Origin of the sequence: Caenimonas aquaedulcis (assembly GCF_015831345.1) — a bacterium.
In the GTDB taxonomy this organism is placed as follows: domain Bacteria; phylum Pseudomonadota; class Gammaproteobacteria; order Burkholderiales; family Burkholderiaceae_C; genus Ramlibacter; species Ramlibacter aquaedulcis.
The window spans coordinates 3,823,555-3,935,599 of the sequence record NZ_JADWYS010000001.1 but is presented as its reverse complement, the minus strand read 5'-3'; the positions used below and the strand labels follow the sequence as shown (position 1 = coordinate 3,935,599).

Annotated in this window: 107 protein-coding genes and 3 tRNA genes (2 of these 110 running past the window's edge); 29 read left to right on the top strand and 81 right to left on the bottom strand. The window is 67.3% G+C overall.

Going from position 1 to position 112,045, the window contains the following annotated elements:
• Both I5803_RS22460 and I5803_RS18915 read left to right on the top strand, forming a co-directional pair.
• A protein-coding gene (locus tag I5803_RS22460) for an FAD-dependent oxidoreductase (RefSeq protein WP_196987865.1) crosses the window boundary here: on the top strand, window positions 1–1,316 show its 3' portion. It extends 373 nt beyond the left edge of the window; 1,316 of the gene's 1,689 nt are visible here — the last part of the coding sequence; its start codon lies off the left edge, out of view; its stop codon occupies window positions 1,314–1,316.
• Complete coding sequence (locus tag I5803_RS18915) at window positions 1,313–2,350, top strand: NAD-dependent epimerase/dehydratase family protein (protein WP_196987864.1); 1,038 nt, start codon at window positions 1,313–1,315, stop codon at window positions 2,348–2,350. Before I5803_RS22460 ends, I5803_RS18915 begins: the two co-directional genes overlap by 4 nt.
• Window positions 2,351–2,372: 22 nt before the next feature.
• Here the strand turns inward: I5803_RS18915 and I5803_RS18910 are convergent, their stop codons facing one another.
• From I5803_RS18910 to epsA, 34 genes are all read right to left on the bottom strand, one after another.
• A complete protein-coding gene (locus I5803_RS18910; protein WP_196987863.1) occupies window positions 2,373–2,822 on the bottom strand; it encodes a CopD family protein in 450 nt (149 codons plus the stop codon).
• A gap of 27 nt (window positions 2,823–2,849) precedes the next feature.
• The gene (locus I5803_RS18905) at window positions 2,850–3,407 is read right to left on the bottom strand and encodes a GNAT family N-acetyltransferase (RefSeq protein ID WP_196987862.1); all 558 of its coding nucleotides are present in this window, start codon (window positions 3,405–3,407) and stop codon (window positions 2,850–2,852) included.
• Entirely contained in the window at window positions 3,374–3,715 is a 342-nt protein-coding gene (locus I5803_RS18900; RefSeq protein ID WP_196987861.1) for a hypothetical protein, read from the bottom strand. The genes I5803_RS18905 and I5803_RS18900 overlap by 34 nt, the downstream gene beginning before the upstream one ends.
• Before the next feature lie 16 nt (window positions 3,716–3,731).
• Window positions 3,732–4,256 carry a superoxide dismutase family protein gene (sodC, locus tag I5803_RS18895; RefSeq protein WP_196987860.1) on the bottom strand — a complete coding sequence of 175 codons (525 nt, stop codon included), beginning with the start codon at window positions 4,254–4,256 and terminating at the stop codon, window positions 3,732–3,734.
• 117 nt (window positions 4,257–4,373) lie between these two features.
• The gene (locus I5803_RS18890; RefSeq protein ID WP_196987859.1) at window positions 4,374–4,862 is read right to left on the bottom strand and encodes a GFA family protein; all 489 of its coding nucleotides are present in this window, start codon (window positions 4,860–4,862) and stop codon (window positions 4,374–4,376) included.
• Window positions 4,859–5,431 carry a GNAT family N-acetyltransferase gene (locus tag I5803_RS18885; RefSeq protein WP_196987858.1) on the bottom strand — a complete coding sequence of 191 codons (573 nt, stop codon included), beginning with the start codon at window positions 5,429–5,431 and terminating at the stop codon, window positions 4,859–4,861. The genes I5803_RS18890 and I5803_RS18885 overlap by 4 nt, the downstream gene beginning before the upstream one ends.
• A 50-nt stretch (window positions 5,432–5,481) precedes the next feature.
• On the bottom strand, window positions 5,482–5,925 hold the full coding sequence (locus tag I5803_RS18880) for a VOC family protein (RefSeq protein WP_196987857.1): 444 nt from the start codon (window positions 5,923–5,925) through the stop codon (window positions 5,482–5,484).
• Window positions 5,926–5,971: 46 nt separating this feature from the next.
• On the bottom strand, window positions 5,972–6,373 hold the full coding sequence (locus tag I5803_RS18875; RefSeq protein WP_196987856.1) for a hypothetical protein: 402 nt from the start codon (window positions 6,371–6,373) through the stop codon (window positions 5,972–5,974).
• Complete coding sequence (locus tag I5803_RS18870) at window positions 6,370–6,900, bottom strand: GNAT family N-acetyltransferase (RefSeq protein ID WP_196987855.1); 531 nt, start codon at window positions 6,898–6,900, stop codon at window positions 6,370–6,372. Before I5803_RS18870 ends, I5803_RS18875 begins: the two co-directional genes overlap by 4 nt.
• Before the next feature lie 3 nt (window positions 6,901–6,903).
• Entirely contained in the window at window positions 6,904–7,338 is a 435-nt protein-coding gene (locus I5803_RS18865) for a hypothetical protein (protein ID WP_231402459.1), read from the bottom strand.
• Between the two features lie 81 nt (window positions 7,339–7,419).
• Window positions 7,420–8,250 carry a hypothetical protein gene (locus I5803_RS18860; RefSeq protein ID WP_196987853.1) on the bottom strand — a complete coding sequence of 277 codons (831 nt, stop codon included), beginning with the start codon at window positions 8,248–8,250 and terminating at the stop codon, window positions 7,420–7,422.
• Window positions 8,247–8,642 (bottom strand): GFA family protein, encoded by a 396-nt coding sequence (locus I5803_RS18855; protein ID WP_196987852.1) that lies wholly within the window; start codon window positions 8,640–8,642, stop codon window positions 8,247–8,249. Before I5803_RS18855 ends, I5803_RS18860 begins: the two co-directional genes overlap by 4 nt.
• A 30-nt stretch (window positions 8,643–8,672) precedes the next feature.
• Window positions 8,673–9,065, bottom strand: a complete 393-nt coding sequence (locus I5803_RS18850) for a VOC family protein (protein ID WP_196988620.1) — start codon at window positions 9,063–9,065, stop codon at window positions 8,673–8,675.
• Between the two features lie 55 nt (window positions 9,066–9,120).
• On the bottom strand, window positions 9,121–9,630 hold the full coding sequence (locus I5803_RS18845; RefSeq protein WP_196987851.1) for a P-loop nucleotide/nucleoside kinase family protein: 510 nt from the start codon (window positions 9,628–9,630) through the stop codon (window positions 9,121–9,123).
• A gap of 651 nt (window positions 9,631–10,281) precedes the next feature.
• Window positions 10,282–10,770: a lysozyme inhibitor LprI family protein gene (locus tag I5803_RS18840; protein WP_196987850.1), complete on the bottom strand. Its 489-nt coding sequence runs from the start codon at window positions 10,768–10,770 to the stop codon at window positions 10,282–10,284.
• Window positions 10,771–10,893: 123 nt separating this feature from the next.
• Window positions 10,894–12,123, bottom strand: a complete 1,230-nt coding sequence (locus tag I5803_RS18835) for a hypothetical protein (protein ID WP_196987849.1) — start codon at window positions 12,121–12,123, stop codon at window positions 10,894–10,896.
• 513 nt (window positions 12,124–12,636) lie between these two features.
• The gene (locus I5803_RS22495) at window positions 12,637–13,053 is read right to left on the bottom strand and encodes a DUF7684 family protein (protein WP_435520862.1); all 417 of its coding nucleotides are present in this window, start codon (window positions 13,051–13,053) and stop codon (window positions 12,637–12,639) included.
• A 97-nt stretch (window positions 13,054–13,150) separates the two neighbouring features.
• A complete protein-coding gene (locus tag I5803_RS18830) occupies window positions 13,151–13,915 on the bottom strand; it encodes a hypothetical protein (protein ID WP_196987848.1) in 765 nt (254 codons plus the stop codon).
• Window positions 13,916–14,026: 111 nt separating this feature from the next.
• Complete coding sequence (locus I5803_RS22455) at window positions 14,027–14,371, bottom strand: DUF4288 domain-containing protein (protein WP_196987847.1); 345 nt, start codon at window positions 14,369–14,371, stop codon at window positions 14,027–14,029.
• A 774-nt stretch (window positions 14,372–15,145) separates the two neighbouring features.
• On the bottom strand, window positions 15,146–15,499 hold the full coding sequence (locus I5803_RS18820; protein WP_196987846.1) for a hypothetical protein: 354 nt from the start codon (window positions 15,497–15,499) through the stop codon (window positions 15,146–15,148).
• Window positions 15,500–15,629: 130 nt separating this feature from the next.
• Window positions 15,630–15,965: a hypothetical protein gene (locus I5803_RS18815; protein ID WP_196987845.1), complete on the bottom strand. Its 336-nt coding sequence runs from the start codon at window positions 15,963–15,965 to the stop codon at window positions 15,630–15,632.
• Between the two features lie 1,015 nt (window positions 15,966–16,980).
• Window positions 16,981–17,421, bottom strand: coding sequence for a hypothetical protein (locus tag I5803_RS18810; RefSeq protein ID WP_196987844.1), 441 nt, complete (start codon window positions 17,419–17,421; stop codon window positions 16,981–16,983).
• Between the two features lie 93 nt (window positions 17,422–17,514).
• Window positions 17,515–17,955: a DMP19 family protein gene (locus I5803_RS18805; protein ID WP_196987843.1), complete on the bottom strand. Its 441-nt coding sequence runs from the start codon at window positions 17,953–17,955 to the stop codon at window positions 17,515–17,517.
• Window positions 17,956–18,097: 142 nt separating this feature from the next.
• The gene (locus I5803_RS18800) at window positions 18,098–18,592 is read right to left on the bottom strand and encodes a YcxB family protein (protein ID WP_231402458.1); all 495 of its coding nucleotides are present in this window, start codon (window positions 18,590–18,592) and stop codon (window positions 18,098–18,100) included.
• Window positions 18,593–18,689: 97 nt separating this feature from the next.
• Window positions 18,690–19,133, bottom strand: a complete 444-nt coding sequence (locus I5803_RS22270) for a lysozyme inhibitor LprI family protein (protein ID WP_196987841.1) — start codon at window positions 19,131–19,133, stop codon at window positions 18,690–18,692.
• A 118-nt stretch (window positions 19,134–19,251) separates the two neighbouring features.
• Window positions 19,252–19,617, bottom strand: coding sequence for a DUF4844 domain-containing protein (locus tag I5803_RS18790; RefSeq protein WP_196987840.1), 366 nt, complete (start codon window positions 19,615–19,617; stop codon window positions 19,252–19,254).
• A gap of 336 nt (window positions 19,618–19,953) precedes the next feature.
• Window positions 19,954–20,964, bottom strand: a complete 1,011-nt coding sequence (gene galE / locus I5803_RS18785; protein ID WP_196987839.1) for a UDP-glucose 4-epimerase GalE — start codon at window positions 20,962–20,964, stop codon at window positions 19,954–19,956.
• A gap of 26 nt (window positions 20,965–20,990) precedes the next feature.
• Window positions 20,991–21,773 (bottom strand): WecB/TagA/CpsF family glycosyltransferase, encoded by a 783-nt coding sequence (locus I5803_RS18780; RefSeq protein WP_231402456.1) that lies wholly within the window; start codon window positions 21,771–21,773, stop codon window positions 20,991–20,993.
• Window positions 21,770–22,681: a chain length determinant protein tyrosine kinase EpsG gene (epsG, locus tag I5803_RS18775; protein WP_196987838.1), complete on the bottom strand. Its 912-nt coding sequence runs from the start codon at window positions 22,679–22,681 to the stop codon at window positions 21,770–21,772. Before epsG ends, I5803_RS18780 begins: the two co-directional genes overlap by 4 nt.
• Window positions 22,678–24,045 carry a Wzz/FepE/Etk N-terminal domain-containing protein gene (locus tag I5803_RS18770; RefSeq protein ID WP_196987837.1) on the bottom strand — a complete coding sequence of 456 codons (1,368 nt, stop codon included), beginning with the start codon at window positions 24,043–24,045 and terminating at the stop codon, window positions 22,678–22,680. The genes epsG and I5803_RS18770 overlap by 4 nt, the downstream gene beginning before the upstream one ends.
• Before the next feature lie 12 nt (window positions 24,046–24,057).
• The gene (epsE, locus tag I5803_RS18765) at window positions 24,058–24,873 is read right to left on the bottom strand and encodes a polysaccharide export protein EpsE (protein WP_196987836.1); all 816 of its coding nucleotides are present in this window, start codon (window positions 24,871–24,873) and stop codon (window positions 24,058–24,060) included.
• 35 nt (window positions 24,874–24,908) lie between these two features.
• A complete protein-coding gene (gene epsL / locus I5803_RS18760) occupies window positions 24,909–26,078 on the bottom strand; it encodes an XrtB/PEP-CTERM-associated polysaccharide biosynthesis outer membrane protein EpsL (protein WP_196987835.1) in 1,170 nt (389 codons plus the stop codon).
• Between the two features lie 136 nt (window positions 26,079–26,214).
• Window positions 26,215–27,636 carry an undecaprenyl-phosphate glucose phosphotransferase gene (locus I5803_RS18755; RefSeq protein ID WP_196987834.1) on the bottom strand — a complete coding sequence of 474 codons (1,422 nt, stop codon included), beginning with the start codon at window positions 27,634–27,636 and terminating at the stop codon, window positions 26,215–26,217.
• Window positions 27,629–28,402 carry an XrtB/PEP-CTERM-associated transcriptional regulator EpsA gene (epsA, locus tag I5803_RS18750; protein ID WP_196987833.1) on the bottom strand — a complete coding sequence of 258 codons (774 nt, stop codon included), beginning with the start codon at window positions 28,400–28,402 and terminating at the stop codon, window positions 27,629–27,631. The genes I5803_RS18755 and epsA overlap by 8 nt, the downstream gene beginning before the upstream one ends.
• Before the next feature lie 242 nt (window positions 28,403–28,644).
• On the opposite strand from epsA, the gene I5803_RS18745 reads away from it, so the two are divergent.
• Window positions 28,645–29,703 (top strand): glycoside hydrolase family 5 protein, encoded by a 1,059-nt coding sequence (locus I5803_RS18745; RefSeq protein ID WP_196987832.1) that lies wholly within the window; start codon window positions 28,645–28,647, stop codon window positions 29,701–29,703.
• 189 nt (window positions 29,704–29,892) lie between these two features.
• Here I5803_RS18745 and I5803_RS18740 read toward each other — a convergent pair whose 3' ends face one another.
• Genes I5803_RS18740 through I5803_RS18730 form a run of 3 tightly spaced genes read right to left on the bottom strand, consistent with a single transcriptional unit; the run spans window position 29,893 to window position 32,473 of the window.
• Complete coding sequence (locus I5803_RS18740; RefSeq protein ID WP_196987831.1) at window positions 29,893–31,743, bottom strand: alpha/beta hydrolase; 1,851 nt, start codon at window positions 31,741–31,743, stop codon at window positions 29,893–29,895.
• 11 nt (window positions 31,744–31,754) lie between these two features.
• Window positions 31,755–32,030 carry an acyl carrier protein gene (locus tag I5803_RS18735; RefSeq protein WP_196987830.1) on the bottom strand — a complete coding sequence of 92 codons (276 nt, stop codon included), beginning with the start codon at window positions 32,028–32,030 and terminating at the stop codon, window positions 31,755–31,757.
• Window positions 32,027–32,473 carry a holo-ACP synthase gene (locus I5803_RS18730; RefSeq protein ID WP_196987829.1) on the bottom strand — a complete coding sequence of 149 codons (447 nt, stop codon included), beginning with the start codon at window positions 32,471–32,473 and terminating at the stop codon, window positions 32,027–32,029. The genes I5803_RS18735 and I5803_RS18730 overlap by 4 nt, the downstream gene beginning before the upstream one ends.
• A 178-nt stretch (window positions 32,474–32,651) precedes the next feature.
• Here I5803_RS18730 and I5803_RS18725 point away from each other — a divergent pair, with 178 nt between their 5' ends.
• From I5803_RS18725 to I5803_RS18710, 4 genes are all read left to right on the top strand, one after another.
• The gene (locus I5803_RS18725; RefSeq protein WP_196987828.1) at window positions 32,652–33,842 is read left to right on the top strand and encodes an acyl-CoA dehydrogenase family protein; all 1,191 of its coding nucleotides are present in this window, start codon (window positions 32,652–32,654) and stop codon (window positions 33,840–33,842) included.
• A complete protein-coding gene (locus I5803_RS18720; RefSeq protein WP_196987827.1) occupies window positions 33,839–34,756 on the top strand; it encodes an amino acid--[acyl-carrier-protein] ligase in 918 nt (305 codons plus the stop codon). Before I5803_RS18725 ends, I5803_RS18720 begins: the two co-directional genes overlap by 4 nt.
• 149 nt (window positions 34,757–34,905) lie before the next feature.
• Window positions 34,906–39,477: a MupA/Atu3671 family FMN-dependent luciferase-like monooxygenase gene (locus I5803_RS18715; RefSeq protein WP_196987826.1), complete on the top strand. Its 4,572-nt coding sequence runs from the start codon at window positions 34,906–34,908 to the stop codon at window positions 39,475–39,477.
• Window positions 39,478–39,488: 11 nt separating this feature from the next.
• Window positions 39,489–45,761 carry a type I polyketide synthase gene (locus I5803_RS18710; protein ID WP_196987825.1) on the top strand — a complete coding sequence of 2,091 codons (6,273 nt, stop codon included), beginning with the start codon at window positions 39,489–39,491 and terminating at the stop codon, window positions 45,759–45,761.
• A gap of 142 nt (window positions 45,762–45,903) precedes the next feature.
• Here I5803_RS18710 and I5803_RS18705 read toward each other — a convergent pair whose 3' ends face one another.
• The 3 genes from I5803_RS18705 to I5803_RS18695 form a co-directional block, all read right to left on the bottom strand.
• Window positions 45,904–47,661 (bottom strand): glycosyl hydrolase family 8, encoded by a 1,758-nt coding sequence (locus I5803_RS18705; protein ID WP_196987824.1) that lies wholly within the window; start codon window positions 47,659–47,661, stop codon window positions 45,904–45,906.
• A 533-nt stretch (window positions 47,662–48,194) separates the two neighbouring features.
• On the bottom strand, window positions 48,195–49,319 hold the full coding sequence (locus I5803_RS18700; protein ID WP_196987823.1) for an ABC transporter substrate-binding protein: 1,125 nt from the start codon (window positions 49,317–49,319) through the stop codon (window positions 48,195–48,197).
• Between the two features lie 82 nt (window positions 49,320–49,401).
• Window positions 49,402–50,217: a ChbG/HpnK family deacetylase gene (locus tag I5803_RS18695; protein ID WP_196987822.1), complete on the bottom strand. Its 816-nt coding sequence runs from the start codon at window positions 50,215–50,217 to the stop codon at window positions 49,402–49,404.
• A 26-nt stretch (window positions 50,218–50,243) separates the two neighbouring features.
• On the opposite strand from I5803_RS18695, the gene I5803_RS18690 reads away from it, so the two are divergent.
• Window positions 50,244–50,636, top strand: coding sequence for a GtrA family protein (locus I5803_RS18690; protein ID WP_196987821.1), 393 nt, complete (start codon window positions 50,244–50,246; stop codon window positions 50,634–50,636).
• On the opposite strand, the gene I5803_RS18685 is transcribed toward I5803_RS18690, so the two are convergent.
• The 3 genes from I5803_RS18685 to groL form a co-directional block, all read right to left on the bottom strand.
• A complete protein-coding gene (locus I5803_RS18685; protein WP_196987820.1) occupies window positions 50,581–52,131 on the bottom strand; it encodes an ArnT family glycosyltransferase in 1,551 nt (516 codons plus the stop codon). The two genes, I5803_RS18690 and I5803_RS18685, sit on opposite strands and share 56 nt — an antisense overlap.
• Window positions 52,128–53,126, bottom strand: a complete 999-nt coding sequence (locus I5803_RS18680; protein ID WP_196987819.1) for a glycosyltransferase family 2 protein — start codon at window positions 53,124–53,126, stop codon at window positions 52,128–52,130. The genes I5803_RS18685 and I5803_RS18680 overlap by 4 nt, the downstream gene beginning before the upstream one ends.
• A gap of 140 nt (window positions 53,127–53,266) precedes the next feature.
• Entirely contained in the window at window positions 53,267–54,892 is a 1,626-nt protein-coding gene (gene groL, locus I5803_RS18675) for a chaperonin GroEL (RefSeq protein ID WP_196987818.1), read from the bottom strand.
• 107 nt (window positions 54,893–54,999) lie between these two features.
• On the opposite strand from groL, the gene I5803_RS18670 reads away from it, so the two are divergent.
• Window positions 55,000–55,938, top strand: coding sequence for an outer envelope protein (locus I5803_RS18670; RefSeq protein WP_231402455.1), 939 nt, complete (start codon window positions 55,000–55,002; stop codon window positions 55,936–55,938).
• A 12-nt stretch (window positions 55,939–55,950) separates the two neighbouring features.
• Here I5803_RS18670 and I5803_RS18665 read toward each other — a convergent pair whose 3' ends face one another.
• Genes I5803_RS18665 through I5803_RS18620 form a run of 10 tightly spaced genes read right to left on the bottom strand, consistent with a single transcriptional unit; the run spans window position 55,951 to window position 65,837 of the window.
• The gene (locus I5803_RS18665; RefSeq protein ID WP_196987817.1) at window positions 55,951–56,130 is read right to left on the bottom strand and encodes a hypothetical protein; all 180 of its coding nucleotides are present in this window, start codon (window positions 56,128–56,130) and stop codon (window positions 55,951–55,953) included.
• On the bottom strand, window positions 56,127–57,683 hold the full coding sequence (locus I5803_RS18660; protein WP_196987816.1) for an AllF/FdrA family protein: 1,557 nt from the start codon (window positions 57,681–57,683) through the stop codon (window positions 56,127–56,129). The genes I5803_RS18665 and I5803_RS18660 overlap by 4 nt, the downstream gene beginning before the upstream one ends.
• Window positions 57,680–58,936: a YlbE family protein gene (locus tag I5803_RS18655; protein WP_196987815.1), complete on the bottom strand. Its 1,257-nt coding sequence runs from the start codon at window positions 58,934–58,936 to the stop codon at window positions 57,680–57,682. Before I5803_RS18655 ends, I5803_RS18660 begins: the two co-directional genes overlap by 4 nt.
• A 2-nt stretch (window positions 58,937–58,938) precedes the next feature.
• Complete coding sequence (locus I5803_RS18650; protein WP_196987814.1) at window positions 58,939–60,012, bottom strand: BMP family ABC transporter substrate-binding protein; 1,074 nt, start codon at window positions 60,010–60,012, stop codon at window positions 58,939–58,941.
• A 13-nt stretch (window positions 60,013–60,025) separates the two neighbouring features.
• On the bottom strand, window positions 60,026–60,946 hold the full coding sequence (locus I5803_RS18645; protein WP_196987813.1) for an ABC transporter permease: 921 nt from the start codon (window positions 60,944–60,946) through the stop codon (window positions 60,026–60,028).
• Window positions 60,943–61,989 carry an ABC transporter permease gene (locus I5803_RS18640; RefSeq protein ID WP_196987812.1) on the bottom strand — a complete coding sequence of 349 codons (1,047 nt, stop codon included), beginning with the start codon at window positions 61,987–61,989 and terminating at the stop codon, window positions 60,943–60,945. The genes I5803_RS18645 and I5803_RS18640 overlap by 4 nt, the downstream gene beginning before the upstream one ends.
• Complete coding sequence (locus I5803_RS18635; protein ID WP_196987811.1) at window positions 61,982–63,508, bottom strand: ABC transporter ATP-binding protein; 1,527 nt, start codon at window positions 63,506–63,508, stop codon at window positions 61,982–61,984. The genes I5803_RS18640 and I5803_RS18635 overlap by 8 nt, the downstream gene beginning before the upstream one ends.
• 10 nt (window positions 63,509–63,518) lie before the next feature.
• Entirely contained in the window at window positions 63,519–64,475 is a 957-nt protein-coding gene (locus I5803_RS18630) for a carbamate kinase (RefSeq protein WP_196987810.1), read from the bottom strand.
• On the bottom strand, window positions 64,472–65,299 hold the full coding sequence (locus I5803_RS18625) for an oxamate carbamoyltransferase subunit AllH family protein (RefSeq protein ID WP_196987809.1): 828 nt from the start codon (window positions 65,297–65,299) through the stop codon (window positions 64,472–64,474). The genes I5803_RS18630 and I5803_RS18625 overlap by 4 nt, the downstream gene beginning before the upstream one ends.
• Window positions 65,300–65,312: 13 nt before the next feature.
• A complete protein-coding gene (locus I5803_RS18620) occupies window positions 65,313–65,837 on the bottom strand; it encodes a flavodoxin family protein (protein WP_196987808.1) in 525 nt (174 codons plus the stop codon).
• 180 nt (window positions 65,838–66,017) lie between these two features.
• Here I5803_RS18620 and I5803_RS18615 point away from each other — a divergent pair, with 180 nt between their 5' ends.
• Window positions 66,018–67,274, top strand: a complete 1,257-nt coding sequence (locus I5803_RS18615) for a D-amino acid dehydrogenase (RefSeq protein WP_196987807.1) — start codon at window positions 66,018–66,020, stop codon at window positions 67,272–67,274.
• Between the two features lie 30 nt (window positions 67,275–67,304).
• Window positions 67,305–68,309 (top strand): alpha/beta hydrolase, encoded by a 1,005-nt coding sequence (locus tag I5803_RS18610; RefSeq protein ID WP_196987806.1) that lies wholly within the window; start codon window positions 67,305–67,307, stop codon window positions 68,307–68,309.
• A gap of 3 nt (window positions 68,310–68,312) precedes the next feature.
• On the opposite strand, the gene I5803_RS18605 is transcribed toward I5803_RS18610, so the two are convergent.
• The gene (locus I5803_RS18605; protein ID WP_196987805.1) at window positions 68,313–68,750 is read right to left on the bottom strand and encodes a hemerythrin domain-containing protein; all 438 of its coding nucleotides are present in this window, start codon (window positions 68,748–68,750) and stop codon (window positions 68,313–68,315) included.
• Window positions 68,751–69,161: 411 nt separating this feature from the next.
• On the opposite strand from I5803_RS18605, the gene I5803_RS22450 reads away from it, so the two are divergent.
• Window positions 69,162–70,112, top strand: coding sequence for an AfsR/SARP family transcriptional regulator (locus I5803_RS22450; RefSeq protein ID WP_196987804.1), 951 nt, complete (start codon window positions 69,162–69,164; stop codon window positions 70,110–70,112).
• Between the two features lie 6 nt (window positions 70,113–70,118).
• On the opposite strand, the gene I5803_RS18595 is transcribed toward I5803_RS22450, so the two are convergent.
• From I5803_RS18595 to folC, 11 genes are all read right to left on the bottom strand, one after another.
• Window positions 70,119–71,411 (bottom strand): TolC family protein, encoded by a 1,293-nt coding sequence (locus I5803_RS18595; protein WP_196987803.1) that lies wholly within the window; start codon window positions 71,409–71,411, stop codon window positions 70,119–70,121.
• Window positions 71,412–71,436: 25 nt separating this feature from the next.
• A complete protein-coding gene (locus I5803_RS18590) occupies window positions 71,437–72,762 on the bottom strand; it encodes an HlyD family type I secretion periplasmic adaptor subunit (protein ID WP_196987802.1) in 1,326 nt (441 codons plus the stop codon).
• On the bottom strand, window positions 72,759–75,857 hold the full coding sequence (locus I5803_RS18585) for a VCBS domain-containing protein (protein WP_196987801.1): 3,099 nt from the start codon (window positions 75,855–75,857) through the stop codon (window positions 72,759–72,761). The genes I5803_RS18590 and I5803_RS18585 overlap by 4 nt, the downstream gene beginning before the upstream one ends.
• Before the next feature lie 233 nt (window positions 75,858–76,090).
• A tRNA-Asp gene (locus I5803_RS18580) sits at window positions 76,091–76,167 on the bottom strand.
• 91 nt (window positions 76,168–76,258) lie between these two features.
• Window positions 76,259–76,334, bottom strand: a tRNA-Glu gene (locus tag I5803_RS18575).
• Between the two features lie 22 nt (window positions 76,335–76,356).
• Window positions 76,357–76,432, bottom strand: a tRNA-Ala gene (locus I5803_RS18570).
• 70 nt (window positions 76,433–76,502) lie between these two features.
• Window positions 76,503–77,909, bottom strand: coding sequence for a glutamate--tRNA ligase (gene gltX / locus I5803_RS18565; RefSeq protein WP_196987800.1), 1,407 nt, complete (start codon window positions 77,907–77,909; stop codon window positions 76,503–76,505).
• A 4-nt stretch (window positions 77,910–77,913) separates the two neighbouring features.
• Window positions 77,914–79,422, bottom strand: a complete 1,509-nt coding sequence (gene purF / locus I5803_RS18560; protein ID WP_196987799.1) for an amidophosphoribosyltransferase — start codon at window positions 79,420–79,422, stop codon at window positions 77,914–77,916.
• 18 nt (window positions 79,423–79,440) lie between these two features.
• Window positions 79,441–79,935: a CvpA family protein gene (locus I5803_RS18555; RefSeq protein ID WP_196987798.1), complete on the bottom strand. Its 495-nt coding sequence runs from the start codon at window positions 79,933–79,935 to the stop codon at window positions 79,441–79,443.
• 6 nt (window positions 79,936–79,941) lie between these two features.
• The gene (locus I5803_RS18550) at window positions 79,942–80,685 is read right to left on the bottom strand and encodes an SPOR domain-containing protein (protein ID WP_196987797.1); all 744 of its coding nucleotides are present in this window, start codon (window positions 80,683–80,685) and stop codon (window positions 79,942–79,944) included.
• 38 nt (window positions 80,686–80,723) lie between these two features.
• Window positions 80,724–82,007 carry a bifunctional tetrahydrofolate synthase/dihydrofolate synthase gene (folC, locus tag I5803_RS18545; protein ID WP_231402454.1) on the bottom strand — a complete coding sequence of 428 codons (1,284 nt, stop codon included), beginning with the start codon at window positions 82,005–82,007 and terminating at the stop codon, window positions 80,724–80,726.
• Between the two features lie 33 nt (window positions 82,008–82,040).
• On the opposite strand from folC, the gene I5803_RS18540 reads away from it, so the two are divergent.
• The 7 genes from I5803_RS18540 (at window position 82,041) to I5803_RS18510 (ending at window position 88,074) form a co-directional block, all read left to right on the top strand.
• Window positions 82,041–82,394 (top strand): ArsC family reductase, encoded by a 354-nt coding sequence (locus tag I5803_RS18540; protein ID WP_196987795.1) that lies wholly within the window; start codon window positions 82,041–82,043, stop codon window positions 82,392–82,394.
• Between the two features lie 94 nt (window positions 82,395–82,488).
• Window positions 82,489–83,220 carry a glycine zipper 2TM domain-containing protein gene (locus tag I5803_RS18535; RefSeq protein ID WP_196987794.1) on the top strand — a complete coding sequence of 244 codons (732 nt, stop codon included), beginning with the start codon at window positions 82,489–82,491 and terminating at the stop codon, window positions 83,218–83,220.
• A 72-nt stretch (window positions 83,221–83,292) separates the two neighbouring features.
• Window positions 83,293–83,610 carry a pyrimidine/purine nucleoside phosphorylase gene (gene ppnP / locus I5803_RS18530; RefSeq protein ID WP_196987793.1) on the top strand — a complete coding sequence of 106 codons (318 nt, stop codon included), beginning with the start codon at window positions 83,293–83,295 and terminating at the stop codon, window positions 83,608–83,610.
• A gap of 10 nt (window positions 83,611–83,620) precedes the next feature.
• Window positions 83,621–84,955 carry an argininosuccinate synthase gene (gene argG / locus I5803_RS18525; RefSeq protein ID WP_196987792.1) on the top strand — a complete coding sequence of 445 codons (1,335 nt, stop codon included), beginning with the start codon at window positions 83,621–83,623 and terminating at the stop codon, window positions 84,953–84,955.
• 38 nt (window positions 84,956–84,993) lie between these two features.
• Entirely contained in the window at window positions 84,994–85,344 is a 351-nt protein-coding gene (locus tag I5803_RS18520; protein ID WP_196987791.1) for a DUF1304 domain-containing protein, read from the top strand.
• Between the two features lie 44 nt (window positions 85,345–85,388).
• A complete protein-coding gene (locus I5803_RS18515) occupies window positions 85,389–85,856 on the top strand; it encodes a (2Fe-2S)-binding protein (RefSeq protein ID WP_196987790.1) in 468 nt (155 codons plus the stop codon).
• A gap of 1 nt (window position 85,857) precedes the next feature.
• A complete protein-coding gene (locus tag I5803_RS18510; protein WP_196987789.1) occupies window positions 85,858–88,074 on the top strand; it encodes a xanthine dehydrogenase family protein molybdopterin-binding subunit in 2,217 nt (738 codons plus the stop codon).
• 36 nt (window positions 88,075–88,110) lie between these two features.
• Here I5803_RS18510 and lpdA read toward each other — a convergent pair whose 3' ends face one another.
• The 5 genes from lpdA to murB form a co-directional block, all read right to left on the bottom strand.
• Window positions 88,111–89,502 (bottom strand): dihydrolipoyl dehydrogenase, encoded by a 1,392-nt coding sequence (lpdA, locus tag I5803_RS18505; RefSeq protein WP_196987788.1) that lies wholly within the window; start codon window positions 89,500–89,502, stop codon window positions 88,111–88,113.
• A gap of 4 nt (window positions 89,503–89,506) precedes the next feature.
• The gene (locus I5803_RS18500) at window positions 89,507–90,832 is read right to left on the bottom strand and encodes a dihydrolipoamide acetyltransferase family protein (RefSeq protein WP_196987787.1); all 1,326 of its coding nucleotides are present in this window, start codon (window positions 90,830–90,832) and stop codon (window positions 89,507–89,509) included.
• Between the two features lie 2 nt (window positions 90,833–90,834).
• Entirely contained in the window at window positions 90,835–91,875 is a 1,041-nt protein-coding gene (locus tag I5803_RS18495) for an alpha-ketoacid dehydrogenase subunit beta (RefSeq protein ID WP_196988617.1), read from the bottom strand.
• A gap of 29 nt (window positions 91,876–91,904) precedes the next feature.
• Complete coding sequence (locus I5803_RS18490; protein ID WP_196987786.1) at window positions 91,905–93,140, bottom strand: 3-methyl-2-oxobutanoate dehydrogenase (2-methylpropanoyl-transferring) subunit alpha; 1,236 nt, start codon at window positions 93,138–93,140, stop codon at window positions 91,905–91,907.
• A gap of 140 nt (window positions 93,141–93,280) precedes the next feature.
• Window positions 93,281–94,321 (bottom strand): UDP-N-acetylmuramate dehydrogenase, encoded by a 1,041-nt coding sequence (murB, locus tag I5803_RS18485; protein ID WP_196987785.1) that lies wholly within the window; start codon window positions 94,319–94,321, stop codon window positions 93,281–93,283.
• A 43-nt stretch (window positions 94,322–94,364) separates the two neighbouring features.
• Between murB and I5803_RS18480 the strand changes: the two genes are divergently transcribed.
• The 4 genes from I5803_RS18480 to I5803_RS18465 all read left to right on the top strand — a co-directional run bounded on the left by I5803_RS18480 (window position 94,365) and on the right by I5803_RS18465 (window position 97,558).
• The gene (locus tag I5803_RS18480) at window positions 94,365–94,850 is read left to right on the top strand and encodes a YajQ family cyclic di-GMP-binding protein (protein WP_196987784.1); all 486 of its coding nucleotides are present in this window, start codon (window positions 94,365–94,367) and stop codon (window positions 94,848–94,850) included.
• Entirely contained in the window at window positions 94,850–95,491 is a 642-nt protein-coding gene (locus tag I5803_RS18475; protein ID WP_196987783.1) for a retropepsin-like aspartic protease family protein, read from the top strand. The genes I5803_RS18480 and I5803_RS18475 overlap by 1 nt, the downstream gene beginning before the upstream one ends.
• On the top strand, window positions 95,491–97,101 hold the full coding sequence (locus I5803_RS18470) for an MFS transporter (RefSeq protein WP_196987782.1): 1,611 nt from the start codon (window positions 95,491–95,493) through the stop codon (window positions 97,099–97,101). The genes I5803_RS18475 and I5803_RS18470 overlap by 1 nt, the downstream gene beginning before the upstream one ends.
• A 154-nt stretch (window positions 97,102–97,255) precedes the next feature.
• A complete protein-coding gene (locus I5803_RS18465; RefSeq protein WP_196987781.1) occupies window positions 97,256–97,558 on the top strand; it encodes a hypothetical protein in 303 nt (100 codons plus the stop codon).
• Window positions 97,559–97,575: 17 nt separating this feature from the next.
• On the opposite strand, the gene plsY is transcribed toward I5803_RS18465, so the two are convergent.
• From plsY to I5803_RS18450, 3 genes are read right to left on the bottom strand one after another with little or no spacing between them, the layout of a single operon-like run.
• Window positions 97,576–98,205 (bottom strand): glycerol-3-phosphate 1-O-acyltransferase PlsY, encoded by a 630-nt coding sequence (gene plsY, locus I5803_RS18460; protein WP_196987780.1) that lies wholly within the window; start codon window positions 98,203–98,205, stop codon window positions 97,576–97,578.
• A gap of 5 nt (window positions 98,206–98,210) precedes the next feature.
• Window positions 98,211–98,702, bottom strand: a complete 492-nt coding sequence (locus tag I5803_RS18455; RefSeq protein ID WP_196987779.1) for an aminoacyl-tRNA deacylase — start codon at window positions 98,700–98,702, stop codon at window positions 98,211–98,213.
• Window positions 98,703–98,709: 7 nt separating this feature from the next.
• Window positions 98,710–99,771: an aldo/keto reductase gene (locus I5803_RS18450; protein WP_196987778.1), complete on the bottom strand. Its 1,062-nt coding sequence runs from the start codon at window positions 99,769–99,771 to the stop codon at window positions 98,710–98,712.
• Window positions 99,772–99,879: 108 nt separating this feature from the next.
• Between I5803_RS18450 and I5803_RS18445 the strand changes: the two genes are divergently transcribed.
• On the top strand, window positions 99,880–100,611 hold the full coding sequence (locus tag I5803_RS18445; protein ID WP_196987777.1) for a DNA-formamidopyrimidine glycosylase family protein: 732 nt from the start codon (window positions 99,880–99,882) through the stop codon (window positions 100,609–100,611).
• A gap of 7 nt (window positions 100,612–100,618) precedes the next feature.
• Here I5803_RS18445 and I5803_RS18440 read toward each other — a convergent pair whose 3' ends face one another.
• From I5803_RS18440 to I5803_RS18430, 3 genes are all read right to left on the bottom strand, one after another.
• Window positions 100,619–101,719 (bottom strand): AI-2E family transporter, encoded by a 1,101-nt coding sequence (locus I5803_RS18440; protein ID WP_354001688.1) that lies wholly within the window; start codon window positions 101,717–101,719, stop codon window positions 100,619–100,621.
• 75 nt (window positions 101,720–101,794) lie between these two features.
• Window positions 101,795–102,529 carry a LytR/AlgR family response regulator transcription factor gene (locus I5803_RS18435; protein WP_196988615.1) on the bottom strand — a complete coding sequence of 245 codons (735 nt, stop codon included), beginning with the start codon at window positions 102,527–102,529 and terminating at the stop codon, window positions 101,795–101,797.
• A gap of 2 nt (window positions 102,530–102,531) precedes the next feature.
• Window positions 102,532–103,572 (bottom strand): sensor histidine kinase, encoded by a 1,041-nt coding sequence (locus tag I5803_RS18430; protein ID WP_196987776.1) that lies wholly within the window; start codon window positions 103,570–103,572, stop codon window positions 102,532–102,534.
• A gap of 61 nt (window positions 103,573–103,633) precedes the next feature.
• Between I5803_RS18430 and argH the strand changes: the two genes are divergently transcribed.
• Together argH and I5803_RS18420 are read left to right on the top strand one after the other, a co-directional pair.
• Window positions 103,634–105,025: an argininosuccinate lyase gene (gene argH / locus I5803_RS18425; RefSeq protein ID WP_196987775.1), complete on the top strand. Its 1,392-nt coding sequence runs from the start codon at window positions 103,634–103,636 to the stop codon at window positions 105,023–105,025.
• Between the two features lie 93 nt (window positions 105,026–105,118).
• Window positions 105,119–106,273: an alpha-hydroxy acid oxidase gene (locus I5803_RS18420; protein WP_196987774.1), complete on the top strand. Its 1,155-nt coding sequence runs from the start codon at window positions 105,119–105,121 to the stop codon at window positions 106,271–106,273.
• A 3-nt stretch (window positions 106,274–106,276) separates the two neighbouring features.
• Here the strand turns inward: I5803_RS18420 and I5803_RS18415 are convergent, their stop codons facing one another.
• Both I5803_RS18415 and I5803_RS18410 read right to left on the bottom strand, forming a co-directional pair.
• The gene (locus tag I5803_RS18415; RefSeq protein ID WP_196987773.1) at window positions 106,277–106,729 is read right to left on the bottom strand and encodes a YybH family protein; all 453 of its coding nucleotides are present in this window, start codon (window positions 106,727–106,729) and stop codon (window positions 106,277–106,279) included.
• Between the two features lie 4 nt (window positions 106,730–106,733).
• Window positions 106,734–107,627, bottom strand: a complete 894-nt coding sequence (locus tag I5803_RS18410; RefSeq protein WP_196987772.1) for a c-type cytochrome — start codon at window positions 107,625–107,627, stop codon at window positions 106,734–106,736.
• Window positions 107,628–107,735: 108 nt separating this feature from the next.
• On the opposite strand from I5803_RS18410, the gene I5803_RS18405 reads away from it, so the two are divergent.
• Window positions 107,736–108,959, top strand: coding sequence for a Y-family DNA polymerase (locus I5803_RS18405; protein WP_231402453.1), 1,224 nt, complete (start codon window positions 107,736–107,738; stop codon window positions 108,957–108,959).
• On the opposite strand, the gene I5803_RS18400 is transcribed toward I5803_RS18405, so the two are convergent.
• A complete protein-coding gene (locus tag I5803_RS18400) occupies window positions 108,956–109,423 on the bottom strand; it encodes a DUF1569 domain-containing protein (protein WP_196987771.1) in 468 nt (155 codons plus the stop codon). The two genes, I5803_RS18405 and I5803_RS18400, sit on opposite strands and share 4 nt — an antisense overlap.
• Window positions 109,424–109,575: 152 nt before the next feature.
• Between I5803_RS18400 and I5803_RS18395 the strand changes: the two genes are divergently transcribed.
• Entirely contained in the window at window positions 109,576–109,836 is a 261-nt protein-coding gene (locus I5803_RS18395; RefSeq protein ID WP_196987770.1) for a hypothetical protein, read from the top strand.
• 47 nt (window positions 109,837–109,883) lie between these two features.
• Entirely contained in the window at window positions 109,884–110,714 is an 831-nt protein-coding gene (locus I5803_RS18390) for an enoyl-CoA hydratase-related protein (protein WP_196987769.1), read from the top strand.
• 48 nt (window positions 110,715–110,762) lie between these two features.
• Here the strand turns inward: I5803_RS18390 and queF are convergent, their stop codons facing one another.
• Together queF and I5803_RS18380 are read right to left on the bottom strand one after the other, a co-directional pair.
• Window positions 110,763–111,608 (bottom strand): NADPH-dependent 7-cyano-7-deazaguanine reductase QueF, encoded by an 846-nt coding sequence (gene queF / locus I5803_RS18385; RefSeq protein WP_196987768.1) that lies wholly within the window; start codon window positions 111,606–111,608, stop codon window positions 110,763–110,765.
• Window positions 111,605–112,045 carry the 3' end of an alpha/beta fold hydrolase gene (locus tag I5803_RS18380; RefSeq protein WP_196987767.1) on the bottom strand. 459 nt of this gene lie beyond the right edge of the window, so the window shows 441 of its 900 coding nt (coding positions 460–900); its start codon lies off the right edge, out of view; the stop codon is at window positions 111,605–111,607. The genes queF and I5803_RS18380 overlap by 4 nt, the downstream gene beginning before the upstream one ends.

Below are 112,045 nucleotides of genomic sequence, written 5' to 3'. Positions count from 1 at the left end.
ACCAGCTCGCCGAGGCGGGCCGCTTCCTCTACGACGCGGAAGATGCGCTCGGCCCGGGGGCGCCGCCGCTCTTCAAGAACTTCGACAGCGGCATGGTACGCACGAATTCGCTGGAGCGCTTCTCCTGCCCCACGGACTTCGGCACCCGCTACGCGAAGCGCCTGGAACTTGCGCCGGACATCAAGGTGCTGCTCGGCGCGAACTGCACCGCGATCCGTCTCGAAGCCGGCGGCCGCTCGGTCGACGAGCTGGAAGTGACGACGCTCGCGGGCCAGCGCTTCCGCATCGCCGCGCGCGCCGCGGTGCTCGCCACGGGCGGGCTGGAAACCGCGCGGTTGCTGCTCGCGTCCCGCGACGTCGCCCGCGCCGGCATCGGCAACGAGCACGACGTGGTCGGCCGCTACTACCAGTGCCACATCGCGGGCAACGTCGGCACGCTCACCGTGAACGGCGACCCCAAGGACGTGCGACACGGCTACGAAGTCTCGCCCGAGGGCATCTACTGCCGCCGGCGCCTCTCGATCGCGCCGGAACAGCAGCGGCGCCTGGGCCTCGCCAACATCTGCGCGCGGCTGCACTTCCCGCGCATCACGGACCCGTCGCACCGCAACGGCGTGCTGTCGGGGCTCTTCATGGCGCGGCATTTGATCAGCTATGAATATGCGAAGCGCCTGAACGACGGCAACCCCACGGCCTCCACCTACGCCCGGCACGCGATGAACATCGTGTCCGACCCGCTCGACACCGCGGCCTTCCTCACGCACTGGCTCACGCACCGCACACTGGCCAAGCGCAAGTTCCCTTCGGTGATCCTGCGCAACCGCAGCAACCGCTTCAGCCTGGAGATGCACGGCGAGCAGGCGCCGCGCGCCGACAGCCGCGTCTCGCTCGTGCAGTCGGTCGATGCGCTCGGCATGCCGCAGCTGCGCGTGGACTGGCGCTACAGCCCGCAGGACATCGAGTCCATGCGCGGCACGCTGGACCTCATCGCACAGGAATTCGAGCGCACGGGCGCGGGCCGCCTCACCTACAACCGCGACACGCTGGAAGAAGACCTGATGCGGTTCGGCGCGTACGGCGGCCACCACATCGGCACGGCGCGCATGGGCAACGACGTGCGCACCAGCGTCGTCAACGCGGACTGCCAGGTGCATTCCGTGCGCAACCTCTTCGTCGCGGGCAGCGCCGTGTTCCCGACCTCCAGCCAGGCCAACCCGACGCTCACGCTCATCGCGCTGTCGCTGCGGCTGGGCAATCACCTCTCGCGCCGCCTCGCCCCGAAGGCGGCCATTCCCCTCGAAGCGGTGGCGGCATGAAAATCCTCGTCCTCGGCGGCTCCGGCTACATCGGCTCGCGCCTGTGCGCGATGCTGTCGTCCAGCGGCTGGGCTACCCCTATCAACGGCTCCGCGCGGCGCAACGTGCCCGGCATCGAGAACCGGCGCGTGGACACGCGCGACAAGGGCTCCATGTTCGAGGCCCTGCGCGGCGTCGATGCGGTGGTCAATTGCGTCGCCGGCAGCGCCGATGCGATCGCGAGCGGGGCCGCGGCGCTCACGCACGCGGCCATCGAAGCGGATTGCCAGCGCATCGTGCACCTGAGCAGCATGTCGGTGTATGGCTCGCAGCAGGGGGTGCTGAACGAAACCGCCGCGCTCGACCCGACGATGGGCTGGTACGCGAAAGCGAAGTGCGAATCGGAAGAACGCTTCAGGGCCTTCGCCTCGACGGGCGGCAGCGTCGTCACCTTCCGCCCCGGCTGCGTCTGGGGCCCGGGCAGCGAGCTGTGGGTGGGCCGCGTGAGCCGGTGGCTGCGCGCGCATCGCCTGGGCGACCTCGGCGAGGCCGGCGACGGCTGGTCCAACCTCGTGCACGTGGACGACGTGTGCGCGGCCATCGAAGCCGCGCTGCGCCTGCCGCAACCCGTGGGCCAGGTGCGCACGTACAACCTCGCGGCGCCGGACAGCCCGCGCTGGAACGAATACTTCACCGACCTTGCGCTCGCGACGGGCGCGACGCCCGTCAAGCGCATCCATCCGCGCCAGCTGAAGGTCGATGCCTTCGTGCTCGGCCCCATCCTCAAGGCGGCGGAAATCGGATTGTCGAAGCTCGGGCGCGACGTGGCGTTCCTGCCCGACCCGCTCTCGCCGGGACTCGTCGCGCTGTTCGACCGGCACCTGAAGCTCGACTCGCAGGCGGCGGAGCGGGACCTGGGACTCAAATGGACCGGCTACGACACCACGCTGCGGCAGGCGGCGCTGTGGTGCCTGCAGCGCGACGGCATCCCCTCGACGCCGCCCTCGCGCGCGCGGCCGGTCGCGCGGCGCGCGAGCGGAACACGGACGGTTTGAGTGCCGGCCGCCGTCGGCGGCCTCAGCGCGCCGAGAGCGCCGCGGCGATGGTGCACACCGACAGCACCAGGTTCACCGCCACGCCCTGCCGGATCCTGTTCAGCACTGCTGCGCCTTGCGGCCACTGCGCCGCCTCGACGTGGCTGCGCAGCTTCGGGTACAGCATCCGATCGATGTAGAGAAAGATCGCGGCCATCACGAGGCCGAGCAGCAGCATCACGTGCCACCCGATGGGCGCGTTCGCGAAGCCCCTGAGGTACATCATCGCGCCGCCGCTCAACAGGATCGCCGCGACGGCGACGCGCACGAGAAGGAAGAAGCGCCCGAACGCCGCGGACCACAGCGGCAACCGTTGCGGCGGCTCGAGCGTCGATGCCGCTGCGGGGCGCAGGCAGAAATAGGCGAAGACCATGCCGCCCACCCACACGATAACGCCGGTAACGTGGATGAAGAGGAGGAGTTGGTGGGGCATGCGCCGCAGTGTAGGCCGAATACCGCTTCAGGAAACGGAGTCCGCGGCGTCGACCGCAAGTTCGAACCGGTCGAACACCTGCGCTCCCAACATCTTCTGGCTGTGGTGCCTGAAGCCAAAACCCTCGTACACCGCCCGCAATTTCGGCCGGCCGCCCATGCAGTCCAGGCGAAGGAAGCGTAGTCCCCTCGTCCGCGCGATGCCGACCGCATGCCGTAAAAGCGCGTGCGCACGACCGCGGCCCTGCTGCGAGGGGAGAACCGCAAGCTTATGAAGATACGCGGACGAACCATCGGGCATTTCGGGCCAGAAGACGGGGTCTCGCAACTCCAGCCGGAACACACCAACAGCCTCGGCGCCTTCGAATCCAATGTAATACAGGCCGTCGCGAACGTGTGGTGCCACCGTGGTCTCGCTCACTTCCGGCTCGCTCCAGACCTCGTACCCCTTCCGGCGCAAGTGCGCGGAGGCGGCGGAGAGGATGTGCGACACGGTCGCTGCGTCATCGGGCATCGCAACGCGCACAGTCAGCCACGAGCGCCCAGCTTCAGTCATTCGGTTCGATGCGGTTTGATCGGCGCCCACGGTTGGTTGTTCACCGGCCTGGGTTTGGAGAAGCCGAGCTTCAGGAAGAAGAAGCCCACGGCCCCGCCGAGCATGACGGAGAGCGGCGCCCACACGATGAAGGACAGTCCCATTCCCCACCACACGGACTCCGCATGGCGCTTCGACACGAGCCACGCCAGAGACGCCGGCGCCTCATCCCGCATCACCATCCGCGCGGCCTCCCAGTAGACCCAGGGGAAACCGACGATGGCGGCGAACAAGACCACCGCCAAGCCCGTACAGACCGCCTTCTGCAGGAGGCTGGTCGACTGCTGAGCCTGGTTCAAGCGACGCGTTCCCGCTTCAACCGCCGATCACGCCGCACGCCACGCGGGCGCCGCCGCCCCCCAAGGGGGCCGGATGGTCCGCGTGATTGTCGCCACCGGCGTGCACCATCAGCGCCCTTTGCCAGACGTCCGCCAGCTTGAGCCGCGGCGCGAGGACGGGTTGCTTCGCGCTGCCGTCGGCGGCCACGTAGAGCGGCGGCAGGTCGCCCAGGTGGCCGTCGCCCCAGGGCTCGCCGTGGCGCTTCGTGCCCGCGGGGTCGAGGTGCCCGCCCGCGGCGCCTGCCGGCACGGCCGCCCCGGCCGACTCGGTGGGTGCGCACGAAGGGTTGTCGTGGACGTGGAAACCGTGCAGGCCGGGCGCCAAGCCCGTAAGCGTGGGATAGAAGGCCAGGCCGTATCCAGTCTCCACGATGCGGACCGTGCCTAGGGATGCGCCGGCGCCCTTCGCGTCGGCGACATTCAACGTGACGCTCGTCTCGGCCGCGTGTGCGCCGGCGGCGGCGGCGATGAGGCATGCGGCAATCACGGGAAGACGATTCATGGATGGCTCCTGGGAAAAGTTGGCCGCTATTGTCACTGCTGGGATCGATCTCGCCAAGTCAGTGCCTTCCTCCAGATCAACTGGACTTCCTGAAGCAACAGCGGGTACGCACCGGCGTCAGGAGGAGCCTTCGCCGCGTGCCATGACGGGCGCGGCATGCCGTGTCGGCTCCATCGCCCGCCCGTCCAGCGTGGCCCTGGCCGTGTCGAAGCAGTCGACCCCGTGCGGAAGCGCCACGCCGGTCTGCGCGGAACGGGTCCAGATGTGCGAGCCGATCTCGACGGCGTCCGGGTCGTCCAAGCAGCCGCGGGAGATCGCGCGGATGTCGGGCCATCGCTCGAAGGTCAGCCCGATCGTCGTCCCGCAATTCGGGCAGAAATGAACATGGACCTTCTTGCCGCTGACGTCCGACGTGTGATCGAACTGCTTCAGTTCGCCTTCGTTGAATTCGACCGCGCTGCGTTGATACAGCGACTCGGCATAGAAGGAAGTCCCGGTCACCTTCTGGCAGAAGGTGCAGTGGCAGGCGAGCGTGCGCATCGGCGGCCCGCTGGCTTTGAACCGCACCCTGCCGCACAGGCAACCGCCCTGGACAACCAGCGTCATGAACGTCTCCCCGGCGCAGCCTGGCCCGGCCAGTCGCGGCGCAGCAAACCATACATGGCTGCATCCGAGACTTCTCCCTCGACGACCCAGCGTTCCCGGAAATGGCCTTCCTTCACGAAATGCAGGCGTTCGAGCAGTTTCATGGAGCGCTCGTTCCGCGGATCCGTGTCGGCCTCGATGCGGTTGAGCCCGAGTTCCGTGAAGCCATGGTCGATGAAGGCCGTGAGCGCTTCCTGCATATAGCCTTGGCCCCAGGCGTGCGACGCCATCATGTAGCCCATCTCCGCGCGGCTGCATTGCGTGTTGATCTCGAAGAACGTGCAGGTTCCGAGAAGTTTCCCGGAGCTCGTGAGTTCGATGCCGAGCCGCAAGTGATTCGTCACGGCCGGGTCGAGATCGCGCGCCACCATGGCGCGGCCGCGCTCCGGGTCTTTCCAGAGGGGCGAGCTCCAATAGCGCATCGACGCGGGGTCGGAGTGGATGTCGAAGAGCGGTCCGATGTCCGCCTCGGTCAACGGACGGAGGCGGAGCCTCGCTGTCTGCAGAAATGGTCTGTCGAAGTCGTGCATTCCAGGTTCAATTCAGCGACACCGGGCGTGAGGATCGTGATGCAGGGGATTCATGACTTTCCGATCTCCTGCGCAAGCCCGATGAGGATACCTTCCGGACCGCGGATGTAGCAGAGCCGATAGACATTCTGGTACTCCACCACCTCGCCGACAACCCGGGCCCCGTGCTTGCCGAGCCGCGCGAGTGTGTCGTCGATGTCGTCCACCGTGAACATGACGCGCAGGTAGCCGAGGGCGTTCACGGGTGCGTCGCGGTGATCGGCGGCCACCGCCGGCGAGAGAAACCGGGAGATCTCGATGCGGCTGTGCCCGTCCGGCGTGCGCATCATGGCGATCTCGACCCGCATGCCCGGCAGCCCGGTGACGCCTTCAGCCCACTTCCCTTCGATCGGGGCGCGGCCTTCCAGCTCGAGGCCGAGCTCACTGAAGAAATCGATGGCGGCATCAACGTTTTCCACGACGATGCCCATGTTGTCCATACGCTTGACTGTCACGATGTGCTCCCGTGATGCATTTCTTCGATGCCGCCTCCGTGAGGCTTCAAATCTTCGGCTTCGGCCGGCACGCGAGCTCGATCTGCACATGATGCCGGTTCCGGATGTCGCTCTTCCATGCGGCGCCCCATTGACGAATCTCCAACTTTTTGCCGGAGAGAGTCGCCAGCGCCGCGGCGACATCGTAGGTTCGTGGCGTGCCGTCCCGCGAGCTTTCGGGGACTGCGTGGAGCCATTCCACCACGTCCACCACCGCGCTGGCGCCATCCCGCAAGCAAACAGTGCGGGCGCGGGCGAGAAGGTCCCGGACTTTTTGCCTGCCCTCGTGCCCCATCGAGGTGGATGCGCCTTCGTAGATGACGACCACGCGCTCCACGTGCATGCGCGACTCGGCGTCCGCCAGCAAGCTCGTCGACAACAGCGTGAGAACGATCCAGAGCCGCTTCATGGACGTACGAGTTTGCCGGCCGGCATGACGAGGGTGAGCTCGTCGATCTCTGCACCGTACTGCACCGCATCCCTTGCCGTACCCGGCTCGAACCCGAGTTTTCGAAGCAGGCCCAACGACCGGAAGTTGGCCGACTTCAAGACCGCGACGAAGGTGTGAACGCCGTAGGACGCCACCAGTTCGCCGAGCATGCACCGGATCGCGGCGCTGCCGATGCCCTGCCTCCAGAATCTGCTCGCGAACTCATAGCCGATATACGCCGCAAGACTTCGGTACACAGTCGCCTGCACATAGCCTGCCAGTTCGCCATTGGGAAGCCGGACGACCCAGTTCAGCCACTGCTCATTGCCGTCCGGGGACAGGCGCGATTCCTTGCGGCGGAAGCCGGCGGCCAACTTCTCCATGGATGGCGGCGGCACGCCTTCGTACTCGTAAATGGCCGGATCGGACAGGACCGTGAACATCTCCGCCGCGTGCGCTTCCACTTGCGGCTCCAGCCTGCAACGCACACAGTCGAGCGTATTCACTCGCTACTCAAGAAACGCCGGACCCGCGTAGTGCGTCGCGACCACGTGGCGATCGGAATCGGACGCCGAGAAATAGATGTCGCCACCCAGGCGATAGGTGAATCCGCATTGCGTCATCTGCATGCGGAACGCAGGAAGCTCGACATTCGCGCAGCGCCTGCCGGCGGCATCCACCTGCCAAGTGCCGATCGCCTCGCTCGATCCATGGCCCTGCTTGTTGTGGACCACGCCCACGACGGTGCCGTCTGCCCGCATCGCCATGTAGGCATCCGCGTCGGCGGTCTTGCGTACGAACCTCACGTCGCCCAATGCGTGAACCTCCGCGGGAGACAGTTTCACCGCGCCGCCATCGAGCAGCTGGCCCAGGCTCGACTGAGCGTGCGCGACGCCGCCGCACAGGAGAACAACGATGGCGAGAGAGTTCATCGACTTGTTCATGCAATTCCCCAGGTGTTGGACATGGAACCCAAGGCGGTTATATCAGCCATCGGATGAGCCATCAAGCAAGGCCGAACCCGTTCAGTAAGGCGCCGCCAGCTTCGCGAACTTCATGGGCGTAAAGTCGTGCAGCATCTTCTCGCCGCCGAGACCTTTCGAATCGAATTGGCCTGCGTAGAGGCATCCGTTCTCCGCCCAGACCAGGCGGCCCCCATCGACTTCCGCCCATTCCCATTGATGCTTGGGGATCGTCTCACCCGTGCGTGTGTCGACGAGTTCATGCGCATCGAAGTAGACACCGCGTCCCACCGGCCGTTGCAGCGTCGCGTGTGCCAGCTTGCGAAGTGTCCAGTGCTCGCCGATCCGCTTTTCAAAAACGCTGGTCGTTCCGACCGTGCCCTGGGCAAGCGTGTGCCGCAACTTCCATCCGTCGCGCTGCAGGCGGATGTAGTAGACGCCGGGGCATTCGCCGCCGTAATGCTCATGCCATGGATACGCGGTGTCCCGTTCGAGGCGCCGATCGTCTTCGAGCACCTCATGACCATAGCCATCATTGAGCCAGTACTTCTTCGCGGATCTGAAGAGACCTCCGCCATGCCAGCAGTCTCCCTTGGCGAACAGGGATACGGCCTTGAGGTAAGGCGCACGCGAAATGGCAGACCACGCGCCCTTGGCGCTGGACTCCCAGCGTCCATTCATGGCGAAGTAGATCAGGTGCTTGCCGTCCGGCGACAGATCGCATCGCCGTTCGTAGATGCGACCGTAGAGCCACTGACCGAGCTCGAACTGGTCAGTCTGCCGGTCCCAGCCGATGACTGCCGTGTGCCGCGTCGGCCCGCGTCGGATGACGACGGCCGCCGTCGAATCGCGGGCGAGCAGGACATGGAGCCGCGCCGGGATGTCGCGTGTCATGCCGTGGATGGCGGTTCGCTGGACGAGGGCATCTCGTCGAAGAACTTCCAGGTATCCGCTCCGTCGAACTTGCGCACCCTGACGGACGCGATGAGCGCCGGGTCGAAGCATCCCAGATGGACGCCGTGCTTCGCGCCGGGCTGGGGATCGGTCGGCTCCCAGTGCGTGACACACCCGCAGGTGCGGCAGCGGATCGTGCGCAGTGTCCTGTCGCCCTGGATGTATTCGGTGGTGTGCTCGGGGTGCCCTTCGATCCGGACGGTGCCGTACTCGAAGTAGACCCAGGGCCCGCCGATGCGGCGGCACAGGGAACAATTGCAGGAAGTCGCCACGGCGGGCGTGGACGGCAGCGTGAGTTTGACGGCGCCGCAATGGCAGCTTCCTTGATGCATGGCAGTGTGCTTTCGTTGGTTCGGGTCGAATCACATCGGTGAATGGCAAGCCACACAGAGCTTGTTTCCCTCCGTGTCGCGAAAGTAGGCGCCATAGTAATTGGCGTGATACTCCGGCCTCAACCCCGGCGCGCCTTCCGAAGTGCCGCCGTGGGAAAGCGCGAGTTCGTAGACACGGTCGACCGTCGCGCGGTCAGGCGCGGCAAACGCAGCCATCTGGCCGTTTCCCGGCTGATGCGATTGCCCGTCGAACGGCTTGCCGATCAGGAACAGCGGCCTCACCGTCCCCGGCGTTTGCCATCCCGCCCAAGGACGGCTGCGGTCGCAAAAGCGCAGCTCGATCCCGAGGGCTGTCATGACGGCCTGGTAGAACGCCAGGGCGCGATCGAAATCATTCACGCCGACGAAGAGGTGGGAGAACATCATCACCACCTCTTCCTGATGTAAGCCAGGGAGCGCCCATCGGGCGTGTAGATCGTCATCCCGCCGCCTTTCCATGCACTTGAACCGCAAAGCCTTCTTCGGCCGTCGGCTCCTGGAAAAAGGAGGAGATGTGGAGGAAGTCCTGCTCGGACAGTGGATGGGCGCCCTCCGGCATCTCCTGATTCCTCTGCGCGATTTGCGTCAGGCAGGTGGTGTCCGGCGTATTCAGGTAGTGCAGGGTATGCGCGGCACCGGCGGACTCGTAGAGCGATCGGAACCAGGCTCGCGAGGCCCTCGTGTTGCCCGGAAAGTCCAGTACCACGTCCTGGCCAAGGCTCAGCAGCTCCGTGACCAACGGTCCAACGACCGACCTTGCGCGTTGAGAGCAGGCAATGTAGTCCTCGAACGTCTGCATCCGATCGCCGAAGAGTCGGGCAAGCCAGATATCTTCGCAGAGGAGGACGGCGCGGGCTTCGGAAGCGATCCTCCTGGCCACCGTGCTCTTGCCTGCGCCTGCCTTGCCGCAGAAGAAGTGGAGGTGCGCGGTTCTTTGAGGAGTGCTCATGGCAAATGTTCGAGAAGTCTAACGTCGAAGTTTCAGGACGGAACACGCTCCCAGCGATGCTCGGGCTGGGGCCGCCACTCGCATGTGGGACAGTGAAGGTAGCCAATGCGCAAGGCCAGGTTGGACCGCAAGGTGCGGACGTACTTGTGCGTCCATGTCGACTGACATGTTATCCATCACGCCTCCGCACTAAGACATGTGCGGATGCAGCCAAACAGAGCCTGACGCCAAGCGAAAAATAGAAAGCGCCCATCAGAGCCGAGAAGGCTCCGACGCCGTGACGCTGGAGTGCTGGCACGATCATGACCAGAGCATAAGTGCCGGCTGAAAACCAAAGCAGGATTGCGCCACTTAGCCGCCCGAAGCTCACCAACGCCGCGCCTGCAACAAGCGACAGACCCACGACCAAGCTCGCGACCCGGAACAACACAGTCATATCATCGACGAAAAAGCCGCCAACCACCGAGGCAAGCCCGTAGCCGGCAGCGATGACTGCGACTCCAACGAGCGAGACTCGCGACTTCGTCATAGATAACGGTGGAGGAGACCGGCACGGACCGGCAGCGCGCCGCGAGGCGGAAGATATATTCGAGAGCTTCGTGGCGCCATTCGGGTGGAAGTCCGCTCGAGCGAAGGGTTAGCCGTCATTGCTCAGCCCGCAAAGCCCTTGAGGTACTCGATTCTCTTGGTGGCTTCGACCTCGAGACAAGTTGCAAGGCGGTGCGGTGACCTGTAGTTGCCCATAACACGCTCGACTTCGAGAGTGCAGTGAGCGTCTCGGAACTTCGCCCAGTTGCGCTGACTTAACAGAAGCGACCGAGGTCGAATGCGTCCTTGGGCTTTGAGTGCCGTGGACAGTTGGGCGTACTCTGTCGCTAGCTGCTTCTCGGCCTCACCGAGCAACCGACGTTGCTCAACAATTTTCGGAGCCAAAGAGTCACGGCACTGGCGCTCGAACTGCGTTCTGTCGGTTGGTTTGGGCTCCGCGTGTTCGGCCAACCACCAGCACTCGCCGAACGCGACCGACTCGACTGACTCCATGGTCGCTTCTGTTAGAGCGTATTGCGCACCGGCAAGTGGCGGCGTAAGCGCCAGCGTCACGAACAGAGTGAGACCAACGGGGATGCGTGCTATGTTCATGTGACGCCTAACGTCGGAGTTGACCGGCACTCACCGGCACTCACCGGCAAGGCGCCGCAAGACGTATGCTCCCGCGCACGGCTTGCGGCGCCTTGCCGGTGCGTGTCCGCGTCGAACGACCTGTTAGGCATCATGCGGCGCGCCTGGCGTGGGCAAGGCATCGATAACAGCGATGGCTTCGGTGACCAACCGCTCTGCGTTTTCAAACTCGCCCACGAGGCGTTCCAGAGCTGCGACCTGTTTTCGTTTCGCGACGTTGAGTTCCTTGGTCATTCGCGGAAGTGCGGCTGTGGTGTCCCTGAACTCACCGATAGATCCGCGCGCTCCTGCCAGCGTCGCGAGCAAAGTCGATGCGGCCGCTTTGGTTTCCGCGACTTGGTCTGGGGCCAGTTCCGCCGCTAACGTCGCTACCTTCACAAGTGCTGACATGCTCCGGTCCGCAGCAGTACGAAACAGCGGAATCTCCGCCTCGACCCGTGTAGTGAAGCGAAGCATCTCATCGGCTATCCGACCGATGGATCGCCTCATCACGGCCGGCGGCACCTGCTTTCCAGCGATTCTCAGCTCGTCGAGTTCCTGGGTTCCTTTCGTGGTGTGCTCGGTAAGTTCCGCTTGCGCAGCCCCGAGTCGAAGGGCGATCTCTGCCATTTCCGCCGATCGCTCGGTGAAAACCTCAAGCAAGTCAATGTATCCGGCGTCTTCCTCGTCGTTCGCAACCTCTTCGACATGCTCGGATTCCGATTCGCGCGCTGGTGCATCGGGAATGACCGGGATTGATGTAGTCGTAGACGGTCCCAGCACGTCTGTTCCCTGGTCTCGCCGTTTACGCCAGGCTTGGACATGCCTCGTCAGGTGAAGCTCGACCAAGTTTTTGAACTGGTCCAAGTCCGAGAAGTCCCATGACAGTAGACCCGTATCCTGCAGAGAGGCCTTGAACTCCAACACCTTAGCGAGCTGGTGCGGATCGAGCTTGCTCGGAGAGATGGGCGCATCCTTGAAGTAAAAGAGAATGTCTAGTGAATCCGGCGCCTCACGGTAACGGGCCAGCGCGCGGTCAAACTCCTCCTTTGTGCCTGAGCCAGCCCGACCAGTGGGGGTGCCGAAACGGGACCACATGACTCCGACGAACAAGTCGTAATCGGCGGGAAGCTGGCGGTTGATCACGTCTTGTGCGTCAACTCCGATGCCGGGAAAGGCGTCATCTTCCCAGCGCACCAGCTCAAGGCGTAGGCCAAGCTCCCGGCTCCATGCTCTGTTCCAGTCAGCAATGACTTCGGCAAACCGCGAGCGCTCGTCCGACACGTCGGACGGGGATGCGAGGAAAATGGTGAGTACGTCTTCGGTTCTCGGCATAAGGGTTCATTCGTGACCGCAACATTCCAGCTGAATCGCAGCTCCATGAGAAGTGACGCCTAACGTAGACGTAACCGGCAGCCGCGGTAAGGTGCGACCGTAGGGGCTGACGCCGGCGGCGTCCGTGTTCACGGACCTGTGAGATGTCATGCGCCCTAAGGTGTCGTTGAACATGAGCTTTCACCATAAATTTGCAAAACCGGCTGCAGCGGCTAGCAACCCGACTCCCACTGCAATCACAACGCACCCCAAAGCGACTGCCTCAGTACCTTTCAGTCGAGTGATGGGCTTCGTGCCTCCTTCACTCACTACGGACACGCCGCGCGCGCGAATGAATTGAACTCCGACATAGAGGGCTATCAGCCCGCATAGTGCTTCGACAATGTGGCGGACTTCCATAACATCTAACGTCGGAAATGAGCGGCGGACAGTAGACCGGCGAAGCCGGCTGATGGGAAGTCCGTGTCGATTGACTTGTTAGACCTCACCGCACCTCCCGTGTCGATCGATTTGCTAGGCCTCAGCATATGCGTCCAACATTTCCTTCTGACGCCCGTCGTTTGATATGTGGAGCAGAACGGGTCGAACCAGTTCGACAGTTGGATGGTCTGCATTGTGCTTCGAGCACCAAAACACCTCGCTGAGGGATTCTCCGTCATGCCAAGTAGTCATCACAAATCGATCCTCAGGGATATCTCTGTACTCGAATTGCTCAAGATTCGCCTCGTCGACCGAGTCGTCCCAAGAACTGCAACCTTCTCCCCACGCCATCATGTAAAGACAGCCAATACCAAGAAGCCATGCGCTCACTTCGGCCTGCCAAAACGGAGAACAAGGTGCATCAGCGATCACGACTACCCGCGAGGGTACGTTGTCGAGCGATGACAACGCTCCCCCCGGCGGGACTTGTAGATACAGCGGCACTGACATGAGGTCTAACGTCGGAGTTGGCCGGCGACCGGCGGGTAGGGCCGCAGCGCAGCGAAGGCCCGCCGCTGGGCGGCCGCGTCGAACGACCAGTTAGCCATCACTTTTGCGCTCCATCGCCACCTTCGCCCTCCGTCTGCGGCGCCTCAACTAGCTTACCGATAGACTTAGCTTTTCCGAGTTGCGCCTTCAATGCTCGGACCGAATCCGCCCTGCTCCTCTTTTCGTCTGGCACTACATAAATCTCGTGCAGCACCGCCTTGAACGCACCCAAGAACAGTTGCAGGTGCTTGCTATCCCATGCCACCCAACTTTGCTCATGCACGTGGTCACTGGTCATGTCCTTGATATGTCCGAGGATCTCGAACAGCTCTAGATCCACCGAAGGCTGCTTGCCTGCTAGATCTTTGATCTTGTCGTCGTAGTTCGGACCTGTAGTCTCTTGCAGGGCGAGGAGCTCGTAAATTGCCTTCCGCGTGCACGCCGATGCGCCCGTTAGGTAGTTCATCTTGGCACATCCTTCTGCTTCGGTTATCAGCTCACGGATCGTGCGAGGAATACGGGCATCTACCACGAAGAAGGACGTAGGAACTGAGTAGAAAAATGCTTGATCGAGGTCGACGTTCTCTCGAAATCTCGGATTACTCCAGCCTTCCTGCTGGAGTGACTGAAAAGTGAGATGCATTGAAACCTTCTCACAGCTGTCGCACTTCACCCGCCAAATATCGCACCTCTTCTCGTTGGACCAGCTGAACGTGCTTCGACCGAGATTGGAGTAGGCGACGTGGCGGCGGTTGCAGAACGGACAGTTGTAGATACTCCGGTCGATGAAGTACTTCATGTCGAGGTGAGATTGATCGGCCATGGCGTTCCTGTGAAGGCTAACGTAGAAGTGAGCGGCGCCCAAGGCAAAGAGCGCGCGCAGCGTGCGGCACCACTTGGGTGTCCGTCTCGACTGCCTTGTTAGACCGCATTGTCACGAGTACGTGGGCTCCGAGGATCCGGGGTTGAAGCTGGACTCAAATGACAAAGGAGCGTCTGACTCCAGGACGTCCATCATAGAGCCAACCTCTTTCCCCTCAATCGGTTCTTCGAGCCTCCAAATGTGTTCGACTCGCACAAATGCCCACCGAACCCACTGACCTTTGTCATTCTGATAACGATGCTCCTGTGCCTGCCCGAGCTTCAACGCGCGCTTGAATGCACTCGAGTTGTCACGGGCCTTGACGATCACAAAGGGGTAGTCGCACGTGTTGCGCTTGCGTGGCTTGCGTCCCTCGACCAATACGACAACGAGTAAGCGTGCGCAAAAGAGAGGCATCGTGCGGTCTAACGTGAGCGTGACTGGCGCACACTAAGTGCGACCAGCGTGAGCAGACGCCGGTGGGCGTCCATGTCGACGGACAAGTTAGGCATCGGGCGTGCCTTTCCAATGCTGAAATCGTTGGGCAACAAATGCGCGAACTTGTACATGCGCGGCGTCGTTATCCGAGGGCTCCAAGCCTTCTGCGCGAATTACAGCCTCCGCAAATGTCCCAGCCTCCCCGACCGCAAGCGCTACGAACAGTGGCTCGTTTCGACTCGCGAGACAGAAGCCAAGTTGTTTGCAGAGATCCGTGAGCAGAAATCGGACTTCTTGGACCTTCGGAGACTTTGCCATCTGCTGCCTAACGCAAGACTGACAGACGCTGCGCAGAAGTTAGCGAAGCGTCCGAGTCGGGTGACAAGTTAGGCAGCGTCATTGACGTCATCTGTTTTTCCGAAGCCAAGCAGCTTTCCTACAAGCGCTATGACGAGTGCGGCTGGAACGCTCAGCACCACGCCCAGGACGAGTGAACTTAACCCGGCAAGGGCGGCGCCAATCGTGGTGCTCGCATGCGCACACACGACGGGGGCTGAGCCAAGCCCACCAGTGCACCCAAGCAAGGAACTGAGCCCTATGGCGGCCGAGCCCACAACCACAGGAAAAAGCGCGATTACGATGCAGAAGCGTCCCAATGTCATTTCCGCTGCCTAACGTCCGAATTGACCGGCGACGCGGAGGCGAGCACGCGCAGCGTGCGCAGCTGCCGTGGCGTCCGTGTCGAATGAGATGTTAGACAGCGCCGCCATGGAACATGCCTTCGGCGAAGAACCGCGTGATGATGGCCGCGAAGACCAGGCCAACGATGAACAAAACCCAGCGAACTCTGAGCCACGTACTACGCAGCGCGGAGAGCTGAGCGAACACGTCCACCGGGTAAGCCGCACAGTACGCCACGTTCGCCAGAACAGCGAGTAGGAAGAGGCCTTGCGCCAGACCGAAGGACAGGACCGACTTAGATGCGGGTAGACCGGCGATGAAGAAAGCACCGACGATGAGCGCGAGCACCAAGTTGTAGAGCACGCGCCGCGTCTCCCAATACCGGATCGAGTTTGCGAGAACGTCGCGGAAGGCAAAGTCGCTCATAGTGCTGTCTAACGTCGGAGTTGACCGGCACGCACCGGCAGTGCGCCGCACGGCGTAGGCTTGTCCACACACCTTGCGGCGCACTGCCGGTGCGTGTCTGTGTCGAACGACCTGTTATGCGGCGCCTGCCTCACTGCTCCAACTCCCTCTGCGCTTCCCTCCAGTACTTCGCTAGCTCTCGGCTCACCTTCATCTGACGGGTGTGCTCCAAGAAGCAAGTATCCACCGCGTTCTCAAGACTTCCCGGAACGACGGATGAGCGGGCGAGCAGGCGTGCAAAAGCTTTGAGCTGCTCCGGTGTGAACTTCTCAAAGTTCTCGCCGAAGAAAGGGTTGAAATGGAAGAGAAAGATAGCGTGATACGTGAGCTCGGCCTCCTCTTCGGGCTCCGTCTGCGGCGCGAACGCCGGAAAGATCGCGTTCAGCTCCGATAGAAACTCGCTAGGTGAAGAAGGTGCGGGCTTCATCGCGCGGTATAACGTTGGCAGTAACCGGCTCGCATGAAGCGCGGGCGCGAAGCGCACGGAAGCGCGTGCGTGTCCGCGTTGACTAACCTGTTATGCATCTCGCTCACTTGCTCTGTTCTCCCTCAGCTTTGGAACGCAATCCAAGGATCTCGAAAAATCCTCTCGTGGTCGTCTCGGAAGTCAAGGGCGGAGCTGGAGCGTAGGACTTCCAAATCTCCCGACCGTCAATCTCGATCGTGAGGCTGGAGCCCGGCCAAGCAAACACAGTCAGCGGCGTTCCGTTCTCCAGTTCAAGCCCGCCTTCGACCTCGCTTACAGCCCAAAACGTTGCCGACTTTCCCGGCGGGATATGTACTTCCTCCGCCCATGGCTCAAGCCACACCGTAAGCATTACAGCGGTGCCATTTGAGATGGTTCGGGAGTCAGACGCCATTCTGTGAGGCATAACGTAGACGTAACCGGCGACCGCAGCAAGGTGCGACCGAAGGGAGCGGACGATTGCGGACGTCCGCGTTGATGGGCATGTTAGAGCGGATCACGTAGCAGTCTCGTTAAATGGTTCGGCCGCGACCTGGAATTTATCCTCATACACAACGTACCCAGGCCGCGACGTGTGAAGCACTTCCACGGCAATGTCGTGTGCTTGAAGGATGCCAACAATCTCTCTCATTTTCGCAATGTGCTCTGTCGCGCTGTCTCGAAACCAGCTCAGCGCAACGTTCTTTGCATGCGGCTTAGAAGAGCGCGTGAAACTCCGCGGCTTCCGCAGGTGCTTTCGGAACCACTCGTAGATCTCTTCGTATCGGTCTTGCTCGTGGGGATCAAGGACACCTGCGTTTTCCAAAGCCGTCATCGCGTGGAAAAGACCTTGGCGCCTGCCGGAGTCCTCATCGTTCTTGTGAATGACGAACCGCACGAACACGCTGAGCTCTAACGTCGGAGTTGACCGGCGACGGGCAGAAAGGACGAGCGCGAAGCGAAGGCCCGCGGCCGGTCGTCCGTGTCGAACGACCTGTTAGGCAGCATGACGGCGGAGTAAACGTTGAAAACGTGCATCTTCCTTCGGCATGAAGTACGTCGCGTGTGGGAAGGCATGCCCCACGTGCTGCGTCGGAAAGTACACCCACCAATCCGAATCCCGCGCCACTAACTCATAAAGATGCATGCCCAGTACTTGGGAGGGCTTCGCGGCGGCAAAGGCCTCGTTGAACTGGCGGTGAAAGTTGTGCTGCGAGCCGAACCTCGTAAGGATCTCTGAAATGACCTGCTGTGAGTCGATGTACGGGCGCGGCTGGCCACGCGCGGCGTCGATGGCCCCTTGAAGGGCCGATTCCGCCAGGGCATGCAAGCTGCGGGCGTCCTGAACAAATGCAAAGTACTCCGCCCAGTACGGATTCAGCTTGGCGCGATCCAGCTCCGGACCTATTTCGGAGCGGCATTCAATATCTGTGATCATGGTTTTGCTGCCTAACGTGCGTGTGACCGGCGACTTGCGGGAGGAGCCGGCGCAGCCGGCGGACGCCGCAAGGCGTCCGTGTCGACTTGCTTGTTATGCGGCAAAGGCACTTCGGTTCCTCTCCACGTATTCCGCAAGCTTGATGAAGACCGATTCATCGCCACATAGCTTCCAACTCAGGACTACAAACTCGTGCGATCGGTCGCTCTTCACGCTCTCAATCCACGCTTGCCGCTTCGCCTCGTGCAATTGCGGCTCCTCGAACGGGAACATTCGTGCAGCAGCCTCTATGCCGGCGGCGGCAGCAACTGCTCCAACTCTCTCGAACGCCTCTGCGAATACCGAGTAGGGAGGGTTTCCCGGAAAGTCCGCCTCGAAGAAGTACTCGAGGCCTCCATTGTCGATGATGCCTTGCGCGGCTTCAACAATCAGCACAGTTTGAAGCGGCTGGGATAGTTTGGCCAGATCGCCACCAAACGCGTCTAGGCGGTCAACGGCAATTTGCCAGAACTCTTGGAGCTCCTCGAAACTCATGCTGCCGTATAACGTCGGAGTTGACCGGCGCGCACCGGCAGTGCGCCGCACGGCGTAGGCTCTTCCGCACGCCTTGCGGCGCACTGCCGGTGCGTGTCCGTTTCGAACGACATGTTAGGCCTCAGCGCACTGATGTAAACGTTCAAGTGCCGACCTTTCCGCCGTTGGCTGCAACTCGTGAAACGACGAAAGCCTGATCCTCCTGCGTCATCCGAGCCAGCGGTAATGTGATTTGGCTGGTCCGCGCCAAGACGATGATCCAGAAGTCCTGGTAGCGCCAAAGCTGCTGAACTGCGGTCCAAGGCAAGGTTGCGGAGCCAAGCTCCGACGCGATGCTGAAGCTGTCCGCGTCCGCACGAAAGCTCGCCTCAGGATTCCGCATTGCAGTCAGCTTGCGCAGGGAGCTACGCAATGAGAGGACGAAATGAACGGCAGGGAAAATTCCACCCAGAGCCACAGTAGCGGCCAACACACCCACAAACCAAGAGCGATCTCCACGTGCGACCAAGTAGCAGAGGGTGGCCGCCACGAAGCACAATGCAACAACGAATCGAAGTCCGAACGCACGTCTCCAACTCGCGATGGCCGCGGCTCGGACGATGCCTTCGGAGTACGGCAGTGAAACGGCTACTGACATGAGGCCTAACGTGAAGATGACCGGACCACCAACACGCGCGGCGGAGCCGCCTCCTGCTGTTGTGGGTCCGTGTCGATTGACATGTTAAGGCGCTCTTTCATTCCGTGAACGCCTTCAAGAACTTGATGCGCTCCTTCAGCTCGCGTTCATTACACATCGCCGCAAAATGAGTGACCCAGAGGTTGCTTCCGCCTTCTCGGCCGCCAACCAGCGCGCAGTTCTCCCGCTCGTAGACCAACCACGCACGTTGGGACTTTCTGAGTTGCTCTCGCTCCTTGCGCTTGTCCATTTGGTCCTGTTCGGGAAGGGCCTTCAGCGCGCGCAAGTAGGCGACATTCATCTGCGAATCCAGCCAGCCAAGGTATTGTGCGAGACAAGCTACGTCGGCTGCATTTCCTTCGCCGCCGCACCCGCTATCCTCCAGTGATTCAAACGGCGGCCTATCGGCTCGCCGCGCCGTTTTCGGATCCGCTACAGCCTCGGCGCCAAGCGTTCCGCTGCAAACAAGCGAAAGGGCGAGAGGTAATAGGCGAATACGCATGCGCTTTAACGTCGGAGTTGACCGGCACGCTGCGGCAAGGCGCCGCGAGACGTATGCTCGCCCACACGGCTTGCCGCGCCTTGCCGCAGCGTATCCGCGTCGAACGACTTGTTAGACCTCATAGGCCACCGAGATAGTATGCGAGCAGTCCGTCGGAGCTCTCGATGCCGAGTATGTCCATGATGTGCTCTAAGTCCATGCCGAAGTGCTCCCTTGCCTCGGTGTCCTCGTTCTGCAACTGAATAAGTGCAACCTGAAACTGCTTCAGCACCCAGAGCTTCGACGGATTCTGTGCGATTCCCGCCAACAAACGGTCAGCGAGCTGGTCGAGGAGCGGAACCAGACGCTTCTTCTCAGCTCGCGTGTCGACGCCCGGGAGCAACTCGAGCTTGGGTGATTCGCGGAAAGCGGCGAGCGCTTCCAAAACGTCCGACGACACCCGAAGGGGTTCATCGACGACCAGGGAAATCGGATCGTTCGACATGAGGTCTAACGTAATTTCTACCGCACACCAAAACCCGATATCCCGCAGCTGCGAGATAGCAGGTGGCGCGAATGCGCGGCAAGTACGCCCAAGGATTGAGAAAAGTCAGGCCGGTGCGGGATAACACCTCGCCAAATTCCTGACCTGTTCTGCCGCATAAGTGGCAATTCTGGCGCCGCGGGATAACACTGCGTGATAACACCGCTGATCGATGCCGGAACCTTCATGGACCTCCCCTTCGCAATCTGGCGTGCACCCGCCGCCAGGATCGCTCCGGGGCGGGTTCGCTACAAGACTATAGCCTCGCGCCCGCCACCCGTCGACAGCCTCAGCCCCTCACCGATACCCGTCCGGATTCCCGCTCTGCCACCGCCACGAATCCGCGCACATCTGCTCCAGCGTCCGGCTCGCACGCCATCCGAGCAGCGATTGCGCCAGCGCAGGGTCCGCATAGCACTGCGCCACATCCCCCGCGCGCCGCGGCGCAATCTGGTAGGGCACCGGCCGGCCGCTCGCAGCCTCGAACGCCCGCACCAGCTCCAGCACGCTGTGCCCGCGCCCCGTGCCGAGGTTCACCGCCAGGCTCTTGCCCGTCTCCATCAAGGCCTTGAGCGCCGCCACGTGCCCTTCGGCCAGGTCGATCACATGGATGTAGTCGCGCACGCCCGTGCCGTCGGGCGTCGGGTAGTCGTCGCCGAACACCTGCAGGTGGGCGCGCTTGCCCAGCGCCACTTGCGAGACGAAGGGCATGAGGTTGTTCGGCACGCCCGACGGGTCCTCGCCGATCAGCCCGCTCTCGTGCGCGCCCACCGGGTTGAAGTACCGCAGGATCGCCACGCGCCACGCCGGCTCGGCCGCCGCGATGGCGGTGAGCATGTCTTCGATCACGAGCTTGGTGTGGCCGTAGGGGTTGGTGTGCCCGCGCGGAAAATCCTCTCGGATCGGCACGCTGGCCGGATCGCCATAGACCGTCGCGCTGCTCGAGAAGACGAGGGTGTGGCAGCCCGTGGCCTGCATCGCCTCCACCAGGCTCATCGCGCCGCCGATGTTGTTGCGGAAGTACTTGAGCGGCTTGGCGACGCTCTCGCCCACGGCCTTGTCGCCGGCGAAGTGCACCACGCCCGCGATCTGGTGCTTGCGCATCACCGCTTCCACGAGCTTCGTGTCGAGCACGTCGCCCTCCTCGCACGCCACCGGCTTGCCGATGATCCTGTGCAGCCGCTCCAGCACGCCCGGGTGGCTGTTGGAGAAGTTGTCGAGGATGACGGGCGTGTACCCGGCGTGCGCCAGCGCCACGCAGGTGTGGCTGCCGATGTAGCCGGCGCCGCCCGTGAGGAGGATGTTCATGGACGGATTCTAGGTTCGTGGCTGTGTCAGGCCTTGGCGCTTTCGCCCGGCCGCGGCGTGCGCGTGGCCAGCCGCACGGCGCGCGAGAGGAACAGCGGGTTGCCCATCACATAGCGGCGGAACAACCGCTTGGGCTCCAGCGCGAGGCGATACGCCCACTCCATCCCCGTCTTGCGCATCCAGGCTGGCGCGCGCGTCGTCTTGTTGCCCAAAAAATCGAGGATGGCGCCGCCGCATACGATGACGCACGGGTACCCCAGCGCCGCGCGCAGCATCACCGCCACATCTTCCTGCTTGGGCATGCCCATGCCCAGCACGATCAGCGCGGGCTTGTGCTGCGCGGCCAGCTTCAAATACTCCGTCGGCTCCAGGAAGCCGTGCGCGGTCACGCAATGGCTCGCGGGGGCGATGCGCGTTTCGATCACTTCGCGCGCGGTGGAGAGGTACGGGTCCTGCGTGCCGAACAGGGCGATCTTTCGCCCCGGGTAGCGCGCGAGGATCTTCGGGATGAGGTCCGTGCCGTTCAGGTTCAGTCCCGGCGGCTGGTTCAAGAGGCGCAGGAGGATCTTCAGGCCGATGCCGTCGCGCAGCAGGATGTCGGCGGAGGACAGCGCGTTATAGAAGGTCTGCGACACCGCCGCGGAATTCATCGCGTGCGCATTGACGAAGCCCACCACCACCGGCTCCAGCGGATGCGCGAGCGAATCGAGCAGTTGCTTCTCGCCCCGCTCGGACTGCACCCGCGTCAGCGCCTTCACCAGGTGGTGCCAGCGCGTGCGCCACTCGGGAGACAGGGCCTCCCCCATCATCGCGCCGAGGCGCCGTTCAGCACCGCGCCCACCACCGTCACGCCGAACTGGCGCAATTCATCGGCGAGCGTCGCCACGCGTCCCATGGACGACGCATCCTGGCACGCGAGCACCAGCGCGGCGCCGGCCTTGGCAGCGATCGTGCTCGCGTCCGCCGAGGTTTCCGCGGGCGGCGTGTCGATCAGGATCACTTCATAGCTGGAGCGCATCGCGGCCAGCAGCTTGTTGAAGCCGGGGCGTGCCAGCAGTTCCTGCGGGTTGGGCGGCACCGCGCCCGCGGGCAGCACCCACAGGTCCGGCAAGGCCTTCACTTCGGCGACGGCTTCCCACCCGGCGCGGCCGGCGAGCACGGCCGACAGGCCGATGCGGCCAGGCAGGCCGAAAATCTGGTGCTGGCGCGGATGGCGCAGGTCCGCGTCGATCAGCAGCGTGCGCTTGCCGAGTTGCGAGAACAGCACGGCGAGATTCGCGATCATCCAGCTGCGGCCTTCGCCGGAGCCGGGGCTCACCACTGCAAGCGCGGCCTGGCGAGCATCGTTCTCGAACCAGCGCAGCATGAGCTGGCTACGCAGCGCGCGCAGGTTCTCCACGGCGGGGCTGTTGGGTTCGCGCGCCGCCACGAGTTCGGCGGACAGCGTCGAGTCGCCGCCGACGGCGGGCTGGCCGAACTGGATCGCGAGCACTTCGTTGACGTCGTCGCGGTCGAGCAGGCCCATCGCGATGCCGGCCTCGCCGAAAGGCAAGCCCGCCTTCACCTGGAAGTCGAGGATGCGCTGCACGTCCGCGGGCTCGAGCCGGCCGGAATCGACGAGCATTTCGCCGATGGGCTTGCGGCCATCGCCCGTGGGGCCGCTGATGTCCAGGTCGAGCCGGCTGGTGGTGGGCAGGGGAAAGACCTGACTGTTCATGCGGGGCTCCTTGCGAGTGCGAGTCGGCGCGGCCCGTTGGCCAGGCGCAGCGTCGCGAGCGCGCTGCTGCCGGCAGCCGGGATGGTGGCCAGGATGGGTAGGCGGGTGACGAGTTCGAGGTCCTGCACGCTGCGCACGCGGCGGTTCGCGAGTTCGAGCAGCAGCGCGCCGGCCAGGGCCAGCAGCATGCCGCCCAGGGCCGCGATGGCCATGGTCTGCGCGCCGGACAGACCGGTCTTCTCCGTCGGCTCGGTGGCCGAGGAGATGCGCACCACGTTGGTCTGGTTGGCGCCGGCCTGCAGGCGCGATTGCGCGGCGCTGGCGGCGACGGCCTCGTAGGCTTTCTGCGCGGAGTCGACTTCGCGCTGGTACACGGCGAGCTGGCCGCGCTGCTTCTGCAGGCCCAGCACCTTGTTCTTCTGCTCGTTGATCGCCTTCTCGAGCTCGCGCTCGCGGGCCTTGAGCGAAGCGGCGGAGTTGGACGCGACGCCGCCGGCATGCGCGCTCTCGGCGGAGAAACGCGAGCGCAGGGACGCGAGTTCGGCGCGCAGCTTCTGCATCGTCGGGTGGTTGGCGCCCATGGTCTCGCCGGCTTCGGCGACCTTGGCTTCGGCGCGCGCGACTTCACCGCGCAGGTTGCCGACCACGCCGCTCGTCTCGGCGCCGCCCGTGCCCTGCAGGCCGCGGGTCTGCAGGCCGGCGAGCTGCTGGGTGAGCGAGGTGAGCTTGGCGGTTTCGAAATCGCTGTTGGGGTCGCTGGAGACGATGCCGGCTTCCTGCTGGAACGCGGCGAGCTTGTCCTGCGCGGCGCCCAGGCGCTCGCGGGAAGCCTTCACCTGGTCGTCGAACCAGTCGGCATAGCGCTTGGCGGGATTGGTCTTGACTTCCAGGCTCACGTCCAGGTAGGCCTGCGCGAAGGCGTTGGCGAGCATCGCGGCTTCTTGCGGCGTGCGGCCGGTGTAGGCGATGTTGATGATGTTGCTCTCGCGCGCGGGCTTCACGTCGAGGTAGGTCTGCAGCTTGTGCGCGAGCCAGGCTTGCGGGGCGCGCTTGGACTGCGCCTCTTCCTGCCAGCGGCTGATCGGCTCGACGTTCTTGGGCAGCGACTGCAGCACGCGCTCGGCGACGCGGTCGCTCTTCACGATGTCGATCTGCGTGGCCATGTAGCTGGGCGCCACCATGCCTTGCAGCGCCGTGCCGCCGACCGGGTCCATGCGGACGTCGACGAGCACCGGCGAGCGCGCGGTGTAGGTGGGCTGGCGCACGAGCACCCAGGCGAGGGCGAGCGCGAGCGTGACCAGCAGGATCAGGCCCGCTGCCGCGCGGCGCGCGCGCAGGATGGAAAACAACTGGTGCAAGCTCATTGCATCATTCCTTTAAAAGAGGCTTTCGCGCACGAAGAGCACGTCGCCGGGTTGCACGACGTCGTTCATGCGGGGCTGCATTTCCACCTGCTGGCCGTTCGGGCCGGTGCGGGTGAGCTTCAGGCGGTTGGTGGTGCCGCGCGGCGTGGGGCCGCCGCTGGCCGCGAGCGCCTGCATGACGGTCATGCCGCGCTCGACCTTGTAGGCGCCGGGCTTCTGCGCCTCGCCGTACACGTAATAGGTGGGCGCCTTGTTCACGCTGATCGTGTCGCCCGACATGATGATGACGTCGTCGACCTGCTGGCCGGCGTTCATCGCGCCCAGGTCCACTTCCTTGCGGAAGGGCTGGCCGTTGCGCATGCCCGAGACGACCACCGTCTCGTCGCCGGTCGGCGAGATGCCGCCGGCCGCGGCGATCACCTCGGAGACGCGCATGTTGAAGGTTTCCAGCGGGATGCGGCCGGGCCGGTTGACCTGGCCCACCACCGACACCTGGTTGCCGCGCACCTGCGCGACGTTGATGTTCACCTGCGGCTGCTTCAGGATGTCCTTCTGCTTGAGCGCGGCGGCGATCTTCTTTTCCGCATCGGAAATCGTCAGGCCGCCCACGCTCACGCTGCCCACCAGCGGGTAGCTGATGCTGCCGCTCTCCGACACGCGCGCTTCCATCGACAGGTCCGGGTTCTGGTAGACCTGGATCTTGATGGTGTCGCCCGCGCCCAGCTTGTAGTCGTTGCTGGCGAGGGCCTTGGGTGCGTTTTGCGCACCGGCCACGGCCGCGGAGGCGGCAAGCGCGACGGCGAGGATGGTTTGGAGCAGCTTGGACATGGTGGATATCTCCGTGAAGAACGAATCGATGGTCCTCAGAACGTCGCCTTGGCGGCGACTCCGAAAACGGTGGCTTTGTAGCTGGCGCCCGGCAGGCTCGAATTGAGCTTCTCGCTGCGCAGCGTGGTGGAAACGGTGATGGCCTGGCGCGGGGTCCAGTCGAGGCCGATCTGCGCGTACTCGACCTTCTCGCTGCGGCCCTGGTCGGGGCTCGCGACCGGCACGTCGCGCCAGCGGCGCTCGGAGCGGTCATAGCGGAAGGTGGCGGCGAACTTCGGGTCGAACTGCCACACCGGCGTGAAGAAGATGCGGTCCGTCTCCACGTGCCCGCCGGTCAGCAGGCCCGTCGCGACCAGGTCGTGCTGGTAGCCCGCGATGAAGCGCGTCTTGGCGGTGACTTCCCAGCTCACGCTGGCGCCGCCGACCATGCCGCTGAAGTCCAGCTGCGGGGCGATGTCGTGCTCGCGCTGCAGGTGGGCGATGCGCCCCTCGACGGTCGTCTTGGCCGTCACCGGCCACTTGACCGCGAGTTCGACCTCGTTTTCCTTGAAGCTGCCCGCGGCGGCGCCGGGGGTCGGGTCCTTGTAGTCGCCGTCGCCGCGGCGTGCGCGCAGCGTCAGGAGGGATCCCTTGGGCGTCTCGTAGCCCACGCCCAGGCGGACGCTGCGCACGCTCGGGCTCGCGTCCCAGCTGCGCGGCTCGGTGCTCTCGCTGCTGGTGTGCGTCACGCCGGCCAGCGCACGCAGGCGCGCGCCGACGTCGTAGGTGCCTTCCAGCACTTCGGCCTTCTCCGTGCGGCGGCCGATGCGGTTGCCGAAGGTGATCGGGTCCGTCGACACTTCGCGCGCCTGGCGGCGGTCGGCCGACAGCACGCCGTGGAAGTGGGGCGTCAGGCTCCAGTCCCAGGCCGCCGAGTAGTTGATGGTCGAGTAATTGAGATTCGTCTGGTCCTGGTAGCGGTAGGTCGTCGCCTCGATGTCGCCGCGCAGGCGCTGCAGGCCGATGGTCTTGTCCGCGTGGGCGCCGACGGAGACCGTGCCGATGTTGTCCGAGATCTCGCCCGTGCTCTGGCGCAGCACGTTGGTGTCATGCTCCACGCCCACTCCGGCGCGGAAGGTGATCACCTTGGGGGCGGGCGCCGCATCCTGCGCGAGGGCCGGGAAGGCGCACGCGGTGGCCAATGCGATCAGCGAAAGTTGGTTCAAGTTCTTCAAGATGTCCTCTGATGGGTTTTGTTGGCGATAGTGCGCGAGAGCCCCTGCGGGATGCAATGGCCCGATGGCACTATAGGGCGGCCCGTGGTCGTTTGCTGCTCATCCATGGCGCAATTTCCACGTCCGCTCAGTACGCCCCGCTGTCCTTGAACACCAGCTTCACGGTCTTGAAGATGATGTACAGGTCCAGCCGCAGCGACCAGTTGCGCAGGTAGTCCAGGTCGCAGCGCACGCGCCCTTCCATCTTTTCCAGCGAATCCGTCTCGCCCCGGAACCCGTTCACCTGGGCCCAGCCCGTCACGCCGGGGCGCACCTTGTGGCGCACCATGTAGCTCTTGATGAGCTGGCGGTACTGCTCGTTGTGGGCCACGGCGTGCGGGCGCGGGCCCACGATGCTCATGCGGCCCTGCAGCACGTTCACGAACTGCGGCAGCTCGTCCAGCGAGGTCTTGCGCAGGATCGCGCCGACGCGCGTCACGCGGGCGTCGCCCTTGCGCGCCTGCACGATGGTGCCGCCGTCCTCGGTGACGGTCATGGAGCGGAATTTGTAGACCACGATCTCCTCGCCGTCGAGGCCGTAGCGGCGCTGGCGGAAGATCACGGGGCCGGGGGAGCTCAGCTTCACGGCTACAGCCACGGCGAGCAGGATGGGCGAGATCAGCACGAGGATGATCGAGCCGAGCACGATGTCGCTGGCGCGCTTGAGCACGCCGGCGGGGCCGCGGAACGGCGTCTCGCACACGGAGATGACGGGCAGGCCCACCACGGAGTCGGTGCGGCCCTGGATCAGGTCGGTCACGAACATGTCGGGCACGAAGTAGACGGACGCCGTCGTGTCCTTCAGCTGGTCGAGCAGTTCCTTGATGCGCGGCTGCGACGCCATGGGCAGCGACAGGTAGATCAGGTGGATGCGGTGCGCCTTCACGTAGCCCGCGAGGTCGGACACGCGGCCGAGCAGGCGGTGGCGCTCGGAGCCATGCAGGCGGTCGGGCGTGCGGTCGTCGAAGAAGCCCATGAGCTCGATGCCCGTGTCGCCCGCGCCCTTGAGCCGGTCGGCCAGCACGCCGCCTTGTTCATTCAAGCCCACGACCACGGCGCGCAGCGCCGGGCCCTGCATGCGCACGAGGTGCGGGGCGGCCTTGCGCAGGCCCCAGTGCACCACGAGCTGGCTCACCGGCGCGAACCACAGCCAGTTGAGGATGATCTCGGTGGAGAAGTCGTTGATGTGGCCGGTGACGTAGCCCATGGCCAGCAGCAGGCCGGCCGTCCACAGCCAGCCGAGCAGGATGCTGATGAACACGCGGTCGGCGCGCTGCTTGAGCAGGGACCGGCCCGGGAACGCCAGCGCGAAGGCCAGGATGGACACCGTGAGCCACATCGGGGAGATCGAGCCCTCGATCTGCCAGACGAGGAACCAGAGCGACAGAACCGTGACCAGCGGCTCGAGCACCGCCTCCAGCGCTGCCAGGAACTGGTTCTGGCCCAGCGCCGGGATCTGCGGGACGGCCCTCAACGCGTGCCTCGGGAGGATGCGGTCGGCTTCATGCATATGCGTCCACCCGCGTGAGCTTGGCGACGGCCTGCGCCCGGTTGGAGACGTCGAGCTTGCCGAAGATGCTCTTCATGTGGTTTTTCACCGTGAACTCGCTGATCGACAGGATGCAGCCGATCTCGGGGTTGGTCTTGCCCATGGCGACCCAGGTCATGATCTGGCGCTCGCGCTCGGAGAGCTGCAGCAGCTTGACGACCTGGCGGCTCACGCTGTCGTTCGTGCACGCGGCTTGCCGCTGGGGCGCCGGCGCCATCTGGCGCAGCGCGGTGTCGATGTACGGGGTGAGCAGGCGCAGCGCGCCGATCGCGTTGGCGGCGGGCGGCTGCTGCACGCTGAACGCGGCGAAGATGCGTTCGGCCGTGCGCTTGCCGTCGCCGATGCCGTGGACCACGGCGGAATGCATGCCCGTGATCACCGAGCCGTGGCGCTGCGCGAGTTCGTCGAAGGACGCGACGTCGAGCACGAACGCGGTGCGCTGCGCGGCCACCCAGCAATCGCGCAGGTAGCTCAGCACGGGCGCGACCATCGCCGTCGTGCAGTTCTGCGTGCGCACGCCCGGCAGGCTGGAGACGATGTCGAAATTGAGGTTGCCGGAGCGGAAGTCGCCCCAGCCGATCAGCATGATCTCGTGCGCCAGGAGGTGTTGCACGTCGCCCTGCAGCCAGCGCCAGAGGTCGGCGTGGGTGGACAGGCTCGCGCCCTGCCCCGCGATCCGCAGGAAATGCGCGGGATCGCTGTCTGGAAGATGCGGATGGGAATTCATGGGAATGCGTCGCTTCGTTCGCGTTGTTGCTGTGTCGGATAGTAGGGTTCAAGCCCGCATGAGTTATGTGCGGTGCCGAACACCAGAGCCACCGCTACAGGATGTACGCGGCATGTTTGTCCAGTGTCCGACGCCCTCGTCAGCATGGGCCTACACGGCTCCAGTCATGCCTGTAGGACGAGGGCCCGACCTGCCTCGATGCCGTGCTTTCGCGCAACACGTGACGCGACAATTCCCGGGCCATGAAACAACGACTTTTCGCCCTCGCCCTCCTCGTTTGCTCCGCTGCGGGCAGCGCCTTCGCCGCGGCGCCGCAGGTGAAGCAGAACTGCGCCGCCGTCACCGCCGAAACCTGCGCGATCGCGCATGCACTGGGTCGGGGCGTGAACCTCGGCAACATGCTCGATGCGCCCAAGGAAGGCGACTGGGGCGTGAAGCTGGAGCCGCAGTTCATCGACCGCGCGGCGGCGAACTTCGCGACCGTGCGGTTGCCGGTGCGATGGAGCAACCATGCGGCGCCGACGGCGGACGCGAAGATCGACGAGCAGTTCGCGCAGCGCGTGGACGGCGCCATCGATGCGCTGCTGGCCAAGGGTGTGTACGTCATCCTCGACATGCACCACTACACGCAGCTCGCGGGCGATCCGCAGCACAACGGCGAATTCGCCGTCGATGCGTCCGTGGTGGACACGCGCTTCCTCAACATGTGGAAGCAGATCGCGCAGCGCTACAAGGGCAAGTCGCCCAAGCTCGTGTTCGAGCTGCTCAATGAAGCGCACGGCCGTTTGAACGGCGACGCATGGAACACGCTGGCCGCGAAGGCGCTCGCGATCGTGCGCGAGACGAACCCGACGCGCGCCGTGATGATCGGCCCGGGCGAATGGGGCGGCATCGGCGAACTGCCCAAGCTGCGCCTGCCGGCCGACCGCAACCTGATCGTGTCGATCCACAACTACGACCCCTTCCCCTTCACGCACCAGGGCGCGGACTTCCTCGCGAAGCCCTTTCCCACCGGGGTGAAGTGCTGCGACGACGGCCAGAAGAAGGTGATTGCGGATGTGCTGGAGAAGGCGCGCGCGTGGAACCGCACGAGCGGCTACCCATTGCACCTGGGCGAGTTCGGCACCTACGAAGCGGTGGACATGGAGTCGCGCGGCAACTATGCGCGGGTCGTGCGCGACGAAGCGGAAAAGCGCGGGATCGGCTGGGCGTACTGGGAGCTGGCGTCGCCGTCCTTCGGCATGTATTCCCCCAAGACTGGCTCGTGGAATGAGCCTATTCGCAGGGCATTGCTGGATTGAGCCTGGGGTAGGTTTCTTTGAACGCAGAGGACGCAAAGGTTGCGCAGAGGCCGCAGAGGAAATACCGAAGGGAATTCAAAAATTTAAATTGAATTCCCTTTGTATTCTTTTTTTTGGCTGTTCTTCTGCGTCCTCTGCGTAACCTCTGCGTCCTCTGCGTTCAAAAATACAGAGGCAATGCACCCACCCTCAAGGAGCCCGCCCCTCCAGGTGCCGAGCCACGATCTCGATCACCATCTTCTGGCTGTAAGAGGTCGAGAACGTGTGATCGCAATCGTCCACGATCACCATCCGGAAGTTCTTGTCGCCCTTCAGCCGACTCCCGCCGATGCCGTACTGGAATTCCACGTAGTCGCGCCCATCGTCCTCGGCGGACATCACCACGAAGGTGTCCGTGCCCCGCTGGCTCAGGCGGCGCGTCGCGCGCAGCACGTTTTCCGCGCGTCCGCCGCCGACGAGGTGATCGACGAGGCGCCGGCAGCGCGCCGACACCAGCGTGCCCATGCGCTCGGAAATGCCGCGCACGTCGACCTGCCCCCGCAGCAGCCGCGCATACACCTGCGGGCGCCACATCGACTTGAGGTAGTACGCGGCTGACTTGTAGTGCTTCTGCATCGACGACTGCCAGGTGCCCGAGGCATCGGCTCCGTCGCGCTCGAGCAGGCGCGAATTCATGAGCACCTGCCCCGTCACGCGCGGATCGGCAAGCGCCGTCTGGAAGGCGACATAGGAGCCCGAGCACACGCCCATCAGGTAGAAGCGCTCGCAGCCCTCGGCGGCGAGGCGGTCGATCGCGGCGCTCACGTCGGCGGGCGCATCGTCGGAGAAATAGCCCGCGGGATGCGGCTCGCCGCGCGACGGGCTGTCGCCGATGCCCGCCAGGTCGAGGCGGAACACGCGCCAGCCCTGGTCCGCCAGCATGCGCGCCATGCGCACGTAGAAACGGTTCGGGCCGATGCGGTAATTGCCGCCCACATTGAGCAGAAGGATGGCCGTCTTGCTGCGCGGCCCGCCGCCCGCCGCGTCGCGCGGCTCGGTGAGGATGCCGAAGAGCGACTGCGACGGCCCGAAATACATCGGCGTCTCGGTGAGGCCGCCGGGCAGCTGGGCCTCGCGCATCGCCGCGGGCGGCGCGATGGCGACGGCAGCCTGCGCTTCCAGCCGCGGGGCCGTCATGCCCAGCCAATCGGCGACGGCCTTCAGGCTGGCGGGCTCCAGCACGCTCGCGTGCGGCTCGACCATCATCTTCGCGTAGCCGGGCAGGACTTCGTGGCTGGCCATGGCGCCCAGGGCGCGGTAGGCCGCGGGCAACGGGCTGCGCCCGGGCATGTCGTCGCGGCCGATCACGAGCACGCGCGCGGCGGGCGCGCGCTCCAGGTGGTGGCAGTCCAGCGCCTGCATGTCCTCGATCGTTTGCGCGGTATAGAGATAGCCGAGCGCCTCGATGGAGCCGTCGTCCGGGCCGCCGGTCGCCACCCCGCGGTTGCCGCCCGCGGCCCGCAGCTCGCGCGTGAACGCCCTGCCCGAGGGGAACGGCGCCCACATCACCAGGCTGTCGATCGTCCCGAGGCGCTCCGCCACGCAGGCGGCCAGCGTCGCGCCCATGCGCACGCCCACCAGGGCGACGCGCTCGACGCCGGCAAGGCGCCTGGCCTCGTCGACGGCGCGCGCGATGCTGTCCATCCACGCGGCGACGCGATCGGGATCGGCGTCGCTGCCGGCCGAATCGCCGGTGCCGTGATAGTCGAAACGCAGCACGTCGAAGCCGGACTCCGCGAGGATCTCGGCCCAGCGCGTGTAAGCCTGGTAGGAGCACATCGCTTCGTAGCCGATGGGCCGGCACAGCACGACGGCCATGTTGCGCGCGGGCGCCGCGGCGCGGTGGAACCAGCCGAAGCACCAGCCGCCGGCCGCGTCGAAGGCGATGGGCTTGGCGGCGTCGCGCAGGGCGACGTCGCCGGCCGCCTGCGCCGGCGTTGCCGCGCCGCTGGGCTGGAAGAGGGCCGCCGCGGCTCCGATGGGAACTCCGGACAACTGCATGGGAGCGTTTCTCAGGCGGCCGACAACTCGCTCAGGGCCTGGCGGATGGAGGCGATGCTGCTGAAGACGGTGCGCTTGAGCATGTGGTCGGGAAACTCGACGTCGAACGCGCCTTCCAGCGCCAGCATCACGTTGACGCTCGCATGCGAGGTCATGCCGGACTGGTACAGGTCGGCGCTTTCGTCGATGGTCGCCGCGTCGTCTTTCAGGCGCGCATGGTCGCGCAGCACTTCGCGAATGACGCTGTCCTGCGTGTCCGTGGAGGAGGTGGTGTAGGTGTCGCTCATGCCATGGTTTCCTGGGGTTGCTTGTAGATCACGCTCACGAAGGCGCCCGCGTAGTCGCCGTCGTGGCTCATGCTCAGCAGGACGCGGTCCACGCCCTGCGCGCGCGCGATGTCGGCCACGCGGCCGTGCAGCGCGATGCGGCAATCGCCGTCGTCGAGCTTGACGACCTCGATGTCCGTGAACGCCACGCCCGCCTCGGGCAGGCGCAATGCCTTGATGACGGCTTCCTTGGCGGCGAAGCGCGCCGCGAGGCGGTCCGCACGGCCGGAGCCGCCGCGAAGCGCGTAGGCTCGCTCGGCGGGGGTGAACAGCCGCTCTTCGTAACGGTCGCCGAAGCAGGCGAGCGACTGGGTCACCTGGCTCACCTGGCACAGGTCGAACCCGAGCCGCGCGTTGTCCAGCGAACCGGACCAGGCGGCGTCATCCGTTTGTAGTTCGAACATCTTCTCCCTTTCGTGCGGTGCCTAACAGAGCGGAATTAATTTTTCGCTCATGCATTCGCGTGGACTCGAAAGTAGCCCGTCAGCAGGTGTGTCACGTGTAAGATGAATTCCCGTTCTGCGGGTGAATTTGACGGGTGTCATCGCATCCACACACGCCGAATGTTGGAGCACCCCCGCAATGCACAGGCAATGGACGCGTGAAGACCAGAGTTTCGATGCGATGCTCGCCGCGGCCCGGCGCATCGCCACCGAAGTCGCCGCGCCCCAGGCCGCCAGCGTCGATGCGCAGGCCCGCTTCCCCACCGAGACACTCGCCGCGCTGCGCGAAGCGGGACTGCTCTCGGCCGGCGTTCCCCGGGAATTCGGCGGCGCGGGCTGCACCCTGTCCCAGCAGGCGCAGCTGTGCTCGACCCTCGCGCAGGCCTGCGGCTCCAGCGCCATGGTGCTCGCGATGCACTACATCCAGCTCGCGTGCATCGCGCGCCACGGCCAGGGCAGCGAGTTTTTCCGCGGTTACATGCAGGACATCGTGCAACACCAGTACCTGCTCGCGTCCATGACCTCCGAGGTCGGCACTTTCGGCGAAACCCGCATGAGCATCTGCGCGGTCGAACGCGAGGGCGGCCGCTTCGTGCTCAACAAGGACGCGACCACCGGCTCGTATTGCGCGCACGCCGACGCGATCCTCGTCACCGCCCGTCGCGACAAGGACGCGCCCAGCGGCGACCAGGTGCTGGTGCTGGTGCGCCGCGAGGACTGCACGCTCACGCAGACCACGAGCTGGGACACGCTCGGCATGCGCGGCACCTGCAGCCCCGGCTTCAAGCTCGAATCCGCCGGTGCGGATGAGCAGGTGCTGCCCGGCGACTACGCCGACAGCTCCGCCGAAACCATGGTGCCCTACTCCCACATCCTGTGGGCCTCGCTCTGGTGGGGCATCGCCGCCGATGCCGTGGGCAAGGCCGCGAATTTCGTGCGCGGGCAGGCACGGCAGAAACCCGGCACCGTCCCGCCCACGGGCGCGCGGCTGTCCGAGGTGGTGCGCCAGCTGCAGGACATGAAGCAGCTCTGGCAGTCCGCGGCGACCGCGTACGACGCGATGGTCACCGACGATTCCGCCCGCGAGGAGCTGCACGCCATGGGCTGGGCCCTGCGCCTGAACAACCTCAAGATCTCCTGCTCCGACACCGCGCCGCAGCTCGTGCACAAGGCGCTGCAGATCGTCGGCATCCTGGGCTACAAGAATGACAGCCCGTTCAGCCTGGGCCGCCAGTACCGCGACAGCCTGTCGGGCTCGCTCATGATTTCCAACGACCGCATCGCCGCCAAGAGCGCGGCCATGCTCATGATCTACAAGGACGTGAATTGACCGTCTCTTACGACATCGAGAATTTCTACGCCGAGCTCGTCGACAGCGGCCTCGTCATTCCCACCGGCGTCAAGGGCGCCTACGGCCGCGGCGCCGCGCTCGAAGACATCATCCGCGCCTTCAATGCGCTGGTGACGCGCATCGGCGAGGCCGACGGCGCGCAGGAAGTGCTGTTCCCGCCCGTGCTGCCCCGCGCGCTCATCGAGAAGATGGGCTACATGGACAGCTTCCCGCAGCTCGCGGGCTCGGTTCACAGCTTCATGGGCAACGACGCGAAGGCGCGCGAGCTCTCCGAGCGCGTGCACGCGGGGGAGCGATGGGAGGACATGCTGTCGCCCACCGAGCTCATGCTGGCGCCGGCCGCCTGCTACCCGGTATATCCCGCCTTCAGCGGTCTCCTGCCCGGCGGCGGGCGCCTCATCACCACCATGAACTGGGTGTTCCGCCATGAACCGTCGGACGAGCCGACGCGGCTGCAATCCTTCCGCATGCGCGAGTTCATCCGCCTGGGCAAGTCCGAGGATGTGCTGGCCTGGCGCGACGACTGGCTGCGCCGCGGGCTGGCATTGCTGCAGGGCCTGGGCCTGCCGGCGGACAGCGACGTCGCCTCGGATCCCTTCTTCGGCCGCGTGGGCAAGATGCTCGCGACCAACCAGAAGGAGCAGCGGCTGAAGTTCGAGATCCTGGTGCCCGTCATCTCCAAGGAAAAGCCCACGGCGGTGGCCTCCTTCAACTGGCACCAGGACCACTTCAGCTCCAAGTTCGGCATCCGCAACTCGGACGACACGCTCGCGCAGACCGCCTGCATGGGCTTCGGCCTGGAGCGCGTCGCACTCGCACTGGTGAAGGCCCACGGGGTCGATCCGAAGGCCTGGCCGCAGGACGTGCGCGCGCAGCTCTGGCCCGCGGCCTGAGCTCATCCATGGCTCGCACCTGATTTTCCGCACGTTGAAGGTGCGCTGGCGCACCTTCGACGATGGCTCTTCCGGGCTACTGCCGCCCCAGAACGCACGAGCCACGCCTACCATGGCCTCAACGAATTCCTATGAGGCGCCCCCGGGCCATGGCCGAGACAAACCCTGCAATTTTCATAGGCAACGGCAGTTTGCTGATCCAGTGCGCGCAAGCGTGGCGCCAGCGCGGCTACGCGATCGAGGCGGTGATGAGCGAAAGCCCCGCGATCCTCGAGTGGGCCACGGCGCAAGGCATCCCCGCGCTGCGTGCGGAGCCCGATGCGCCGGTCGAAGTGCCGCCGTCCCTCGTGTTCGACTACCTGTTCAGCGTCGCAAACCTGCGCATGCTGCCCCCCGCGCTCGTCGAGCGCGCCCGCGTGCTCGCCATCAACTTCCATGACGGCCCGCTGCCCCGCTACGCCGGCCTGAACGCCACGAGCTGGGCGCTGATGGCGCGCGAAGCCACGCACGGCGTGACCTGGCACGAGATGACGGCGCGGGCCGACGAGGGCCGCATCGCGCGGCAGGCGATCTTCCCCGTGTCGCCCGACGACACCTCGCTCAGCCTCAACGCCCGCTGCTACGAAGCGGGCCTGTCCACCTTCAATGCGCTGGCCGACGACATCACGCGCGGCTCGCTGAACCTCGCGCCGCAAGGCGCGGGACGCACCTACTTCGCGAAGGACCAGCGGCCCGCGGCCCTGGCGACGATCGACTTCTCCCGGCCCGCGGCGGACATCGCCGCGCTCGTGCGCGCGCTCGACTTCGGCAGCTACCGCAACCCGCTCGCGCGACCCAAGCTTTTCACCGGGGACCGGCTGCTGTGCGTGGCGACGGCGCGCGTGCAGGAGCCCGCATCGATGGCCGCGCCCGGCACCGTCGTTCTCTCGGATGCGCAGACGCTGCGCGTGGCCACCGGCCAGGGTGACGTCGTGCTCGGCGGGTTTGCGGCTCCCGACGGCGAAGCCGCCTCGCACGGCATCGCGGCGGGCACCGTGCTGCCCGCGCTCGACGCCGCCACGCGCGCCGCGCTCGACGCATCGGCCGGGCGGGCCGCGAAGGGCGAGGCCTTCTGGACGCGCGCCCTCGCCTCCCTCTCGCCTGTCGAGCTGCCGTACCCGCGACTGTCCTCGCAGGGCGCTGCCGCTTCGCACATGGTGCGGCTGCCGCTGCCCATCAACGTCCCCGGCCCCCGCGCCGCCGCGGCGTTCGCTTCGTGGCTCTCCGCCTTGACCGGCCAGCAGGATGTGTCGCTGGCCTACACGGACTCGCAGTTCGCCAGGGAAGCGCAAGGCGTCGAGGCCTGGCTCTCGCCCTGGGTGCCCCTCTCCATCCGCAGCACGCCCGCCACGCGCATCCGCCAGGCCGGCACCGCCGCCGACGCCGCGATCGCGAAGCTGCACGAAGCCGGGGCGTACGCGCGCGACCTCCCCTCGCGCCTGGGCGACAAGGCGCCGGCCCTTGCCGCCGTGCGCAAGGTCGCGCTCGCGGTCGGCCCCACCGAAGCACCTGCCGGCTGCGACCTGATGTTGCGCATCGACGCGGACTCGCACCGCGGCGAGCTCTTCGCCAATGCCGCGGTCTTTTCCCGGGAAACGATGGACGCGATGGCTTCGCACCTGGGCTGGTACCTCAAGGCTTTCGATGCGCCGCACTCGCTGGCCGTCGAAGTGCCGCTCGCGCCCCCGGCGGAATCGCAGGCGGTCGCGGCCGTGAACGCGACCACGACCTTCTTCGACACCGCCGCCTGCATCCACGAAGCGATCGGCGCGCAGGTCTCGCGCACGCCGCAGCACGAGGCGATCAGCTTCCACGGCCAGCGGATGAGCTACCGCGACCTCGACGACCGCGCCTGCGCGCTCGCGCGCGCCCTGCTGCAGCGCGGCGTGAAGAAGGGCGACATCGTCGGCCTGTGCCTGGAGCGCTCGCCCGACCTCGTCGTCGCGTTGCTGGCCATCCTGAAGGCAGGCGCCGCCTACCTGCCGCTCGACCCGGCGTACCCGCGCGACCGCATCGCCTTCATGATCGAGGACTCCGCCACGCCGCTGGTGGTGACGGACTCGCGGCTCGCGGGAACGCTGGGCATCGACGCCGCCAAGGCCTTCCTGCTCGACGGCCCGCGCGGCGCGGCCGGCGCCGGCACGCGCCTGCCGCCCGTCTCGCCCGACCAGCCCGCCTACGTCATCTATACCTCCGGCTCCACCGGCAAGCCCAAGGGCGTGGTCGTCACGCACCGCAACGCGATGAACTTCTTCGCGGGCATGTCGGGCCGCGTGCCGCACGACCCGGCGGGCCGCTGGCTCGCGGTGACCAGCCTGTCCTTCGACATCTCCGTGCTGGAGCTGTGCTGGACGCTCGCCAACGGCTTCACCATCGTGCTGCACTCGGACACCGTGCAGGCCGAAGCGAGCGCGCCGGACTTCAGCCTCTTCTACTTCGCGGCCGACAACGCCAAGGACCCGAAGGACCGCTACAAGCTCTTGATGGAAGGCGCGAAATTCGCCGACCGCGAAGGCTTCTCCGCGGTGTGGACACCCGAGCGGCACTTCCACGCCTTCGGCGGCCTCTATCCCAACCCGGCGCTCACGAGCGCGGCCATCGCCGCGGTCACGCAACGCGTGCAGATCCGCGCGGGCAGCTGCGTGCTGCCGCTGCACCACCCGGTGCGCGTGGCCGAGGAGTGGGCCTTCGTCGACAACATCTCGCAGGGCCGCGTGGGCATCTCCTTCGCGGCGGGCTGGCAGCCCAACGACTTCGTGCTCGCGCCGGCCAACTTCGCCGACCGCAAGAACTCCATGCTGTCGAACATCGACGTCGTGCGGCGCCTGTGGCGCGGCGAGTCGCTGCCCTTTCCCGGCCACGACGGCAAGCCCGTGAACATCCAGACGCTGCCGCGCCCGGTGCAAAAGGAGCTGCCCGTGTGGCTCACCGCCGCGGGCAACCCGGAAACCTTCCAGCAGGCCGGCGAGCTCGGCTGCCACCTGCTCACGCACCTGCTCGGCCAGAAGGTCGAGGACGTCGCGGAAAAGCTCAAGCTCTATCGCGCCGCCTGGCGCAAGGCCGGCCACCCGGGCAATGGCCACGTGACGCTGATGCTGCACACCTTCGTGGGCGAGAACGACGACGAGGTGCGCGAGACCGTGCGCGGGCCGATGAAGGAGTACCTGCGCAGCTCGGTGGACCTCATCAAGCAGGCGGCCTGGTCCTTCCCCACCTTCGTGCAGCGCGGCGCCGAAAACGGCAAGAGCCCCGTCGAGGTGATGGACGCCAAGCCGCTCTCCGCCGAGGAGATGGACGCGCTGCTGGACCACGCGTTCTCGCGTTACTACGGCACGAGCGCCCTCTTCGGCACGCCGGCACGCTGCCTCGAACTCGTGGACAAGCTCAAGACCGCGGGCGTCGACGAGATCGCCTGCCTGATCGACTTCGGGGTCGACCCGGACGTCGTTCTCGAGCACCTGCAGGACCTCAAGCAGTTGATGGACACCGCGAAGCAATCGCGCAGCGCGCCGCGCCGCGTGTCCGTCGCCGAGGAAGTCGCGAACTACGGCGTCACGCACCTGCAATGCACGCCCTCGATGGCGTCGATGCTGGTCGCCGACGCTCCTGGGCGCGAAGCACTGTCCCACCTGTCCGTGCTCATGGTCGGCGGCGAGGCGCTGCCCCTGCCGCTGGCGCGCGAACTGCGCGCGCTCGTGCCGGGCACCCTGCTCAACATGTACGGGCCGACCGAAACCACGGTCTGGTCCACGACCTGCGACCTGGGCACCATCGGCGACTTCATCCCGCTGGGCCGCCCCATCGCGAACACGCAGCTCAGCGTCCGCACGCCCTGGGGCGCGGAGTGTCCCGCACTCGTGCCGGGCGAGTTGCTGATCGGCGGCGAAGGCGTGACGCGCGGCTACTGGCAGCGCGACGAGCTGACCGCCGAGCGCTTCATCCACGACGCCGCGCTGCACACGCGCCTCTACAGGACCGGCGACCTCGTGCGGCGCCATCGCGACGGGCAGATGGAGTTCCTCGGCCGCATCGACCACCAGGTCAAGCTGCGCGGGCACCGCATCGAGCTCGGCGAGATCGAGGCCGCGCTGCTGCAGCAACCGGGCGTGCGCCAGGCGGTCGTCATCGCGCGCTACGACGAGGCGGTCGGCCAGCAGTTGATCGGCTACGTCACCGCGATCGCGGGCGCCGAGCCGCCGCAACCCGCGAAGATGAAGGATGCCCTGGCATCCGCACTGCCGGCGATCATGGTGCCGCAACACGTGCTCGTGCTGCCTGCCCTGCCGCTCACGCCCAACGGCAAGATCGACCGCAAGGCCCTGCCCGACCCGCGCGCCGTCATCGCGGTTCGCCAGGCCGGCGCACCGGAGAGCGCGATGGAAAAGACCATCGCGTCGATCTGGGCCGAAGTGCTCGGGCTGCCCTCCGTCGGCACCGGCGACAACTTCTTCGACCTCGGCGGCCACTCGCTTCTGGTGGTGCAGGTGCAGCGGCGCCTGCGCGAAGCCTGCGGCCGCGACGTGTCGATCACCGACATGTTCCGCCTGCCCACCGTCCGCGCGCTCGCCGCCCACCTCGCGGGGGGCGACGAAGCGGCCTCCGCCGTCTCCGATGGCTTGAGCCGGGCCCAGGCGCGGCGCGCGATGCGAACGCGGGCCGGCGCCGCCGCCACCGCCGCCTGACGGAGCCGATGATGGAAGCAGTACCTCCGAACATCGAGCCCGGCAGCATCGCGATCGTCGGGCTTGCCGGCCGTTTTCCCGGCGCGCGCAACCCGGACGAGCTGTGGTCGCTGCTGCGCGCGGGCAAGGAAGCCACGCAGTGGCTGAGCGCGCAGGAGCTGCGCGCCGCCGGCGTTTCGGAGAGCGACATCGCCGACCCGGACTACGTGCGCGCGAGCCTCGTGCTGCCCGACATGGAGATGTTCGACGCGGACTTCTTCGGCTTCTCCAAGCGCGACGCCGCCGTGCTGGACCCGCAGCATCGCCACTTCCTCGAATGCGCCTGGGAGGCGCTCGAGGACGCCGGGCACATGCCCGAGAACTTCAAGGGCGCCATCGGCGTGTTCGGCGGCTGCGGCATGCAGGCCTACCTGCCCTACAACCTGATGACGAATCCGCAGCTCGTGAAGTCCATGGGGCTCTTCCTGCTGCGGCACACGGGCAACGACAAGGACTTCCTCTGCTCGCGCGTCTCCTACCTGCTCAACCTCAAGGGACCGAGCATCGGCGTGCAGACGGCGTGCTCCACCTCGCTCGTCGCGGTGCACATGGCCGCGCAGAGCCTCCTGTCCGGCGAGTGCGACATGGCGCTCGCGGGCGCGGCCAGCATCGAGCTGCCGCATCGCCAGGGCTACCGCTACGCCGAGGGCGAGATCATGTCGCCCGACGGGCACTGCCGCGCCTTCGACGACGACGCCAAGGGCACGCTCTTCGGCAGCGGCGCCGGCATCGTGGTGCTGCGAAGGCTGGAAGACGCGATCCGCGACCGCGACAACATCTACGCGGTGATCCGCGGATCGGCGGTGAACAACGACGGCTCGCAAAAGGCCGGCTACCTCGCGCCCAGCGTGGACGGGCAGGCGGCGGCCGCGGCGGAAGCGCTCGCGGTCGCGGGCGTGGAGCCGGGCACCGTCTCGTACATCGAGGCGCACGGCACGGGCACGCCGGTCGGCGACCCGATCGAACTGGCCGCGTTGTCGCAAGCCTATGGCGATGGCGGACGCGGTTTTTGCGGCATCGGCTCGCTCAAGACGAACATCGGCCACCTCGACACTGCCGCGGGCGTCGCGTCGCTCATCAAGGTGTCGCTCGCGCTGCGGCACGGCGTGTTGCCGGCGTCGCTCAACTACAGCAAGCCCAACAGCCGCATCGACATGGCGGCAACGCCCTTCTATGTGGCGCACCAGCAGATGCCCTGGCCGCGCGGCGCGGTGCCGCGCCGCGCCGCCGTGAATTCGCTGGGCGTGGGCGGCACGAACGCGCACGTGATCGTCGAGGAGCCGCCGCTCATCGCCTCCGCCGCCCCCGCGAAGGACGACTGGCAGGTCGTGACGCTCTCGGCGCGCACCCCCGCCTCGCTGGAGCAACTCAAACTGAAGTGGCGCGACTGGGCGGACGCGCCGCCGCCCGGCGCCACGCTGGCGGATGCCGCCTTCACTTCGCAGGTGGGCCGCCGCGCGTTCGATCATCGCTGCGCCGTCGTCGCGCGCGACCTCGCGGGCCTGCGCGACGCGCTCACCGCGAAGACCCACGCGCTCTGCGTGCAGGGCCAGTCCGCGCAGCAGGCGCCGGGCGTCGCACTGATGTTCCCCGGCGGCGGCGCGCATTACGCCGGCGCCGGCCGCGCGCTGCTTGTCCATCCGGCCTTCGCGGGTGCGGTGGACGAGTGTTTCGCCTGCATGCCGCCCGAGGCGCCCGCGGACTTGCGCACGCGCATGTTCGACACGGACCCTTCCGATGCCGCCGCCGCGAGCACGCTGGAGCGCCCGAGCTATGCGCTCCCCGCGCTCTTCACGCTCGAATACGCGATCGCGAAACTCTGGGAGAGCTGGGGCGTCGTCCCCACCGCCGTGATCGGCCACAGCGCGGGCGAATACGCCGCGGCGTGCATCGCGGGCGTGATGTCGCTGCGCGATGCGCTGTCCATCGTGGTGCTGCGCGGCCATCTGTTCGAAGAGGTCCCGCTGGGCGGCATGCTCTCGGTGGACCTCGCCGAGCCCGAGCTGCGCGAGGCGATGAGCGGGCTCGACCTGGACATCGCCGCGATCAACGCGCGGGACCTGTGCATCGCCTCCGGCCCGCTGCAATCCATCTCGCGCCTGGAAAAGCGCCTCGCGGAGAAAGGCATCGAAGGCCGCCGCCTGCACATCAACGTCGCCGCTCACTCGCGCCTGCTCGACGGCGTGCTCGAAGCCTTCCGCGAACGCGTCTCGCGCATCACGCTCAATCCGCCCGCGATCCCCTTCGTCTCCAACCTCACGGGCACCTGGGCCGACGCGCAGACGCTGGTCGACCCGGAATACTGGGTCAAGCACTTGCGCAACCCCGTGCGCTTCTCCGACGGCGTACGCACCCTGCTGGACATGCCGGACATCGTCTTGCTGGAAGCGGGCCCCGGCCAGGGCCTGTGCGCGCTCGCGCGGCAGAACGCTCCCGCACCCGGCCGCGCGATCCTGCCCTCCACCTCGAAGGCGCAGGAGCCGAATGCGGACCTCGCCCAGATGCTCGCGGGTGCCGGCGCCCTGTGGACGCGCGGGCTCGCACCGAAGTGGGAAGCCACCCGCAGCGCCGCACCCGCGCGCCGCATCTCCATCCCGACCTATGCCTTCGAGAAGCAGCGCCACTGGATCGAGCCGGGCGTGATGCATGCGGAGCCCGCGCAGGCGGCCGTCGCGGCCGATGCATCCTCGCTGCAGCGCATCGCCTCGCTGGACGACTGGTTCATGACCCCGCGCTGGCGCGTCGCATCGCTCGCGGCCGCACCGGCGCAGGCGTCGCGCTGGCTGGTGTTCGGCAACCGCTCGCGCCTCACGCAGGAAGTGGTGGCCCAGGCCGCCGCGGCGGGCGGGACCGTCACGCTGGCGCGGCCCGGCGAGAGCTTCGCGCGCCTGCCCGACGGCAGCTTCACCATGGACCCGGCCGATGCCGGCCACTACGGGCAGTTGCTTAATGCGCTGGAGCTCGCGGGCGCCCTGCCCGATCGCGTCGTGCACCTCTGGGCGCTCGACACGATGCACCGCGCGGGCAGCGCGCGGATCGCGGGGCAGGCGCTGGCTTTCGACAGCCTCGTCCACTTTGCGCGCGCCCTGCAGCACCAGGACGTGGACGCGCCGATGCAGCTCACCATCGTCACCGCCGGCAGCCAGTCGGTGAGCGGCGAGGCCGTGCCGCACCCGGAACGCGCGCTCGCGCTCGGGCCGTGCCGCGTCATCCCGCGCGAGATGCCGGGCATCCGCGCGCGCATGGTGGACCTCTCGGCCTTCGACGCCTCCTCGGAAGCCGCGGCCCGCCAGGTGGTCGGCGAGGCCATGGCGCAGGACGCGGCGGACCTCGTCGCCTACCGCCAGGGCGAGCGCTTCACGCAGGAACTCGTGCGGGACGCGGCACCGGCTGCGGGCCACGCGAAGCCCCTCGTGCGCGACGGCGGCACCTACCTCATCACCGGCGGCCTCGGCGACATCGCGCTCGAGCTCGCGGGCTACCTCGCCTCGCGGCACCGCGCGCGCATCGCGCTCGTGAGCCGGCGCGACGTCCCCGCGCGGTCCAGCTGGGCGGGCATCGCCGCGAGCGGCGACCACTCGGCGTCCGCGCGCACCGTGCGCCGTCTGCTCGCACTCGAGGAACAAGGCGGGCAAGTGCTCGCGCTGCGCGCCGACGTGGCGGACCCGCGGGCGATGGCGCGCGTGGTGACCGAATGCCGCGCGCACTTCGGCTCGATCAACGGCGTGTTCCACACGGCGGGCGTGCTGGCCGACGGCCTCATCGCCTCGAAGACCGAAGAAGGCATCCACCAGGTGCTGGACCCGAAGGCCTGCGGCGCGCAGGTGCTGCACGAGCTGCTGCCGCCGGGGGACCTGGACGTGTTCGCGGTGTTCTCCTCCACCAGCGTGTTCCTCGGCAGCGCCGGTCAGGTGGACTATGTCGCGGCGAACGCGTTCCTCGATGCGCTCGCGGCGTCGCGCGCCGACGGCCTCGCGATCCACTGGGGCATCTGGGGCGACAAAGGCATGGCGGCACGCGCGCACGGCCGCGACGCGCTGGCGCAGGGCCACCCCGAAGACGCGCACCCGCTGCTCGGCACGCTCGTCGATTCGGCGAACGGCGCCACCTTCGAGGCGAGTTATTCGCCGCGCCACCTGTGGGTGCTCAAGGAGCACGCGGTGGGCGGCCGCCCGGTGCTGCCGGGCACCGCGTACATCGAGATCGCGCGTGCGGCCATGAACGAGCTGCACCGCGGCGCGTCGGTGGAGATCCGCGCGTTGTCCTTCGAGGAGGCGATGGTGTTCGATGCCCACTCCTCGCGCGTCGTGCGCACGGAACTGCGCAACGCCGACGACGGCTACGACTTCCTCGTGCGCAGCCGCGGGCCGCTGGACGAGCACTGGCTCGAGCATGCGCGGGCGCACGTGAGCGTGTTCCAGGGCAGCCTGCCCGCCGCCGTGCCGCCGCGCGGCGAGTGGCGCCCCGGCGAGATCCCGCAGGCGCAGGCCGTGGACTTCGGCGCGCGCTGGCACAACATCGAGCGCATGCAGCTCGGCGCGCGCGGCGGCGCGGCGCACATCGTGCTGGGCGACAAGTTCCTGGACGACTTCGCCGATTACGCGGTGCATCCCGCGCTCACCGACATGGCCGCGACCTTCGGCCTGCACCTGGTGGATGCGGCCGAGCGCCGGGGCAACCTCTTCGTGCCGGTCTCCATCGAGCGCATCCGCCTCGTCGCGCCCGTGCCGAAGCACACCGTGAGCCGCGTCGAGCTGAAGGAGGGATCGCCCGAGCGCTTCGCCTCCTTCGACGTCACGCTGCACACGCCCGACGGCCTGCCGGTCGCGAGCTTCGAAGGCTTCTCGTTGCGCGGGGTCAACCCGGACGCCGTCTCGCAGCACGATCGCGCGCGCACGCGCCGCGAACCGCGCCTGGCCGACGCGATGCTGGCCAACGGCATCCGCACGGAGGATGCGCCGGCCCTCTTCGAGCGCATCTTCCAGGGCGCGAGCCGCGACACGGTGGTCTCGTCCATCGCGATCGAGGACCTGCGCCGCGCGATGGATGCGGCGCAGCCCAAGCCCGCCCGCAAGGCGGACGCGCACGGCGAGAGCGTCGCGGCGCGCGATGAGGGCCTGAACCCCGTCGAGAGCACGCTGGCCGAGGCCTGGCGCGAACTGCTCGGCGTCGACGAGATCGCGCGGGACGACGACTTCTTCGCGCTCGGCGGCCACTCGCTCGCGGCGGTGCGCCTCTTCGCGAAGATCCGCAAGAACTTCTCGGTGGACCTGCCGCTCGCCACGCTCTTCCAGGCGCCGACGCTCGCGAGCCTCGCGGCGGTCGTCTCCTCGCATGCCGGCCTGGATACGGCGGCAACGCAGGAGGCGCCGAAGAAGGCCGCCTCCTCCAACGTCATCCCGCTGGGCAATCGCGTGTGGTCGCCGCTGGTGGCCATCTGCCGCGGCAAGCCGGGCCGCAAGCCGCTTTTCTGCGTGCACGGCGCGGGCGGCAACGTGCTCAATTTCAAGGTGCTGTCCGATCGCCTCGGCCCGGACCAGCCTTTCTACGGCTTGCAGGCGCAGGGCGTGGATGGGCGGCTCCCCGCCTTGTCCACCATCGAGGAAATGGCGGCGCAATACGTGCACGCGATCCGCACTGTCGACCCGGTGGGGCCCTACCGGCTCGCCGGCTATTCCGCGGGCGGGATGATCGCGCTGGAGATGGCGCAGCAGCTCATTCGCGACGGCGCGAAGGTGGACCTGGTGGTGATGGTCGACACGCTGTCGCCCGCCGCCGCGGCCCGCAACCCGAGCTTCCTGCAAAAGCTCTGGCTGATGCGCCACTGGTCGCTCCGGTTCCTGCTCGACTGGCCGGGACGCCGGCGCCGCGGCAAGGAGATGCAGACGCAGTACACGCTCGCGCTCGAGAAGCTCTCACGCGGCGAACCGCTGCCGCCGGAGCTGGTGGAGCATCACCTCTTCCGCAACTTCGTCACCGCGCAGGCGCAGTACCGGCCCGAGATCTACGAAGGCGACGTGGTGCTGTTCAAGGCGACCGAGAGCGAGATGCAGTACCTCAACGCCGGCCGCACGCTGGGTTGGGAAGAGCACGTGAAGGGCGACATCCGCGTGACGGACATCGCGGGCTCGCACTTCTCGATGATGGCGGAGCCGGGCGTGAGCGAGCTGATCGAAGGCATCCGGCGCGAACTCGATCGCGTGGACGATCACCTGCCGGGGGCGCCGAAGACGCGGGTGGCGTGAGTTGGTGTGCGGGATGTCTTTCTGGACGCAGAATCCGCAGAAGTTACGCAGAAGAAATTCAAGAAAAGAAATGAATTTTTCTGGGCTCCATTCTGCGTGACTTCTGCGGATTCTGCGTCCAGAGAAATCGTCCGCGCGACGATCAAGCCGCCGTCAGCGCGAAGTTGTCGACGAGGCCGATCACGGTGTCGGCGTTCTTCCACACGTAGACGTAGCCGCTCGCAACGCCCTGCGGCGCGGTGAAGTTCAGCGTCACGCCGGTGCGCGTCACCGAGTTGACCAGCTGCAGCTGGTTCACGAGCAGGTTGCCCGCGCCGTCCATCAGCTTCACGCCGATGTACACGCCCTCGCCCGCCGCCGTGATGCTCGCCTGCGCCGTCACCTTGTAGTTCTTGCCGGCCGTGACCTTGGTGTAGATGTCCTGCGCGACGCCGCCGGCGCCCATGCCGACCTGCAGCATGCCGGAGGCGGCCACCGAGTTGCCCCAGTTGTTCCAGCCGGAGATGTCCGTGCCGAAGTCGCCGTTGTTGAGGATATTGCCGCTGGTGGAGGGCGCGGGAGCGGGCGTGGGAGCCGGTGCGGGAGCCGGCGCAGGTGCGGGCGCAGGGGCCGTGACCGAGCCGGCCGTGGCGGTGGACCACCAGTTGCCCGAAGCCACGGCCAGCGACAGCAGCTGGATCTCGCTGTCGTAGTAGCCGGTGGTGAGGTGGGTGGCGTTCCAGTTCCACATCGTGTCCAGGAAGCCCTGGAAGCGCGCGTCGACGCAGGCGCCCGCGCAGATCGGGCCGTGGTAGGCCGCGCTGTTGCCGCCGGTGAGCTGCGTGCCGTCGAGCGCGTAGCCGGTGCCGATCTTGTACGGGTCGCCGCCGGACTTGGCCTTGAAGAAGTCGATCATGCGGCCGGTGACGAGCGAGAAGCGCGTGTCGCCGGACAGCAGGAAGTCGGAGGAGAAGCGCCACGGGTTGCGGCAGGCGTTCCACCAGAAGTAGCCTTCCTTGTCGTTGCCGTCGCCGATGTAGCCGGTGGAAGGCGAAGGCGTCGGGGTGTTCGTGTTGATCACGAAGTCGGGCATCAGGCCCACGCCGGGCGAATACACCGTCTGCATGCGGTCCAGGAGGGAATAGGCCTTGGTCACGGCCAGGTCCCAGATCGCGTCTCCCGTCGCGGCCTTGAAGGCGCGGAAGTGGCCGATCATGTAGTCGGACGTGCGGTTGTTCACCGCGCTCGGCAGGCCCTTGGTGGAGCCGTCGGCGTTCATGTTCCAGGACTTGAGCGCGGCGATGGTGTTCTTCGCTTCCTGCAGGTAGTTCCACTTGCCGGTGGAGCCCCACTGCTTGTCGGCCATGAGCAGGGCCATCGCGATGTCGAGGTCGCCGTCCATCGCGTTCCAGCCGTCGCCGGCGGAGGTGCCGTTGGCATTCAGGCGCCAGTCGTGCAGGTACTTGCCGTTCGGGTCGTACTGCGCGACGGCATAGGCGGGGCGCGCGCGCACGACGGCGAGCAGGCCGTCGAACAGCGTGCGCGCGTTGGCGTCGTAGCCGGCGAAGAGCACGGCCAGCAGCATGCCGTAGCCCGCGCCTTCGGACACCATCATGTAGGTGCTGTTGGAGAACTGCACCGCATAGCCGCCCGCGACGATCGAGGTGGCGGGAATGACGCGCGCTGCCTTCCAGGCGTCGTATTGCTTGGTGAGCACGGCGTCCATCGCGGCGTTGGTCTGCGTGGGCTTGATGCCGGCCGCGTACTTCACGAGGCGCGCACCGAAGGGGTAGGCCACGCCCGGGACGGTCGAGGCGGGGGCCGGGGCGGGAGCGGTCGTCGGGGCGGGTGCCGGGGCCACGGCAGGCGCCGGGGCCGGCGCGGGGCTCGGCGTGCGGGTGACACGCTTGACGGCCTTCATGCTGCCGGACGTTGCGAGAGTCGAAGCGCTGTCGTCGAGTGCGACATCGTCGCCCCCGCCGCCACAGCCGGTGAGTGCAAGAGCAGCGGAAGAGGTGCTAGACAGCAGGAACAGACGTCTTTTCATTTCAACTACAACTTGTAAGTTCGACGCGCAAACCGCACGCGGGTAAGGGAGGCCGGATTCCCGATGAGCCGGAGCGCAGCCTCATCGGGAAGAGCGAATGTAGTAGGAGACGTCCGACAGTAGCGTAGGCCGATTCCCTACGCATGTAAGCGTTTGCGAAAGGAGGGAACTTAGTGGGCGCGTGTGATTTATCACACGCGAAACGACCCGTCACAGCTCACACGGGATGGAACGATGCCTCAGCCGGGAATAAGGCACAGCTACGTGCCTGAGCCGTATGGCCCCCGGCGCACGCTGTTACACGCACGGATGTCGATGGGCGATGCAGAAGTTACGACTGCTTGCGGTGCGGATGGGCACGCGCCCCGGCGCATTGCGCGCCGGGTGGCTCAGCAGCTGGGGCCCGATCAGCGCGCGAAAGTGCCGTCGGCCCGGACCATGGTCAGGGCCACGTAGCGCGAGCCGAGGTTGTTCTGCTTGCCGTAGCTGATCGCGAAGCCGCCGAGGTCCTCGTTGTTCATCGCCTCGAGCGTGGAGATGACCTTGGCGCGCGTGGGCGTGCCGTTGATTTTCTGCAGCGCGCGCACGACCAGCTTGGCGTTCAGGAAGCCTTCCATGCTGTTGTAGCTGAACTTCTTGTCCGCGCCCTTGGAGATGGTGGACTGGTATTCGCTCACCACCGGGCCGCCCAGTTCGGTGAAGGGGTACGGCACGACCTGCGACACGATGATGCCGGCGGCCGGCGCGCCGAGGTCGGCATGCAGGCCCGAAGCCACGCTCAGCACGAAGAACTGCGGGCTCACGCCCTTGGCGCGCACGCCTTTCACCAGCGCGGCCGCCGGCTTGGCCTGGCCGATGAACATGACGGCCTGCGGCTGCGCGGCCACGACGGCATCGATCGCCTTGGCGACGTCCACGGTGCCGCGCGGCACGGGCGCGACGCCGGCGGGCGCGCCGCCGCGCTTCTTGATGGCGGCGTTCAGGGCGTCGAGGCCTTCCTTGCCGAAGGCGTCGTCCTGGTACACGGCCGCGATCTTGGTGACGCCGATGGTCCACGCGTGGTTCACCGCGGCCTCGATCTCGTCGGTGGTGCTGGCGCGCACGTGGAAGACATTGGGCACGTGCGGATCGCGCAGCGACTTCGCGCCGCTGGTGTTGCCGATCTCGGCGATGCCCGCGGCCTGCACCAGCGGCACGATCTTCAGCATGTTGGCCGTGCCGCGGTAGCCCACGAGGGCCACGGCGTTGTGCGTTTCGATGAGCGCCTTGGTGTTCTCGGCGGTCTTGTCGGGGTTGAAGCCGTCGTCGAGGCTCACGAGCTTGATTTTTTCGCCGCGGATGCCGCCCTTGCGGTTCACCTCGTCGAAGTACGCGTTCATGCCGCGAACGTAGTCGGTGGTGAGGGCGGCGGTGCTGCCGGACAGGTCGCCGGAGTGGCCGAGGACGATGTCGGCGTGGGCGGAAAGGGAAACGAGGGAGGCGGTAGCGAGGGCCAGCGTGGCGGCCAGCCGCCCGAAGGTCGGGGCAGACATGGATGAAACTTCTCCGGGTACATCACGGCATCGGACATCGGGGCCGTTATGGATGAGCATAGCAGGACGCTTTGACGCCGAATCAGCCCGAAGCGGTTGTCGCGTCCCGCAAGGTCGCGATGCGCATCCCGAATTCGCCCAGCATCGTGGCGAATCCGGCGCTCGCCAGCGCCGCGAACTCGTGGCTGCGCGATACCGGGAACGGCGCGGCGCCGTCCCACCCTTCGGCAGGGTGGCAAACCAGCAGGTCGCCCGTGCGCATCCCGGCAAGCCACGCATGCAAGCGCCGCAAATAGTCGCCGCTGCTCCGCGCGTCCAGCCCGTAAACGCCCGCGAAGCAGCGGTTCTGCGCGAATCCGTGCCGCGCGGTGAGTTTCGCGAGGCCCGCGCTGCCCAGGTGCTCGATCGCCGAGGCCTTGAACGAGTGCACGCCTTCGGCCTTGCGCGTCGAGCGCAGCCATGGCGTCCATCCCCTGCGTTCCAGTTCCTCGGCGAGCAACTGCCGCACTCCCGGAAACTGGTGGACATGCTCATGCCCGTCGACGAACGCGGGCGGGGCACCCACGCCGTTCGCGAACGAATCGAGCTGCGCCGCGATCTCCTCGCGCAAGCCGGGCGCGGGGCGCGACCGGGTGTGCGTGAGGACGATCCAGTGCCCGAGGGAGCGCCGCAACCCGGCATCCAGCGGATACTCCGTCAAATCCAGATGCAAACCCACGTCGACCTTTTCCGCATCGAGCGCGCGCAGGCGCGGCAGGCCCTCGCCCCAGCAGGGCGCGCCCACCATGCAGCTGATCGCGCTGACCCGGCCCATCGCGGCCAGGGCGAGGATGCCCGCATCGATGCGTGGATGCATCCCGAAATCGTCCGCGCCCACGACGATGGCGACCGTGCTCATGCCACCGCGCCCGTCCGTCCCGCCCCATGAAAGCCATGCTGCGCCTGGCGAGTTTCGTGGCGGTCGGCTGCGCCGCCGCGGCGGTCCACTTCTGCGTGGTGGTCCTGCTGGTCTCGCGCGCGGGCGCCATGCCGCTCGCGGCCAACGTGGGCGGCTGGCTGGTGGCCTTCGCCGTGTCCTTCCTGGGCCAATGGGGGCTCACCTTCCGCTCGCGGGCCGCGCCCGTGTGGCGCTCGATCAGCCGCTTCTTCGCGGTGTCGCTGCTGGGATTCCTGGCGAACGAATCGGCCTACGCGCTGCTGCTGCACTTCAGCTCCATGTCGTATGACGTCCTGCTCGCGGCGGTGCTCGTCGGGGTCGCGCTCATGACTTATCTGTTGAGTTCGAGGTGGGCATTTCGGGGCAACCCGGCCGGCTGACGCCCGCCTTCAGTGCCGGCAGGACCCACAGGCGCTTTCGTCCTTCCAGCACCGCGGGCCTGTTGGCCGCCAGCACCGGGTGCTTCTCGACGGCATTCCTGTCGCCCACCACCCACGTGGCGGCTGCCGTGCACAACGCGTCGGCCCAACGCTCGGGGCCGATGAGGAGTTCGTGCCCGAGCGCCGGGTCGAACACGGCGGCATCCGACAGTTCCCTGTGCCAGTTGTCGCGCACGTCCGCCGCAGGGTCCCAGGCGTCCAGCACGAGCACGGGATGCACCAGGCGGGCATAGACCGGCACGTCGAACCAGTATTGCTCCACGAACACGACGCGGTCGGCCGGAGCGCTCCGCTCCAGCGCACGGCTGATCTCGCGCATCGCGTTGCCGGGTTGCAGCGCGCCGACGGCCACCGCGCCCAGGCACAGCACCACCGCCAACGCCACGCTCGCGCGCCGCAGCAGCGGCCGCCCGGCCTGCAGGCACGCGTCGGCTGCCAGCAGGGCCAGCGCGGCGCTACCGGGCAGGATGTACCCCACCAGCTTGGATTGCGGCATCGAGAAGAAGAGCGTCACCAGGGCCAGCCAGGTCCATGCCAGGACCCGCATCGTGGCGGCGGGTTCCGTGCGATCCGCGTCGTCCTTGCGCGCAATCCCGCGCAGCATCCACAGCGACCAGGGACAGGCGAGCAGGAGCAGCACCGCAGGGAAGAAATACCAGGGCTGCTGGTTGTTGAATCCGCCTTGGGCGAAGCGCGCGAAGTGCTGCACGTAAAAGAAGTAATGCAGGAAATCGGGGAACCTGCGCTCCATCAGCGCGAACCATGGCAGCGCCACCACCGCGAAGAGCGCCATTCCCGGCCACCACGCGAGCGACAGCAGCACCCGCCATTTGCGCAGCGCCAGCAGCCACGCGACGAGGACCATGCCCGGCAGCACCACGCCGATGAGGCCCTTGGCCAGTACGCCGAGCGCCAGGAAAAGATACCCGGCGGCCAGCGCCGGCACGTGCCGCGCCTCGCCCGCGTCGCGCGCGAGCGCCGCATGCGCGAGGGCCAGCACCGACGCGGTGATGCAGCCGGCCACCAGCATGTCCAGGTTGGCGAACTGCGCACCCACGAAAACGAGCGCCTGCGTCCCGAAGGCGAGCAAGGCCATGCGCGCGAAGCCCTCGCCGCGCCAGCGCCGCGCGAAGAGCCACAGCGCGGCCGCCGCCGCCGAAGCGCCCATCCACGGCGCGAGGCGCGCCACCCACGCCTGCGGGCCGAACCACTGCATGGGAATCGCGGTGATCCAGTAGAACAGGGGCGGCTTGTGGAAGTACGGCAGGCCGTTCAGGTGCGGCACGAGCCAGTCGCCGCTGGTGACCATGCCCCACGCGACGCCGGCGTAGCGGCCCTCGTCGGGCACCGCGAGCGGCCGCAGCCAGGCCGTGAACGCCAGCCACGCCAGCACCGCGAGCAGCGGCCAGGCGGCGGATTTGCGCGGACCGGTCATCGGCGTGCGGACAGTCCGCGCCCGCGGTCGCTCTTGACCACGAAGAGCGGGCGCGCCTTCACCTCTTCGAAGATGCGTCCGAGGTACTCGCCGATGATGCCCAGGAACACCATCTGCAAGCCGAAGAAGAACAGCAGCGTGACCACGATGGTCGTCCAGCCGGAGACACGGTTGCCGTCGATCATGTAGTCCAGGATGATGTAGCCGCCGTAGCCGAACCCCACCAGGGCGCACGCGGTGCCCACGGCGCCGACGACGCGCAGCGGCCAGCTGTTGAATGCCGTGATGCCGTCGAAGGAGAGCCGCGCGAGCTTCCAGAGCCCGTAATGGCTCTTGCCGTGCGCGCGCGGCGGCGGCTCGTAGGGGACCGCCGCGGTCGTGAACCCGATCCACGCGTACAGGCCCTTCATGAAGCGGTTGCGCTCGGGCAGCGCGAGCAGCGCATCGACCGCCTGGCGATCGAGCAGCCGGAAGTCGCCGGCGCCCGCGGGAATCTTCACGCGCTCGAAGGAATTGAGGAGCCGGTAGAAAGCGGCCGTGCCGACGCGCTTGGCGATCGATTCGTCGCGGCGGTTCTCGCGCACGGCATAGACGACGTCGGAGCCCGCGCGCCAATGCGCGAGCATCTCGGGAATCATGCCGGGCGGGTGCTGCAGGTCCGCGTCCATCAGCACGACCACTTCACCCATGGCGACGCGCAAGCCGGCGGTGATCGCCGCTTCCTTGCCGAAGTTGCGCGACAGCTCGATCACGCGGAAGCCCGGCTCGTCCCCCCATCGGTGCAGCAGCGCGTCGCTGCCGTCGGTGCTGCCGTCGTCGACCAGCACCACCTCCCACAGGTTGGCGCACGTGGGCAACAGGGCGCGCAGCGCGGGCAACAGGATCTCGAGGTTCGATGCCTCGTTGAAGCAGGGGATCACGCAGGACAAGCTGACGGCGCCCGACCTGTCGTCACGGATGGCGGGGGCCAGCGCTTGCGGGGTGGCGGATCTCATCATGGAAGTGGGGCGCCCTGGAAAACACTTTGGGAACGGTGCCCAGTAACTCGATCCTTGTCAAGGCTGGAGATTGCGCCAATCAGCCCCCCGTCAGTCGCCCCGACTTTACGTTGCGAGCAGGGCAGACGACGCCGCGTTCAATACACGTCACCCGCGGCCACTGCCTGCAGCGGCGCCTCCTTCTTCGGCAGCTCCGCCACCATGCAATCGATGGTGAGGATCAGCGCGGCGATGGAGCCCGCGTTCTGCAGCGCGAGGCGCGTCACCTTCGCGGGGTCGATCACGCCCATCTCCAGCATGTCCCCGTACTCGCGGTTCGCCGCGTTGTAGCCGAAGCTCGCCTGCGCGGAAGAGTCGACCCGCTCCAGCACGATGGAAGGTTCCTGCGCGGCGTTCAGCACGATGCGCCGCAGCGGCTCCTCGAGCGCGCGCGCGACGATTTTCACGCCGGACTCTTCGTCGAGCGTCGGCAGGTGCAGGCCCTGCAGCACCTTGCGCGCGCGCAGCAGCGCCACGCCGCCGCCTGGCACGATGCCCTCTTCCACCGCCGCGCGCGTGGCATGCAGCGCATCCTCCACGCGCAGCTTGCGCTCCTTGAGTTCCGTCTCGGTGGCGGCGCCGACCTTGATCACCGCCACGCCGCCGCCCAGCTTGGCGATGCGCTCGTCGAGCTTCTCGCGGTCGTAGCCGGACGCGAGCTTGTCGCGCTCCTTCTTGAGCGACGCGATGCGGTCGCGGATCGCCGATGGGTCACCGGGACCGCCGACGATCGTGGTGTTCTCCTTGTCCGCCACGATGCGCCGGGCGCGCCCGAGGTGCTCCAGCGTCACGTTCTCGAGCGCGAGGCCGACTTCGGACGACACGACCTGCCCGCCCGTCACCAGCGCGATGTCCTGCAGCATGGCCTTGCGGCGGTCACCGAAGCCAGGGGCCTTCACGGCGCACGCCTTGATCACGCCGCGCATGCTGTTGACCACCAGCGTGGCCAGTGCATCGGCTTCGACTTCCTCGGCGATCACGAGCAGCGGCGAGCCGGCCTTCGCGACCGACTCCAGCAGCGGCACGAGCTCCTGCAGGCCCGAGAGCTTCTGGTCGCAGATCAGCACCATCACGTTCTCCAGCACGCAGGTCTGGCGTTCGGCGTTGTTGACGAAGTAGGCGGAGAGGTACCCGCGATCGAACTGCAGGCCCTCGACGACCTCCAGCTCGCTGGCGATGCCCGAGCCGTCCTCGATGGACACCGCGCCGTCGCGCCCCACCTTGTCCAGCGCCTGCGCCACCAGCGCGCCGATGGAGCGGTCGTTGTTGGCCGAGATCGCCGCCACGTGCGCGATCTCCTGCGAGGAGGTGCAGGGCTGCGCCATCCTGCCGAGTTCCGCGACCACCGCATCGATCGCCTGCTCGATCCCGCGCTTGAGCTCCATCGGGTTCATGCCTGCGGCCAGGTGCTTCAGGCCCTCCTGCACCAGGCCGTGCGCCAGCACGGTGGCAGTCGTCGTGCCGTCGCCCGCCATCTCGCTCGTGCGGGCGGCGACTTCGCGCAGCAGCTGCGCGCCCATGTTCTCGAACCGGTCCTCCAGTTCGATGGACTTGGCCACCACGACGCCCGAATTGACGATCTGCGGCGCGCCGAATTCCCGGTCCAGCACCACGGTGCGCCCGCGCGGGCCGAGGGTCACCTTGACGGCCTCGGCAAGCGTGTCGACGCCGCGGCGGATCTTGTCGCGAGCTTCGTCGCGAAACAGCAGTTTCTTTGCGCTCATGGCGCCAATCTAGGCCGGGCCAGCTCATCGGTACTTGACGTGGATCAACACCGGCCCCTTGCGGCGCGCCCACACTGGCCCGGCAACCAACATCAAAGGAGCCTCCCATGAGCATCGCAATCCGGTCCGCGCAGTTCGGCGGCCTCCTCCAAGCCATCGCCTGCCTCGGCGCTGCCGCCTCCCTGCCCGCCGCGGCTGCGGACTGGAGCGACACGTCGATCAGCTGGCGCTATGGAACGAACTTCCGCGAGCCCTACGTCAACCGGTCCGACGGCAGCGCGCAGAACATCAGCAAGAACATCGTCAACCTCCAGCACACGAGCGGCTACAAGTACGGCGTCAACTGGGCCAGCGTGGACCTGCTGATGTCGGACCACAACGACCCGGCGAGCTGCACCAACTTCAACTGCACGGGCTCGGCGCACGAAGCGTACGTCCTCTACCGCAACCACATCGAGTGGGGCAAGGTCTTCCCGGACCGCCAGCTCAAGCTCCCCGGCATCAAGGACGTCGCGCTGACCCTGGGCTTCGACTGGAACACGAAGAACGACGCGGGTTACAGCTCGAAGAAGCGCATGTTCGTCTGGGGCCCGACCCTGGAGCTCAACGTCCCCGGCTACATGAACGTCGGCCTCTACGGCCTGAACGAGAGCAACGCCCCGTGCACGACGTTCCCGCCGGCCGTGGTCGGCTATCCGCCCAACGCCTGCTACGACCGCTACAGCTACAAGACGCACGCGATGTTGAGCAGCTCCTGGGCGATCCCGATCCCCGTGGGCGGGCTGCCGCTCTCCTACGAGGGCTACCTCAACTACATCGCGCCCAAGGGCTCGAACGAGTTCGGCGGCTCCACCAGGGCGGAGATCAACTGGGACAGCCAGATCATGCTGGACGTCGGCGCGCTGACCGGCGGCAGCAAGGGCACGTTCAAGCTGGGCATCGAGTACCAGTACTGGCGCAACAAGTTCGGCAACGACCATAACGGCGGCGCCGGCCCGGGCGCTTTCGCGCGAACCACGATGGTCCGCGCCGAGTACCACTTCTAGCCGGGCGTCGCCTCACAGCAGGTCGTCCAGCAAGGCGGCGATCTCCGGATCGTCCGCCGGTGGGGGCGACCATTCCACCTGCACGACCGCGTAGCCTGCCTCGCCCAGCGCGTCGCAGAACGAACGGACGCCGACATTCACGAACACCGGCGTGCCTGCGAGCAGGTCCGGCAGTTTGCCTTCGGTGGTCATGGCCGATTCCCCTTTGTCCCCTTTGTCCCCTTTGCGGCGAGCAACAGCGCGACATCGCGCGAGAACGCCGCGGCTTGCGCGGCACTTGAAAAGACCTCGACGCCCGCATCGGTGAGCGCCCGCGTCTGCGCCGCGAGCCCCTGCGCGTCCCCGTCGGTGCCGCAGACCGATGCCGCCACGCACAACGCATCGCCGCGACGCCGAGCGGCGTCCATCGCCTCGCGGATCGCGGAAAGCATGTCGCCCACCGGGTCGCGCGACGCGTTGGCGCCCAGCACGAAGTCCAGGAGGATGAGCGCGACGCACGGGTCGGCGGCCTCGCGCGCCAGGCGCTTCCTGCGCAGCGCCGAATCGATCATCGGATGCGGCCGGCCCTCGACGAAGACTTCCGCGCCCATGTCCACGAACGTCGTGCCGGCGCTCTCGTGCGGGTCCGGCAGCAACGTCATTCCCGGAGCAGGCGCGTTGGAGGCCACGGCCAGGCCCGCCGCGCCGAAGATCACCTGCGCCTGGTAGCACAGTGTCCCGCCTGCGAACAGGCCGCGCACATGACGTTGGCGCGGGCTCATCGTGGCGACCGCCGCCGCGGCGCGTGGCCTGAGCGCTTCGGGCGCCGGGCTCGGCCCGAGCGCGAGGTCCACTGCGCCATCGATGGTGTTCACGATGCGAAGGCTTGGGGTATGCGGGAGGTCCACGCTGAACAGGCAGAGGATCACCGGCTTCGCGCTGCGCGCACAGCGCTCGAGCAGCCTCGTTTCCGTCCGCGCCCCGGGCCGTTTGGCGATCACCACGATGACCCCGGTTCGCGGGTCGGCTTCCAGCGCGTCCAGCGCCATGAAGGTCGAGATCCCGCCGATCTCGTCGCGCAGGTCGCGGCTGCCGACCCCGATGCCATGCGAAATGCCGGAACCGCGGCGATGCACGAGGCTGGAGAATTCCTGCAGGCCCGTGCCCGACGAGCCCACGATGCCGATGGGCCCGCGCCGCACGGCGTTCGCGAAGCCGACGCCGGCGCCGCCGATGTACGCGGTGCCGCAGTCGGGGCCCATCATGAGCAGGCCTCGTTCGCGTGCGAAGGTCTTGAGCGCGAGTTCGTCGTCCACGGGCACGTTGCTGGAAAAGACGAACGCATGCAGGCCCGCATCGAGCGCGGACCTTGCCTCGCGCGATGCGTACGCACCCGGCACCGAGATGACGGCCACGTTCGCGTCGGGCCGCACGGCCACCGCCTGGCGGATCGAGCGCGGCGCGGACGCGGTCGCATCGCCTGCGGGCGATCCGCCGCGCAGCCATGACGCGGGATCCGCCGCGATCGCATCGACCGCCGCCTGCTCGCCGTCGAGGGCGATCACGAGATCGTTCGGTCCTGCCGCCGCGAACTGCGCATCGGGCGTGCCCACGTAGCCCAGGCGCGCCAGCATCTCCTTGTTGGCGGGCGTGGCCATGAGCGCGGACGCGTCCCGCATGCCGGCCTGCGCCGCCATCCGGCTCGCGGCCTGCATGAGGAACACCGAGTCGAAATAGCGGTTGCGGCTGACCACCACGCGTTTCATGGCGTGGCGTCCTGCCGGTAGCGCGCGCCGAAACGCCTGAGCGCCTGGTGGAAGCAAGCCATCGGCGGGCGCACGATGCCGCCGCCGAGCGTGCCGTGTCCGGGTTCGCGATGCGCGATCGCGGTGTCGATCACCGGCACGATGCCCGTGTCGGCGACCTTGCGGATGTCGATGCCGACGGGCGCGCCCGCGAAGTCGAGCGCGGGCATGAGGTAGTCGGGGCTGCTGCCCACGGTGATCTCGCGCATGTCGCGCGTGTAGCCGAGCGCCTGCGCGGCGGTGCCGCCCGTGAACGCGAGGATGCCGGGCGCGCCCCCGATCACGAAGCCGCCCCAGCCGACGGTTTCGGTGATCGCCGAATCGCCCATGTCCAGGCCTGCGTCGTCATCCTTCCATCCGGGCAGCAGCAGGCCCTGCACGCGCGGCGACGGCGCCGTGAACCATTCGCCTTCCAGCCCGCTGACCTGGATGCCGAACTCGGTGCCGTTGCGCGCCATGGCCGTGACCACCGTGCTCGCCTCGATGCCGCGCGCCGGGTCCATCGAGGCCTTCGCCGCGGCCATCGAGAGGCCCAGGAACAGGAACGGATGGTTGCCCGCGTAATACATGGTCTCGGTCACCTGCCGCGCGGGCAGGCCGGCCTGCACGAGCTCCGGCGCGACCGCGTTGGCGAAGAGGCTGGACGAGGCAAGCACGCGGTTGTGCATCTCGTCGCCCATCTGCAGCGCTCGGGCGACGAGCGGCTTGAGCGGGATGCCGCCCATCCGGCGCACGGCCGCGCCGAGGGCGGGGCCCCACACGTCGCGCCATTTTTCGAGGCCGGCGAGCGCGTCCTTCGAGTAGTCGCCGAACTGCTGGAAGCTCTCCACCTGCCGGCAATACGCGCGGTTGCCGAAGGCCCGGTTCTCCACCACCCACACCCACATGTTGCGGGTGATGGTGCCGGCCATCGGCCCCACCGCCGAGTGATGGTGGTTCGGCTCGAACGCGATCTCGCCGGCGGCCAGCAGGCGGCCTGCCTCCTGCGCGTCGCGCGCCCAGCCTTCGAACAGGCACATGCCGATGGCGGCACCCCGCTGCGCGCCGCACATGCGGTTCCAGTCGATGGGCGGGCCGGAGTGCAGGATCATGCGATCGCGCAGTCCGGGAATCACCTCACCGGCGGGCGCGACGTCCACCAGCACGGGATCGGCCGCGACGATGCGGCGCAGCGCTTCGGCGTTGGCCGCCTGGATCCGCTCTTTCAGTTCCATGGCTATTGCACCTTTCCGACCACGCCCTCGACGTACCAGTTCAGCCGCCCCATCTGGTCGTTGCCGACGGTGGCGTTGGCGGGGAGCACCGTGCGCCCGCGGTTGTCCTTGATGGGGCCGGTGAAGGGATTGAAGCCCTTTGCGATCTCGTCGGCGGCGCGCCGCACCTGCGCTTGCACGTCCGGCGGCACCGCCGCGCCGAAGGGTGCGACCACCACCATCCGGCCCAAGCCCTGGTACACCGCCTGGCCGCGGAACCTGCCGGCCATCACGTCCTTCGCGACCTGCGTGAGGAACGGCGTCCAGTCGAAGCCGATGCCGGTCAGCCAGCCCCTGGGCGCGAGCTCGCGCGCCTGGATCGACTGGAAGCCCACCGACATGGCGCCGCGCGCCTCGACGGTGCGGATGATGGTGGCGGGCGAGTCGACGTGCATCGACACGACGTCGCAGCCCTGGTCCAGCAGCGCATTGGCCGCGGAGGCTTCCTTGGCCTTGTCCGACCAGCCGCCCGTCACGACGACGATGGTCTGCACGGCGGGGTTCACGGACTTCGCGCCCATCTGGAAGGCGTTGACGTTGCCCAGCGAATAGCCGATGGGCACGCCGATGACGAAGCCGAGCTTGTTCGTCTTCGTCATCCGGCCCGCGGCCACGCCCATCGCATACATCGCGTGCTGCGTCTGGCCGAAGAACACGCCGAAGTTGCTTTCGGTGTCGCCGTCGCCCGCGAACTCGAACGCGACGTCGCGGTGGCGCCGCGCCACCTTGCGCGCGGAGTCCGAGTAGCCGAAGCTCGTGGGGATGACGAGCTTCGCGCCTTGCTGCACGAGACCTTCCATCACGCTCTCCGACTGCCCGCTCTCGGGCACGTTCTCCACCTCGATGAGCTTCACCCCGGGCACGTCGCGCGCCACCTGCGTGAGCGCGTCGTGGAACGAGCGGTTGTACCCGTGGTCGTTGACGCTGCCGACATACACCGCGCCGATGGTGAGCGTCGCCTGCGCGAGCGCGGGGCCCGCGATGAGCGCCACGCAGGCGATGCATGCGGAAAGGATCCGGCCGAATCTTTGCTTCATGGGATGCTCCTGGTTAACTCGATCCGTAGAACGTGCGGCCGAGGCTGGCCGGTGCGGCGAGCCTGCGCGAGCCGCCCCACGCGAGCAGCACGCCGAGCGTGAGCAGGTAGGGCAGCATGTGCAGCACGAAGGGGGAAATGGGGGAGCCGCGCGCCTGCAGCTGCAGCTCCATCGCCTCGGCGCCGCCGAAGAGGAGTGCGCCCGCGATCGCGCGCAGCGGGTTCCATTTCGAGAAGATCACGAGCGCGATGGCGATGAAGCCGCGGCCCGCCGTCATGTACTCGGCCCATGTGAGCGTGAGCGACAGCGACAGGTGCGCGCCCGCGATGCCGCCGAGCGCGCCGCCGAGGAGCAGCGCCTGGTATTGCAGGTGCGCGGTGTCGCGGCCGGCCGCGAACGCGGCGGCCGGCATCTCGCCCACGGCGCGCACGCCGAGGCCCCAGCGCGTGGCGAACAGCAGCCACCAGGTGAGCAGCGCCGCGGGCAGCGCGAGCCAGGTCAGGAGGTCGTAGTTGAACAGCGTGCTGGCCCGCACCCAGTCGAAACCCGCGAGCCACTGCGGCCGCCACTTCGGCAGGCCCGCGATCACCGCGCCCACGTGCGGCGCGCCGATGAGAGCACTCGCCCCGAAACCGAAGAACATCAGGGTGAGGCCGCTCGCGAGCTGGTTCGCCTTGCGCGTGACGACGAGCCAGCCGAACAGCATGTTCATGAGCGCGCCCGCCGCAGCGGCGGTCAGCAGGCCGAGCCACGCATTGCCCGACACCGCGGTGACGGCGAAACCCGACGAGGCGCCCACGAGCAGCACGCCTTCGAGGCCGAGGTTCACGATGCCCGAGCGCTCCACCACCGCCTCGCCCAGCGTGGCGTAAAGGAGCGACGTCCCGGACAGGATCGCGCCCGCGAGCAGGCCCAGGAGCAGTGGCGTCGTCATTTGCCCATCCCCGAAGTCCGCCGCGCGAGCACCACGAACAGCGTCGCTGCGAGCAGGATGTTCACCGTCGCATAGGGCACGCCCTGCGAGATCTGCAGGCTGTCGCCCGCCGAGGTGATGATCGCGAACAGGAAGGCCATGAAGAGGATGCCGAGCGGCCGCCCGCCCGCGAGCCACGCGATCAGAAAGCCCGTGTAGCCGTAGCCGGGCGAGAGGCCTTCGCGCAAGCGGCCCGCGATGCCCATGGCCTCGCCCATGCCGGCGAGGCCCGCGAAGCCGCCCCCGATGGCGAGCGCGGCGACGATCCACGCGGGCACGGGCACACCGAGGCGCTGCGCCGCTTCGGGGTTGCCGCCGATGGCGCGCATCTCCAGGCCCCAGCGGGTCTTCTCGATCACCACCCAGTAGATCGCGAGCGCGGCCAGCGCGACCAGCAGGCCCGCATGCACGCGCGTGCCGAAGAAGGAAGGCAGCAGCGCCGCATCCGCGAACCGCGCCGACTCGGGATACGCGGAGTTCTCGCGCGTGCGCCACGGCCCGTAGACGAAGTAGCTGACCACGAGCGGCGCGACGTAATTGAGCAGCAGCGTGGCGACCGTTTCGTTGACGAGCCTCGCGGCGCGCAGGAACCCCGGGATCGCCGCCCACAGCGCGCCGCCCGCGAAACCGGCCAGCGCGACGAAGGGCAGGAGCAGCCAGGCGGGCGCCTGCGGAGTGAGGAATGCGGCGGCGGAGGCCATGAACGCGCCCATGTAGAACTGCCCCTCCCCGCCGACGTTGATGAGGCCCAGGCGCGCCGGCAATGCGACGGCGACCGCGGCGAGCAGCAGCGGCGTCATGCGCACCAGCAACTCGCTCGCGCCGTAGGCGCTGGCGAGCGTGTGGCGGAAGGTGTTCTCGTAGGCCGCGATTGGATCCTTGCCGGCCGCGAGGAGCACGAGCGCGAACACGCCCAGCGCGACGGCCGTGACGCCCGCGAAGCGGCTGCATGCCGCCATCGCGGCCGAGCCGCGCCAGCCGGCGATCGAAGCGGCATCAGGCATGTGCGGCCTCCTTGGAACCTGTCATGAGCAGGCCGACCTCCTCCGCGGTCCACGCGCCACGCCTGAATTCGCCGGCGACGGCTCCGGCGAAAAGCACGAGAAGCCGGTCCGACAACTCCGCCAGCTCGTCGAGGTCTTCGGAGACGAGCAGCACCGCGCGGCCTTCACCGCGCACGCTGCGCAGCAGCTCGCGCAGCGACGCGGCACTGCGCACGTCGAGTCCTCGCGTCGGGTAGAGCGCCAGCACGAGGCGCGGCTGGTGCGCCATCTCGCGTGCGACCACCACCCGCTGCACATTGCCCCCGGAGAGGGCACCGAGCGGCAGGTCGAGCGCGGGCATGGGGAACGACAGCGCGCGGAACGACTTCGCCATCGCCGCCTCGAGCGCGGGCCAATCGACCGTCGCGCCGCGCCAGTAGCGCCGCCCCGTGCCGAGCGCGAGGTTCTCGCGCACGCTCATGCCGGGGAACGCCGCCATCGCGAGCGGGTCCTCGGGGATGACCGCGACGCCGGCTTCGCGCATCCGGGCGATGCTCCATGCGGAGGCGTCCTCGCCGCACAGCCACTTCGATCCGGAGGCGAGGGGGCGCAAGCCGAGGATGAGGTCGCCCAGCTCCTTCTGCCCGCTGCCCGAAACGCCGGCGATACCGACGATTTCACCCGCGCCGACGCTGATGTCGAGCTCCGCCAGCGCGGTCTCGCTGCCGGTGGCCCGGCACGACGCGCCGCGCAGCTCCAGCACCGGGCTCGCCGGCGTGGAGGGCGCCACTGCCGCGGACGCGACGGCCGCCTGCATCGGCGCGTGCTCGCCGAACATCGTCTCGACCAGCTTCTGCGCATCCGCTTCGCCGCGCGCGAAGGAGCCCGCCATCGCGCCGTGCCGCATCACCGAGATGCGGTCCGCGCAGGCGAGCACCTCGCGGATCTTGTGCGTGATGAAGAGGATCGCGTAGCCCTCGGCCTTGAGCGACTCGAAGACACGGAACAACTCGGCGACTTCGTGCGGCGCGAGCACCTTGGTCGGCTCGTCGAGGATCAGAACGCGCGCACGGGCCAGCAGCAGCTTGAGGATCTCCACCTTCTGGCGGTCGCCCACGGAAAGCTGGCGGACAGGCGCATGGACGTCCACGCCCAAGCCGAAGCGCTTTGCGAAATCGTGCACGCGCTGCTCCACCGCGCGCCGATCGACGACGGCCGGCAGGTCGGGCAGGAAGAGCGCGATGTTCTCCAGCACGCTCATGGGCGGAATCAGCATGAAGTTCTGGAACACCATGCCCACGCCCAGCGCGCGCGCATCGCGCGGCGTTCGAAGGACGGCCGGCTTGCCCCCGACGAGGATGTCGCCCGCGTCGGGCTGCACGAAGCCGTAGAGGATCTTCGACAGCGTGCTCTTGCCCGCACCGTTCTCCCCGATCAAGGCATGCACCTCGCCGGGGTTCAGGCGCAGGTCGACATGGTCGTTGGCCTTCAGGGCTCCGTAAGCCTTGGAAATTCCGCGCGCCTCGATGAGGGGAGTCACGGCGTCCACTTCAGTTCCCCACAACGCGCGTGCCGGTTTCGCCGCGCAGCGCACGCGCCAGGTTCGGTGCGTCGGTGATGAGCCCGAGACTGCCGCCGCCCTCGATGAATTCGATGAGCGACTCGACCTTCGGCCCCATGCTGCCCTTGTCGAACTGCCCCTTCGCGTCATGCCGACGCGCCTGCGCGACCGTCATGCGGTCGATCCAGCGCTGGGTCGGACGCCTGAAATCCAGCGCGACCTTTTCGACCCCGGTGAGGATGACCAGCGCCTGCGCGCGCAGCTCGCGCGCGAGCAATGCGGACGCGAAGTCCTTGTCGATCACCGCTTCGACGCCCTGGAGGCGGCCGGCCGCGTCTTCGATCACGGGGATGCCGCCCCCGCCGCAAGCGACCACGACGAAGCCTGTATCCAGAAGCTGCCGGATTGCGCCGGCTTCGATGATCGCGCGGGGATGCGGCGAGGCCACCACGCGCCGCCAGCCGCCCGCCGCGTCCTCGCGGATGGTCCAGCCATACCTGCCTGCGAGCTCCCGTGCGCGGGCTTCATCCATCGAGGAGCCGATCGGCTTGCTGGGCCTCGCGAAAGCCGGATCGTCCTGGTCCACGAGCACCTGCGTCACCAGCGCGACGGGTTCGCCCCGCATGCCGCGGCTGCGCAACTCGTTGCGCAGCGCCCGCGCGAACATCCACCCCAGGGATCCCTGGATGTCCGCGCCGGCGTAATCCATGGGCACCGGCCGCAGCTCCTGCATCGCGAGTTCCGAGCGCCTCAGCACGAAGCCGATCTGCGGCCCGTTTCCATGCGTCACCACGACCTTCCAGCCGTCCCTCACCATGCCCGCCACGTCCGCGGCAAAGCGCGACGCCATTTCGTACTGGTCGGCGATCAGCTGATGGGCCGGGTCCCGGATCAGTGCGTTGCCACCGACCGCCACCACCGCCAGGCCGGGCATGGCCGCGGTCATCGGGTCGCCCCTTTCGATGCCACCATTGCGCGTACCGCCGCGGCCGCCCCCGCGAGTGCATCCCAGCCCGAGCAATGGCCGGCCCGGGAAAGGCGCGCAAGCGGCTCGTCCCATCGCGGCTCGTCGCCCCCCAACAGTTGCTCGAGGCAATCGTGCAGGGTCTCGTGTGCCTCGCCGCCGGCGGCGGCGACGAGGTGGGCACGGCTGATCGCATGCGTGCGCGTGGCCGCTGCATCCCGCAAGGCGTCCCACAGGCGCTCGGCAGTCGCGTCGCAGCCCATCGCGCGCAGGGCGACCAGCGCGCCGGCCAGGTAGTCGTCGCCCGAAGGGGTGAGGCCCGGGCCCCAGCCCAGGAGGCCGACTGCTGCATCGGGGAACGCACGCACCGGCGAACGCAGCCACGCATCGAACGCGTCCAGTGCCGCATCCGCCTGCTGCAGGAAGGGCGACGCCGCGCCGGCGAGCCGGCTGCCCAGGCCATCGCGCGGAACTCCCAGGGCCGCCGCGTTCCGGAGCGAGCGGAGATTGCCGCGCAGCGCCCCGGCAACCGGTGCCGCGGAGCGCACCCGGGGCAACCAATGCATCGCATCCCGCGAGTTGACTCGCACGCGGTCGCCTTGGCGCAGCGCATGCAGCTCGGCACCCTCGGCCACGATGCCGTTGATCGGGCCCCGGCCCACCGTGCCGTCGCCCAGGCACACATGGCGATCGCCCGGCAGGTGCAGGTACACGCTGCGCCGGAAGACGGCGCAGACAGTGCCGCGTCCGCGCGACAGCGCTTCGTGGGTGCCGCGGCCGGCCTCGACCACCGTCAGTGTCTTCATGCCGCGCGCCGGCTCAGGAGGCCGGCGACCACACGGCTGGGCGGACCGGCTCCCCAGGTGCGGATCGTTCGACAGCCTTCGCGAACGCCTCGACCGCCTGGGCACAGCTGCCATCCTGGACTTCCTGCGCGGTGACGACTTCGGCCAGCACGGGGTCGCGCCCGGCGACGCGGCCGATCTCGGCGACGGCGTTCGATCCGCCGCGGCCGCCCATGGTCGTGAGCAGCGCGATGCGTTGCAGGCGGCTCCCGTAGGCCCGGGCGAAGCTGCGCATCGGCCCGGCGATGCGCCCGGCCCAGATGGGCGCAACGAGCACCACGTTCGCGAAGTCCGACGGTTCCGGTCCCTGGTAGCGGACCTCGGGACTGCGATGGAACAACGAGTCGACGGCGCAGCGCAGGTAACCCGACGCGCCGGCGGTCCGGGGGCGTTCCTCCAGGACTTCGCCGACAGGCCAGCCGGTCTGCGCGGCCAGGAGTTGCCCTAGGCGCCGCGAGTTGCCGGTCAGGCTGTAGAAGACGATGAGGGTGCTGCCCATATTGTTCTCCTTCGCGCGTGTCGTGCGCCGCATGGCCCCGCGGAGTCGGGGCTCGGGGCAACGATAGGCTGGGCGTGGGGGGGGCCCTTTGACGGAGATCAAGTCGAGCCGCAGGGCAGGCGGCGGCGCCAGCTGCTTCTCCGGTTCCTCCCCCGGGCATTCGCTGATAGCCTTGGCGCCATGAAAGTCCTCGTCCTGGGCAGCGGCGTGATCGGTACAACGGCGGCGTACTACCTCGCACGCGCCGGCCACGAGGTGACCATCGTCGACCGGCAGTCCGGGCCCGCGCTCGAAACCAGCTTCGCCAATGCCGGCGAGGTGTCGCCCGGCTATTCGGCGCCCTGGGCCGGGCCCGGCGTGCCGGCCAAGGCGGTCAAGTGGATGCTGATGCACCACAGCCCGCTCGTAATCTGGCCGATGCTGGACTGGGCGATGTGGCGCTGGGGCGCGGCGATGCTGCGCAACTGTACGGAGGCCCGCTACAAGGTGAACAAGGCGCGCATGGTGCGCCTCGCGGAATACAGCCGGGACTGCCTGCGCGAATTGCGAGCGGAAACGGGCATCACCTATGACGAACGCAGCCAAGGCACGCTGCAGCTTTTCCGCACGCAGAAGCAGCTGGACGGCACGGGCAAGGACATCGAGATCCTGCAGCAGTACGGCGTGCCCTACCAGCTGCTCGACCGCGAGGGCTACCTGCGGTACGAGCCCGCACTCTCGCTGGTGAAGGAGAAGTTCGTCGGCGCGCTGCGCCTGCCCGGCGACGAGACCGGCGACTGCTTCATCTTCACGCAGAAGCTCGCTGCGATGGCGCAAGCGCTGGGCGTGCAATTTCGGTGGGGCGTGCACATCGAGGCGCTGCAGCGGCAAGGCGATCGCGTCACGGGTGTCCGCACGGGCGCGGGCGCGATGGAGGCCGATCGCGTCGTCGTCGCGCTGGGAAGCTATTCGCCGCTGCTGCTGCGGCCCGTGGGCATCGACATCCCGGTGTACCCGGTCAAGGGCTATTCGATCACGCTGCCGATCGACGATGCGGCCCATGCGCCGGAGTCCACGATCATGGACGAGACGCACAAGGTGGCCGTGACGCGGCTGGGTGACCGCATCCGCGTCGGCGGCACCGCGGAGCTCGCCGGCTACAGCCTGACCTTGCGCGAAGGCCGACGCCAGACCCTGAACCACGTGGTGACGGACCTGTTCCCGCGCGCGGGGGATGTGGCGAAGGCGACGTTCTGGTCAGGGCTGCGCCCGATGACGCCCGACGGCACGCCGGTGATCGGGCCCACACCCCTCGATGGTTTGTGGCTGTCCACCGGGCACGGCACGCTGGGATGGACGATGGCCGCGGGGAGCGGGCAGCTGCTTGCGGACTGGATGGGCGGCGCCCGTCCTGCGATCGATACCGAGGGCTTGTCGCTGGCACGGTACGCTGCCTGAACCGATCTTCAACTTTGCACCAAGGAACCCATGCGAAAGAATCCCGACACCCCGGCCGGCACCATCCATCGGCTCACGCTCGACAGCGACGCGCTGAAGGGCAACCTGCTCGGCGACCCGACGCGGCGCATCGTCGATGTCTATGTGCCGCACGGCCATGACGGGCGCGGCCTGCCCTTGCTGGTCGACCTGGTGGGATTCACCGCCGGCGGCCCGGCGCACACCAACTGGAAGAACTTCGGCGAGAACGTCCCCGAGCGGCTGGACCGCCTGATCGCCGAAGGGCAGATGCCGCCCGTGGTGGTGGCCTTCCCCGATTGCTTCACCAAACTCGGCGGCAACCAGTACGTGAACTCCGTGGCGATGGGGCGCTGGGATGACTTCCTGCTGAAGGAAGCCGTGCCGCTGGTCGAACAGCAATTCAAGTGCGGTGGCGCGGGACGGCGCGGGCTTTTCGGCAAATCGAGCGGCGGCTATGGCGCGATGACGCATGCGCTGCTCCATCCGGATTTCTGGAGCGCCGCAGGCGTGCACTCGGGCGACATGGGCTTCGAACTGCTGTACAGGCATGAATTCGTGCCGGTATTGCGGGCGCTCGCCAAGCAGCCCGACCTGGCGCAGTGGGTGGACGAGTTCTGGCAGGCGAAGAAGACGAAGGACAGCGACGTCCACATCATCATGATGCTGGCGCAGGCCGCGAGCTTCGACCCCGACCCCACCGCGCGCTACGGCCTTCGCCTGCCGGTGACGCCGGACACCTGCGAGATCATCCCCGAGCGCTGGGCGAACTGGATGGCGTGGGACCCTTTGGTGCTGGTGGAGAAGCACGGGCCTGGCCTGAAGCAGATGAAGGCGCTATACATCGACTGCGGCGACGTGGACCAGTACAACCTCGTCTATGGCGCGCGGCGCATGCACAAGCGGCTCGACGCGATGGGCGTGCCGCACACCTACGAGGAATTCCCGGACAACCACTCCTCGGTGGACTACCGGATGGATGTGAGCCTGCCGCTGCTGGTGCGAGCGATGGGCTGAAGCTCAGGCTTCCTGGATCGCGTCGGCTACCTCGGCACGCCGGGCCTGGATCTGCCCGCCGAGCGTGGCGAGTTCCATGCCGGAAGCCCGCGCCTTGGCGAACATGCCCTTGCGCTCGTCATCGACGTGGTGCAGCGTGTGCTGCTTGACGGCTTCGATCGCGCCGTCGAGGTTCTCGGCGGTGAGCACCTTGGCGATCAGCTCCTTGATCTCCGCGTGCTCCTTGAGCGCGTGTTGCAGCACCTGTTCGTCGCCGGTGGCGCGGGCGAAGGCCGGATAGAAGATCTCTTCCTCCACCATGGCATGCAGGGTGAGCTCCATGCAGATCACCTGGGCCAGGTGCAGCTTGGCCTGCGGGTCCCCGGCCGACTTGAATTCGCGGAACAGCTCTTCCACCCGGTGGTGATCCGCTTCGAGCAAGGCGATGGCGTCCTGGGCCATGGTGATCTCCTGTCGTGTTGCGGGCGTGCAGGCGTGCGACGCAGCCGCGTCGATTCAATCTAGTGCGGCGCAAGGCAATGGCTTGTAGGCGGAAGCTGGAGGGGGATGTGGGTCGTTGCTGCTGGGTCGTGCATACGAATCGCAGCATCGTCGCTCGGCAAGTGTCGAAAGGCCCAACACGACTCAGCCATAAGGCGGATTCGCTGTGCCCATCGCTTTCCGACAATGAGTTTCAGGAAACTGGGACGATGGAAGAACGAAGGGCGGTGCACTCGGAAACTGCAACCAGGCCCCAGGAGACAACAGAAGGAGTTCCGCGTGCGAAGCAGTCCTCTCCGAGCGAATCTTGCGGGAACGGATAGGCCCGCGCCTCTCGCGACCCTCCCGCCTGCTGCAATTGCAGCCAACAGGGTGATTGATGCCTGTCTCGCCCTCGCGGCATGCTTCATCGAATCCACAGGCGACACGGCAGCAGCGAAGCTCCTCATCGACTTCAGCCAGGCAAGTTCCGGATCCGGCGCGAACGATCCGATCGGCCGCAGCGCCGGCGACCTGCTCGATGCGCTCATGGATGGCTGCTTCGACGTCGGCCACCGAACCGACAACGTCCGCGTTCGCGTGCTCGGCGCGATGCGCATCGAGGTGAAAGGGTCGCACGTGACATGGAACGGCAGGGCCCAGCAGCGTGTGCTCGACCTGCTGTGCCTTCTGGCCGCTGCAGGGCCCGCCGGGAAGCCGTCGGAATTCCTTCAGGACCGGCTGTGGGACGGGTGCGAGTCCCCCAATTCGGCACTACGCATCAGCATTCACCGGTTGCGCAAGCTGCTCGGCAGCGATGACACCGTCATTGTTCGCGGCGGGCGCATCTCGCTGAACCCGGAGAAGGTGTGGACAGATGTGGAAGCAATGTCGAGGCTCGCGGATTGCGTATCCCTCGGCCTGAAGAATATCGCGACCGCCGTGCTGACGCGGCTAGGTGCCGGGCTGCTCGCGCTTTATAGGGGCGGCATTTGCGGCGCGGAGCAAATCGGCTGGCTCACGGCGGTTCAACGCAAGCTGTCGATTCAGTTCATATCGACCGCTTCGGCACTCGGCCAGGAGCTCGAGTCCCGAAAATGCTGGATCGAAGCCGACCGCCTTTGGCAGCGCGTCCTCGACGCGGAGCCGCTTTGCGAATCGGCCCATCGCGGCCTGATGCGTTCCGCGCACGCGCAAGGTGACTGGGCTGCCGCATGGAGCCACTATCGTTTTTGCCGCGACACGCTCTCCGTGATCCTGAGCCAGCCGCCATGCCCGCAAACCCATCGCCTCGCGCGGGAACTCGGGCTGCTCGGCGAGTCGTCCGGGCACACCGCCGCCTGACACGCGCTAGTAGGTGTCGACGGCTCCGATGCGTCGAGCGAGCTCGCCGTGAAGTGCGAGCAGATGGAACCAAGCGAGGTTTTTCTGGGTCCCGGCATCGATCAGGGCCGCCTGTGCGCGGTTCTCTTCCACCAGCGTGTCGGCCACGTCGAGCAAGGGGCGCACTCCCGCCTCGTAACCCTTCTCCGCCAGCGAGCGCGTGTCGGACGCGATTTCGGCCGCGGACTTCCCCAGCTGTTCCACCTCCGATGCGGTGAGGAACAGCTGCTGCACACGATCGAACTGGCCGAGCGACTCGATGACCACCGCATCCTTCTGAGACCGCCCGGAATCGAGCCGCTCGGCGGCCGCCCGGCGGCGGCCGACATCGCCACCGCCCGCGAAGAGATTCCAGCTGGCGACAAGCCCTACCGTGCGGCTCGCATAGTGTGCTTGCGCGCCTCCGGGGTTGAGCGCGCGGGACGCGGATGCCTGCAGCACCACCTTCGGTAGAAAGCCGGACGCCATCGCCTTGAGCTGGAGTTCCGCGATCCGCACTGCAGTCTCTGCATCTTTCACGTCCACACACGACACTTCGCACGCGGACCTCAAATGCTCCAGTTCGGCGATATCGGGAGCGGCGTCCGGAGGCGCAATGAGTTCAAGCTTCGCAGGGTCGAGCTGCGTCACCTGACTGAACGTCTTTACCGCCTGCCGTGCAGTGCCCTCGAGCTCGGCGACCGCCCTTCGTTGCTCGAGCAGCCTGCTCTGCGATCGGCGCAATTCAACGAGGGGTGCCTGCCCCGATCGCATACGGCCCTGGACAAGTTCGACCAGATGCTCCAGGCGTCCCTGCGTGGCTTTGGCGCGGGACAGCTTCTCGCGGGCCGCCGCCAGATCGAGCATCGCCTGCAGCGCGGCGAGCGAGCGTTCGTTCACGGCTTTCTCCAGTGCGATCGCCTCGCGCAGGATCTGCGTCCTCGCGATTTCCAGCTCCATCGCCGACTTGCCGCTGTCGAAGAGCAATTGCGAGATCGTGAGCGATCGTGAGTAGGCTGGCCGGGAGACGCCGTCGTTCGCGCTGAACTGGCTGGGGGTCGGCAAGTCCTTCTGCCCTGCACGGCCGATTTGCGACGAGACATCGATAGACGGGTACAGCGCGGATTGCACCGCAAGCCGATCGCCGTCGGCCGCGCGGACATTAGCCCGCCGTGCCGCAAGCTGGGGGTCGACAGCGATCACATGCCGCACGAGGTCCGCGGCCGCCATCCGTTGCGCGAGCGCACCGCCGCTCGACACGCAAGCCAGCGCAACGACCATGAGCCGAAACCGAACACGCATGCCGCTACCTCTCCGTGAAGCTCTGGTTCAAACCGCGCACGATCGGCTTGAAGAGATAGGTGAGCACCGTCCGGCTGCCCGTCACGATGTCGAGGTTGACCTGCATGCCGGGAACGAGCGGCAACGGCTGACCCGACTTGTCCTTGAGCACACCTTCCAGCGCGACCTGGGCGACGTAGAACTCCTTGCCGTCCTTTTCCTGCACGGAGTCCGCGCTGATGTTGCGAACGGTGCCGTCCAGCGCGCCGTAGATGGCGAAATCGAAAGACGACACCTTCACGCGGACACGCTGGTGCGGGCGAAGAAACCCGACGTCGCTTGGCAGGATGCGCGCTTCGATCATGAGCACCTCGTCGGTCGGCACAAGGTCCAGCACGACCCCCGCAGGCGGAACGACCTGGCCTGGGCGACGGAAGTACACCGCCTTCACGACGCCGTCCACAGGCGCGAGCAATTTGGCGCGCGCGACCTTGTCGGCGCGCGCCGCGCTCCTGGGCGCGTAGATGTCGGCGTCCGCCCGGCGCTCCACGAGCTCTTTCTGCAGGCGTGCCCGATAGTCCCCTAACGCCTTGGCGTGGTCGGCACGCGCCTGTGCGATAGCGCTTGTCAGTTCGCCCATCGCATGTTCCTGCGCCACGACGCTGCTGCGCACGTTGAGCAGGTCCCGCTCCTTGCGCAGCACTTCCGTCTCGGCCAGCACCGCCGGCACCAGCGGCCTGACGATTTCGAGCTCCTTGACCAGCATCGCGGCTTCCTGCTGGCGCAGGACCAGCTCGCGCCGCGCGCGCTCGAGCATCTCGCGTTTTTGTATGGCAATCTCGTCGTAGCCCGCGAGAATTGCGGCCAGTTCCGCGCGATTGGCTCGGTGGGCGGCGATTTCATCGTCGCGAATGCGCTGCTCCCCTTCCAGCGAATGCGGAAACGCGATCGGGCGTGAGGCGAGTTCGGCTTCGATCCTTGCGAGCGAGGCGATGCTCTGCAGCCACCTGCGATGAGGCTCCTCGTAGTCGGACCGCTGCGTCTTGTCGTCGAGCTCGGCCAGCACATCGCCGGCGCGCACGCGGGAGCCTTCAGCGACGAGCATGGCCACGAGAACGCCGCCATCCTGGTTCTGCACGGGCTGCACCCGTCCGACGGGGACCAGCCTGCCCTGTCCCCGCGCAAGCTCGTCGATGTGGAACATGGACGCCCAGATGAATGCCGCGATCACGAAGACCGCGACGGTGCAGGTGACGATGCGCACCGAGCGCGTGCCGTCGTCACCCTCCGGATCCGACAGCGCCTCTTCCTTCCACGAGCCGAAGCGTTGCGTCCATGCCCCGAAGTTCATGGCGCCTCCTTGGCGGGACGTGCAAGCCTCTCCATGACGGCCGCGCGCGGACCATCCATGGCGACTTTTCCGTCATGCATCACGATCACCCGGTCGACGATGTCGAGGAGCTGCAGGCGATGCGTGATGAGGATGAGCGTTTCGCCCGTACGCAAGGTCTGCAGGCGTGCCCGAAGCGCCTGTTCCCCCGCGAGGTCCAGCGAACTGGAAGGCTCGTCCAGCAGCAGCACGGAGGGGTCTCCGACGAGCGCGCGCGCGAGAACGATGGCCTGCCGCTGGCCGCCGGACACCAGCGCGCCGCGTTCACCCACCGGCAGGTCGTAGCCCATGGGATGCGCGCGCACGAATTCGTCGACGCCGGCCTCCTTCGCGGCATCCATGACGCGGTGGTCGTCCACCGCGTCGGAGCCGTAGGCGATGTTCACGCGCACGGAACCGTTGAAGAGGAATGGATCTTGCGCCACCGCGCCGATCGCGCGACGCAATTGGTGCGGATCGAGCTGCCGCGTGTCCACCCCGCCCACGAGCACCGACCCTTCGGCCGCGTCGTAGAGCGCCGTGGTGAGTTTGGCGATGGTCGATTTGCCGGAGCCTGAGCGCCCGATGATGGCGACGCGCTCGCCCGCGGCAATGGAAAAGCTCACGTTGCGCAAGGCGGGCACCGGCGCGCCCGGGTACGAGAAGGTCACCGCGCGGAACTCGACGCTTCCCTCGATCCGGTCACGCAAGACGAACGTTTTGCCCTCGGGGCGCTCCACCGCTCTTTCGAGAAGGCGCGTCACGCTGCGCAGTGCAATCTTCGTCTGCGCCCAGCGCGCGAGGAACATTGCCACCTGGCTCATGGGAGCAAGGGCGCGCGACATGAGGATCGAACACGCGATCAGCCCACCCAGCGTGAGCTTTTGTTCGCTCACCTGGTAGACCCCGACGATCACCAGCGCCACGCCTGCGATCGACTGGTAGAAGCCGATCATCGAAGAGCCGAAGCTGGAGATCAGCTTGGAACGCATCCCGGCCTTGGAGATCTGCCGCACGCTGCGCTCCCACGCGCCCTGGAATATGCCTTCGGCCGCGGCAAGTTTGAGTGCCTCGATGCCCGTGAGCACCTCGATGGTCATCGACTGCTTCTGCACGGACGCCTGCATGGATGCCTGCACCGCCCGATCGAGCGGGCCCTGCAGGGCGAGCGAGGTTCCGATCATGAGCGGAATGGTGACCAGCGGCACCAGCGCGACGGGGCCGCCCATCGCCGCCATCACGGCGAGGTACGACGCCGTGAGCGTGTCGTTGTACGTGCGGAGCGCCTGCACCGCCGCATTGCTGCTGTTCACCGTGAACGTGAACCCGCCGGCTGTGACACTCCCGGCGGTCCCGTAGGGTGAATTGCTTCCAGACCACCAGGACATCTGCTTCGTGTCGCCCGCATCGACGTCGGCGTCGTTGGCCAGCAAGTTGCCGCTGACGCCGGTCGTCACGGTGCCGCCGTTGGCCGTGCCGCTCGCGACAACGTCGAAGCGGTCCAGGTTCGCCACCGGCGCGTCGTTGGTTCCTTGGATGGTGATCGTCAACGTGGCCGTGCTGCTGGCGCCTGCGGAATTCTTGAGGGTGTAGCTGAAGGTGTCCGCCAGCGTATTCGTGCCGGCGCGCAGCGCCTCCACCGACGCGTTGCTGTTGTTGACCGTGTAGGCGTAACTGCCGTCGGCATTCAGCGTGAGGCTCCCGTAAGCGCCCGTGAGCGCGCTGCCCACCGCTCCGGCCGTCGCGCCGAACATCACGGCCGCTACGGTCTTGCTATCACCCGGATCCACGGTGTCGTTAGCGAGGACGTTGCCGACCGGATTGGCTCCCGCGGAAGCGTTGTTCACCCCCCCCGCCTCTACGGCCGTGGCCGTGTCCGCAGCCGCCACCGGCGCGCGATAGGGCCCCTGGATGGTCACCGCCACCACCTTGCTCGATGTCCCGTCGAGCGACCTCGCAGTGAACGAGTCCGTCAGCGTCTGGCCCGTCGAAAGCCCCTGGATCGCGCTTTGCGAATTGCTCGCCGCGTAGGTCCAGGCTCCGTTGGCTGCCAGGGTGAACGTGCCGTACGTTCCCGCGACGGACGACTGGGCAACGAACGACGATTGCCCCGCATCGGGATCGCTGATGCTCAACGCGCCGCCGGCTGTCAAGTTGCCGGCGACGACGTTGCTGTTGCCAGTGACCGTCCCCGCGCTGGTGCCGCTGATCGTCGCGGCGTCATTCGCTCCGTGGATCGCGATGCTCAACTGCGACGAGCCCGTTGCGCCCGCGGTGTCGCGCACCGTGAAGTTGAAGACCTCCGTCAGGATCTGCGCGCTCGTGGCCAGCGCTTGTACCGATGCGTTGGTCTCGTCGATGGCGTACGTGTAGCTGCCGTCACTGTTGAGAGTCAACTTGCCGAACGCGCCTTGCAGGGCGCTGCCGACCGTGCCCGCGGCGCCGCCGAAGCTCACCGCCGAGACCACGTCCGTGCTGGCATCCATGGGATCGTCGATGACTTGTCCCTGCAGCACGTTGCCCGTCGCCGGCGCGCCCGCTGTCGTGTTGTTCACGCCGCCGGCTTCCGTGGCGTTGCCCACCTGGGCCGGCACCCACGGCGCGTTATTGACGTTAATCGTGCTTGTCGCGTGCGAGATCAACGCGCCGCTGGCATTGAGCGTATCGATGTTGATGGTGCGCGACGCGGCGGTCAGGCCTTGCGGCCCGGGCTGGGGCGTGCTGTTGTAGAACTTCACGCATTGAAGCGCGGCTCCCCACTGTGCGTCTGGTGTCGTCGACTGCGACGCGCGCTGGATGAAGACGGGGCCTGTCGCCTGGCCGGTCCATGAGGTCGCCCCCGCCGCAATGCCTGGGCCGGACAGTACCAACCCCGACGGCAGCGTGCCGATCTGGAGATAGTCTCCCGATGCCCAGTTGCCCCCAATCTGTATCGCGTTCACACCGTCCGTGTTGACGGACGAGCTGCCGCTCCCGACGACAACGCCCGAGGCGACGATGCCGATCGCAGAGCTGTCGTCGAGGTACGAGATCACGTAGTTCGTGCCGGCGGGGCTACCGTTCAGGTCGAGAGACATTTGGTTCCTTTATATGGAGGTGCAAATGACTCTAGAACCCTACGCGTTACGTATCGGTTACCGCGACACAGGGCATGACTGGGGACATTCCCCAACCGAAGAGGAGTGACCGACCACCTCCACGAACCGGAAGGCCCAACCCGAGGCGAGGCCCATGGAGCTCGAAAATTCCAAATTTGGAATGTTCAATGACAAAAGGGGTTGGCCCTTGCGAGCCAACCCCTTGGTGATTCTGGCGGAGTGGACGGGACTCGAACCCGCGACCCCCGGCGTGACAGGCCGGTATTCTAACCAACTGAACTACCACTCCTGGTAGATTGCTTTCGTCCTCGCGGACCAAGTGCAACCGGCTTGCTGCCGTGTCGTCCGCGAGCAGTCACTTCTGACCGATGCGAGCAATTTGGCGACCCTACGGGGATTCGAACCCCGGTACTTACCGTGAAAGGGTAATGTCCTAGGCCTCTAGACGATAGGGTCAAAACCTTGAACTAACTTCGGTTGGTGGAGGTAAACGGGATCGAACCGATGACCTCTTGCATGCCATGCAAGCGCTCTCCCAGCTGAGCTATACCCCCATGATTGCCAGCCCTGCCCCTGCAGATAGCCCGTCAATTTCCGAGCCTTGAATTATAGCCCGAAAAATTCTCACGCCGCCGCGAGACGCTCCAGCACTGTCTTGCGGTCGCACAACGCGATCACCGCGTCCAGCGAAGGCGTCTGCGCCGTGCCCATCACCAGCACACGCACCGGCATGGCGAGTTGCGGCATCTTCAGGCCCGTGGCGCGCAAAACCTCCTTGATCGCCTCGGAGATCGCAGCCTTTTCCCACTCCACGCCCTCCAGCATCTTCGCAAGCATGCTCACGGCCGGACGCACGCCGTCCGTCACGTGCTTGGCCACTTCCTCCGGGTCACGCTTCACGGGCCCGTAGTACTTCGCAGCCCAATCCGCCAGCGCCACCGTGGTGTCGCATCTGTCCTTGAACAGCGCGCAGATGCCCGGCAGGCGCCTGTCTCCTTCCATGCCGCGCCTGTCGAGCTGCGCGGCGACGAGCGAGGCCAGTTCGCGGTCGTCCATGGCCTTCATGTGCTGCGCATTGACCCAGCGCAGCTTGGCCTCGTCGAACTGCGCTGCGCTGCGGCCCAGGTGGTCGAGATTGAACCACTCGATGAACTGCTCGCGGCTGAAGATCTCGTCGTCACCGTGGCTCCAGCCCAGGCGCGCCAGATAGTTGACCATCGCGTCGGGCAGGAAGCCTTCGTCGCGGTATTGCGTGACGGGCTTGGCGCCGTGGCGCTTGCTCATCTTCTCCACGCGCACCGTGCCGTCAGCGTCCGTCACTTCCTGCAACACCGTCGGCAGGTGCGCATAGACCGGCGGCTCCACCCCCAGCGCGCGGAAGATGTTGATCTGCCGCGGCGTGTTGTTCACATGGTCGTCGCCGCGGATCACGTGCGTGATGCGCATGTCGATGTCGTCCACCACCACGCAAAAGTTGTACGTCGGTGTGCCGTCCGGCCGCGCGATCACGAGGTCGTCGAGCTCGTCGTTGCTGATCTCGATGCGGCCCTTCACCTTGTCCTCCCAGGCGACGACGCCGCCGGTCGGGTTCTTGAAACGCAGCACGGGCTGCACGCCCTGCGGCACCTGTGGCAAGGTCTTTCCGGGCTCGGGCCGCCATGTGCCGTCGTAGCGAGGCTTTTCCTTCGCGGCCATCTGGCGCTCGCGCAATTTGTCCAGCTCTTCGACGCTCATGTAGCAGGGATAGACCTGGCCGGATGCCTTCAGCTGCGCGAGCACTTCCTTGTAGCGGTCCATCCGCTGCATCTGGTAGAACGGCCCCTCGTCATGGTCGAGGCCGAGCCAGGCCATGCCTTCGATGATCACGTCCACCGCGGCCTGCGAGGAGCGCTCGACGTCGGTGTCCTCGATGCGCAGGATGAAGTCGCCCTGCTGCGAGCGCGCGAAGGCCCAGGGGTAGAGCGCCGAGCGGATGTTGCCGAGGTGGATGAAGCCCGTGGGGGACGGGGCGAAGCGGGTGCGAACTGTCATTGGTTCAGGCGTCCTGCGCGTTCGGCAGCGCAAGGCGCGAAGTGTCTTCTTCCAGCGGGTCTTCCTGGCCGATGCGCGCTTCGTTGATCCGCGCGATGTCGTCGGGATTGATGTCGCCCGTGACGTACACGCCGTCGAAGCACGACGCATCGAAGCCGTCGAGCTTCGGGTTCAGCGAGCCGATCGCGCGCTTCATGCCTTCCACGTCCTGGTAGATCAGCGCATCGCAGCCGATGATCTCGCGCACCTCTTCGACCGTGCGGCCGCTTGCGACGAGTTCGCCCGAGGTCGGCATGTCGATGCCGTAGACGTTCGGGTAGCGCACCGGCGGCGCGGCGCTCGCGAGGTACACCTTCTTCGCGCCGGCATCGCGCGCCATCTGCACGATTTCCCGGCTGGTCGTGCCGCGCACGATGGAGTCGTCGACCAGCAGCACGTTGCGGCCCTTGAATTCGCTCACGATCACGTTGAGCTTCTGGCGCACGGACTTCTTGCGCACGCCCTGCCCGGGCATGATGAAGGTGCGACCTACGTAGCGGTTCTTCACGAAGCCTTCGCGGTACGGGATGCCCAGCAGGTGCGCGAGCTGCGTCGCGCTCGGGCGGCTCGATTCGGGGATCGGGATCACGACGTCGATGTCGTTGGGCGGCACGGTCGACACCACGCGCTTGGCGAGCGCCTCGCCGAGGTTCAGGCGCGCCTGGTACACCGAGATGCCGTCGAGCACGGAGTCAGGCCGCGCGAGGTACACGTATTCGAAGATGCAGGGATAGAGCTTCGGGTTGTCCGCGCACTGGCGCGAATGCACCTGGCCCGCCAGGTCGATGAAGATCGCCTCGCCCGGCTGCACATGGCGCTCGAATATGTGGCCTGTGCCTTCGAGCGAGACGGTTTCGCTCGCGACCATCACGGTCCCGTCCTTGCTGCGGCCGAGCGACAGCGGACGGATGCCGTACGGGTCGCGGAAAGCGAGCACGCCGTGGCCCGCGATGAGCGCGATCACCGCGTAGGAGCCGCGCACGCGCTTGTGCACGTTCGCCACCGCCTTGAACACGTCTTCCGGCTGCAGCTGGATGCCGCGCGTGGATTTTTCCAGTTCGTGCGCGAACACATTGAGCAGCACTTCGGAGTCGCTCTCGGTGTTGATGTGGCGATGGTCGGTCGTGAAGAGTTCGGCCTTCAGCGCCTGCGCATTCGTGAGGTTGCCGTTGTGCACGAGCACGATGCCGAAGGGCGCGTTCACGTAGAAGGGCTGCGCCTCTTCCTCGCTGTACGCGTTGCCCGCGGTGGGATAGCGCACCTGCCCCAGGCCCACGGTGCCGGGCAGGCCCCGCATGTTGCGCGTGCGGAACACGTCGCGCACCATGCCCTTGGCCTTGTGCATGAAGAACTTGCGTTCCTGCTGCGTGACGATGCCCGCGGCGTCCTGGCCGCGATGCTGCAGGAGCAGCAGCGCGTCATAGATCAGCTGGTTGACGGGCGCTTGGGAGACGACGCCGACGATTCCACACATGGCAATGCTCTTTCGAATTTACAAATCACCCGGCAGGTACTGCCCGAACCGCTCGGGCAACACCGGCTTCAAACCCTTCAGCGCCGCCATCGAGACGCCGGCGCCCTTCGATTCCGTCCACCAGGCCCCAGCCTTGAGCGGCGTCATGTTGACGACCACCGCGAGCGCCAGCACCAGCACCGCCCCGCGCGCCAGCCCGAAGGCCGCGCCGAGGGTTCGGTCCACCGGCCGCAGGCCCACGGCCTCGATCAGCTTTTTCGTCACCCAGGCCAGCAGGGCGCCGGCCACCAGCACCGCGATGAACACCACCACGAAGCCCGCCGCATACCGCACCGGCTCGGCCGAATCGCTCATCGGCAGCCACTTCGCCGCTTCGGGGGCCAGCCATTGCGCCAGCACGAAGGCCGCGATCCAGCTCACCAGCGACAACACCTCATGCACCAAGCCGCGCCATGCGCCCACGAGGAGCGACAGGGCCAGCACGCCCACGATCACCCAGTCCAGCGCCGCCACGTCCACCTACAAGGTGAGGACGGCGGCCGGCAAATCCAGCCCCTTGATCCTCTCCGCCGCCTTGTCCGCTTCCGCGCGGGTGCCGAACGGCCCGACCCGCACGCGGATGCGCTTGCCTTCCTTCGTTTCCGCCACGTGCGTATAGGTCTTCAAGCCCGCTTTTTCGACCCGCTTGCGCGTTTCCTGGGCCTTCGCGGCATCGGCGAACGCACCGACCTGCACCACGTAACGGCCTTCGGCCGCGGTGGGGGATGAAACATTTTCGAGGGGCTTGCCTTCCAGCAGCGCCTTGGCCTTGGCACCGTCGTCCGCTTTCGGCTCGGGCTTCGGTTCGGCCTTGGCCACCTTGGGTTCGGCCTTGGCTTCCGCCTTCGCCTCGGGCTTGGGCTCGACCTTGGCCGGCGCCGCTTCCACCTTGGCAGGCTGCGGCTCGGGCACCGTCACCGGCCCGGCGGCGACGGGCGCCTGCGCGACGACGGCGGGGGCCCCGACCGATGCATTCGCAGCCGCGGGAGCAGGGACGGGCAGCGGCTTGACCTTGTTGCGGTCCGGGATCTCGATGGGGATATCGACCGCGATGGGCCGCGGCTGCGTGTCGAACAGGAGCGGAAAGCCTATCACCGCGATGAGGACCAGCACGACGGCCCCGATGAGGCGGTGCTTCGCGCGCTTGCGCATGGCCTCGATGCTTTCGGGCTGGGGGGGAGAGGCCGGCTCGGCGCCGGCCTTGCGGAACTTGAAAAAGGCCATGAAACCTGTCGCGGTTAGGGCATTGGGGGCCTTGGGGCCTACACGTGCTTGGCGTGGAGACGGGGCACGCCGTCCTGCAGCACACCACCGACCGTGTAGAACGATCCGAACACGACGATTCTATCAGCGGGGTCCGCTGCGGCCACCGCTGCGCGGAAGGCCTCCATGGGTGCGGCATGGGTGCTCGCGGCCACGTCGCGGCGCGTTTCCTGGGCCTCCCATTTCGCCTTCAGGTTCGCGGCCGTGTCGGCGCGCGGGGTGTCGAGGTCGGTGAAGTACCAGCGGTCCACCAGCGGGCCCATTTTCCTGAGCATGGGCGCGAGGTCCTTGTCCGCCATCGCGCCGAACACGGCGTGCGTCGTGGGATAGAAGCCCATCGCATCGAGGTTGGCCGCGAGCGCCGCGACCGAGTGCGGGTTGTGCGCGACGTCGAGCACCAGCGTGGGTTGCCCGGGCACGATCTGGAAGCGGCCCGGCAGTTCCACCATCGCGAGGCCGTTGCGCACGGCTTGCGCGTTGACGGGCAGCTTGTCGCGAAGCGATTCGAGCGCGGCGAGCACGCCCGCCGCGTTGATCAATTGATTCGCGCCGCGCAGAGCCGGGTACGCAAGCCCCGCATAGCGGCGGCCGCGCCCGGCCCAGTTCCACTGCAGCTTGTCGCCGGAGAAGTTGAAGTCCCGGCCCAGCAGCCAGGTGTCCGCGCCGATCTGCGCGGCGTAGTCGATGATGCTTTGCGGCGGCACCGGGTCCCCCACGATCGCGGGCCGGCCGGCGCGCAGGATGCCCGCCTTTTCGCGGCCGATGCTTTCGCGATCGGGTCCGAGGAATTCCATGTGGTCGAGGTCGATGCTCGTGATCACCGCGCAATCGGCGTCGATGATGTTGGTGGTGTCCAGCCGCCCGCCGAGGCCCACTTCGAGGATCGCAACGTCGAGGTTCGACGCGGCCATGAGGCTCATGATCGCGAGCGTGGTGAATTCGAAATAGCTGAGCGACACGGCGCCGCGTGCCGCCTCGACCTTCGCGAAGTGCGGAAGCAGCGCGTCCGCCTTCACGATCTCCCCATGGATGCGGCAGCGCTCCTCGAAATGCACCAGATGCGGCGAGGTGTAGACGCCCGTGCGATAGCCCGCCTGCAGCGCGATCGCCTCGAGCATCGCGCAGGTCGAGCCCTTGCCGTTGGTGCCCGCGACCGTGATGACGGGGCAGGTGAAGGCCAGGCCCATGGCCTGCGCCACCGTGCGCGAACGCTCCAGGCCGAGTTCGATGGTCTTGGGGTGCAGGCGCTCGCAGTGCGCCAGCCAGTCTTGCAGGGTGTCCATGGCGCGTATTGTCCGCCGACCTATCATCCGGCCATGATCGACGTCTACGGCATCCCCAACTGCGACACCGTCAAGAAGGCCCGTGCCTGGCTGGACGACAACGGCGTCGCCTACCGTTTCCACGATTTCAAGAAGGAAGGCGTCCCGGCCGATCGCCTCGACCGGTGGATGGCGGACGCGGGGTGGGAAAAAGTTCTCAACCGCAAGGGCACGATGTGGCGAAAGCTCGACACCGCCACGCAGGACGGCGTGCGCGATGCCGCCAGCGCCAAGGCCGTCATGCTGGCCCAATCGAGCGTGATCAAGCGTCCCGTGGTCGAGTGGGGAGGCCGCACCACGGTTGGGTTCGACGCACAGGCCTGGGCGTTGCTCGCGCGCGGCAAGTAACCCGACTTTTACGCGTGCTTTACCGCGCGGAAGCTGTGCCGCAGGGGCGTTTTGCCTAAAATTTGGGCATCGAGTCAATGCACCAGGAGTCGTCATGAAAAAGGCAGTTTTATTTTCCGCGATCGGCGTGCTGGCAGCGTCTTTCGGCCAGGTGGCCGGCGCACAGGAATCCGGACGCGTGGTGTCCAGCACCCCCGTCATCCAGCAAGTGGCCGTGCCTCGCCAGGTCTGCGGCGCGCAGCCCGTTGCGCAAGGCTCGGGCGGCGGCGCAGTGGTCGGTGCGATCGTCGGCGGCCTGCTGGGCAACACCATCGGCCACGGCATGGGCCGCGCGGCAGCCACCGGCATCGGCGCCGTGGCGGGTGCGGGCATCGGCAGCAGTGTCGGCAGTAACACCCAGTACGCGCAGCAATGCACCACGCAGACCACCTACGAGAACCGCACGGTCGGCTACAACGTGGTGTACGAGTACGGCGGCAAGCAGTACACGACGCAGATGGCCTACGACCCGGGCCAGAACGTCAACCTGCAGGTGACCCCCGTGGGCGGCAACGCACAAGGCGTGATCACCGCGCCGCCGCTGGGCCAGAACCAGGCTGGCACCGCGCAGCCCGCGATGGCAGCGCCCTCGGGCCAGCCCGTCGCCGTGATCGTCCCGACGCAGATGGCCTATCCGGTCACCTACGCCGCGCCGTACTATTACGGCGGCTACGGCTACGCGCCGTCTTACTACTACCCGCCCGTGAGCCTGTCGCTGGGCTTCGGCTATTCGCGCGGATGGGGCGGCGGCTGGGGCGGCCACCACCACCACGGCCACTGGCGCTGAAGCTCGCCGGGGCGACGCGAGGGGTGAGGGGGCTAAAATTGCCCCCTTTCCTTTGCGCCTCACCCCCCGAGCATGACCACCGAATCCCTGGACAACGTCCGCGTCGCCACGCGGGCCAACGTGTATTTCGACGGCAAGTGCGTGAGCCACTCCGTCACCCTTGCAGACGGCACACGCAAATCCGTCGGCGTCATCCTTCCCTCCGAACTCACCTTCAAGACCGGCGCGCCCGAGATCATGGAGTGCGCGGGGGGCTTCTGCGAATACCGCCTCGCGGGCAGCGCCGACTGGGTCACGAGCGGCCCGGGCCAGAAGTTCGGCGTGCCCGGGGATTCGAGCTTCGACATCCGCGTGCGCGAGGCCTATCACTACATCTGCCACTTCGGCTGAACGGCCCTCCATGAGCACCATCCTCGAGCAACTTCCCGCCGGCCAGAAAGTCGGCATCGCGTTTTCCGGCGGCCTGGACACCAGCGCCGCCCTCCACTGGATGCGCAAGAAGGGCGCGATCCCCTATGCGTACACCGCCAACCTCGGCCAGCCCGACGAGCCCGATTACGACGAGATCCCGCGCAAGGCGATGCAGTACGGCGCCGAGAAGGCACGCCTGATCGACTGCCGCGTACAGCTCGCGCACGAGGGCATCGCCGCGCTGCAGGCGGGCGCCTTCCACATCTCCACCGCCGGCGTCACCTACTTCAACACCACGCCGCTCGGCCGCGCCGTCACGGGCACGATGCTCGTCGCCGCGATGAAGGAAGACGACGTCAACATCTGGGGCGACGGCAGCACCTTCAAGGGCAACGACATCGAGCGCTTCCACCGCTACGGCCTGCTCACCAATCCCTCGCTGAAGATCTACAAGCCCTGGCTGGACCAGCTGTTCATCGACGAGCTCGGCGGCCGCGCGGAGATGTCCGCCTTCATGACTGCCGCGGGCTTCGGCTACAAGATGTCCGCGGAGAAGGCCTACAGCACCGACTCCAACATGCTCGGCGCGACGCACGAAGCGAAAGACCTCGAGCATTTGAAGAGCGGCATCAAGATCGTCAACCCGATCATGGGCGTCGCCTTCTGGAAGGACGAAGTCGCGGTGAAGGCCGAGGAAGTGCGCGTGCGCTTCGAGGAAGGCCAGCCGGTCGCACTGAACGGCAAGACCTTCGACGACCCGGTCGCGCTGATCCTGGAGGCCAACCGCATCGGCGGGCGCCACGGCCTGGGCATGAGCGACCAGATCGAGAACCGCATCATCGAGGCCAAGAGCCGCGGCATCTACGAGGCCCCCGGCCTCGCGCTGCTGTTCATCGCCTACGAGCGCCTCGTCACGGGCATCCACAACGAAGACACCATCGAGCAGTACCGCGACAACGGCCGCAAACTCGGCCGCCTCCTCTACCAGGGCCGCTGGTTCGACCCGCAGGCGATCATGCTGCGCGAGTCGGCGCAGCGCTGGGTGGCGCGCGCGGTAACGGGTGAAGTGACGCTGGAGCTGCGCCGCGGCAACGACTATTCGCTGCTCGACACCGAATCGCCCAACCTCACCTACAAGCCCGAGCGCCTGACGATGGAAAAGGGCGAATCGACCTTCTCCCCGCGCGACCGGATCGGGCAGCTCACGATGCGCAACCTCGACATCGTCGACACGCGCGAGAAGCTGGCCGTGTACGAAAAGGCCGGCCTGCTGCACCTGGGCGACGGCTCGCCGCTGCCGAGCCTGGGGCACGACAAGAAGTAGCCGCCGCATAATCCTCCGGCAACTCATCCGGAGGATCCATGATCGCCCTCGTCCTGATCGCGCTGGTGGCGCTGCTCCACCTGTACTTTCTCGTGCTGGAGATGTTCCTCTGGACGAAACCCACGGGGCGGCGCATCTTCAACACCACGCCGGAATTCGCGGAAGCCTCGAAGACGCTCGCCGCGAACCAGGGACTCTACAACGGGTTCCTCGCGGCCGGCCTCGTCTTCGGGCTGCTGCTCGGCGCCAACGGCGGGCCGGTGCTGATCTTCTTCCTCGCCTGCGTCGTGGTGGCCGGCATCTACGGCGCGGCCACGGTCAACAAACGGATCTTCTTCGTGCAGGCCCTTCCCGCCCTGCTCGCGCTCGGCGCCCTCTTCCTCAAGTAGCCTCCCCCGTGTAAGCTCCGCTGGCATTTTGCGAGGAGCGAGCCATGGCGCTGTATCGGCTGGTGGTCAACGGGGCGTCCCGGGAGGTCGAAGCGTGGGACGCGGACATGCCGCTGCTCTACGCGCTTCGCAACGACCTGGGACTGCACGCCGCGAAGTTCGGTTGCGGGCTCGGCCAGTGCGGCGCGTGCACCGTGCTCATGGGCGATCAGGCGGTGCGCTCCTGCCTGGTGAAGGTGTCGCAGGCGGCGGGCCAGCGCATCACCACCGCGGAGGGCCTCGGCTCCCCCGACAAGCCCCATCCCGTGCAAGCCGCCTTCATCGCGGAACAGGCGGCGCAATGCGGCTATTGCACCAACGGCATGGTGATGAGCAGCGTCGCGCTGCTGCGCCGCACCCCCCAGCCGACACGCGAGCAGGCGCAGGCCGCGCTCGCGGGCAACCTGTGCCGCTGCGGCTCGCACGACCGCGTGCTGAAGGCCGTCGCGCGCGCCTCCGGCGGGAGGGCATGACATGCAAGCTCCCACACGTGAACGCAGTGCGCCGACGCGCCGCGACCTGCTCAAGGCCGGCACGATCGTCGTCGGGTTTTCCCTCGCGCCGCGGCTGGCGCTGGCGCAGGCCGGCGCTGCGCGCCGCTCGCTCGCGCTGGGCGAGGTCGATTCCTTCCTCGCCATCCGCGCCGATGGCAGCGTGGTCATCTACTCCGGCAAGGTAGACCTCGGCACCGGCCACCGCATCGCGATGCGGCAGATGGTGGGCGAAGAGCTCTCGATGCCGGTCGAGCGGATCGAGCTGGTCGAGGGCGACACCGCGCTCACACCCAACCAGGGACCGACCGCCGGCAGCACCGGCGTGATGCGCGGCGGGGTCGAATTGCGGCAGGCCGCGGCGACCCTGCGCGAAGGCCTGCTCGCCATGGCCGCGCAGCGCCTGCAGAAGCCCGTGGAATCGTTGTCGCTCGAAGCGGGCGTCGTTCGTTCATCGGACGGGGCCACGGTGCGCGTCACGGACCTCGTCGGCGACCGCTTGCTCGAGTGGAAGATGAACCCGAAGGCGCCGCTGAAGAACCCCGCGCAATACACGCAGGTGGGCAAGCCGCTCGCGCGCCCCGACATCCCCGGCAAGATCACGGGCCGTCACGTCTACGTGCACGACTTCGCACTGCCCGGCATGCTGCACGCGCGCGTGGTGCGGCCGCCTGCTGTCGGTGCGAAGGTGCTGGATGTCGACCAGGCTTCCGTGGCGGGGCTTCCTGGCGTGCGGGTGGTGCGCATGCAGGACTTCATCGCTGTCGCCAGCCCCGATGAATGGGCGGCCATCCGCGCCTCGCGCGAATTGAAGGTGCGCTGGAGCGACAGCGCGACACTGGTGTCGCACCAGGGCGTGGCCGACTGGGCGCGTCGCGGCCCCTTCCTGTCGGACGAGACGGTGGTGAGCAAAGGCGATGCGGCGCGCATGGCCGCCCTCGCCTCCTCGACGGACAAGCTTTCGGCCACCTACACCTGGCCGTTGCAATCGCATGCGTCCATGGGCCCGTCGTGCGCGGTGGCCGATGTGAAGTCCGACGGCGCCACGGTGTGGTCCGCGTCGCAAGGCACGCACCGGCTCGTCAACTCCTGCGCGGCAGCCATCGGTCTGCCGCGCGACAAGGTGCGCATCGTCTACCTCGACGGCGCGGGCTGCTACGGCATGAACGGCCACGACGATGCGTCGGTGGAAGCCGCGATGGTCTCGAAGGCCCTCGGCCAGCCGGTGCGCGTGCAGTGGAGCCGCGAAGACGAGCTGGGATGGGACCCGAAAGGACCGCCCCAACTGCTCGAGTTGCGCGGCACGCTGACCCCGGACGGCCGCATCGATGCGTGGGAGACGGAGATGTGGCTGCCGCGCGCCACCGCAAACCTCGAATGGATACCCCTACTGTCCCCGAGCGCCGCCGGCTTGCCGCAGCCCGTGGGGCAAGCCACGGGCCTGGTCACCCAGAACGGCGACCCGACCTACCCCGCCAACGCGGTGAAGGTGCATGTGCACTGGCTCGGCGCGGCACCCCTGCGCCCATCGAACATCCGCGCGCCGGGCAAGGTCGCGAACTGCTTCGCGGTCGAGAGTTTCGTGGATGAACTGGCAGCCAGGGCCGGCGTCGACGCCGTGCAGTTCCGCCTGCGCGACCTCGCGAATCCGCGGGCACGCGAAGTGATCGAGCGCGTCGCGAAGATGATGCGCTGGGAACCGCGGCCGTCGCCGCGGCCCGGCTCGCGAGGCGGCGTCGCTTCCGGCCGTGGCATGGCCTTCATCCACTACAAGCACAACGAGAGCTTCGTCGCGATGGGCATGGACGTGGAGGTCGATCGCGCGTCGGGCGAGATCCGCGTGCAGCGCATCGCCTGTGCGCACGATTGCGGCCTGATGATCAATCCCGACGCGGTGCGCGCGCAGGTCGAAGGCAACATCCTCCAGACGCTGTCGCGCACCCTGTACGAAGAGACGACCTTCGACCGCTCCCGCGTGACCAGCGTGGACTGGGCGAGTTATCCGCTGCTGCGCTTCCCGCAGGTGCCGCGCCTGGACATCGAACTCGTGCAGCGCCTGGACCAGCCCCCGCTGGGCGCAGGCGAAGCGGCCTCCAGCCCCGTGCCGGCGGCGCTCGCCAACGCGGTGTTCGACGCAACCGGCGTGCGCGTGCGCACAGTGCCGTTCACGCGCGAGCGCATGAAGGCGCTGCTCGCCTGAGAGCTTGCGGGGCGGCCGGCGGGCCAGGACGGCGTGTCAGATATGCAGCGCGTGCCCCAGGGCACGCAACGCGGCTTCCTGCACGGCCTCGCCGAGCGTCGGGTGCGCGTGGATCGTGCCGCCGACGTCCTCCAGCCGCGCACCCATCTCGATCAACTGCGAGAACGCGGCGGAGAGCTCGGACACCGCGCGGCCCACGGCCTGCCAGCCGACGATGAGGTGGTTGTCGCGCCGCGCGACCACTCGCACGAAGCCGTCGGTGGATTCGATGCTCATCGCGCGGCCGTTCGCGGAGAACGGGAAGCTTGCGCTGATGCAATCCATCCCCGCCGCTTCGGCCTGCGAAGGCGACAGCCCCACGACGACCACTTCCGGATCGGTGAAGCACACCGCCGGCATGGCCGCCGGCGCGAACTTGCGGCGCTTGCCCGCGACGATTTCGGCGACCATTTCGCCCTGCGCCATGCCGCGATGCGCGAGCATGGGCTCACCCGTCACGTCGCCGATCGCCCAGACGTTGCGCATGGACGTGCGGCACTGCTCGTCGACCTTCACCGCTCGGCCCGCCATGTCCAGGCCGAGCGACTCCAGCGCGAAGCCCTCGGTCCGAGGCCTGCGCCCCACGGCGACCAGTACCTGGTCGGCCGGCAGCGCGAACTCGTCGGCCATGGCGGTGCGCACGCGCACGCCGCCATCGCTCACGCCTTGCACGCTGCAGCCGAGGTGCAGCACCACGCCCAGCTTCTTGAGGGCCGTCAGCACCGGCTTCGCGAGGTCTTCGTCGTACGCGGGCAGTACGCGATCCGCCGATTCGACGACGGTGACTTCGGCGCCGAGCTTGCGGTAGGCCGTGCCCAGCTCCAGCCCGATGTAGCCCGCGCCGACCACGACGAGCCGCCTGGGCAGTGTCTTCGGCGCGAGCGCTTCGGTGGACGAGATCACCATGCCGCCGAACGGCAGGCCGGGCAATTCGACCGGGGTCGAACCCGTGGCGAGCAGCAAGTGTTCGCACGTCACGCGGACGGTGTCACCTCCCGGCGTGCGCACGTCGACGGTCTTGCCGTCGACGATCGTGGCCCAGCCGGCGATCACCTGCGCACCGTTCTTCTTGAGCAGCGCCCCGACACCGCCCGTGAGGCGCGAGACGATGCCGTCCTTCCACTTCACGGTTTGCGCGAGGTCGATGCGCGGCGCATCGACGTGGATGCCGATGGCCGAGGAATTCGACCAGTGGCGCGCCTTCTCGAATTCATCCGCCGCGTGGATCAGCGCCTTGGAAGGGATGCAGCCGATGTTCAGGCAGGTGCCGCCGAGCGCGGCGCCTTCGACCAGCACGGTGGGCACGCCAAGTTGCCCCGCGCGGATCGCCGCGACATAACCGGCGGGCCCGCCGCCGATCACGAGCAGGGTCGTGGATTGTGTCTTCATCCGCTCACTCCACGAAAAGCATCGCCGGGGTTTCCAGCAGGGCGCGGATCGCCTGGATGAATTCCGCCGCGTCGACGCCGTCGACCACGCGATGGTCGAAGGACGACGAGAGGTTCATCAGCTTGCGCGCGACGATGTTGCCGCCCTGGAACATCGGCCGCTCCACGATGCGGTTGACGCCGATGATCGCGACTTCCGGGTAGTTGATGACCGGGGTCGTCACGATGCCGCCCAGCGGCCCGAGGCTGGAAATGGTGATGGTCGAGCCCGACAGCTCGTCCCGCGTCGCCTTGCCGCTGCGCGCGGCATCGGCAAGCCGCGTGACCTCCCCCGCGAAGCCCCACGGGTCCTGCGCTTCGGCGTGGCGCAGCACCGGCACCATCAGCCCCGAATCGGTCTGCGTCGCCATGCCCAAGTGCACCGCGCCGTAACGCGTGACCACGCCCGCGTCGTCGTCGAAGCGCGCGTTCATCTGCGGGAACTCCCGCACCGCAAGCACCACAGCGCGCGCGAGCAGCGGCAGCAGCGTGAGCTTGCCGCGCTCGGCGCCGTACTTCGCGTTGAGCTTCGCACGCAGCGCTTCGAGCTCCGTCACGTCGATTTCTTCGACATAGCTGAAGTGCGGGATGCGGCGCTTGGCCTCCTGCATCTTCTGCGCGATCTTGCGGCGCAGGCCGATGATGGGGATCGCCTGCTCTTCGTGGCGCTGCGCATAGCCCGCGCCCTTGGCCGTCATCGGCTGGCCGCGCGACGCAAGGTACACGTCGAGGTCCTCATGCACGATGCGGCCCGCCGGGCCGGAGCCGTGGACGAATTGCAGCTCGATGCCCAGCTCCCACGCGCGCTTGCGCACCGCGGGGGAAGCGATGGGTTTTTCGCCTTCGGCGCGCATGGCGGGCGGGGCGGCGCGCGGGGGGGCGGTGCGTGCATTGCTCACCACGGCGGCTGCTTTCGTTCCCTCCCCCGCTGGGGGAGGGTTAGGGTGGGGGCTTCGAGCCGCGACAACCTGCGAATCCGTGGTCTGCGATGCCCCCACCCCCGCGGTCCCCCGAGAGGGGAGGGAGTCAACATCCTTCGCATTCCCCGCCCCCTCCACCTCGATCCGGATCAATTCCGAACCGACCGCGATCTGCTTGCCTACCTCGCCGCCGAGCGACATCACCTTGCCCGCCACGGGCGAGGGAATTTCCACGGTCGCCTTGTCCGTCATCACGTCCGCGAGCAGCTGGTCTTCGGTGACCATGTCGCCGACCTTCACGTGCCACGCGACGAGCTCCACTTCCGCAATGCCTTCGCCGATGTCCGGCGTCTTGACGATGTGCTGGCCCATGGTCATTTCTCCATCGCGCGTTTCAGCGCGGCACCAAGCCGCTCGGGACCGGGGAAATAGGCCCACTCCTGCGCATGCGGATACGGCGTGTCGTAACCCGCCACGCGCTCCACCGGCGCTTCGAGGTGATAGAAGCAGTGCTCCTGCACCAGCGACACCAGCTCCGCGCCGAAACCGCTCGTCTGCGTCGCCTCGTGCACGACGACGCAGCGGCCGGTTTTCTTCACCGAGGCGATGACGGTGTCCAGGTCCATCGGCCAGATCGAGCGCAGGTCGATGATCTCGGCGTCGATGCCTGTCTCGTTCGCGGCCGCTTCCGCGACCCATACCATCGTGCCGTAGGCGATCACGGTCACATCCTTGCCTGGCCGGAACACGGAGGCGGACTCCAGCGGCACCGTGTAGTAGCCCTCCGGCACCTTGCCCATCTCGTGCTTGCTCCAGGGCACCACGGGTTTGTCGTGATGGCCATCGAAGGGGCCGTTGTACAGGCGCTTGGGCTCGAGGAAGATGACCGGGTCGTCGTTCTCGATGGACGAGATCAGCAGCCCCTTCGCGTCGTACGGATTGCTTGGCATCACCGTGCGGATGCCGCACACGTGCGTGAAGAGCGCCTCGGGGCTCTGGCTGTGCGTCTGCCCCCCGTAGATGCCGCCGCCGCAAGGCATGCGGATGGTGATCGGCGCGGTGAAGTCGCCGGCCGAGCGATAGCGCAGGCGCGCCGCTTCGGACACGATCTGGTCCGACGCGGGGTAGAAGTAATCCGCGAACTGGATCTCCACCACCGGCCGCAAGCCGTACGCGCCCATGCCCACCGCCGTGCCGACGATGCCGCCTTCGGAGATCGGCGCGTCGAAGCAGCGCGACTTGCCGTACTTCTGCTGCAGCCCTTCGGTCACGCGGAACACGCCGCCGAAGTAGCCGACGTCCTGCCCGTACACGACCACGTTGGGGTCGCGCTCCATCATCACGTCCATCGCCGAGCGCAGCGCCTGGATCATCGTCATCGGCACGCTCTTTCCCGCGCCCGCCTGTTCGGCCATCGTGGATTCCTTGGTCTTGGTCAACATGCTCACACCCCCAGCTGCTGGCGCTGCCGGCGCAGGTGCGACGGCATGTCCTTGTACACGTCGTCGAAGATCGACGCGGCGCTCGGGATGTGGCCGTCGAGCAGCGTGCCGAAGCTCTCGGCCTTCTTCTGCGCCGCCGCCACTTCGGCGTCGAGCTCCTTCTGCACCTGGCCGTGCTGCGCCTCGGACCACTCGCCGATCGCGATCAGGTGCTGCTTGAGCCGCGCGATCGGGTCGCCGAGCGGAAAGCGCTGCCAGTCGTCGGCGGGGCGGTACTTGGAGGGATCGTCCGAAGTCGAATGAGGCCCCGCGCGATACGTGACCCATTCGATCAGCGTGGGCCCGAGGTTGCTGCGCGCGCGCTCGGCCGCCCATTGCGAAGCGGCGTACACCGCGAGGAAGTCGTTGCCGTCCACGCGCAGCGACGCGATGCCGCAACCCACGCCGCGCGCGGCGAAGGTCGTCGATTCGCCGCCGGCGATCGCCTGGAAGGTGGAGATCGCCCACTGATTGTTGACGACGTTCAGGATCACCGGCGCGCGGTACACGTGCGCGAAGGTGAGCGCGGTGTCGAAGTCCGCTTCCGCCGTCGCGCCGTCGCCGATCCACGCGGACGCGATCTTCGTGTCGCCCTTGATCGCGGACGCCATCGCCCAGCCGACGGCCTGGATGAACTGCGTCGCGAGGTTGCCGGAGATCGTGAAGAAGCCGGCGCGCTTGTACGAATACATCACCGGCAGCTGGCGGCCCTTGAGCGGGTCGCCCGAGTTGCTCATCAGCTGGCAGATCAGCTCTTCCATGGCGATGTCGTCGCGCGAGAGCAGCAGGCTCTGCTGGCGGTACGTTGGGAAGCACATGTCGCCGTCCTGCAGGGCGAAGGAATGCGCGGAGCCGATGGCTTCCTCGCCCAGGCTCTGCATGTAGAACGAAAGCTTTTTCTGGCGCTGCGCGATCAGCATGCGCGCGTCGAAGGTGCGCGTCTTCATCATGGCGCGCAGGCCCTTGCGCAGCCGGGTCGCGTCGAGGTCCGGCTTCCACGGGCCGACGGCATTGCCGCTTTCGTCGAGCACGCGGATCAGCCCGAAGGCGAGGTCCTGCGTGTCGACGGCGGAGGTGTCCACCGGGGGCTTGCGCACGGCGCCCGCGGGCGAGACTTTGAGGTAGGAGAAGTCGGTTTCGCAGCCGGGCCGCCCGCTGGGCTCCGGCACATGCAAGCGCAGGGCTTGGTGCTCTGTCATGTGGCCTTCCTTGGCGGCGATTGTGTCGCCGCACGAGTCGATGGATCAGGATCTGGGGCGGATAGCCGCATCTCCCGGAAGTTTGCGCCTGGGCGCAAGCCGAGAGTGTAGGGGAAAGCAGCTAGTGCGCGGCCGCCCGGCTAGACCACGACCGGCTCGGGCTCGAGCCGGATGCCGAAGCGTTCGTAGACGCTCGTCTGGATCGCGCGAGCCAGCGTGACGACTTCGCCGCCCGTGGCGCCGCCGCGGTTCACGAGCACCAGCGCCTGTTTTTCGTAGACGCCCGCATTGCCCACCGACTTGCCCTTCCAGCCGCAAGCGTCGATCAGCCAGCCCGCCGCGAGCTTCACCGTGCCGTCGGGCATGGGGTAGTGCACGATGTTCGGCTCGCGCGCGATGATGTCCTGGCATTGCTCGGGCGTCACCGTGGGGTTCTTGAAGAAGCTGCCGGCATTGCCGACGACCCGCGGGTCCGGGAGTTTGCCCGTGCGCACCGCGCAGACCCACTCGTAGACCTGCCGCGCGGTGGGCTGCGTCACGCCGGATTCGTTGACCTTGCGCTGCAGGTCCAGGTAGCCCAGCACCGGCTTCCACGGCTTGGGCAGGCGAAAGCGCACGCGCAGGATCAGCGCACGCCCGGCGAGGCCGAAGTCCCCCTCCTTGGCCGCGGTGTGCTTGAACACGGAATCGCGATAGCCGAAGGCGCACTGAGCCGCATCGAGCGTGAAGGTCTGGCCCGTCACGAGGTCGATCGCGTCGAGCGACTCGAAGCGGTCCTGCAGCTCGATGCCGTAGGCCCCGATGTTCTGCACCGGCGCCCCGCCCACCGTGCCGGGGATCATGGCCAGGTTCTCCATGCCGGCCAGGCCCTCGTCCAGCGTGTAGGTCACGAAGTCGTGCCAGTTCTCGCCGGCGCCTGCCTCGACGATGGTGGCGCGCGGGCCGTCGTCCACGATCCGGCGGCCCATCACCTCCACCTTGAGAACCAAAGGCTTGACGTCCCCCGTAATGACGATGTTGCTGCCACCGCCCAGGATGAACTTCGGCGCGTCGCGCAGTTCCGGGTCTTCCAGCAGTTGCAGGATGTCCTCCTCCCCGCCAACGCGCACGAGCGCGCGCGCCTTGGCGACGATGCCGAAGCTGTTGTGCGCCTGCAGGGGTACGTTTTGCTCCACGAACATGGGAGAATTGTCGCATCGCGCACGCATTGCGGGGGAGACAAACATGCCGTCATTCGACACCGTCTGTGAACCGAACATGGTGGAGGTGAAAAACGCCGTCGAGAACGCCGCCAAGGAGATCGGGACACGCTTCGACTTCAAGGGCACGTCCGCGGGCATCGACCTGAAGGACAAGGAGATCACGCTGTACGGGGACGCCGATTTCCAGCTCGTACAGGTGGAGGACATCCTCACGAACAAGCTCACCAAACGCAGCGTGGATGTGCGTTACCTGGACAAGGGCGACGTGCAGAAGATCGGCGGGGACAAGGTCAAGCAGGTGCTCAAGGTGCGCAGCGGCATCGAGGCGGAGCAGGCCAAGAAGATCACCCGCCTCGTCAAGGACAGCAAGCTGAAGGTGCAGGCCGCGATCCAGGGCGACGCCGTGCGCATCACCGGCGCCAAGCGCGACGACCTGCAGGCGGCGATGGCCCTCATCCGCAAGGACATCGCGGACTTCCCGCTGTCGTTCAACAACTTCCGCGACTGATGCGGGCCCTCCTCGCGCTCGCGGCGCTGCTCGCCTGCACCGGCGCCGCCGCCCAGTCGGTCGCGCTGCAGGGCATGCTGGGCACCAGGGCGCTGCTGATCGTCGACGGCGCCCCGCCCAAGAGCGTGGCGCCCGGCGAAAGCTACAAGGGCGTGAAGGTCCTGTCGACCCTCGGCGACCAGGCCCTGGTCGAGATCGGCGGCAAGCGGCACACGCTGCGCGTGGGCGAGGCGCCGGCCAGCGTCGGCTCCAGCGCGCCCGCGGGCGGCGGCGGCAGCAAGATCGTGCTCACCGCGGGCAGCGGCGGCCATTTCATGAGCCAGGGCTCGATCAACGGCCGCTCCGTGCAGTTCATGGTGGACACCGGCGCGACCATGGTGGCCTTCAGCGTGCAGGACGCCAAGCGCCTGGGGATCGACTACGAGTCGGCACCGCGCGGGACGATGAGCACGGCCAACGGCAACGTGACGGCGTGGAAGGTGCTCGCGAACTCGGTGCGCGTGGGCGACGTCGAGGTCCACAACGTCGACGCCGTCGTGCTGCCGATGTCCATGCCCTACGTGCTGCTGGGCAACAGCTTCCTCACCCGCTTCCAGATGAAGCGCGAGAACGACATGATGGTGCTGGAGCGCCGCTACTGATGCCCGACCACGCCGAAGCGGCCCCAGCAGCGCGTCCGGTGGACGACACGCTGTCGCCGCTCGCGCCGCTACGCGCCCCGGTGTACCGCCTCCTGTGGATCACCTGGATGGCGGCCAACACGACGATGTGGATGAACGACGTCGCGGCCGCGTGGCTCATGACATCGCTCGCGCCCACGCCGCTGTGGGTCGCGCTGGTGCAGTCCGCGTCCACGCTTCCGGTGTTCCTTCTCGGCCTGCCCAGCGGTGCGCTTGCCGACATCCTCGATCGCAAGCGCTACCTGATGATGACCCAGTTCTGGGTCGCGGCCATCGCCATCGTGGTGTGCATCACCGTCCTCATGGACTGGATGACGGCGCCGCTGCTCCTCGCCCTGACCTTCTGCAACGGGGTCGGGCTCGCGATGCGCTGGCCGGTGTTCTCCGCGGTGGTGCCGGAAGCGGTGCCGCGCTCGCAGCTGCCGGCCGCGATGGCGCTCAACGGCGTCGCGATGAACGCATCGCGCATCGTCGGGCCGCTCCTCGCCGGCGCGATCATCGCGAGCGCCGGCAGCGCCTGGGTCTTCGTGCTGAACGCCGTCCTGTCGCTCGTCGCGGGCTTCGCGCTGATGCGCTGGCGGCGCGAGCACAAGGAGAGCCCGCTCGGCCGCGAACGCCTCGCCAGCGCGATGCGCGTCGGCGTGCAGTTCGTCTGGCAGTCCCGGCGCCTGCGCGGCGTGCTGCTGCGCATCTCCCTCTTCTTCCTGCATTCGACCGCCCTGCTCGCCCTGCTGCCGCTGCTCGCGCGCGGCCTGAAGGGCGGCGCGGCGGGCACTTTCACCACGCTGCTCGCGTCGATGGGCGTGGGCTCCATCATCGCCGCGCTGTCCCTCACCCGCGTGCGCCGCTGGATGCCCGTGCAGCGGCTGATCTTCACCGGCACGGTGCTGCAGGCGAGCTCGATGCTGGTGGTGGCCTTCGCGCCGAACATCTACGTCGCCGCGCCGGCGATGGCGCTGGCGGGCATGGCCTGGATGACGGTCGCCAATTCCCTCAGCGTGTCCGCGCAGATGGTCTTGCCCGACTGGGTGCGCGCGCGCGGCATGTCGATCTACCAGATGGCGCTGATGGGATCCACCGCCATCGGTGCCGCGTTGTGGGGCCAGGTGGCCAACCTCACCAACATCCACGAAAGCATCGCGATAGCCGCGGTGTCGAGCGTCACGCTGATGGCCATCGCGCAGCGGCTCGTCGTGGACCGCGGCATCGAGGAAGACCTGACGCCCTCCAACGCATTCAAGGTGCCGCAGGCCGCTGCACCGCCGCAGTCCGGCCGCATCCAGACGAACATCGAATACCGGATCGACCCGGCCCGCGCGGCCGAGTTCGTCGAGCTCATGCAGGAAAGCCGGCGCAGCCGGATGCGACAGGGCGCGCTCGACTGGCAGCTGACGCGGGATCTCTACGAGCCGGGGCGCTATGTCGAGCAGATCACGGATGAGTCGTGGACCGAGCACCTGCGCCGCTTCGACCGTGTGACGGCCGCCGACGTGCAGCTGCGCGACCGCAAGCTCGGCTTCCACATCGCCACCGAGCCCCCGCAGGTCACACGCCTGCTCATCGAGCGGTAGAGCTTCAACGCGTCGGGGCGGGGCCCCACAGTCCGAGGCGTGCCATTCCTACAGCCGTGCTGAGCTTGCGCGAACACAATTCATTCCAGCGCATTGCCATGGCCCATGGGTCCATCACGGCAGCGCCAATCGTCAACCAATAGGGAGAGACCTCATGAACAAGACCATTCTGGCCGCGGCCATCGTTTCCATCGGCGCTTTCGGCCTTGCCGGCTGCGACGTCAAGAAGACCCAGGAAGGCAGCGTCACGCCGCCGAAGTACGAAGTCACCAAGAAGCAGGAAGGCGACGTCACACTGCCCAAGTACGACGTGACCACGCCGGACGTGAAGGTGGGTTCCGCCGAGAAGACCGTCACCGTCCCCACGGTGAAGACGGAAGAAAAGACGATCAAGGTGCCGACGGTCGACGTGACCACGGCCAAGGAAAAGGAAGCGGCCGCCAGCGCCAAGCGCTAAGCCGCGGCCAAGGCCTTTCAGGCCTTCTTCGCGCCCAGGCGCGATTCCGTGCCTTTCAGCAGCCGCGAGATGTTCTCGCGGTGCCGCCACGCCAGCAGCATCGCCATGATGAACAAGGTCATGGCGATGTTCGCGTGCGCGTTCCACGCGATGTTGTCCCCCATCAGGTAGTAGACCGGCGCGAAGACGGCGGCTACGAGCGATGCGAGCGACGAATAGCGGAAGAAGAACGCGATGATCAGCCAGGTGGCGCCGGTCGCGACGCCCAGCCAGGGGTTGATGCCGAACACCACGCCGATGAATGTCGCCACGCCCTTGCCGCCCTTGAACCGGAAGAACACGGGGAAGAGGTGCCCGAGGAATGCGGCGAGCCCGACCAGGGCGATCGTGCCTTCTTCCATCCCGTAGGGCTCACCCCACATCCGCACCGCGAACACCGGCAGGAAGCCCTTCAGCGCGTCCAGCAACAAGGTGACGATGGCGGCCGGCTTGCTGCCCGATCGCAGCACGTTCGTCGCGCCCGGATTCTTGCTGCCGAAGGTGCGGGGGTCCTTCAGGCCCATGGCGCGGCTCACGAGAACCGCAAAAGCGAGCGAGCCGACCAGGTAAGCGGCGGCGACGGCGAGGAAGGAATTGAAGAGCTGCACGGCCGCTATTCTGCCAGCGCGCAATGCACCGGTTTCGCTCCCAGCAAGCGTACGCACACCTGCGGGTCGATCCCCACGAGGTAGCCGCGCCGCCCGCCGTTGATCGCGATTCTCGGCAGCGCGAGGATGGTTTCCTCGATGTACACCGGCATCTGGCGCCGCGTGCCGAACGGGGACGTGCCGCCGACCAGGTAGCCGCTGTGCCGGTTGGCGACTTCAGGCTTGCAGGGCTCCACCGATTTCGCGCCGATCTGCCGCGCGAGATTCTTGGTGGACACCTTGCGGTTGCCGTGCATGAGCACCAGCAGGGGCTTCGCCTTCTCGTCTTCCATCACGAGGGTCTTGACCACCGTGAAAGGGTCGAAGCCGAGCACCTGCGCGCTGTGCTGCGCGCCGCCGTGCTCGAGGTACTCGTAAGGATGCTCGGTGAAGTCGACGCCGTGCTGCTTCAACAGGGCCGTCGCCGGTGTCTCGCTGACGTGGTCCTTCTTGCCCATGGGCAGGTCACATGGCGGGGTCGCGTATTTCCCAACGGACCTTGTCGATCTCGGCCAGCAATTCCGGGGGCAGCGTGGTGCCCCAGGCGTCGAGGTCTTCCTCGAGCTGCGCCAGCGTGCGCACGCCGATGATGGTGCTCGCGACCTGCCACTTCGTATAGCACCAGGCGAGCGCCATGCGCGTGGGCGTCATGCCGTAGGCGCGGGCCAGTGCGTTGTAGCGGCGCGCCGCAGCCAGGGATTCGGGACGGCCCCAGCGCTGCTTGCGCACCGATTCGAACTTGCCGATGCGCGCATCGCGCGGCGTGTCCGGGCCGTCGGTGCCGCTCTCGTCGTATTTGCCGGTGAGCAGGCCGAAGGCCAGCGGCGAATACGCGAGCAGCGAGACGCCCAGCCGGTGCATCGTCTCGTCCAGGCCGTTCTCCAGCGCGCGGCTGATGAGGCAATAGACGTTCTGCACCGTGGCGATCCGCGGCAGGTTGTGCTGCTCGGACAGCCGGACGAATTCGTGCACGCCGTAGGGCGTCTCGTTGGACACACCCACGTAGCGGATCTTGCCCTGCTTCACGAGCCCCGCGAGCGTCTCGAGCTGCTCGTGCAGCGAGGTCCTGGTGCGTTCCTTCGTCGGGTCGTAATACATCGTCCCGAACATCGGCACGTTGCGCTCCGGCCAGTGGATCTGGTAAAGGTCGATCACGTCAGTCTTCAGGCGCTTGAGGGAGTTGTCGCAGGATTCGACGATCTCCTGCGAGGTCATGCCCTCGCCCTTACGCACCCAGGGCATCCCGCGCGAGGGGCCCGCCACCTTGGAGGCGAGCACGACCTTGTCGCGCATGCCGGGGTGCTTCTGGAACCAGTTGCCGATGATCTTCTCCGTCGCGCCGTAAGTCTCCGCGCGAACGGGGGTCGAATACATCTCGGCGGTGTCGATGAAGTTGACGCCGCGCTCCACGGCGCGGCTGAGGATGGTGTGCGAGGTCGGCTCGTCCACCTGCTCGCCGAAGGTCATGGTACCCAGGCAGATGGGAGTGACCTGGAGGCTGCTTTGGCCGAGCTGGATTTTTTGCATGGGGCGTGAAGGAGGGAACGGGGACTACAGGGCGACGTGCCGCTGCGCAGAATAATCGATTTCACGGCCCGCCGCCCGACTCCACCGCATATCCGCACAGCACCCCGCATGCCAGAAGGTCCATCCATCGTCATCCTGCGCGAACAGGCCGCGCCATTCGAAGGCCGGCGCATCCTGCGGGTGGAGGGCAACACGACGATCGGCAAGGAAAGGCTCGTGAACCAGCGCGTCGTCGCGCTGCGCAGCTGGGGCAAGCACTTTCTCGTGGAGATGCCGAAGTTCTCGCTGCGCGTGCACTTCATGCTGTGGGGCAGCTACCGGATCGACGAGCGCAAGGAGGGCGCGACACCGCGCCTGTCGCTCGGCTTCACCAACGGCGAGCTGAACCTCTACAGCTGCTCCGTGCGCTTCATCGACGGGCCGCTGGACGAGGTGTACGACTGGCGCAGCGACGTCATGTCCGACACGTGGGACGCAGCGCTCGCGCGCAAGCGCCTTCGCGCGCAACCGGACCTGCTCGCCTGCGATGCGCTGCTGGACCAGGACATCTTCGCCGGCGTGGGCAACATCATCAAGAACGAGGTGCTCTTTCGCATCCGCGTGCACCCGCTCTCCACCATGGGCGGGCTGCCGCCCGCGCGCATGCGCGACCTCGTGCGCGAGGCGCGCCAATACAGCTTCGACTTCTTCGAGTGGAAAAAGGCGTTCGTGCTGCGAAAGCACTGGCTCGCGCACACGAAGCGCACCTGCCCGCGCTGCGACATCCCGTTCAGCAAGGGGCACCTGGGCAAGACGCAGCGCCGCAGCTTCTGGTGCGACAACTGCCAGGTGCGCTACTGAAAGGGCGTCAGTCGCCGAGCAGCTCGCCGATCGGCTTGAGGTCCTCGACGCGGTCGCACACGGCCTTGACCACCATGAGGATCGGGATGCCCAGCAGCAGGCCCCACAGGCCCCACAGCCAGCCCCAGGCGAGCACCCCGATGAAGACGGTCACCGGGTTCATCCGGCTGGCCTTGCTGGTGAGCCAGGGCACGATCAGGTTGCCGGAGATCGTGTGGATCACCAGCGAGGCGCCGGCCACGGCGGCGGCCATCTCGATGGTGCCGAACTGCATGAAGGCCACGAGCGCCGAGGCGCCGGCCACGACCGCGGAGCCGATGTAGGGGACGAGGTTCAGGATGGCGGCGCCTATCGCCCACGCCACGGCGTGCTTGAGCCCCAGCGCGAGAAAGGCGATGCCCGTGACCGCGCCCACCGCGACGCTGGAGAGCAACTGCACCAGCAGGTAGCGCTGGATCTGCGCGGTGATCTCGTTGAGCGCCTCCACGGTGATCTTCTTGGTGGACAGGCTCGGCCCGGCGATCTTCACGAGCTTGCGCCGGAAGGTATCTCCCGACAGCAGCAGGAAGTAGGTGAGGAAGGTCACGAGCACCACCTGCCCGACCAGTGCGAGCAGCCCGACCGTGCCCGTCCACAAGTGGTCCCGGATGTTGAAGCGCGGCTTTTCGATCACCACGCGCTGCACGCCGCGCTGGGCTTGCGTCGTGGGGCCCGCTTCCTCCGCGGCCTGCTCGAGCTGCGCGGCCGCCTTCTGCACCGTGCCCAGCGGCGTTTCGCTGCGGCCCTGCTTGGAGCGCACCGCATCGCGCAGCTTGGCCGCGGCCTCCGGCAGCGAATTGATCAGCTGCGACACGTCGTCGCTGAACGAGTACACGCTGGCGCCCGTCGCGCCCAGCAGGCCGAGGATCAGCACGCCCGCGCTCAGGGTGCGCGGGATGCGCCAGCGCTGCGCCATGTCGACCAGCGGCGACAGGGCATAGCTGAACATGAGGCCCAGCATCAGCGGGATGAAGAAGCCCTGTGCCCAGCGCAACGTCGCCACGACCGCGATGGTGGCGATCACCGCCAGGGAGACGCTGCGCACGTCCACGGGCATGTGCAGCAGCACGCGCGCGGGCTCCTCGTCGCCTTTCAGCGGTGCCGGGGGTTGGGGCTCTTCAGGATTCAGTATGTTCTCCAGGAACTAGCTCGATATCGCCTCGCGCACCGCGCTCAGCTGGCGCCGCGACACCGCGAGGAGTTCTTCCACGCCGTTCAGCCGGACGGCCCAGCCTTCGCCCTCTTCGGGATCGAAGTGCTTTTCCAGCGCGCGCACGGCGCGCCGTGCCACCAGCGCGTTGCGGTGCACCCGCAGGAAACGCGCGGCATGCCGCTCTTCCAGCTCGCTCAGCGATGCGTCGAGGATATAGCTTCTGGCGGCCGTGCGGACGGTGATGTACTTGAGCTCGGCCTTGAAATACAGGACTTCGTCGATCGGGACGCGTTCCGTGCGGCCGCGGTCCTGGATGAGCAGGATCTCCGGCAGCGCCGTCCCGGCGCCTGCGCCCTGCGCACGCCGCTCGATCTTTTCCAGCGCGGCCTGCAGGCGCTCCAGCCGCACGGGCTTGGTGAGGTAGTCCACCGCTTCGAGCTCGAACGCCGCGACCGCATGCTCGGCATGCGCCGTGACGAAAACGATCGCCGGGGGCGTGGGCATGGCCTTGAGCGCCCGCGCGAGCGTGAGGCCGTCCGCGCCGGGCATGTGCACGTCCAGCAGCACGGCGTCGCATTCCGTGCGGCGAAGGAAGTCCATCGCCTGCGCCGCGTTGCCCGCCTCGCCCGCGACGATGGCCGGCGGCGCGCTGCAATCGCCCAGCAGGGTGCGCAGCCGCATGCGCGCCAGCGGCTCGTCGTCCACCACCAAGACCTGCAATGCCATGCTCACGCCGGAACCTCCATTCGGACCTGGTACACGCCATCCTTCAGCACGGCGCGGAACTGCCCCTCGACGTCGTGCAGCAGGCGCAGCCTCTCGCGCACGTTGGCCTGCGCCACCCCGTGCCCGCGCAGCCCCTGCCCCGCCGGCACGGTGTTGGTCACCTTGATCACCACCGTGCCCCCGCGCCGCTGCGTACTCACCTTGATCTGCGCGCCCGCCGCGCTGGGCTCCACCCCGTGCTTGACCGCATTCTCCACGAGCGGCTGGAGCACGAGCGGCGGCACCCGTGCGTGGCCAGCGGCAGGGTCCAGCGACCATTCGAGCTGCAGCCGGTCGCCGAATCGCACCTGCTCGATGTCCAGGTAGCGGCGCGCCAGCGCCACTTCCTCCGCGAGGGTCACGAATTCGCCGGGCTCCACCAGTGCATGGCGAAAGAGCTCGCTCAGGTCCTCCAGCAGCGCCTCCGCCCGCGCCGGATCCTCGCGGACGAGGGCGATGGCGCCATTGAGCGTGTTGAACAGGAAATGCGGGCGGATGCGGGCCTGCAATTCGGCCAGCCGGGCGGCCGTGTCCGCCGGCATGCGGCTCTTGGCGCGCAGCACGAGCGCTGCCACCAGCGCCACCGCCAGCAAGGCCCCGGTGACGGCCGACGCCACCCAGGGGGCGCTGGGCGCGACACCGACGAAAGCCATCATCGCGCAGCCGTACAGGCCCGCGACGGCGCCCAGCAGCATCCCGAACACCTGCTGGCCCATCGGCGTGCGGCGTGCGAGGACGTTCTTCAGGCTGCAGGTGACGATCAGCCAGGCGAGGGTGGCCGGAAGGGCCGCCCCGCTGAGGACCGCCAGGCGCAGGACCCAGTCGGCCGGGCCGGCGGCCCCGAACATCGCGCCGGCGGCCATGACGATTTCCACGAACAGCACCGCCCGCAGGACCACCCCGACATGGCATGCGTCGAACACCAATACGCGTCCCGGGAGGGCCTCAGGCAGTGCCGAAGGGGGCAGTTCCTGGAACGCCGATAAAATTTGGGAATCCTTCATCGCAATCGGTTGGGCCTTTGCGGCCGATTATTGGTGATCCCAGTCCATAGTTTCCCCCCTCATGAGCCAACTCGACAAAAAATCCCAGGCCTGGTCGGCCCTGTTCTCCCAGCCGATGAGCGAGCTGGTGAAGCGCTACACGGCGAGCGTGGATTTCGACAAGCGACTGTGGCGCGCCGACATCCAGGGCTCCCTCGCCCACGCCGACATGCTGGCGGCGCAGGGCATCATCTCCCTGCAGGACGTCTTCTCCATCCAGGAGGGCCTGGCGCAGATCACCAAGGAGATCGAGCAGGGCACCTTCGAGTGGAAGCTGGACCTCGAAGACGTGCACCTGAACATCGAGGCGCGGCTCACGCAGCTCGTGGGCGACGCGGGCAAGCGCCTGCATACCGGCCGCAGCCGCAACGACCAGGTGGCCACCGACGTGCGCCTGTGGCTGCGCGACGAGATCGACCTGATCCTCGCGCTGCTGGTGGAACTGCAGAAGTCGCTCCTGGACGTCGCCGAGCGCCACACCGACGTGATCCTGCCGGGCTTCACCCACCTGCAGGTCGCGCAGCCGGTGAGCTTCGGCCACCACATGATGGCCTACGTGGAGATGTTCACCCGCGACGAAGAACGGCTCACCGACGTGCGCAAGCGCGTCAACCGCCTGCCGCTCGGCGCCGCGGCCCTGGCAGGCACCAGCTACCCGCTGGACCGCGACCACGTGCGCCAGGCACTGAACATGGAGGGGCTCTGCCAGAACTCCATCGACGCCGTGAGCGACCGCGACTTCGCCATCGAGTTCTGCGCCGCGGCCGCGGTGGCGATGCTCCACATCAGCCGGCTGTCGGAGGAGCTCGTGCTCTGGATGAACCAGAACTTCGGCTTCATCGACCTGCCGGACCGCTTCTGCACGGGCTCGTCGATCATGCCGCAGAAGAAGAACCCGGACGTCCCCGAGCTCGCTCGCGGCAAGGCCGGGCGCGTGGTGGGCCACCTCATGGGCCTCATCACCATCATCAAGGGCCAGCCGCTCGCCTACAACAAGGACAACCAGGAAGACAAGGAGCCGCTCTTCGACACCGTGGACACGCTCAAGGACACGCTGCGCATCTTCGCGGAGCTGGTGACCGGCATCGAGGTGAAGCCGGAGGCCATGGAGAAGGCCACGCTCAAGGGCTACGCGACGGCGACGGATCTCGCCGACTACCTGGTGAAGAAGGGATTGCCCTTCCGCGACGCCCACGAAACCGTGGCCCATGCGGTGAAGGCGGCGATCTCCCACCAGGTGGACCTGTCGGAGCTGCCGCTGAACGTGCTGCAGCAATTCAACCCGGCGATCGAGAAGGACGTGTACGACGTGCTGTCCCTGCGCGGCTCGCTCAATACGCGGAACATCCTCGGCGGCACGGCGCCCTCGCAGGTGCGCGCGCAGATCGCACGCCACCGCGCGCGCCTTTCCTAGCGCGCGCGTGAGCAAATTTCCGGCCGCCCGAAATTTGCTCAACCCGCCCCCGGGCACGATCCGCTAGCATCCCGGCAGCCGAGGAGACAAGCCGTGCCTGCCATCACCCACATCGAAGACCTGCGCGTGCTTGCGCAAAAGCGCGTGCCGCGCATGTTCTACGACTACGCCGATTCCGGCTCGTGGACCGAGAGCACCTACCGCGCCAACGAAGCCGACTTCAACCGCATCCTGCTGCGCCAGCGCGTCGCGGTGAACATGGAGAACCGCAGCACGCGCACGACCATGGTCGGCCAGGAGGTCGCGATGCCAGTCGCGATCGCGCCGACCGGGCTCACGGGCATGCAGCATGCGGACGGTGAAATCCTCGCGGCGCGCGCGGCGAAGAAGATGGGCATCCCCTTCACGCTGTCCACGATGAGCATCTGCTCCATCGAGGACGTCGCGAAGGGCACGGACAACCACCCGTTCTGGTTCCAGCTCTACGTGATGCGCGATCGCGCCTTCATCGAGGCCCTCATCGACCGCGCGAAAGCCGCAGGCTGCTCGGCGCTGGTGCTGACGCTCGACCTGCAGATCCTCGGCCAGCGCCACAAGGACATCAAGAACGGGCTCACCGCGCCGCCCAAGCTCACGATCCCCAACATCCTGAACCTCATGACCAAGCCGCGCTGGTGCCTGGGCATGCTCGGCACCCCGCGCAGGCACTTCGGCAACATCGTGGGCCATGTGAAGGGCGTGGAGAACATGGGATCCCTTTCCGAGTGGACCGCCAAGCAGTTCGACCCGGCACTTTCGTGGAACGACGTCGAGTGGATCAAGAAGCGCTGGGGCGGCAAGCTGATCCTCAAGGGGGTGCAGGACCCCGAGGACGCCATCCTCGCGGCCGACAGCGGCGCGGACGCGGTCATCGTGTCCAACCACGGCGGGCGCCAGCTCGATGGCGCGCCCTCCTCGATCTCCGCGCTGCCCGCCATCGTGGATGCGGTGGGCCGGCGAATGGAAGTGCACATGGATGGCGGCATCCGCTCGGGCCAGCACGTGCTCAAGGCCGTCGCGCTCGGCGCGAAGGGCACCTACATCGGCCGCGCGATGCTGTACGGGCTGGGCGCGATGGGCCAGCCGGGCGTGGAACGCGCGCTGGAGATCATCCGCAACGAGCTGGACCTGTCGATGGCTTTTTGCGGTCGCACGAACATCCGCGACGTGGACCACGGCATCCTGCTGCCCGGCACCTACCCCGCCTGAGCCTCACTTCGCGCAGTCGCAGACTTCGCCGCCCTTGTCGAAGACGATGCGCCACTGCCCGGGCGCCTCCAGCCGCCAGATCGAAGAAAACCGCGCGATCAGCTTGCCCTTGGGGTCGTAGACCGGCCCGGAGCTGAGCGCGAGGTTGCCCGCCTCCAGCACTTCCACCTCCTCGGGCGCCCAGGAGAACGGGGCCTCGGGCTTCTGGTAGAAGCGCGTCCAGAACGCCACCACCGCCTGCTTGCCGTGCAGCGGGGTCGGGCCGGAGAAAAAGACCGTGTCGTCGGCGATGAAGCCGGCGAAGGCCTTGAGGTCGCGATCGGCCATGGTCTTCGCGAACGCTGTTTCGGTGGCGATGACCTGCAGCTTCGCCTCGTCGCGCGGCATCGTGGGCAAGGGGCGCGTCGCACACGCCGTGAGCGCGAGGGCGGTGGCCACCACGGCGAAGGCCTTCATCGGTCTAGCGGCCACCCGCGGGATGCGCAGGCACGGTCTTGAGGAATTCGTAGACCGCCTGCGCGTCCACGTCGCTCAACTTCGACAACGACTCGAAAGGCATGACCTTGATCGCCGAGCCGTCGGGGCGCTTGCCGCTGCGCAGCATCGCGACGAATTGCGCCGAGGTCGGGTAGCGCGGCATGACGCTGCCTTCGCCCGGCGTGATGTTCGCCGCCGCCGGCCAGTCGGGCGGGCCGCCCGGAATCTTGCCGCCCGACAGGTGCTCGCCGTGGCAGCCGATGCACATGTTCGCGACGTAGGCCCCGTGTTTCACGTTCACGCCGGCTTCCACGGGCTGCGCGGGCGGCAGCGAGTGGTCGATGCGCGCGGCGGCGTCCTTGATGGCGCCGAAGCCGTAGAGGATGCGGGCGGGCGGCGGGAGCTCCAGCACCGCCTTCGCGCCGCCCTGCGGCGGCAGTGCGCGCACGTAGGCGACGAGCGACGCGAGGTCCTGGTCCGTGAAGCGGTTGTAGTCCTCGCTCGGCATGATCATGATCGCGTGGCCGGCAGGATTGACGCCGTGGCGGATGGTGCGCACCCAGTCCTCCGGCTTGTAGCCCTTGGTCGCGCCGCCGGAGGTGATGTCGGGGCCCGCGAGCTTGATGCCCTTGCCTTCGACGAAGGTGCGGCCCGCCCCGTTGGCGCCGTGGCAGTCCACGCAGCCGCGCGATTCGAAGAGGTATTTCCCGCGCTCGAGGGCCTGAGCGTCATTGGTGAAGGCCACCGGCACCACCTTCACGTCGACCGTCCGGGCCATCTTCACGTCGGCGAGTTGCCAGCCGACGACAGCGGCCAACGCAATCACCAGGACCAGGGCGCCCACCACGCCCAAGACCCACTTCAACCATTTCTTCATGTTCTGTACTCCGTCTGAGCCGGCGATTCTAGAAAATCGTTCAGCAATCTGTCAGTGAAGAATTTCACCCGGTTCGCGCGAAGCGGTCAAGGACGCAAAATCAGGGGCATGAAGTTGCGCCGGATCGCCCATCTCGACATGGACGCGTTTTTCGCCTCGGTGGAGTTGCTGCGTTACCCGCAGCTGAAAGGCCTGGCCGTGGTGATCGGCGGCGGCCGCCGGCGCGTCGACGAGATGATCCGCGAACGCTTCGAGGGGCTGCCCCTGTCGGAGATTCCCGTCTCGGCCTTCCCGCTCCTGAAGGACTACGTCGGGCGCGGCGTGATCACCACCGCCACCTATGCCGCGCGCCAGTTCGGGGTCGGCTCCGCGATGGGGATGATGAAGGCCGCCAAGCTCGCGCCGGACGCCATCGTGATGCCCGTGGACTTCGACGAGGTGCGCAGGTATTCGCGCCTCTTCAAGGCCACCATCGCCGAGATCGCCCCGGTCATCCAGGACCGCGGCATCGACGAGGTCTACATCGACTTCACCGACGTGCCGGGCGGCCAGCGCGAAGGCGGGCGCGTGCTCGCGCGCCTGATCCAGAAGGCGATCTTCGACGCCACGAAGCTGACCTGCTCGATCGGCGTGGCGCCCAACAAGCTGCTCGCGAAGATGGCGAGCGAGTTCAACAAACCCAACGGCATCTCCATCGTGTACGAGGCGGACATCGCCACGAAGATCTGGCCGCTCCCCGTTCGCAAGATCAACGGCATCGGGCCCAAGGCGGAGGTGAAGCTGCACAAGCTGCACCTGCACACCATCGGCGACATCGCCGCGCAGGATCCTCAGTGGCTGGTCGACAACTTCGGCAAATCCTACGGGGCCTGGATGCACGAGGCCGCGTGGGGCCGCGACGACCGGCCCGTGGTCACGGAGAGCGAGCCCGTGTCCATGAGCCGCGAAACCACCTTCGACCGCGACCTGCATGCGGTGCGCGACCGCGCGGAGCTCGGCGAGATCTTTACGGACCTGTGCAAGCAGGTGGCGAGCGACCTGAAGCGCAAGGGCTATGTCGGCAAGACGATCGGCATCAAGCTGCGTTACGACGATTTCAAGATTGCGACGCGCGACCAGACCATCGCCCACTTCACCGACGACGCCCAATTGATCCGCAAGACCGCCGGCCTGTGCCTCAAGCGCGTGCCCCTGGACCGGCGCCTTCGCCTGCTCGGCGTGCGTGTCGGCAAGCTTGCGAAAGCGGGCTCCCCGGAGGCCGAAGGCAGGCCGGTCCCGCCCATGGCCGCGGAACCGGAGGCGCCGTACGCCGGCACGCTCGACCTGTTCTAGCGCCCGTCCGCCTCGGCCACGATCTCGTCCTGGTGGTTCCGGATGTGCATGTTGTGCGCGAGCGCGAAATCGGGCTTGCTGAGCGCACCGTACGCAAAGTGCGGCTTGAGCGGGCCGCTCCAGGCGTTGAAGCGGTTCATCGCCTGGCGCAGGCGGATCGCGCCGGGCTTCCAGTCCGCCCCGGCGCCCAGCGCAGGCGCGCCGGGGATGGGTTCGGCAAGGCCGTGCGTCATGCGCCCGCGCCACTTGAAATACGAAAAGGCCATGCTCCCCGCCGTGCCCTGGAACAGCGCGCTCCGGGGTTGCGGGAAGCCGTCCATGCTCATCTCGATGCTTTGCGCGAGGTGCTCCAGCACCGCGCCGAGCGGCCACGCGCCCAGCGCCCTCACCGATCTGGCGCGCTCGAGGTGGTCGAGCCAGCGCAGCGATTCGTCCAGCGTTTGCACGGTGGGCAGGTCAGCCATGGCGATACCTCCGGATGCGAGGGAGATGAGCAGGAAGGCGCGGCGTCTCACCGCCGGGATGGTAGTCGGCTGACGGCCTTGACGCCACCCGCCGCCTAACTTAGCCTGATTCTTACGCGTAACTTACAGATCAGCTATCCCACGGAGATCCCATGTCGCTGGACGAACTTCAACGCATCAAGAGGTGGCATGTCGCGCATCGCATGGACCACCCGCTGGAGTGCCAGTTGTGGGACGCGATGCTGACGCTCTGGGTCGCGGGCTGGGTCTGCTGGTTCCCGGCCTACGCGCTGGAGCAGTTCTGGACCCTTCCTTTCTGCTTCGTGGCGATGGCCGCTCCCGGCCTGTACGTCGAGTGGCGCCGGCGGGCGCACCGTGCGCGAAGGCTGCGCTGCGACTGGCTGCGGAGCTGACGGCCGGGCGCGCTACAGTGCGCGCATCCCCCACCGCAAGGACCGCCATGGAATGCTTCGCGCTGACGATCGAGGGCCACGTCGCCCATCTCGTGCTCAACCGCCCAGAGGCGATGAACACCATGCACCCGCGTTTCTGGCGCGAGCTCGATGACACCTTGTCGCAGCTGCACCGCGAAGGCGGCGCGCGGGTGCTGGTGATCTCCTCGACCGGCAGGCATTTCAGCGCGGGGATGGACCTCGCCACCTTCGGCGGCGCGATCGCCATGGACGACCGCACGCCCGAGGGCCGCGCCGCGATCTACGACCTGCTGACGGACATGCAGTCCACCTTCACGCGCCTGGAAACGATGCGCATCCCGGTCATCGCGGCCATCCACGGCGGCTGCATCGGCGGCGCGGTCGACATGGTCACGGCCTGCTGCATCCGCTATGCGACGGCCGATGCGTTCTTCTGCATCCAGGAGATCAACATTGGCATGGTCGCGGACGTCGGCACGCTGCAGCGCCTGCCCAAGCTCGTCCCGCTGGGCGTGGTCAAGGAGCTCGCCTACACGGGGCGGCGCCTCGGCGCGCAGAAGGCTCTGGGCTACGGGCTGGTGAACGAGGTGTTCGATTCGCAGCCCGCGATGCTCGAAGCCGCGATGGCCTGCGCGCGGGAGATCGCCGCCAAGCCGCCGGTGGCGATCTGGGGCACGAAGCAGGTGATCCACTACACCCGCGATCACTCCGTGGACGACTCGCTCAAGCAGATGGGCTGGGTGCAGGGCGCGATCTGGAGCAATGCGCACGTGCGGGAGTCGGTCACCGCCATGAAGGAAAAACGGGCCGGTGAGTTCCCGGACCTGCCCGGATTGGCTTCCTTCAAGGACAGCTGACTTCCTTCGCGCCCCCTGCGAAACCTTTGCGTCCTCTGCGTTCAAAAATTACTGACGCGCAGTCCGCACGTTCGCCGGCACCGCGATGGGATGGCTCGTGCGGAACGGGTTGATATCCAGCCCCCCGCGCCGCGTATAGCGCGCGTACACCGCAAGCTTCACCGGTTTGCAGCGCTCCCGGAGGTCCACGAAGATGCGCTCCACGCATTGCTCGTGGAACTCGTTGTGGTTGCGAAAGCTCACGAGGTAGCGCAAGAGCTGCCCCTGGTCGATCTGCGGGCCGCTGTAGCGGATCTGCACGCTGCCCCAGTCGGGCTGGCCGGTGACGAGGCAATTGCTCTTGAGCAGGTTGCTGGTGAGCACTTCTTCCACCGGCATCTCGTCGAACGCGGCGGTGAGCAGCGTGGGATCCGGCGTGTACTCCGTGCATTCGATGTCGAGTCGGTCGAGGCTCAAGCCGTCGAGCTCGTGCACTGGCTCACGGTCGAACAGCTCGGGCGTGAGGATGCGCACGCCCACGCTCGATTGCGAGGGCGCGCCGCGCCACACCGCCTCGCTGATGTCGGCGCGGATGCGGTCGCGCACGGCATCCGCGGACGCGAACGCGGTGTTGGTGAAGCTGTTGAGATACAGCTTGAAGGACTTGCTCTCGACGATGTTGGGCGACTCGCACGGCACCGTGACGTGCGCGATCGCCACCTGCGGCTTGCCGCGCGGCGTGAGCCAGCTCAGTTCGAACGCGGTCCACAGGTCCGCGCCGAAGAAAGGCATCGTCCCGTGCAGGCCCAGCTCGTCGCGCTTGGGCTGGCGCGAGATCGGGAAGAGCAGCGACGCGTCGTATCGATCGACGTAAGGCGCAGGCTTGCCCAGCTGCGATTGCTCGGGGGTATTCATGCGCCCTGCCCCGCGAGATGCGGCACCAGCCGCTCCAGCAGGCGCTCCACCACGCCGGGGGGCAGGTCATGGCCCATGCCGTCGATGCCGTGGAAGCGCGAACCGGCGATGCGGCGCGCGGTGTCTTCGCCGCAGGCGATCGGCACCAGCGGGTCGGCCTTGCCGTGCAGCACGAGCGTGCGCGCCCGGATGCGCGACAGCTCACCCGCGCGGCGGGCATCCGCCGCGACCGCCGCCATCTGCCGCATGGTGCCCGCAGGGTGGAAGCTGCGGCGCGTCGCCATCAGCACGCGCTCGCGCAGCGCAGCCTCTTCCAGCGGGTAGGCCGGGCTACCGATGACCTGGAACAGGCGAATGTAGTGGTCCACGATGGCCTGCTCACCTTGTCCCTGCGGCCGCGACAGCATGGCGCGAAGCACCGGGCCGCTCGGACCCGG

Excerpts from the sequence above, each read along its gene's own strand:
- I5803_RS18395 (WP_196987770.1), top strand. The coding sequence starts at position 109,576 with ATGTCGCTGGACGAACTTCAACGCATCAAGAGGTGGCATGTCGCGCAT.
- purF (WP_196987799.1), bottom strand. The coding sequence starts at position 79,422 with ATGTGTGGAATCGTCGGCGTCGTCTCCCAAGCGCCCGTCAACCAGCTG.
- I5803_RS18875 (WP_196987856.1), bottom strand. The coding sequence starts at position 6,373 with ATGAAGCGGCTCTGGATCGTTCTCACGCTGTTGTCGACGAGCTTGCTG.
- I5803_RS18645 (WP_196987813.1), bottom strand. The coding sequence starts at position 60,946 with ATGACGACGCCACTGCTCCTGGGCCTGCTCGCGGGCGCGATCCTGTCC.
- I5803_RS18610 (WP_196987806.1), top strand. The coding sequence starts at position 67,305 with ATGCGAAAGAATCCCGACACCCCGGCCGGCACCATCCATCGGCTCACG.
- I5803_RS18640 (WP_196987812.1), bottom strand. The coding sequence starts at position 61,989 with ATGCCTGATGCCGCTTCGATCGCCGGCTGGCGCGGCTCGGCCGCGATG.
- I5803_RS18725 (WP_196987828.1), top strand. The coding sequence starts at position 32,652 with ATGCACAGGCAATGGACGCGTGAAGACCAGAGTTTCGATGCGATGCTC.
- I5803_RS18790 (WP_196987840.1), bottom strand. The coding sequence starts at position 19,617 with ATGTCGAACGATCCGATTTCCCTGGTCGTCGATGAACCCCTTCGGGTG.
- I5803_RS18855 (WP_196987852.1), bottom strand. The coding sequence starts at position 8,642 with ATGCATCAAGGAAGCTGCCATTGCGGCGCCGTCAAACTCACGCTGCCG.
- ppnP (WP_196987793.1), top strand. The coding sequence starts at position 83,293 with ATGACCACCGAATCCCTGGACAACGTCCGCGTCGCCACGCGGGCCAAC.
- I5803_RS18740 (WP_196987831.1), bottom strand. The coding sequence starts at position 31,743 with ATGCAGTTGTCCGGAGTTCCCATCGGAGCCGCGGCGGCCCTCTTCCAG.
- I5803_RS18710 (WP_196987825.1), top strand. The coding sequence starts at position 39,489 with ATGGAAGCAGTACCTCCGAACATCGAGCCCGGCAGCATCGCGATCGTC.
- I5803_RS18450 (WP_196987778.1), bottom strand. The coding sequence starts at position 99,771 with ATGCAAAAAATCCAGCTCGGCCAAAGCAGCCTCCAGGTCACTCCCATC.
- I5803_RS18805 (WP_196987843.1), bottom strand. The coding sequence starts at position 17,955 with ATGAGTTTCGAGGAGCTCCAAGAGTTCTGGCAAATTGCCGTTGACCGC.
- sodC (WP_196987860.1), bottom strand. The coding sequence starts at position 4,256 with ATGAATCGTCTTCCCGTGATTGCCGCATGCCTCATCGCCGCCGCCGCC.
- I5803_RS18730 (WP_196987829.1), bottom strand. The coding sequence starts at position 32,473 with ATGTTCGAACTACAAACGGATGACGCCGCCTGGTCCGGTTCGCTGGAC.
- I5803_RS18615 (WP_196987807.1), top strand. The coding sequence starts at position 66,018 with ATGAAAGTCCTCGTCCTGGGCAGCGGCGTGATCGGTACAACGGCGGCG.
- I5803_RS18415 (WP_196987773.1), bottom strand. The coding sequence starts at position 106,729 with ATGAAGGCCTTCGCCGTGGTGGCCACCGCCCTCGCGCTCACGGCGTGT.
- I5803_RS18755 (WP_196987834.1), bottom strand. The coding sequence starts at position 27,636 with ATGCATGAAGCCGACCGCATCCTCCCGAGGCACGCGTTGAGGGCCGTC.
- I5803_RS22455 (WP_196987847.1), bottom strand. The coding sequence starts at position 14,371 with ATGCCTCTCTTTTGCGCACGCTTACTCGTTGTCGTATTGGTCGAGGGA.
- groL (WP_196987818.1), bottom strand. The coding sequence starts at position 54,892 with ATGAGCGCAAAGAAACTGCTGTTTCGCGACGAAGCTCGCGACAAGATC.
- epsG (WP_196987838.1), bottom strand. The coding sequence starts at position 22,681 with ATGAACAGTCAGGTCTTTCCCCTGCCCACCACCAGCCGGCTCGACCTG.
- I5803_RS18715 (WP_196987826.1), top strand. The coding sequence starts at position 34,906 with ATGGCCGAGACAAACCCTGCAATTTTCATAGGCAACGGCAGTTTGCTG.
- I5803_RS18850 (WP_196988620.1), bottom strand. The coding sequence starts at position 9,065 with ATGTTCTCCCACCTCTTCGTCGGCGTGAATGATTTCGATCGCGCCCTG.
- I5803_RS18540 (WP_196987795.1), top strand. The coding sequence starts at position 82,041 with ATGATCGACGTCTACGGCATCCCCAACTGCGACACCGTCAAGAAGGCC.
- I5803_RS18745 (WP_196987832.1), top strand. The coding sequence starts at position 28,645 with ATGAAACAACGACTTTTCGCCCTCGCCCTCCTCGTTTGCTCCGCTGCG.
- I5803_RS18800 (WP_231402458.1), bottom strand. The coding sequence starts at position 18,592 with ATGTCAGTAGCCGTTTCACTGCCGTACTCCGAAGGCATCGTCCGAGCC.
- murB (WP_196987785.1), bottom strand. The coding sequence starts at position 94,321 with ATGTTCGTGGAGCAAAACGTACCCCTGCAGGCGCACAACAGCTTCGGC.
- I5803_RS18705 (WP_196987824.1), bottom strand. The coding sequence starts at position 47,661 with ATGAAGGCCGTCAAGCGTGTCACCCGCACGCCGAGCCCCGCGCCGGCC.
- I5803_RS18845 (WP_196987851.1), bottom strand. The coding sequence starts at position 9,630 with ATGAGCACTCCTCAAAGAACCGCGCACCTCCACTTCTTCTGCGGCAAG.
- I5803_RS18665 (WP_196987817.1), bottom strand. The coding sequence starts at position 56,130 with ATGACCACCGAAGGCAAACTGCCGGACCTGCTCGCAGGCACGCCGGTG.
- I5803_RS18835 (WP_196987849.1), bottom strand. The coding sequence starts at position 12,123 with ATGCCGAGAACCGAAGACGTACTCACCATTTTCCTCGCATCCCCGTCC.
- I5803_RS18500 (WP_196987787.1), bottom strand. The coding sequence starts at position 90,832 with ATGGGCCAGCACATCGTCAAGACGCCGGACATCGGCGAAGGCATTGCG.
- I5803_RS18660 (WP_196987816.1), bottom strand. The coding sequence starts at position 57,683 with ATGAAACGCGTGGTGGTCAGCCGCAACCGCTATTTCGACTCGGTGTTC.
- I5803_RS22270 (WP_196987841.1), bottom strand. The coding sequence starts at position 19,133 with ATGCGTATTCGCCTATTACCTCTCGCCCTTTCGCTTGTTTGCAGCGGA.
- I5803_RS18515 (WP_196987790.1), top strand. The coding sequence starts at position 85,389 with ATGGCGCTGTATCGGCTGGTGGTCAACGGGGCGTCCCGGGAGGTCGAA.
- folC (WP_231402454.1), bottom strand. The coding sequence starts at position 82,007 with ATGGACACCCTGCAAGACTGGCTGGCGCACTGCGAGCGCCTGCACCCC.
- I5803_RS18585 (WP_196987801.1), bottom strand. The coding sequence starts at position 75,857 with ATGTCTCTCGACCTGAACGGTAGCCCCGCCGGCACGAACTACGTGATC.
- epsA (WP_196987833.1), bottom strand. The coding sequence starts at position 28,402 with ATGAATTCCCATCCGCATCTTCCAGACAGCGATCCCGCGCATTTCCTG.
- I5803_RS18915 (WP_196987864.1), top strand. The coding sequence starts at position 1,313 with ATGAAAATCCTCGTCCTCGGCGGCTCCGGCTACATCGGCTCGCGCCTG.
- I5803_RS18595 (WP_196987803.1), bottom strand. The coding sequence starts at position 71,411 with ATGGTCGTTGCGCTGGCTTGCGTGTCGAGCGGCGGTGCGCTCGCGCAA.
- I5803_RS18510 (WP_196987789.1), top strand. The coding sequence starts at position 85,858 with ATGCAAGCTCCCACACGTGAACGCAGTGCGCCGACGCGCCGCGACCTG.
- I5803_RS18430 (WP_196987776.1), bottom strand. The coding sequence starts at position 103,572 with ATGAAGGATTCCCAAATTTTATCGGCGTTCCAGGAACTGCCCCCTTCG.
- gltX (WP_196987800.1), bottom strand. The coding sequence starts at position 77,909 with ATGACAGTTCGCACCCGCTTCGCCCCGTCCCCCACGGGCTTCATCCAC.
- I5803_RS18520 (WP_196987791.1), top strand. The coding sequence starts at position 84,994 with ATGATCGCCCTCGTCCTGATCGCGCTGGTGGCGCTGCTCCACCTGTAC.
- I5803_RS18735 (WP_196987830.1), bottom strand. The coding sequence starts at position 32,030 with ATGAGCGACACCTACACCACCTCCTCCACGGACACGCAGGACAGCGTC.
- I5803_RS18670 (WP_231402455.1), top strand. The coding sequence starts at position 55,000 with ATGAGCATCGCAATCCGGTCCGCGCAGTTCGGCGGCCTCCTCCAAGCC.
- I5803_RS18655 (WP_196987815.1), bottom strand. The coding sequence starts at position 58,936 with ATGGAACTGAAAGAGCGGATCCAGGCGGCCAACGCCGAAGCGCTGCGC.
- I5803_RS18695 (WP_196987822.1), bottom strand. The coding sequence starts at position 50,217 with ATGAGCACGGTCGCCATCGTCGTGGGCGCGGACGATTTCGGGATGCAT.
- argG (WP_196987792.1), top strand. The coding sequence starts at position 83,621 with ATGAGCACCATCCTCGAGCAACTTCCCGCCGGCCAGAAAGTCGGCATC.
- I5803_RS18480 (WP_196987784.1), top strand. The coding sequence starts at position 94,365 with ATGCCGTCATTCGACACCGTCTGTGAACCGAACATGGTGGAGGTGAAA.
- I5803_RS18910 (WP_196987863.1), bottom strand. The coding sequence starts at position 2,822 with ATGCCCCACCAACTCCTCCTCTTCATCCACGTTACCGGCGTTATCGTG.
- I5803_RS18475 (WP_196987783.1), top strand. The coding sequence starts at position 94,850 with ATGCGGGCCCTCCTCGCGCTCGCGGCGCTGCTCGCCTGCACCGGCGCC.
- I5803_RS18410 (WP_196987772.1), bottom strand. The coding sequence starts at position 107,627 with ATGAAGAAATGGTTGAAGTGGGTCTTGGGCGTGGTGGGCGCCCTGGTC.
- I5803_RS18445 (WP_196987777.1), top strand. The coding sequence starts at position 99,880 with ATGCCAGAAGGTCCATCCATCGTCATCCTGCGCGAACAGGCCGCGCCA.
- I5803_RS18830 (WP_196987848.1), bottom strand. The coding sequence starts at position 13,915 with ATGGCCGATCAATCTCACCTCGACATGAAGTACTTCATCGACCGGAGT.
- I5803_RS18620 (WP_196987808.1), bottom strand. The coding sequence starts at position 65,837 with ATGGGCAGCACCCTCATCGTCTTCTACAGCCTGACCGGCAACTCGCGG.
- I5803_RS18605 (WP_196987805.1), bottom strand. The coding sequence starts at position 68,750 with ATGGCCCAGGACGCCATCGCCTTGCTCGAAGCGGATCACCACCGGGTG.
- I5803_RS18535 (WP_196987794.1), top strand. The coding sequence starts at position 82,489 with ATGAAAAAGGCAGTTTTATTTTCCGCGATCGGCGTGCTGGCAGCGTCT.
- I5803_RS18680 (WP_196987819.1), bottom strand. The coding sequence starts at position 53,126 with ATGAGATCCGCCACCCCGCAAGCGCTGGCCCCCGCCATCCGTGACGAC.
- I5803_RS18470 (WP_196987782.1), top strand. The coding sequence starts at position 95,491 with ATGCCCGACCACGCCGAAGCGGCCCCAGCAGCGCGTCCGGTGGACGAC.
- I5803_RS18405 (WP_231402453.1), top strand. The coding sequence starts at position 107,736 with ATGAAGTTGCGCCGGATCGCCCATCTCGACATGGACGCGTTTTTCGCC.
- I5803_RS18650 (WP_196987814.1), bottom strand. The coding sequence starts at position 60,012 with ATGAAGCAAAGATTCGGCCGGATCCTTTCCGCATGCATCGCCTGCGTG.
- I5803_RS18840 (WP_196987850.1), bottom strand. The coding sequence starts at position 10,770 with ATGAACATAGCACGCATCCCCGTTGGTCTCACTCTGTTCGTGACGCTG.
- I5803_RS18590 (WP_196987802.1), bottom strand. The coding sequence starts at position 72,762 with ATGAACTTCGGGGCATGGACGCAACGCTTCGGCTCGTGGAAGGAAGAG.
- I5803_RS18815 (WP_196987845.1), bottom strand. The coding sequence starts at position 15,965 with ATGAAGCCCGCACCTTCTTCACCTAGCGAGTTTCTATCGGAGCTGAAC.
- I5803_RS18690 (WP_196987821.1), top strand. The coding sequence starts at position 50,244 with ATGAAAGCCATGCTGCGCCTGGCGAGTTTCGTGGCGGTCGGCTGCGCC.
- lpdA (WP_196987788.1), bottom strand. The coding sequence starts at position 89,502 with ATGAAGACACAATCCACGACCCTGCTCGTGATCGGCGGCGGGCCCGCC.
- queF (WP_196987768.1), bottom strand. The coding sequence starts at position 111,608 with ATGAATACCCCCGAGCAATCGCAGCTGGGCAAGCCTGCGCCTTACGTC.
- epsE (WP_196987836.1), bottom strand. The coding sequence starts at position 24,873 with ATGTCCAAGCTGCTCCAAACCATCCTCGCCGTCGCGCTTGCCGCCTCC.
- I5803_RS18550 (WP_196987797.1), bottom strand. The coding sequence starts at position 80,685 with ATGGCCTTTTTCAAGTTCCGCAAGGCCGGCGCCGAGCCGGCCTCTCCC.
- galE (WP_196987839.1), bottom strand. The coding sequence starts at position 20,964 with ATGAACATCCTCCTCACGGGCGGCGCCGGCTACATCGGCAGCCACACC.
- I5803_RS18820 (WP_196987846.1), bottom strand. The coding sequence starts at position 15,499 with ATGAGCGACTTTGCCTTCCGCGACGTTCTCGCAAACTCGATCCGGTAT.
- I5803_RS22495 (WP_435520862.1), bottom strand. The coding sequence starts at position 13,053 with ATGTCAGTGCCGCTGTATCTACAAGTCCCGCCGGGGGGAGCGTTGTCA.
- I5803_RS18630 (WP_196987810.1), bottom strand. The coding sequence starts at position 64,475 with ATGACCGCGGCCATGCCCGGCCTGGCGGTGGTGGCGGTCGGTGGCAAC.
- I5803_RS18685 (WP_196987820.1), bottom strand. The coding sequence starts at position 52,131 with ATGACCGGTCCGCGCAAATCCGCCGCCTGGCCGCTGCTCGCGGTGCTG.
- I5803_RS18465 (WP_196987781.1), top strand. The coding sequence starts at position 97,256 with ATGAACAAGACCATTCTGGCCGCGGCCATCGTTTCCATCGGCGCTTTC.
- I5803_RS18700 (WP_196987823.1), bottom strand. The coding sequence starts at position 49,319 with ATGTCTGCCCCGACCTTCGGGCGGCTGGCCGCCACGCTGGCCCTCGCT.
- I5803_RS18865 (WP_231402459.1), bottom strand. The coding sequence starts at position 7,338 with ATGAACAAGTCGATGAACTCTCTCGCCATCGTTGTTCTCCTGTGCGGC.
- I5803_RS18435 (WP_196988615.1), bottom strand. The coding sequence starts at position 102,529 with ATGGCATTGCAGGTCTTGGTGGTGGACGACGAGCCGCTGGCGCGCATG.
- I5803_RS18860 (WP_196987853.1), bottom strand. The coding sequence starts at position 8,250 with ATGACACGCGACATCCCGGCGCGGCTCCATGTCCTGCTCGCCCGCGAT.
- I5803_RS18400 (WP_196987771.1), bottom strand. The coding sequence starts at position 109,423 with ATGGCTGACCTGCCCACCGTGCAAACGCTGGACGAATCGCTGCGCTGG.
- I5803_RS18490 (WP_196987786.1), bottom strand. The coding sequence starts at position 93,140 with ATGACAGAGCACCAAGCCCTGCGCTTGCATGTGCCGGAGCCCAGCGGG.
- I5803_RS18890 (WP_196987859.1), bottom strand. The coding sequence starts at position 4,862 with ATGACGCTGGTTGTCCAGGGCGGTTGCCTGTGCGGCAGGGTGCGGTTC.
- argH (WP_196987775.1), top strand. The coding sequence starts at position 103,634 with ATGAGCCAACTCGACAAAAAATCCCAGGCCTGGTCGGCCCTGTTCTCC.
- I5803_RS18780 (WP_231402456.1), bottom strand. The coding sequence starts at position 21,773 with ATGATGGGGGAGGCCCTGTCTCCCGAGTGGCGCACGCGCTGGCACCAC.
- I5803_RS18770 (WP_196987837.1), bottom strand. The coding sequence starts at position 24,045 with ATGAGCTTGCACCAGTTGTTTTCCATCCTGCGCGCGCGCCGCGCGGCA.
- I5803_RS18810 (WP_196987844.1), bottom strand. The coding sequence starts at position 17,421 with ATGATCACAGATATTGAATGCCGCTCCGAAATAGGTCCGGAGCTGGAT.
- I5803_RS18885 (WP_196987858.1), bottom strand. The coding sequence starts at position 5,431 with ATGCACGACTTCGACAGACCATTTCTGCAGACAGCGAGGCTCCGCCTC.
- I5803_RS18455 (WP_196987779.1), bottom strand. The coding sequence starts at position 98,702 with ATGGGCAAGAAGGACCACGTCAGCGAGACACCGGCGACGGCCCTGTTG.
- I5803_RS18390 (WP_196987769.1), top strand. The coding sequence starts at position 109,884 with ATGGAATGCTTCGCGCTGACGATCGAGGGCCACGTCGCCCATCTCGTG.
- I5803_RS18625 (WP_196987809.1), bottom strand. The coding sequence starts at position 65,299 with ATGAAGACACTGACGGTGGTCGAGGCCGGCCGCGGCACCCACGAAGCG.
- I5803_RS18495 (WP_196988617.1), bottom strand. The coding sequence starts at position 91,875 with ATGGCCGAACAGGCGGGCGCGGGAAAGAGCGTGCCGATGACGATGATC.